The sequence below is a fragment of the Halorubrum cibi genome (genome assembly GCF_900182635.1).
Lineage (GTDB): Archaea > Halobacteriota > Halobacteria > Halobacteriales > Haloferacaceae > Halorubrum > Halorubrum cibi.
In genome coordinates this window covers 56,499-167,788 of the sequence record NZ_FXTD01000002.1, presented here as the reverse complement: position 1 = coordinate 167,788, position 111,290 = coordinate 56,499, and the positions used below count along the sequence as shown (strand labels likewise).

Sequence of the window (111,290 nt, the reverse complement as noted above, 5' to 3'; positions counted from 1 at the left end):
CGTCGGGATCGAGGCCGGGGCGCTGCTCGTCACGTCCGACGGCTGCGCGACGTGGACCGACCGCCCGCCGGGATCGCGCCGGGACACCCACACGATCGCAACTCACCCGGACGCTCCGAATCGAGTGTACGTCGCCGCAGGCGACGGGTACGCCGAGAGCGACGACCGCGGACGCTCCTTCGAGGTCGTCGCCGACGGGCTCGACCACGGCTACGTGTGGGGGCTCGCCGTCGACCCCGGGGACCCCGACCGCGTCCTCGCCAGCGCCGCGAGCGGTGCGAACGCCGCCCACCGGCGGGGGGAGTCCTACCTGTATCGACGGGAGGCCGGCGACGACGGATCGACGGGCGGCGACGGGAACGCGGACGGGACGATCTGGGAGCGACTCGACGACCGGGGGATCCCGAGCGGCGAGGGGACCTACCGGGCCGTCCTGGCCTCGGGAGCGGAGACGGGAGAAATCTGGGCGCTCACGAACCACGGGCTCCACCGGACGACGGACGGCGGCGACCGGTTCGATCGGATACCGGCGGACTTCCCCGACGCCGTCCCGCGAGCGCTCGCGGTCGCCTAGAACCGTTTCCCGCCGGACCGCTACTCCCGGACCGCGCCGACGACGAGGTAGACGAACGGGGTGTCGAGCACGGCGATCAGCAGTTTGAGGAGGTACTGGCCGACGATCAGCGCGCCCACCGCGGCGAGCGGCAGCGCGTCCCCGACGCCGAGGAGAGTCGGGGCGACGAGGAACGCGATCGACACGAAGATGACCGTGTCTATCGCCTGGCTCGTCGCCGTCGACGCGAGGTTGCGGAGCCAGAGGTTCGCGGAGCCTGTCCGGTCGCGGATCGCGTGAAACAGCACGACGTCGACGTTCTGGCTGACGACGTACGCCAGCAGGCTCCCGGCGACGATGTTGGTCGTCGGCCCGAGCGCGGTCCCGAAGGCCGCGGCGACCTCGGGGTCGACGCCCGGCGCTGCGAGCGTCGACCACACTAACGCGAGCACGACGAAGTTCATCGCGAAGCCGACGTTCACGACGACCTGGGCGGTCCGGCGACCGTACAGCTCGGCCAGACAGTCCGACGCAAAGAAGGTGACCGCGTACGCTAACGCCGCGCCGGGGAGCAGTATCTGTGGACCGACCACGGGTAGCGCGACCGGCAGCGACAGCGCGAGCACCTTCGCGGCGGTGACCTGTGCGGTGACGAGTGCGGTGACGAAAAGCGCTACCAGTCCCACCGCCGCCACCGCGGGGCGAGAGAAGGGATCGACCGCGAGGAGCCGTTCGGCTCCGGAGTCGGCGGATCGGTTACTCATCCGAACCGTCCTCGTCGGTCAGCCGGCCGTGGCGAGCGTCGATCTCGTCGAGCGTGTCGAGCGTCTTGCGGATCGACGCCCGGACCGCGTCGCTGCGGTTCACGAACTTCCCGTCGTCACCGACGTGCTCGTCGAGGTCCGCCAACAGCTCGTCAGGAATCTCGACGCTTATCTTGGGCATATCGAGATATTCCCCGAGGAATATATAAAACGCTGACGAGTGCGCGCTCGGCCGTGATCGCGACGTGCGGAGTCGATTCGACGTGTAGAGTCGATGACGTCGTTCCGTGTGACCTCTCGGCACGCCCGACGCGGAGCGAAGCCCTTATGATCGAACGCGCGGAAATCTCGATCAACTCGCTGGTACGGACGTCCAGCGGGCACTCGCCGCCGGAGCGGAGTCGGTCCGACGACCTCGCTTCGGGACGAGACGACATGTGGCCGGGTTCCGGCCGAATCGCAAGCGTCCGTGGACAAGACAATGGCACGAAGCTTCTACTCGCACATCAAGGACGCATGGCGGTCCCCCAAGGAGGGGAAACTCGCGGAACTCCAGTGGCAGCGCAAACAGGAGTGGCGCGACCAGGGCGCCATCGAGCGGATCGACCGACCCACGCGGCTCGATAAGGCCCGCGAGCTGGGTTACAAGGCGAAACAGGGCGTCGTCGTCGCCCGCGTGAGCGTCCGCAAGGGCGGATCGCGCAAGCAGCGTCACAAGGCCGGGCGCCGCTCGAAGCGCCAGGGCGTCAACCGCCTCTCGCGGCGCAAGTCGATCCAGCGCATCGCCGAGGAGCGCGCCTCCCGGAAGTACCGCAACCTGCGCGTGCTCAACTCCTACTGGGTCGGCGAGGACGGCTCCCAGAAGTGGCACGAAGTGATCCTGGTCGATCCCGCTCACCCCGCGATCGAGAACGACGAGGAGCTCAACTGGATCTGCTCGGACGACCACAAGGGTCGCGCGTTCCGTGGACTCACCTCCGCCGGCACCAAGGGTCGCGGCCAGCGCACCCGCGGCAAGGGAACCGAGAAGACCCGTCCGTCGGTCACCGGCAACGACCGACAGGGCAAGTAGAGCCGACTCGGGATCCGCCCGGATCGGACCGACTGATATCCTCCGTTTTCCGATGAGTTAGTCGCGACTTCGGCGATCGTCCCGTCGGGCGATCCCGCGAACGCTCGAGAAACAGCCCTCCGTCGTCAACGACCTCGATCCCGCTCACCGCGACCTGCGTCGACTCGATAATCCGAGGAGCGAGAGCAGCGCGACGAGCGCGACGACCGGACCGAAACCGGTCACGCCGTCGTCGGTCGTCCCGTCGGAATCGTCGGCCGATCCGTCGGCGTCGCTCGCCTCGCCGGTCCCGTCACCGTCGCGCTCGACGGTCACCGTCGTCGAGGCCTCGTCGACGGGGCCGACGACGCTCACGGTCGCGACGTCACGGTCGCCCGATTCCGGGACGGTCACTTCCCGTTCGACGGTCGCCTCGGCGCCGACGTCCAGCCGGACCGGTTCGGTCCCGACGGTCTCGCCGTCGACCCGGAACTCGAGTTCCGAGCCCGCGGGGATCGACGCGTCGTTGGCGACGGTCGCGGTCACGACAACCGACTCCCCGGCGGTCACGCGGTCGGCGTCGGTCGAGACCCCGCGGACGAGCGCGTCCGCGGGATCGGAGACGGCGACGGTGAGCGTCTCGCTCCCGACCCGAACCGCGTACTCGCCCGCTTCCGTGAAGGTTCGCTCGAACCGTTCGGTCGTCTCCTCGTCGGCGTCGAGCGTTCCGTTTCGTGTCTCGATCGTCTCGCGGTCGACCGACAGCGACAGGTCGTAACTCCCCGTCGTGCCGCCGGTGTTCGAGACGTCGACCGCGAGCGCGATGGACTCGCCGGTGACGAGCCGAACCGGGTCGCGGTCGACGGTTCGGTTCCGGTACTCGCCGGTCGCGCGGACGCCGTCGTCGGCGATCGTGTACCCGATCTGCGCGGGGGTCTCGCCGAATGCCTCGGCGTGAGCGTCGCGGTCCCACGTCTCCGGGGCGGCGCTCGTCGTGATCCAGCGTTCTGCCGCCTCGCGGACCGCGGTCGCCGCCTCGTCGTCGCCGCTCTCCCCGGCAGCCGCCTCGACCGCGTCGAGGAACGCGCGGTTCGTGACCGGATCGGGATCGTCGTTGAGGTCGCGGAAGACGGTCGCGAGCGACGCCCGTCCGTCGCTCGCCAGCCGTATCCGCCGGTCGATCTCGCCGGCGACGAGCGACCCTTTGGTGTAGTCCGCGTTCCCCCGCCAACTTCCCGGGTCGGCGAGGACCGACGACGCGGCGGGGTCTCGCTCGCCGCGGGCCAGCGTCCGCTCGAAGGAGTCGAAGTCGGTCGCGCCACGGTCGAGCGCGAACAGCGCGGCGTAGTAGGTCGCGCTCGCCTCGGTGAACCACCGAGCGCTCGCCTCCGCGTCGTACGCCTGTCGGGTGTGGACGTACTCGTGAGTCCACACGTCGTCGGCGGTTCCGGTCGGCTCGCCGTCGCGGACCCACAGGTCGGCGTCGCCGGTCTGAAGCCCCCGAACGCTCCAGGCCACCTCGCCGGTGGGCGCCGCGATCGCGACGACTTCATCGTCGACACCGCCCGCCCGGAGGGAGTTCCCCGCGCCCTCGAAGACGTCGAACACCTCCTCGGGCGTCGCCTCCATCTCCGCCGCCTCGGGCACGATCAGCCGATACCGCTGTTCGTCGCCCTCGCGGACGCGTTCCTCGTGGGGGCCGAGAAACGCGATCGCCTGGGAGGCGACGCCCTCGCCGTCGACGACGTTCTCGCGGGCGGATCGGATCCGTGGCTCGCCGGTGTACGAGCCCGCGATCCGGGTTCGAGGGGTTCTAACGAGCGCCCACTCCCCCGTATCGACGAACCGGTAGGTGCCGCCGGTCGCGAGCGGGCCCGACTCCTCGCCCGAGACGTTCGCGTCCATCTCGTACGCCAGCGACGGGCGTTCGGTCTCGCCGTCCCACTCCCACGTCTCCGTCCCGTCCGCGTCGTCGACGCGCTCGAACCCGTCGGCCTCGACCGACTCGCCGTTCGCGGTCAGCAGGGTGATCTCGAGACCCGTGACGCGGTCGGGAACGTGCGCCGTCGTGGTGACGCCGACCGTCCCGGTCTCGTCGGTCGCGGAGAGCTCGTTCCGGACGCCGATGGTGTCCTCGTCACCCACGTCGGCAGCGTTCGATCCCGACCCGTCGAGCGACCCCGCCGTGGTCTCCGTGGAGGCGTCGTCGACGAACTCGAACGTCCCCGTCGGTTCGACCGAAGCACCCGGTCCATCCGAGGTACCCGGAGCGCCCGGAGCGCCCGGAGCGCCGCCCGCGACGGCGATCGCTCCACAGAGGAGAAGCGAGGCGGCCAACAACGCGACGACGACGGCACGAACGCCGGGAGACGACCCCAACCGAGACATGGCCGATAACCGTCCGTCCTCGGTTTAGTGTTATCCCTCAGGAGGACGCCTATCGCAGTCCGCGCTCGGGTCGAGAAAGGGGGGAGGGAGCGTGTGACGAGTCCCTCCGGGACGGTCTATGTGTGCGAGTACCATAGTTATTGGCACCATTTTCCGGATCTTCCTCGCTTTTCGACGAGGAACGACCGGAGTTTCCACTCTCAGACGGCGTGGATCCGGACGGTCCAGAAGTCGCGGAACGCGTCCTCGAGGGCCGCCTTCGGATCGCCGGTCGCGTCGGTCACGTCCGTGTGGTCGGCGAACTCGCGGACCTCGCCGAGCACGCTCCGCTCGCCGACGACGACGGTTCGTTCGACTCCTCCCTCGGCTTCGAGGTCGCCGAGGGCGTCGCGGGCGCGCTCGAGATGCTCGTCGATCTGTCCCTCGCGCCGTCGCTCGAATCGGCCCTGCGAGAATCCGCCCTTCGAGTGGGCGCCCTTCACGTCGGAGGTGAACCCCTCGAACTCGACTCGTTCCCCGTCCTCGTATACCCCCAGCGCGAACGTGTCCGACCGGACCAGCGCGAACGCGAACCGGCCAGTCGGGCGGAACCACTCGTCGGGTAGTCGGGGACGATCGGACCACCGATCGAACGGCTCCGGAGCGATCGGCGTCGAGAGCGCGGCGCTCACCGCGCCCGTGTCGTCGGCGACCACGACCGCGGGCGCGGCCCGCCGGACGAGCGGCGTGCGGTCGCCGAACCCCTCGCGGACGCTCTCGGGTACCGCGCCGTCGGGGACGAACGCGGTGAGCACGCCCTCGGGATCGTCGCTCTCGATCCCGCGGAGCCGACCGAGCGCGTCCGCGAGGCGGGGTCCGTACGCGTCGGTCACGCGGCGGAACTCGACGGTCTCCTCGTCGCCTTCAGCGCGCTCGACGCGATCCTCGAGCGACTCGATCCGCTTTTCGAGCCGGTTGACGCGCTCCTCGGCGCGCTGGCGGTCCGCGACCGCGTCCGACCGCCGCTCCTCCTCGGCCTCCGCGCGCCGCTCCAGGTGGCGCTTCTCCTCTTCGAGCTCCGCGATCCGCTCTTTCAGCTCGGCGCGCCCGAGCAGCCGGTCGATCATGAGGGCAGGTCCCACGCCGCCCTCAAAGGTGCGTCGACCGGCGATACTCGGGCGTCGATCGGAGAATCCCATTCGCAGTGCGGTGGCGCGCCTCCGAGTGCCCCAGCGGGGCACGAGGAGCCCGCGAGGGAGTCGGCCGGCCGGAGCAACGCGGAGGACGGCCGACGAGGCTGGGGAGGCGTGAGGTGCGGAGCGGAGTGGGCGGGGCGGGACTCAAAGGGGCAGTCGGGAGGCGGGCGCAGGCGACGTAAGCACCGGAGCGAAGGAGCGCAGCGACTGAGTGAGGAGCGCAACGAGCGTGCGCCCGCCTCCCGGCTGGGGCTTTGGACGTGTTCACCGCGCCGGCAACCACGTATAGCCGAGCGGCTGGGGCTTTGGAGATATCTTCTCCGATCGTGGTTTTAGCAACGTACAGCCGAACGACCGGATTTCGTAGATACTGTTCACACCGGAGAAGATCCCCGTCTCGAACGCTTCGATCGAGCGTCCTCAGACGTCCACGTACGGCTCCCACCCCTCCCACCGGAGGAGGTTCTCGGCGCGGTCGGCGTCCGCGAGCAGGACGTTCCGCTTGGACGGCAGGTCGTCGTCCGCGAGCGATCGGGGGACCGCGAGCGTTCCGCTGGGGACCCCCTCGTCGCCGTCGACCGGGATGTGGCCCGAATCGAGTTTCATCACCAGCGGCGCGTCGAGTCGCTCTACCCCCTCGCCGTCCGCGTACAGCTGCTCGTTGACCCGCTCGTGGTCGGCCCGCTGGATGGCGGCCCGGTCGCCGTCGTGGGGCTCCACGTACAGTTCGCCCAGGTAGTATCCGCTCGAGAAGCGTTCGAACATTCTGTGCGTGGTAACCTCTGACACGATCGTACATAAGCGTTACTCGCGGATGAACGATACTGATACTCGTCGTGTGACGACAACACGAGAGCCGGTGTTCGGGTCTCGGTTATTCAGTGGTTCCTTGCGCCAGGACGGAGGCCACCGCCAAAGTCCTAGTCGCTCGACCATACGCACTGAACCGGACGACGACGGAGAACACCTCCAAAGCCCCAGTCGCGAGGACTCGCGCGGCTCGGTGTGCTCCTCGCTCGTTCACTCCGCTCACTCGCTGCGGTGCTTCCATCGCCGTGCTTCGTCCTCGCGACAGCGAGGCGCTACGCGCCTCTGGCAGCCGGCGGCTCCGCCGCCGGCGACTGCTCCTTTGAGTCCCGCCCCCGCCCCGCACCACCGGAAGACGGTCCTGCTCGCTCACTTCGCTCGCTGCGCGGGCTGCGACTTCCGTGCTCCCGCTCGCTACGCTTGCGGGAACGCACCCGCGCCTCACGCCTCCCCAGCCTCGCGGCTCGCGCTCTCCGAGCGCTCGCCGCGTCCCTCGCGTTCCGGTCGCGGGCCGCCGGCCCGCTCCCGGGCGCGCCACCTCGGTAGACGAGTTCGACTCCGTTTCCCCAGTTCGCTACTCCTCTATGCTCCCGTCCTCCCGGCGTTTCACCTCGTGTCGCCCGAAGCCGTAGCGCAGCCGGTTTGCGAGCCGGCGCGAGAACCGGCCCTCGTTGCGCGAGTCGAACCGCTCGGCGAGCGCCCCGTAGATGAGCGGGACGGGGACCTCCTGCTCGAGCGCCTCCTCGACGGTCCAGGTCCCGGTCGACCCCCCGGCGACGTGGTCGGCGACGTCGCCCAGGTCGTTGCCCTCCTCGCGGAACGCCTCCTCGCAGAGCTCGAGCAGCCACGACCGGATCACCGCGCCGTTGTTCCAGGTGCGCGCGACGGACTCCATCTCGAGATCGTACCGACCCTCGGCGAGCAGCTCGAATCCCTCGCCGTACGCCTGCATCAGCGCGTACTCCACGCCGTTGTGGACCATCTTCACGTAGTGACCCGAGCCGGACTCGCCCATCCGGTCGTGGCCGTCGGGGCCGGTCGCGACCGCGTCGAAGACGGGCACGAGTTCCTCGTACGCCCACTCGGGACCGCCGACCATCAGCGAGAACCCCTCCTCGGCGCTCGCGGGGCCGCCGGAGGTCCCGCAGTCGAGGTAGGCCGCGTCGGCGTTCTCGGCGCGCCGGACCGACGCCTCGAAGTGGGAGTTGCCGCCGTCGACGACGACGTCCTCGCTCCCGAGGTGGGGTTCGAGGTCGGCGAGCGTGGCATCGACCGCGTCGCCCGCGGGCACCATGAGCCAGATCCGCTTGCCGTCGCCCGCGCTCGATCCGCCTCCGTCCCCCCCGCTCGACCCGTCGAGCCGGTCACAGAGGTCGGCGACGGAGTCCGCGGGCTCCGCACCCGCCTCCGCGGCCGCGGCCGTCGCCTCCGCCGAGAGGTCGAACGCGACCACGTCGTGGCCCGCCGCGAGGCTCCGGTCGACGACGATCCGCCCCATCCGCCCGAGTCCGATGACGCCGAGTTCCATGCGCGAGGGGTGGCCGCCGCCCGCCCTAGTGGTTCCGGTTCGTCGGGGCCGTCCTCGCTTCCGACGCGCGTCAGGCCTCGCTCTCGCCGACGTGTGCCCGAAGGGTGTCGACGTCCTTGTTTCCCGCGCCCGTGTTCAGGAGGACGACCGTGTCGTCCGGGCCGAACTCGCCCGATTCCGCGAGCGCGAACGCCCCCGAGGCCGCCGCCGCGCACGTCGCGCCGATCTCGAGCCCCTCCTCGCGGGCGACCGTGATCGCGGCGTCGAGGATCTCGCGGTCGGTCGTCGCGACCGCGCCGCCGTCCGATTCGCGGATCGCCTCGAGGATCAGCGGGCTCGCGCCCGGATCGGGGATCGCGATCCCGTTACAGGCGGTGTCGACCTCCCCGTCCGCGAGCGGCTCGTGGCGGTCCGCGCCAGCCTCGTAGGCGTCGACGACCGGTGCGCACCCCGCCGCCTGTGCGGCGTACATCGGCACGAGGTCGTCACACCAGCCGAGCGCGCGGGCCTCGCGGGCCGCCTTGTGCATCCCGACGAGCCCGACGCCGCCGCCGGTCGGGTACACCACCGCGTCCGGAGCTTCCCAGTCGAGCTGCTCCAAGAGCTCCAGCGCCATCGTCTTCTTCCCCTCGTGGCGGTACGGCGTGACGAACGTCTTCGTGGAGTACCAGTCGGGGTGATCGTCCATCGCCGCGGCGTACGCCCGGCCCGCGTCGCCGATCTGCGAGTCCCCGCCGACGGGGTCGGTCACGGTCAGGTCCGCGCCGTGGACCTCCGTCATCGCCTTCTGGGTGAACCCCGCCCGCGACGGCAGGAAGACGTGCGCGTCGAGGTCGGCGCGGGCCGCGTACGCCGCCGCCGCCTGCCCCGCGTTGCCGGCGCTGTTCAGCGCCACCTCGCTCGCGCCGTGCTCGCGCGCCGCGGTCATCGCGAGCGACTGCCCGCGGTCCTTGAACGTCCCCGTCGGGTTCGCGCCCTCGTCCTTCAGGAGCACCCGCCCGACGCCCATCGCCTCCGCGAGCGCGGGACACTCGGCGAGCGGGGTGTCCCCCTCCCCGAGCGTCACCGCGGCCTCGCGGGTGAACGGGAGCAGCTCCTCGTACCGCCACATCGACTCGCCGGGGCGGCCCTCGAGGTCCGCGGGCGTCAGGTCTATCCGATCGAGGTCGTAGCTCGGGTCCAAGATCCCGTCGCAGTCCGGACACCGGTGCGTGGCCGTCTCGGCGTCGAACGTCTCCTCGCAGTCGACACACGAGAGCCCCTCGAAGGCGTCGGTGGTCTCCATGGCCTGGGATCACACACCGGGGGACTTTGCTCCATCGGTCGGCGAACCCCCGATCGGTTCGGGTCGGCTTACTCTTCGACCGGCTCGGGGATCACGTCCGCCTCGACGAGATCGGCGAGGTCTTCGTCGGCGTAGCCGTACTCGCGGAGGACGTCCTCGGTGTGTTCGCCGAGCATGGGCGGGTGCCGGCGGACCGTCACGGGCGTCCGCGAGAACTTCATCGGCGACCCCGGCACCTCCACGGTGCCGACCTCGGGGTGGTCTATCTCGAGGCGCATGTCGCGCGCCTCGATCTGCGGGTCGTCGAACAGCTCCGCCATGTCGCGGACGTGGCTCGCGGGCACGTCGTGGCCGGTGAGCGTCTCGACGGCCTCCTCCGTCGTCATCGCGCCGAACTCGGCTTCGAGCTCGGCGTCGAGTGCCTCGCGGTTTTTCACCCGTTTCTCGTTGATCTCGAACCGCTCGTCGGCGAGCAGGTCTGGCCGGTCGAGCGCGTCACACAGCCGCGGCCAGAAGGAGTCCGCCGAACAGCCGACGACGACGTAGTCGTCCTCGGTCTCGAACGCGCGGTACGGCGCGATGTTCGGGTGTTTGCTCCCCATCCGCCCGGGCGACTCGCCGCTCGCGAAGTAGTTCGCCGCCATGTAACTCATCCAGGCGGCCTGGCCGTCGAGCAGGCTCACGTCGATCTTCTGACCCGTGCCGTCGCCGAGCTCGCGTTCCAGCAGCGCGGCCAGGATCGCCTGGGTGGCGTACATCCCCGCGCCGATGTCCGCGAGCGCGACGCCGATCCGGACCGGGGGGCCGTCCTCGACGCCCGTGATCGACATCAACCCGCCCTTCGCCTGCATCACGATGTCGTACGCCGGCGCGTCGCGGTCGGGGCCCCACTCGCCGTACCCGGAGATGCCGCAGTAGATCAGTTCCGGGTTCTCCTCGACGAGGTCGGGGTAATCGAGGCCCCAGTCGGCGGTCTTGCCCACCCGGAAGTTCTCGACGACGACGTCGGCCTCGCGGGCGAGGTCGCGGAAGACGTCCTGCCCCTCCTCGCTCGCGAGGTTCAACACGACCGAGCGCTTGTTCCGGTTGACGCTCGTATAGTAGGCGCTCTGGGCGTTCTCGCCCTCGCCGAAGGCCGGCGGCACCCACGTCCGCGTCTGGTCGCCCACGCCGGGCCGTTCGATCTTGATCACGTCCGCGCCGAGGTCGCCGAGCTGCATCGTACAGAACGGTCCCACGAGCACGCGGGAGGCGTCGAGCACCGTGACGCCGTCCAGCGGCCCGGTGTCGCCCGACGGGTCGCGCGCCTCACCGACCATGGTTGCCTCGCATTCCTCGCATACGCGCACCTCCGAGCCGACCGGCATAAAGCCCTCGTCGCCGGCCCCGGTGGCCGAGTCGGTAACCATTAACTCGTCGGGTGAGACAGTCGTCGTATGGATCTAGAGATCGAGGGCAACGTGGCGCTGACGACGGCGTCCAGCGACGGGCTCGGAAACGCGGCCGCGACCGCACTCGCCCGCGAGGGCGTCAACGTCGTGATCAACGGCCGCGACGGGGACCGACTCGAAGCGGCCGCCGAGGAACTGCGCGAGGAGGCGACGGGCGACGCGCGCGTCCACCCCGTCCAGGGCGACCTGACGAACGAGGACGACGTGGTCGGGCTCGTCGACGAGACGCTCGAGGAGTTCGGTCGGCTCGACCACCTCGTCACCTCCGCGGGCGGCCCGCCGTCCGGGCCGTTCCTGGACACCGACGACGACGACTGGTACCACGCGTACGACCTGCTCGTGATGAGCGTCGTCCGCCTCTGTCGTGAGGCGGCCGACCCGCTTCAGGAGGGCGACGGCGGCACCATCGTCAACGTCGCCTCCCGGTCGGTCAAGGAGGCCATCGACGGGCTCGTCCTCTCGAACTCCGTCCGCATGAGCGTGATCGGACTGGAGAAGACGCTCTCGAAGGAGCTCGCGCCGGACGTGCGCGCGAACGCCGTCCTCCCCGGCCCGCACGAGACGAGCCGGATCGAGGACCTCGTGAACCAGGCCGTCGAGCGCGGCGAGTACGACTCCTACGAGGAGGGGCTCGCCGCCTGGGGCGAGGGAATTCCCGTCGAGCGCATCGGCGACCCGATGGAACTCGGCAACACCGCCGCGTTCCTCTCCTCGCCGAAGTCGGGGTACATCAACGGCCAGTCGATCGTCCTCGACGGCGGCGCGGGCAACGCGAACCTGTAGGTCACTCCGACTCGATCGCACCCGGCCCGACGCGATCGCGCCCGGCCCGATTCGGTCGCCGTCCGATCGGACGGCTCCGCCTCGCCGGAACGGTCAACATCGCCGGACGCGTCCGGGCGGCATGGACGTTCTCCTGCGCCTCCTCTGGATGCTCGGGGTGCTGCTCGTCGGCACGGGACTCCGCGGCGTCGGCGCGTTGAACGCGTCTCGGACCGACCGACTCAACGCCGCCACCTACTACGTCGCGCTCCCCTCGCTCGTCTTCGTCGCGACGTACGACCGGTCGATCGCGGACCTCCTCTCCGGCGCGCTCGTCGTCGCCGTCCTCGCCTCCCTTTTGGGCACCGCCGCTGTCGCGTGGCTCCTCCACCGGAACCGGCCGACGGCGCGCCGCAGCGTGGCGGTCGTCCAGTCGTACCACTCGAACCTCGGCTACCTCGGCTTGCCGCTCGTCGCCGCGACGTTCGAGCCGGACGTGACCGCGCTCGCGAGCGTGGTCCTCGGCGTGGCGCTCTTAGTCCAGGTGCCGCTCACCGTCACCGTGTTGAGCACCGTCAACGGGGCCGAGACGAGCGTCGCCCGCGAGGCGAGCGCCCTCGCGCGGAACCCCGTCCTGATCGCGTTGGTCGCCGGGGTCGCGATCGGTGCCGCGGGGGTTCCCGTGCCCGTCGTGGTCACCTCCGGGCTCGACCTCCTCGGGTCGCTCGTGCTCCCGCTGGCGCTGCTCTGCGTCGGGGCGTCGCTCCGCGTCGACCTCCCGGTGACCGACCCCGGCGCGACCGGATCGGTCCTCGCGCTCAAGCTCGGTCTCGCCCCGGCGATCGCGTGGCTGACGCTCTCGGGGTTCGGCGTCGGGAGCGCGGCGCTGGCGGCCGGCGTGGTCATGCTCGGAACGCCGACGGCGGTCTCGACGTACGTGTTCGCGACCGAGCTCGGCGGCGACGCCGAGTTCGCCTCCCGGAACGTCTTCGCCACGACGGTCGCGTCGATCGCGTCGCTCTACGCGATCATCGGGCTGATCGGGTGAGGAGATCGGGAATCGAAGAAGGGAGGAGTCAGGCCGACAGCGTGCTGATGCCGTTGATCTCGATGTAGCCGAAGCCGCACTCCGGACACCGCCACTTCGTCTTCTCCCCGAGGTGGAGGGTCGTCGCCGCCGTCCGGTAGAACGAGTGCGTCTCCCCGCAGGCCGGACAGTCCACGTCCTTTTCGAGCGCCATGTGCGTGTACGGGTCCGGAGCCGGTTTCAAGCTATTGATCCCGCAGACGAAACGGTCGACGACGGGAGCGCGCCGATCGACGCTCGTCAGACCGCGGTGACCCACGCCTTGTACGTCTCCTCCAGCCCGTACACCTCCCGGAAGGCGCGCTCGATGAACCCCGCAACGCGGTTCGCGTCCGACCGGGCGGTGACGACCGCGTTCGTGCCCTCCGCCTCCTCCGGCGTCACGAGTTCGTCGATCCGGAACTCGGGGAACTCGTCGAGGAGGCCCTTCAGCCGGTCGAGTTCGTCGTCGGTACAGTCCAGGACGATCTCGGTGCCCACGAGCTGGATCCACGGCGGGACCTCCCCGCCGTCCGTGACGTCGCTGTCGGGGTCGACGTCGACGGTCATCACGTCGCTCGACCGGGCGCGGTGGGCCGCCGCCGCGTCCGCGAACAGCGCCAGTCGCTCCGACTCCGTCGCGGCGTCGAATCGGGTCATGTCGTCGTCTCGTCGCCCTCGGGACTTAAACTGCCGCGGTCGACGGGGCAACCTGCCGGCCACCTGCCATGCCGTCCCTACCGCTCCGTCTCCGCGAGCACGTCGTCGACGAGCGAGAGCGTCCGCTCCGCCTCGTCGACCCGATCGTCGACCTCGCCGCGCTCGATCAGGGCCAGTTCCTCGGCGTCGAGCGCGTCCCGCACGACCGCGGCGCGTCGGAGCCGCTCGTACTCCTCGTCGCGGGCGAGATCGCGGATCGACCGGAGTTCCGCGACCGCCTCGTCGTCGGCGATCCGCGAGACGAGCGGGACCAGCTCGTCGATCTCGTAGGCCAGCTCGTCGCCCGGGGCGGGCGGCCAGTCGAGCGTCAGCGGCTCCGCGTCGATCCGGTCGAGGAACGTCTGGTGGACGGCCACCGCGGTCCGGAGCGCCCCCACGTCGTCGACGTAGTGTTCGAGCTTCGAGTTGGAGTAGTCGGCGTACTCGAGCAGGGTGGGGATCGGCTCCTTGCCGGCGGGATGCTCGTCGACGTACTCGCGGAGGTCCGTCGGCGGGAGGTCGGCGTCGACGAAGGGGGTCGCGTCCGCGCGCTCGAGGAAGTCCAGGACGTCACGGGTGGACTCCGAGGCGTAGAACTCGCGGAACGACTCGCGGACCGCGTCGTTGTACCTCTCGATCGGCTCGCGGAGCCGCGAGACGTCGGCGTCGAGGTCGGCGTCCGCCATGTCGGCGACCTCACGCAGTTCTTCGAGCCGGTCGTCGAGGTCGTCGCGGGCGTCGGTGGCGGCCTTCCGGGCGCGCCGGTACGCGTCGACCGCGTCGTCGCGGTCGGCGAGCAACTCGACGTAGTCGCCGGCGGGCTCGAGCGCCTCGCGGGCCGCGGCGAAGTCGGACTCGGAGAGCCGGCGCTTGTCGACGGCCTCGTCGGCGTCGGCGAACGCGTCCGCCGCGGGCACGTCGTCGTCGACGTCGACCGCGTTCGCGAACTCCCCCTCGAACTGGACGTACGAGCCGAAGTCGCCGGTGCCGACCGCGTCCTCCTCGTACTGATCGAGCACGCGGTGGGCCCGGCGGTAGGCGTCGGCGGCGGTCTCCACGCGATCGCGTCCCAGCTCCGCGATACGTGACTCGAGCCGGGAGAGCTCGTCGTACCGCTCGCGAAGCTCCGCGGCCGCCTCGCCAGCGGACCGGGTCGCGTCGGCGGATGGGGGGTCGGGCTCCGTCTCGGAGTCACGACCGACTTCCGGAGGGGCCATCAGTACACCTCGTCGGGGTCGAAGACTCGCTCGCCGACGTTTTCGCCGTCGATCGTGCGGTGGAAACACGACCGGTGACCGGTGTGGCACGCGCCGACCGACTGATCGACGAGATACAGCAGCGTGTCGGCGTCGCAGTCGACGCGGATCTCCTCGACGCTCTGAGTGTGACCCGAGGAGCCGCCCTTGTGCCACAGCTCATCGCGCGAGCGGGAGTAGTAGTGGGCCTCGCCCGTCTCGCGGGTCCGCTCGAGCGCCTCCGGCGAGACGTACGCGAGCATCAACACCTCGCCGTCCTCGGCGTCCTGTGCGATCGCGGGGACCAGCCCGTCCTCGCCGAACTCCACCGTCACCTCGGCGTCCGCGTCGGCATCGCTCATACGTCGCCCGAGGCGGGCCCCTCGAATAGTCCTTGTGTCTGTTCCCGTCTCGGAGCAGCAGCGGATCGCTCGGTACAGGGCCAATTCGTTCGCTCACTTGACGGGATTCGGAGGGCAAGCCGCTCAATCCTCGTCTCGGAATCCCGTCTTTGCGGAACCGAGAGTTCGAAACGGCGACTCTAGGCGTTGTATTCGGCGGAGTACCCGAAACGGGGAATGAGAAGGGAACGCACGGAAGGCCCACAGAGCTTATCTTTCAGGTGTCGGAACGGGTCGTAATGACTGGTCCACCGCGTACGCGTTCCCTCGATCGCCGAGCCATACTCGGGCTATCGGTGGCGGGAGTCGCCGCACTTACTGGCTGTGGGGGTACGGATAACGCTGGGGAACCGAGCGAGCGGGATTCGGATAACAGTGAGCAGCCAAACCAATCAGAGACGGAGGATGAAGCGGTACGGGAACGGGACTTGGATGGAGGAATCGGTGCCACGAAGCGGTCAGATGCGAACACGTTGTTAGACGTTAGAGACACGCTCGACACCGACCATCCGCTGTTCGATCCGCAGAGTAAGACGTTCACTAGCGACGACTCGGCCGGCATAGATGCCGTTCCACTTCGATCGGCGTTCACGGTCGTCGCCTTCCAAAACGATAGTGAAGAGAACTTCATCGTCGAGACCGATGGGTCAGTAGGAGGACTCGTAGTCAACAGTTCTGACACGGCTGGAGCCGCCTGTTTCGCGGCTGATAGCGGGGACTACGACTTCGCCGTCGCGACCGAACGCAACTGGTCGATGACGGTCGGGCAGCCGTTTGCGCCACCGGAGGAGATTCGGACCCCAAGCGTCAGTGCCAGCGGCGACGGACACGCGGTAGTCGGACCGGTCGAGCTTGCGGAGACGACGACGTTCACTGGCGAGCACGAGTCCGACGGCGGGAACTTCGTCGTCGAGGTCTACAACGAGGACGCAAGCGGAGGGACCCCGGACGAGGTCGTGTTTAACCAGATCGGCGAGTTCTCCGGCGAGACGCGTGCGAGTCCGGCCGGTATTTCGTGGATCGAGGTCGAGGCTGACGGCGTCTGGCGGCTAGAAATAGAGTAGCGGGACGATTTTACCGATTCAGTTCCGGACACCGCACGTCGCTAACTGCTTTCCGTAGTGGTCACAGCTCCGCGATCGCGTACACATCGCCGGGCTCTGTCGCAACGTACACGACGCCGTCGACTACGGCTGGCCCATCAACGACTCCGCTCCGAGTATAGTCTCCGAAAGAGACGCTCCGCGTCTCGACGCGCCAGTTCTCGGTCCCATCTCCCGCCGCGAGAGCGAGGACCGTTCCGTCGCTTCGAGACCCCACGTAGACGGTGTCACCAGCGACCGTCGGTGAGCCGAGCTGGCCCACGTCGTCAAACTGCCGCTCCCACTCGATCGTTCCGTCCGCCGTCGAGAGACGCGTCACGTTCTCACCACCGGTCGCGAAGACCGACTCGGACGTGACCGCGACGGTCTCCTCCGACTCGTGAGCGAGTCTCGTACGCCATCGTGGTTCCCCGTCCTCGGCACGGAGCGCGGTCGCTTCGCTGTCCTCCGAGCCGAAGTACACCGTTCCATCGACGACGACCGGGGAACTGGACGTTCTGACGAAGGTGGGCCGTCGCCACTTCTCGTCGCCAGTTTCGCGGTCGATAGCACACACTATGCCGTTTTCGTCGAGGAGATAGACGGTGTCGTCGGCGACTGCGAGCGGCGATCGAACCGACCCGATCTCGTCGCCGTCGGGAGTCCACCGCCACTCCTCTTCGCCCGACGTACCATCGACCGCATATATCGGCGGCCGTCCGCGTTTCCCCAGTTTCCCCAGAACGTATGCGGTCCCGTCGGCGACGGTCACCCCTCCCAGTCCGCCGGCCTGTGAATCCGGCTCGAACGTCCAATCGAGCTCTCCGGTCGCGGGATCTCGTCCCTCGAGGTCGAACGTGGGGACGAAGAGGGTCCCGTCGGCGACGGTCGGCGTAGTCGTGTGGCCACCCCACTCCCCGCCGATCCGCTGGCCAGTTTCTCCGTCGAGGATCGATCCGCCAGCATACACGCGACCGCCGTCGACGACGACGCCCGATTCCGCCTCGGTGCGAGCACTATACCGCCAAGCGACTGTAGCGTCATCTCTCGGACCCGAAACGTCGGAATCGTACCCGGTATTGCGAGCATCACGCCTGTAGCTCGGCCACGAGGCTGTCGAACTGAGAGTGACATCCGACTCGTGAAGCGTTCGTCCGCGCTCGTTCTCTTCGCCGTCTTCGTCTCGAGAGAACACGCATCCCGCAAGACAGGCCGTCGCTGTAACGAGACCGCCGCGGAGGGCGTGGCGTCTCGAGTACGGAGACATACACTCTAGCTTTGATCGGTTCGGTATAGGCTTTGTCTGTGAGACGGGGAAGACGGGGCGATCTGGACTCTCAAAGCGCTGTTGGAATCATGTCTCCCCTGACGTGGCGTGGGACGATACTGCCACTTGAAAGCTACAAGCTGTACCGGGCATTTAGAGGACTTCCCAGACGCGGAAAGGCCGGTCGTCTTCGTTTCTTCGGGTCCGGGTACGCTGATCCTACTCGGTCGTCGTGACCATCATCGCCGCCGAAGGGACCGGAGTCACCGAACGTCGTCCGCCCGCGCGACCAGCTCCGCGACCCTGTCGGGGTCGACCGGGGCGGTCGTCTCGCCGCCCTCCTTCAGCGCGGTCCCGACGATGACGCCGTCGGCGACGCCGAGGAGGTCGCCGACCGTGTCGGGCCGGACGCCGCTGCCGACGAGGACGGGCGTGTCGAGCCCGTGTCGTTCGCGCTCGGCGACGACCGCCTCCAGCGCGTCGCCGTCGACCGCGTGACCCGTCCCCGACCCGGAGGCGATCACGGCGTCCGCGAGTCCGCGCTCGGCGGTGTCGGCGAACGACTCCGCGGAGTACTCGGCCGGCGTGAGCGGCGCGGAGTGTTTCACGTCGGTGTCGGCGAAGATCCCGATGTCGACGCCGAGCCGCTCGCGGAGCCGGACCGTCTCGTGAGCGCGCCCCTCGACGATCCCCTGGTCGGTCACGCGTGCGCCTGTGTGAACGTTCACCCGGACGTACGCCGCCCCGACCGCGGCGGCGACGGAGACGGCGGCCTCGGCGTCGTTCCGGAGGACGTTGATCCCGATCGGTAACTCGACCGCCGAGGCGACGGCCGTCGCGGCGCGAGTCGTCGCCGCAACCGTGTGTTTCGGCACGTCGTCGGGGTAGAAGGGCGCGTCGCCGAAGTTCTCGATCATCAGGCCGTCGACGCCGCCGGACTCGAGCTTTCTCGCGTCGTCCACGGCGCGGTCGACGGCGGCGTCCATCGCGACCGCGCCGTCGTCGGGCGCGCCGGGAGCGCCGGGGAGCGCGGGCAGGTGTATCATGCCGATCACCGGCGCGTCCGTGCCGAACGTGGCGTCGAAGTTCATGGCTTCTCCGACGACCGGGAGCGGTTTAACGCTCCCGTATACGGATTCATGGAACCGTTCGCACGCCGTCGGTGAACCGCTCACTACAGGGGAAAGAACGAGCGATCCTGCTGTGCGGTGGCGCGCCTCCGAGTGCCCCACCGGGGCACGAGGAGCCCGCGAGGGACGCGGTGAGCGCTCGGAGAGCGCGAACCGCGAGGCTGGGGAGGAATGAGGTGCGGGGCGGTTGCGGTTGGGTGGGACTCAAAGGGGCAGTTGCGAGGACGAAGCCTGACGACGCAAGGACCGCAGGAGCGAGGAAACGAGCGACGAGGACCACAGCGAGTCACGCGAGTCCTCGTGACTGGGGCTTTGGACGAGTTCACCGCGCCAGCAACTGTTCCCTTCTGTCCACTCGAAACACAACCGAAACATCCGTCTTATAAGCAAGCCAACTCTCGCGGATGGCTCCCGAAGACGATGGAGACGGAGTTCGATGGACGGGAGCCGACTCCCGGCGCGGAAGGTACAAACCCCTCCGAGTCCAACGGGAGCACATGACATCCTCGCTCGCCGACGAGCCGGTGGAGCCGTCCGCCGAGGACGACGAGCCGCTGACGCCGGAGGAGTACGCCGACCACCTCGACGAACTCGGCGACGCCTGGGAGGTGATCGAGGAGCACCACCTGGAGGCGATGTACCCCTTCGAGGACTTCGCGACCGCCCTCGAGTTCACGAACGACGTGGGCGAGCTCGCCGAGGCGGAGTGGCACCACCCCGACATCCACCTCTCGTGGGGCGAAGTCGGCATCGAGATGTGGAGCCACGACATCGACGGTCTCCACCGATCCGATTTCGTGATGGCCGCCCGGATGGACCGGCTCTACGACGAATACGACGGAGAGTGAGCGGGAGCGGCCGATACCGGCCGATAAACTGATACCGGCGGATCGGTCGCGGTCGGTCAACGAACGCTTTTAAATCCCTCCCGGCGAAAATGGGGACAATGAGCGACAACGTCTTTCTCGTCCCGGTCGATCCGGAGAACTTCGATCGAACGGTCCGGTCCGCGGTCGACCTCGCCGAGTACCCCGACCGGCCGGAGCCGCTCGCGGACGTCGAGGAAGTCCGGCTGTGGGCCGTCGACGACGACAGCGGGAACGGCTCGACGTTCGACCGCATGGAGTCCGGCGATCTCCTCCTGTTCTACCACGACGGCGAGTACGTCGCCACCGGCCGAGTGGGCGAGACGTTCGTCGACGAGGACCGCTGGGCCAGCGGCACGTTCTGGACCGCGTTCCCGACCACGCGGGTGTACACGGTCGAGTCGTTCACTCCGATCTCGGTTCCGAAACGCGGCGTCAACCGGATCTTCGACTACTCCGCGTCGTACACGCCGGGGTTCATGCGCGTCGCCGACGGCCGCGTCACCCGCGACCTGTCCACGATCGAGACGGCGCTCGACGCCTACACCAAGCGGAACGCCGAGGCTTGACATCCTCCCCGCGCTGAAGCGCGAGGATTCCCACGGCACCGCACCGCTGGTTTGGGATATTGTGGTTTACGACGTGACCTGTTCTTGAGGTGCAAACGCACCAGTTTCCTTGTCAAACAGGAACGTCGATGGCTGTGCCAACCAGCCGTTACTCCTATTCACCGAAAGATTCGGTGAACTCGGAGATACTTTCTGCCGAATGTTCTCAGCGCCGTTCACGTCTGCGTTCGCCACTGTACCGCACTCATCACAGACATACAGTCCGCGTTCAACACGGTTCGCCTTTCGTTCCCGACCACAGCACGAACACGACTTCGAGGTGTCCCGCTCAGACACTGGCTCAACCGTGATTCCTTCCATCTCAGCTTTGTATTCGAGGAGGTCGGTGAAGCGGTCGAACGCCCACGAGTGCAGGTCAAGATTCCCGTGTTTACCCCAGTTCTTTGACTCGCTGATCTCTTCATCCTCACGGATGCCGGAGAGATCGCCCACTACGATCGTTCCAATTTCCTCCTCAACACATCGTTGGACGATGTGTTTCGAGAGTGTGTGGAAGTAGTGTGTGCGGCGAGCCGATTTCTTGTGGTTCGACCGCGTGGCCTGCTCGGAGTTCGAGTTGTCGCACTGAGCGATCCGCTTGCTGAAGTAGTAGTCGTCCTGTTTCAAGCAGTTCAGCGGGTACAGTTCGCTGTGGCCGTCTTCATAGGCGAGTGCCGCAAAGTTGTTGATACCGAGGTCAACACCCACCGTCTTCTCACCGAGGGCGTCAGTCACGTCGATCTCGACCTTACAGACGAAGTGGAGTTCCCACTCCTCACCCGTCCAGACTGCCCGAACCTGTTGGACAGTCTTCACGGTGGAGAGGTCAACGTCGGGGCGAGTTTGGTACGTACACAGGACGAAATCCGACCAGTACTCTTTCAGGTTCGATCCTTTTGAGAGTCGGACGCGGTTGTACTGGGTGTCGAGTTTGAAGCCAGCGGCTTTGAACGTCACCGTCGAACGCGGATGTTCATCGCCGTGTTTGCGGTAGCCGGGCGGGTTCGCTTTCGTATCTCCGTTTTGCCGTTTGCCGTACCAGCCGTTGAACGCCTCAGCGAGTTCTTGAAGGACTCGCTGACTTGACTGAGAATGGAGGTCATCATAGCATTCGTGGGTTTTGAGGTACGTGGTGAGTTCGTTGTGGTTAGGGATGTGATCGATTTCATCCCAGATCCGACTACACGTCCACCGTCCGACGTTCCAGAGTTTTGAGGCGGCGAACCCGAGCGAATCAAGGTCGTCTTGCACCCGCGACTGGTTCCGTATGGAAGCAGTGTAGGTGCTGGTAACGACCTGTTTCGCCATACGTAACCTATGTAGATAAAATTACTTGATGGCTTGGATTGGAATATCGTGGAATATCCAGCTGTGCCATCGACCGGTGGAGTGTGAAAGGAAGTGTCGGATTCATCCCCGCGCTAAAGCGCGAGGCTTTCTCCTCGATTCTCCGTAAACCGCTCGGACGAGACGTAGGCCGGCCGGAGCGAGACGTAGGCCGCCCGGCCGACCCTGTCGTCAATAGAACTATACGACATCGGGCGGTAGCCCGGCGCATGTCCCTCGCGGAGACGCCGGTGGTGTTCGCGTTGCTCTGTGTCAACACGCTGATCGGGGCCGTGTTGGTGATCGCCGCATACGACCTCACGGACCGCGTCCTCGGCTGGACCGGGTGGATCGCCGGCGCTGCCGGCGGCGGGGTGGTCGGCTGGGTCGTCGTCCCGCGGGTCGCCTCGGGGACCGTCTCGACCGGCGGCCGGATCGGGTTCGCCGCGTCGCTCGTGCTGATCGGCGCGTTCCTCGGTCGTGGGCTGGTTCCGCTCGTCGCCCGGTTCGCCGTGGCGATCTCGGCATTCCTCTTCTCGACGCTCGCGACCCTCGTGTTGACGGTCGGCGAGTCGGTCCTCGATCGGGTGTACGACCCGGCGGGATCCGGAGCGCCGATCGTCGAGGCGATCGACCCGGCGGCGCTCGCCGGCTCCGGCCTGTTCGTACAGCCCGAGTTCCAGCGGTTCCTCCTCGCCTCGCTTTTCGTCGGCGTCGTCGCCGGGATCCTGGCGATGCGGTACGCCGACCCGATCATGTCGCTGGCGCTGACCGGGCTCGGCGCCGGCGTCCTCGCGACGGCGTACCCGGTGTGGCGGGCCGTCCTCGCCGGCGAGGTGCTCGCGATCACCCAGCAGGCCGCCCCCTCGATCCCGGCGTTCCTCGCGTTCCTGGTCGGCGGGGCCGCCGTCCAGTACCTCCGCCACGGCGACGACGAGGATCCCGTGTTCTCCGCCGCGGGCTGAGGTGCTCTCGCCGCGTGCCGGGTCGTCCCTGCCACTGCGCGCCGTCCGCCTCCGGCGTCGTGGGCGTCGCCGATCCCGCCGAAGACGGGTCGTTCGAAATCGACTGCCTCACGGGTTCTCGAACCGGATTAATCCGAGTTAATCCGAACCGAACCGGGCGAAGCGAGTGGGTGATTGAAGTCGATAGCGGCTCGAGCGCGACTCGCAATGAACGCCATTCGAACCGCGCTCCTCGGAGCGCTCGCCGCGGTCGTACTGATCGGAACCGGCGTCGCGGCCGGCGGGGTCGCCGCAGCCGGGTCGAACGCCCCCGCCGACGTCGGCCCGGACGCGAACGCCAGCGACGACGCCGGACCGCCGAGCGACCTTCCGGAGCCCGTTCCGGAGTTCGTCGGCGACCTCCTGAACGAGGTCGACGGCTTCCTGTCGGGGGAGGTCGAGAACCTCGGTGACGCGGTGAGCGATCTCGCCGGCAATGACCTCGACGGCGCGGGAGGTGTCTGACGTGAGCGACCGGTTCGAGCGCCTCGGGGCGATCGGCCGTCGTGAGTATCTCCGTGCGACCGGTGCCGCCGCGCTCGGAACGGCCGGGCTCGCCGGCTGTGTCGGCCGTGCGACCGGCACGCTCGCGACGTCGATCACCGACCAGCCGGCCGACATCGGCGACTTCGAGTCGCTCGTCGTCACGATCGACGGGATCTGGCTGGGGCCGGAAGGCGGCGACGGCGGCGGGGAGGGGGACGGAGACGACGAGGGAGACGTCGATGACGGCAACGAGACCGATCCCGGAGACGGAAACGAGACCGGATCTGACGGTAGCGACGACGAGTCGTCCGACGAGGACGGCCCGCAGGGACGTGAGTACCACGAGTTCGACGAGCCACAGGAGGCCGATCTCGTCCGGCTACAGGGCGAGAAAACCCAGCTGATCGACGAGCGTGAGCTGACCATCGGGACCTATCCGTACCTCCAACTCGACGTCTCTGGAACCGACGCGACCCTCGCGGACGGCGGGGAGGCGACCGTCGAACTGCCCGGGAACGCGCCGCTCACGTTCAACCAGGAGTTCGAGATCAGGGAGGAATCGGTCACGAGCTTCACCGCCGACTTCGCGCCCGTCGAGCGCGGGAACGGGACGTACCTCCTCCGTCCGGTGCCGCGGGGCATCGAGGTCACCTACGAGTCGGACGGGGGCGAGTAACGCGAACGCGAGGCCGCGCCTGAGGCCGAGGGACGTGGTCCGTTCGCGCACCTACCGCCCGCCGGACCGCCCGTCGGACCGACCGCGACAGCGCTTCGAGGTGAGCGCCTCCTTCGAGCGGAACCGACAACCGCACCCGACACAGCGGACGAACGGCTCGCCAGGCTCGGTCTCCAGGCGGTGATCGCCGACGACGAACGGTCGGGTGACCGTTCGCGGCCGGATGCGGTCTGGTATCGTGGTCTCCGGCGTCTCGCTCAGCGCGGCTCGGAGGGCGATGGTGTCGACGTCGACCGGGTCGAACCGACCCGCCTCGAGCGCGGCCTCGTGGTCCGCCACCTCGGTCCAGCCGGTGACGACGACCGGCGAGTCGGTCTCGGTGTCGCTCACGACCACGACGAATCGGATCCCCCCGTCGACCAGCGCGAATCGCCAGCCGTCCGTCCGGTTCCAGCGGAGCTGTCCACGCCGGATCGCCTCGGTCACGGTTCGCGTGGAGACGTACCGACCGGGCTGTTCCAACCGCTCGCGGAAGTGGTTCGTGAGCGCGTACGACCCGGGATCGCGGAGGGGTGGGTCCTCCGGCGTGCGCCTCCGCGGGGGCGTCGACCGTCCGCGGTCGGGATCGGTCGCCCGCTCCCGAGACGGGAGCGACTCGGGCGAACCGGGTCGCGCGGTCGACGCGCGGCGCCGATCGGCCTCGGGTGACGCGGTCTCGGGTGACGCCGTGTGCGGTGCGGTCCGACGCTCCGTCGATCCGGGACGGGGGACCTCCTCGGCCCCCGACCCGCCCTGTCGGGATGCCACTGCGTGTGGGTATATAGCGTATTCTTATGATTGTTACGGCGACCCACGGCGACTCACGACCGCCGAGTGGGGACGAACGGACGTCGGCGAGGGACCGGCGACCACCCGCCGCCGGTCTCACTCGTGTCCGGAGACGCGGACCGGCTCGTAGGGCTCCTCGAGCCACTCGACGTCGGATCCGGACAAGTCGATCTCGAGCGCTTCCACCGCGTCCTCGAGATGCTCGACGCTCGAAGTCCCGACGATGGGCGCGTCGACGACGTCCTTCTCGAGTACCCACGCGAGCGCGATCTGCGCCATCTTCACGCCCCGCTCGTCGGCCAACTCCTCGACGCGGGCGTTGACTTCCTCGCCGCCGCCCTCGCGGTACGGCCGGCCGATCTCCGTCTCGTGTTCCCCGCGCGTGGTCGCGTCGTCCGCCTCGTAGGGGCGCGTCAGGTAGCCCGCACCGAGCGGGCTCCACGGGAGGGTGCCGATCCCCTCCTTCTCACAGAGCGGGATCATCTCGCGTTCCTCCTCGCGGTACGCGAGGTTGTAGAGGTTCTGCATCGTGACGAACCGCTCGTATCCCTCCCGATCGCTCGCGTGTAGCGCCTCGGCGAACTGGTGGGCCCACATCGAGGAGGCGCCGACGTGACGGACCTTCCCGCGGCGGACCGCGTCGTCGAGGGCGGCGAGCGTCTCCTCGATCGGCGTCTCCTCGTCCCAGCGATGGATCTGATAGAGGTCGACCGTCTCCATTCCGAGTCGATCGAGGCTGTTCTCGAGTTCCTGTTCTATCGCCTTCCGCGAGAGCCCGCTCGCGTTCGGGTTCGACTCGTCCATCTCGCCGTACACCTTGGTGGCGACGACCTGCCGGTCGCGGTCGTACTCGGCGAGCACGTCCCCGAGTATCTCCTCGCTCTCGCCGTTCGAGTAGACGTTCGCGGTATCGAAGAAGTTCACTCCGAGTTCGATCGCGCGCTCGATCAGCTCCTCGCTCTCCTCCTCGTCGAGCATCCAGTCGTGCCCACTTCCGAAGCTCATACAGCCGAGACAGAGGCGACTCACGGTCGTTCCGGTGTTCCCGAGCGTCGTGTACTCCATGCGTTCGGTCTCCCCGCTCGAGGGATAAGTCCCGCGGCGCACCCTTTATACGACCGGCTGTGTTAGCCCCGCGTATGCCCCAGTGTGAAATGTGTGGTGCCGAGCAGGCCTCCCTGACGACGACGAAGGTCGAAGGCGCCGAGTTGGAGCTGTGTAGCTCCTGTACGGACTTCGGCACGGAGGTCCGTGAGGAGCCGAGCAGCTCCGCCGGGAGCAAGTACTCGACGAGTTCCAGTTCGGGAAAATCCTCGTCCTCCTCTTCGGGCGGTTCGAGCGGTTCCTCGGGCGGCTCGAAGCGTCGTCGCGACATGTTCGACGACATGGAGGAGATCGCCACCGACTACGACGACCGTATCAGGAAGGCCCGGGAGTCGAAGGGGTTGAGCCAGGAGGAACTCGCGGACGACCTCAACGAGAAGGCGAGCCTGATCCGCAAGCTTGAGCGCGGCGACACCCTCCCCACCGACGAGATCCAGCGGAAGCTCGAGCGCGCGCTCGACGTCTCGCTCGTCGAGGGCGAGGACGTCGACGCCGACTGGGAATCGAACGACGCCGGGACGATGACGCTCGGCGACGTGGTCAAACGGAAGGAGTGATCGGGTCGGCCGGGAGTGAAATCGGTCGCTCGGCGGTTGATATCAGTCACTCGGCGGTTGATATCAGTCACTCGGCGGTTGATATCAGTCACTCGGCGGTCGAAATCGGCTACTCGATCGGCGTCCCGCGATTCCGCATCGCGCTCCCACACTCGGGACAGCGTCCCGGATTCGTCCCGTCGACGACGTTCCCGCAATCGAAACACTCGTAGGCGGCCTCTCTATCGGCGTCCTGGGTCACGTCTCTCATTGTAACACGCGAGCACCGTCGGGTCCGATGCTCTTCCCTCGAGTACCGGCGGGATCCACCTGTACGGTGTGGTTCACTATCCAACCCATGATAGTTCGAGGGGTTGGATAGTGAACACTCACGGGGAGTCGGCGACCTCGACGTTCCGCTCGTCGAAGAGCGCCGAGAACAGCTTCCGCTGAACCGCGCGGGCGTGCTGGTAGAAGGCGGACGAGGAGATGTCGAGCGTCTCGGCGATCTCCTCGCCGGAGCGCTCTCGAGGTGACTCGAAGAACCCTCCGTAGTACGCGGTCTGGACCACCTCGAGCTGTCGGTCGGTCAACTCTCCGAGGAACCGCGAGTGGAGGTCGCGTCCGGCCGCCCGGTCCCGGGTCCGCTTCGAGACGAGCCGCGTCTCCTCGAACGTCTCCTCCAGCAGGCGACCGATCCGCGAGACGTCGACGCCCTCGGGGACGTCGATGACGACGTTCGTCGACGACGGCGTCGCGGACGCGCTGTGAAACACGACCCCGTGATCGGCCAGTTCCTCCGCGAGGAACGGTCGCGAGAGCCGCAACCGCAACACGCCTCCCGTCTCGGTCGCGTTGATCTCGCGGACGGAGTCCACGAAGAGGAGTTCCCGTGCGATCGCCGCGACCGACTCGACGGTCGCTCCCTCCACCTCGACGAAGACGTAGCTCCCTTCCGCGGTCTGGCGCGCACCCCCCTGATAGGACACCGTACACGAGGCGCCCCGCGCCAGCCGCGAGAGGAGGAAGGTCGAGTCCTCGACGGCGAACTCGACGCGCGTCGTGGACGTCGTCAAGAGCGCGTTCTTCCGTTCGATCGCGCCCATCGCCGAAGCGATCGTCTCGCCGAGCTCCGCGAACACCGCTTGAACCATCTCGGAGAACGCCTCGCGCTCCTCCGCGTAGACGGTGAGGACGCCGTACGTCAAGTCGTTGTATACGAGCGGCACGCTGACCACGGAGAGGTAATCACGCGACACGGCGGTCTTTCGCCACTCCTCCTCCCGAAGTCCGCCGGGGACGTTTCCGATCACGGTCATCTCGCCGGTCGCCGCCGTCCGACCGGCCGGCTCGACCCCGCTCGCCGCCACCGAGACGGACTGGTCGTCGAGGTATCCCTTCCCCGCGCCGGCCCACGCCCGCGGCGTGAGCGTCTCCCCGGTCGCGTTCGTCGAGCCGATCCAGGCGAAGCGAAACCGGTCGTCACCGGTCAACAGCTCACAGACGGCGTGTTCGACCTCCTCGCGGGTCTCCGCGTGAACCAGCGCGCGATCGACCTCGCGGATGGTCTCGTTGATCCGGTTCAGCGACGTGAGCCGGTCGTTTCGTCGCTGTAGTTCCCGGTCCTGTTCTCGGAGGCGCTCCTCCCGCGCGATCCGATCGAACGCGGCCTCCGCGGTCGCCGCGAGCAGGTCGGCGAGCTCGCGGGTCACCTCGTCCACCGCGCCGACCGACGTCGTGCCGGCGACGAACACGCCGTTCCCCCCGAGCGGGATGAACGCGGCGCTCCGGAGGTCCGTGGACCGATCCGAGAGCCGGTCGTCGGCGTGGACGTCCTCGAGGAACAGGCGCTCGTCCTCGACGAAGGCGTGACCCACGAGCGTCTCGCCGTCCGCGTCGACCGGCGAGAGCGACCCGTGGGCCTGCTTCATCCCGTCGGAGTACGCCGCGGGGCGGAGCGCGTTGGCGTCGGGATCGAAGCGGTACACCGCGGCGGCCTCGAGACCGAGCACGTCCGGCGTGTCCGCCGTGACGCGCCGGGCGATCTCCCCGTCGGTCCCGGCGTACAGGAACTCCCTCGCCGTCTCCTGGAGGGTCGCGAGCGCCTGCTCGCGCTGTTTTCGCTTGGTGATGTCCCGGCAGCTGTACAGCAGGGTCCCGTCGTGGATGGACACCTCCCGAACGTTGACCAGGAGCGTGTGCTCTCGACCCGCCTCGTCGCTCACGGTACACTCGATGTTCTTCAACACGCCCTCCTCGGCGAGCGCTTCCCGATCGAAGAGATCTTCGCCGAGGAGGTCGTCGATGGTGCCGAGTTCACGTATCTCATCGGCCGTGTACCCGAAAATGAAGTGTACGTTGGGGCAGACGTAGGTGTACTCCCCCTCCTCGTCGGTGATGAGAACGGTGTCGGTCATGTTGTTGAGCGTGACCCGGTGTAGCTCCTCCGACCGACGGAGGTCGCGCTCCACGTCGGCGTAGTCCGTGATGTCGACGCCCTCGACGACGACGGAGACCAACTCTCCACGGTCGTCGGTGACCGGACGCGCGGACAGTTCGATCACGGCCCGATCCGCGTCGTCTCCGTCTCCGACGGCCCGGTCGACGTCTCCGTCTCCGCTGTCGCCGGTCGATTCGCTCTCTCCCGTTCCGCCGCGGTCCGAACCGCGGATGACGACTGCGTTTCCGAACCCACCCTCGAGCGCGGCCTCGACCACCCGTCTGACGTCGCTCTGGACTCGGTCCGAATCCGACCAGTGCGGGTGCTCCCAGAGGGAGACGGCGACGGGGCCGTCGCCGCCGTCGCTGCCACCGGGGCGGCCGGACAGCTCGCGAGCCGTCCGATTCATCCGATCGACGAAGCCATCGGCGTCGAGGACCCACGTCGCGGTCCGTTCGTCGCGTAATATCGCGTCGAACTGCCGAGCGCGGTCGCGCCGGGCACGGTCGCGTCGGGCGGTCTCGATCGCGTCTCCGGTTCGATCGAGGAGCTTCGAAACCGAGTCGGCGGCGCCGGCGGCGGGATCGAGACGTACGTAGTCGGCGACGCCGGCGGCGATGGCCTCACTCGCGATGGCCTCGCTCCCGGACGCGGTCGCCACGATCACGGGGAGCGTGGCGTCCCGGTCGCGGACCTCCCGGAGCAGGTCGAGCCCGGAGGCCTCGGGGAGCCGATGCGCGGTGACGACGGCGTCCGGTCGCCGCGTGCGGATCGATTCGAGCGCGTGTGCTTCCGTCGAAACCGTCCGAACCGTCGCTCCGAGTTTCGTCTCTACCGCGTCGGCGAACGACTCGACCCACGTCTCGTCTCCGACCAACAGCAGCCGCGAGGAAGCGAGCGTGCTCGGTTCGAAGGTCATTACCCGTCCTTGAACGTCGGCGCGGTTCAAGACACCGGCCGACCTCGTGGCCGTACCGAACTGAGAGGACTCCGGTGTCGGGTGGAGAGGCTTCCGTCTCAGGTGAGGGCGTTCGGCGTCAGGCGGTCGCGTCGTCCTCGCCCTGGCGTTCGGACGTGCCGTACCGCTCCGTCAGGTAGTCGATGACTCGGTCGACGGTGTCCGGATCGTAACTCCAGAAGCCGTAGAACCGGTCGGGCTCGCGCTCCTCGGCGAGCAGCACACACTTCGCGCCGTCGAAGCCGCCGCCGTCGTAGGCGACGAACCACGTCTCGCGGATCTCGGCGGTGCGGCCGATGTGTACCTCGTACCGATCGGTGTTCGGGGCCTCTCCTTCCGCGGCCGCGTACGCGTGAACTTCGAGGCGCTCCTTCCCGCCGAGCCGATCATAGGTGTTCGACTCCCCCGTCAGGACGTCGAGCGTCTGGAACCCCGCGTGGAGCTCGCCGTCGCCCACGCGCCAGGCCCGGTCCTCGATCTCGCGGGAGGCGGCGACCATGTCCGAACGCGAGTACGAGGTGAAAAGCGTCTCGTCGAGGTGATCCAAGACCGGCTCACCGACCCGGCGGGAGGGTGCCCGGTCGGCCTCTCCGGGCGGTCCGTCGGCGTCCCCGCCGGCGGAACCGGGTAGGACCTCGTCCACCGAGACCGCAGTCACGAACTCGCCGCCGCGCGAGAGTACGGCGTAGCCGGTCGGTCCCTCCGCAGGGCGCTCCGCGACGACCCGGAGGTTCCGATCCGCGAAGTGCTCCGCGAGCGTCTCGGCGACGCTCGGGTCTCGATCGAACACCGTCAGTGTGGCCTCGCGAGCCTCGACTCCTGAGATGATCTCGATGAGCGACATGCGGTATCGGACCCGTCGAAACGCGGGTTCGTGTGTCGGTATCCCCGGTAGGTTAAGAGTGTTGCTCCGGAGGCTCCTCGCTTCGGGAGGCGGCCGCTTCGGTGCCCTCGATCCGTGAGAGCCGACCGACCACGAAGGTATTTGCGCCCCCGTCCGTTACCCGGCGTATGTTCATCCTGGTGAACCTCAAGGCGTATCCCTGTGATCCGATCGAGGTCGCGACCGCCGCCCGCGACGTCGCCGAGGCGTCGGGCGCGCGGATCGGCGTCGCTCCGCAGGCGGCCGACCTCGCCCGCGTCGCCGAGACGGGCGTCGAGACGTGGGCCCAGCACGTCTCGCCGAACGCGCACGGCTCCCACACCGGGTCGACGCTGGCCGAGGCGGTCGCCGACAACGGGGCCGAGGGGACGCTGATCAACCACTCCGAGAACCGACTCAAACTCGCCGATATCGACGGCTCCGTCGAGGCGGCAGAGCGGGCCGACCTGGAGACGATCGTCTGCGCGAACAACCCGGCGCAGGTCGGCGCGGCCGCGGCGCTCTCGCCCGACGCGGTCGCCGTCGAACCGCCCGAACTGATCGGCGGCGACGTCTCCGTCGCGACGGCGGACCCCGGAATCGTCGAGGACGCGGTCGCGGCCGCCGAGGCGGTCGACCCCGCCGTCGACGTGTTCTGCGGGGCCGGCGTCTCCACCGGCGACGACGTGGACGCGGCGGCCGACCTCGGCGCGTCGGGCGTCCTCCTCGCCTCCGGCGTCGCCAAGGCGGACGACCCGGCGGCGGTGCTCGAGGACCTCGTCTCCGGGCTCTGAACCGGCCGCTCGTTCCGCGGCGTCGGGCGGGGGTCCCCTTTCCACAGGGCGGCTGGGTTAGCGGGTCAGTATAAAGACACCGATGTGAGTGGCTACCACGATCGCGGAAAACGCAAGACTGCGTCGACATCGTATCGATCCGAATATCGGGGCGTCTAGTAACCTTTAACCGACACAAGCCGGTATTTGCGGGCAAGATGGCGACCAACAAGATCCTCGGTATCGACCTCGGTACCACCAACTCCGCGTTCGCGGTGATGGAGGGCGACGAGCCCGAGATCATCGCGAACGCGGAGGGCGACCGGACGACCCCGTCGGTCGTCGCCTTCTCGGACGACGGCGAGCGGCTCGTCGGGAAGCCGGCGAAGAACCAGGCCGTCCAGAACCCCGACCGGACGATCCAGTCCATCAAACGCCACATGGGCGAGGAGAACTACTCCGTCGAGATCGGGGACGACGAGTACAGCCCCGAGCAGATCTCGGCGATGATCCTCCAGAAGATCAAACGCGACGCCGAGGAGTACCTCGGCGACGACGTCGAGAAGGCCGTGATCACGGTCCCCGCGTACTTCAACGACAAACAGCGGCAGGCGACGAAGGACGCCGGCGAGATCGCCGGCTTCGACGTCGAGCGCATCGTCAACGAGCCGACCGCCGCCTCCATGGCGTACGGCCTCGACGACGAGTCCGACCAGACCGTCCTCGTATACGACCTCGGGGGCGGCACGTTCGACGTGTCGGTGCTGGACCTCGGCGGCGGCGTCTACGAGGTCGTCGCCACGAACGGGGACAACGACCTCGGCGGCGACGACTGGGACGAGGCGCTCATCGACCACATCGCGGCGGAGTTCGAGAACGACCACGGGATCGACCTCCGGGAGGACCGGCAGGCGCTCCAGCGGCTGAAGGACGCCGCCGAGGAGGCGAAGATCGAGCTGTCGAACAAGAAGGAGACCACGGTCAACCTCCCCTTCATCACCGCGACCGACAGCGGCCCGGTCCACCTCGAGCAGTCGGTCACGCGAGCGACCTTCGAGAGCCTCACGTCTGACCTCCTCGACCGGACGGTCGAACCGACGGAGCAGGCGCTCTCCGACGCGGGCTACGACAAGGGCGACATCGACGAGGTCATCCTCGTCGGCGGCTCGACGCGGATGCCGCAGGTCCAGGGCAAAGTCGAGGAGCTCGTCGGTCAGGAACCGAAGAAGAACGTCAACCCCGACGAGGCGGTCGCGCTCGGCGCGGCGGTCCAGGGCGGCGTCCTCTCCGGCGACGTCGACGACATCGTCCTGCTCGACGTGACGCCGCTCTCGCTCGGCATCGAGGTGAAGGGCGGCCTCTTCGAGCGGCTCATCGAGAAGAACACCACCATTCCGACGGAGGAGTCGAAGGTGTTCACCACGGCCGCGGACAACCAGACCTCCGTGAACGTCCGCGTCTTCCAGGGCGAACGCGAGATCGCCGAGGAGAACGAGCTGCTCGGCGCGTTCCAGCTGTCGGGCATCCCGCCGGCCCCCGCCGGAACCCCCCAGATCGAGGTCTCCTTCAACATCGACGAGAACGGCATCGTCAACGTGGAGGCCGAAGACCAAGGCTCGGGCAACGCGGAGTCGATCACCATCGAGGGCGGCGTCGGCCTCTCCGACGAGGAGATCGAGGAGATGCAAGAGGAGGCCGAAAAGCACGCCGAGGAGGACGAGGCCCGCCGCGAGCGCATCGAGGCGCGAAACGAGGCCGAGACGTCGATCCAGCGCGCGGAGACGCTCCTCGAGGAGAACGAGGAGGAGGTCGACGACGACCTCGTCGCCGACATCGAGGCGGCGATCGAGGACGTCGAGGAGACGCTCGAGGACGACGACGCCGACACCGAGGAGATCGAGGAGGTTACCGAGGCGCTCTCCGAACAGCTCCAGGAGATCGGCAAACAGATGTATCAACAACAGCAGGCCGCACAGGCCGGTCCCGGCGGCGCGGGCGGCGCCGGTCCGGGCGGAATGGGCGGCATGGGCGGAGCCGGCCCCGGCGGCATGGGCGGTGCGGGTCCCGGCGGTGCCGACGGCGACGGCGACGACGAGGAGTACGTCGACGCGGACTTCGAGGACGTGAACGACGAGGACGACGAGACCGACGAGTAGTCGCCCCGACCGGACCGACGCGCCGCCACCGGCCACGTCGACGTCTCCCGGCGTCGCCGTCGGCCGCGCCGCTTAACACGACCGAACCACGACCACACCACCAACGTAACGCATGAGCGAGGACTTCTACGACGTCTTGGGTGTCTCCCGGGACGCCGACGAGGACGAGATCAAGAAGGCGTACCGGAAGAAGGCCGCGAAACACCACCCCGACGTCAGCGACGAGGACGACGCCGAGGAGCGGTTCAAGAAGATACAGAAGGCGAAGGAGGTGCTCACGGACGACCAGAAGCGCCAGCAGTACGACCAGCTCGGCCACGAGCGGTTCACGGAGGCCGACAAACGCGGCGCGACCGGCGGCGGGGGCGGTCCCGGCGGCGCGGGAGGGCCGTTCGGTGGCGCGGGCGGCGCCGGCGCCGGCGGCTTCGAGGACATCTTCAACCAGTTCTTCGGCGGTGGCGGCGGTCCAGGTGGCCGCGGCGGCCGACGCGACGACCGCCCGCGACAGGGCACGGACCTCCGGACGGGCCTCACCGTCGACCTCGAGGAAGCCTTCGAGGGGACCGAAAAGCAGTTCACGATCACGCGACCGACGCGGTGTGACACCTGCGACGGGGAGGGGCATCCCTCCGACGCCGACGTGAACACCTGCCCGCAGTGTAACGGGCAGGGACAGGTGCGGCAGGTCCAACAGACGCCGCTCGGGCGCGTCCAGCAGACCTCCACCTGTCCGCGGTGTGAAGGTGCGGGCGAGGTGTACAGCGAGGACTGTTCGGACTGCGGCGGCGACGGGATCGTTCGCGAGGAGGCCACGCTCACCGTCGAGGTTCCAGCGGGGATCCAGTCCGGACAGAGCCTCCGGATGGAGCGGGAGGGCGCGCCCGGCGAGAACGGCGGGCCGAACGGCGACCTGCTGATCGAGGTCGACGTCGACGTCGGCGACCGGTTCGAGCGCGACGGCGACGACCTCCGCGTCAACGAGGCGGTCTCGTTCCCGCAGGCGGTCTTCGGCGACACGATAGACGTGGAGACGGTCGACGGCACCGTCGAGATGGACGTGCCAGCGGGCACTCAGAGCGGCGAGACGTTCCGGCTGAAGGGGAAGGGAATGCCCCACCTCCGGCGGCGCGGCCGCGGCGATCTGTACGTACAGGTCGCCGTCGTCGTCCCCGAGTCGCTCAACGAGGAGCAGCGCGAGGCGCTGGAGGCGTTCGCGGAGGCCGGCGGCGAGGATATCGACGTCGGCGGCGGATTCTTCGAGAAGCTGAAGAGCACGTTCTGAAACGGCGAAAGCGGATCCGAGCATAGGCTTTTCGGGCGTCAGGCCCAAGTGACGGTATGGGCTACGACGAGGCCACCTACACCGACGTCGAACCGAGAGCGCCCGGCATGTACTTCCTCCGCGAGGCGCTCGACTGCGCGGAGCTCGGCGTCACGGTCGTCGAGGCCGACGCCGACTGGGACGGAATGGAACACGACCACGCCGGGGACGGCCAGGAGGAGGTGTACGTCCTCCTCGAAGGTGAGGCGACGATGGAGGTCGACGGCGAGTCGATCCCGCTCGCGGCCGGAGACGCGGTCCGCGTCGACCCCGAGTCGAGCCGCACGCTCTCGTTCGAGGCGGACGGTTCCCGGATGGTCGTCGCGGGCGCGCCCTGAGGCGTGAACGGAACCGAGGTCGTCGGCGACCTGCTCGCGCGCGACCGGCGGAGCCGCGATCCGGCGCTCGTCACGCCGGACGGCCGCGAGCGGACCGCTCACGACCTGATCACCAACGCGTACAAGGCCGCGAACGTGCTTCGGTACCTCGGCGCGCGCGAGGGGTCGACCGTCGCCGTCGACCCGACCCCGGGGCTCCACGCGACGCTCGCGTTCCTCGGCGCGGCGGGGCTCGGCGCGGCGGTTCGGTTCGATCCGATCGCGGGCATCGCGGCGGGCGACCGGGTCGTGGTCGCCCCCGTCGACCGCGAGGGCTCGCTCGACCCGAAGCCGGGAACGAACCTCGCCGCGTTCGACGGCCCGCCCGAGCGATCGGAGACGACGCACTGGGAGCAGGAGCTGTGGAGCGAGAACCCCGCCACGCCGCCCGCGATGGTCTCTCCGAACGACCCCGTCGTCCGCAGTGAGCGCGGGGACGTCTCGCACCGCCGGCTGCTCGACGCGGCGGAGGTCGTGGCGACGGAGCGCGGGATCGACGCCGGGACGCGGGTCGTCGTGCGAACGACCTTCGCGGACCCGCGGACGCTCGCGGCGGGCGTGGTCGCGCCGCTCGCTCGCGGGGGCGTGGTCGTCCTCGCGGGGGCCGCGGGGGAAACGGCCCCGGAATCGACGTCTCTCGGCGATCTCGCCGTCGTCGACGACCCGGACGCGGAGCCGCCCGATCCCGCGCGGATCGACGTGTCGGCGCTGCCGGATCTGGTCCGTTAGGACCGGTAGGAACCGTCGTCTCGGTCGGTTCCGCGCGGCCGACCGCCGCGGTCCACGGGGGAGAGTTCCTCGGAGGGAAGCGGCAGGGAGCCGTGTCGGAGCGTGCCGAGCAACTCGGTCCGGTCGCCGTCGAGACCGAGCCGGAGCGTCGGCGCGAGCGTTCCGCCGAACCGGCGGCGCTGTTCGCTCTCGGGCAATTCGGCGATTCCGTCGAGGCTCTCGCCGACGTACTCGTAGTAGTTGAAGAAGCTGACGACGAGCACCTCTCCGCCGTGGTCGTAGGCGGTCCACGAGTACGACTGGAACGGCGCGTTCGCGGGGTTACTTGCGACCATGCCGTGGCCGTTCAGCGGGTGGTACTCGCCGCGGAGGTCGTCGGCGACGAAGCCGTACAGCGCGTCGTAGCCGACGATCCCCGGCGCGAACGTGTGCTGGTGGCTGGAGACGAACAGGTAGTAGGTGCCGTCGCGGACGACGAGGTGCGGTCGCTCCAGCTCTTGGTTGACGCAGACCGCGTCGAGGAGCGGCGGCTCCAGCTCCCACTCGATCGGGTCGCCGGTCGGCGAGCGCGCGATCCCGATGCTCCCGTTGAACTCTGCGGCCTCGGGGTCCCCGTCACAGGGGTCCGCCCCCTCCGGTACCGGCGTGTTCGCCTCGAAGAGGAGGTACGTCTCGCCGCTTCCGGGGTCCTCGAAGAACCACGGGTCGCGGAAGGTGTAGGTCATCCCCCGCGACTGCGCCTCGCGCTCGTAGAGGTCTCCGTCCGGCTCGAGCAGGACTTCGTGGTCCCACTCGCCGTCGATCCGGAGGCCGTCGTCGTCGACGTGGACCCTGCCGCCGGTCGCGCCCGCGATCCGCTGGGTGTACGCGAGGTCGTCCTCGCCGCGCTCGCCCGCGGCGGTGTAGAAGGCGTAGACGTCGCCGTCGTCGACCATCGTCGAGCCGGCCCACTGCCGCGACCCGAGCGCGTCGCCCGAGAAGAGGGGACCGCCGTGGCTCCAGGACTCCCCGTCCGGCGACGTGAAGTAGTGGATCGACGCCACGTCGTGGCGTTTGCCCGGGAGCAGGTCGTCGGTCGTCGTGAGCGCGCAGACGACGCGGTAGCCGCCGATCTCCGCGAGCGAGCCGTCGCGGTTCCGCAGGGGCCACGTGTCCCAGACGTGGAACCCGTCGAACCGGTCGGTCTCCGGCGGATAGATGACCGGTGCGACGGTGTCGTCCGTACGCTCGATCCGGCCGGCGGCCTCCCGCGTCCAGACGGCGCGACCGTCGCTATCGTTCGTCATACCGGCCCTTCGGCGGTGGGGCAAAAAACGGTTACTACACCCGTGAAAAATTGACTGTGCGGATCGGTGTGGCCGGGCTCGCGGGTCCGCCACGCGCTCGCGACGGATCCCAAGACCCTAGCCGGAGCCGGTGGTCGGTCCCGTATGGTCGACACTCATCCCGCACAGCGCGTCGGTATTCTCGCCGATTCACAGAACCTCTATCACTCCGCACAGAGCCGCTACTCGCGGAACATCGACTACTCGGCGCTGCTCGAGGAGGCGGTCCGCGAGCGCTCGCTGGTCCGGGCCATCGCGTACGTGATCCGCGCGGATTCACCGGAGGAGGAGAGCTTCTTCGAGGCGCTCCGCGACATCGGCTTCGAGGCCAAGATCAAGGACATCAAGACGTTCGCGGACGGCTCGAAGAAGGCCGACTGGGACGTGGGGATGAGCCTCGACGCCGTGACGCTCGCGAACCACGTCGACACCGTCGTGTTGTGTACCGGCGACGGCGACTTCGCCCGGCTCTGTTCGCACCTCAGACACGAGGGCGTCCGCGTCGAGGCGATCGGTCTCGGCAGCTCCACGGCTGACGAGCTGGTCGACGCCGTCGACGACTTCGTCGACATCGACGAACACGAGGACCGATTCCTGTTGTAACCGCTAGGTAGCCGTACGGATCCGTACGGACGCTCGGCCGCAGACGGATGCTCCCGGTGGTGTATCCCCGATTGACATCCTCTCGCGCCTGAAGACGCGGGAATCCCACGGCACCATACCGCTGAGTTGGGATATTACGGTTCGCGGTTCACGACCTGTTCTCGCGGGGCGAAACTGCCCTCTCTGCGGTCGAACGGGTGAACCGCTGGCTGTGCCAACCAGCCGTTATCCCTATCGCCGTCCCCAGAACGCTTCGCGTTCTGGTGTGCGGACGAGACGCGATGCGTCTCGTCAACGCCATCCGTGGCGAGACTCGGGAGTACCTTTTGTCGAATGTTCACCGCACCGTTCACGTCCGCGTTCGCAACCGTGTCGCACTCCTCGCACACGTACAACCCACGTTCGACACGTTGGTTGTCGTCTGTGTGGCCGCACGCCGAGCACGACTTCGACGTAGCGCGTTCCGACACCAACTCCACGTCGATACCCTCGGCTTCCGCCTTGTAGTCGAGTAGCGCCGTGAAGCGGTCAAACGCCCACCCGTGCAAGTCAAGATTGCCGTGGTCGCCCCAGTTGCGTGGTTCGCCGTTCTCGTCGTCCGCTCGGATCCCGCCGAGGTCGCCAACGACAAGAGTCCCGACACCTCGTTCGATACACTCCTTGACAATCGCTTTCGAGAGTGCGTGTAAGAAGTGTGTCCGGCGACCAGTCCGCGTCCGGTCAAGACGGGCGGCCTCACGAGACGAGGAATCGTCGCATTTTGCCTTCTTCTTCGTAAAGTAGTATTCGTCCTCTTTGAGTGCGCCACCGGGATACAACACCGATTCGCCGCCGAAAGAGACGGCGGCGAAGTTACAGATCCCGAGGTTAACACCGGCCACCTCGTCGCCCGGTGAATCCGGGTCGATGACGGTGCGACAGACGAATTGAAGACGCCACTCGTCGCGCTTGTAGATCGCGCGAACCTGTTGAATGTCCCACTCGGTCAGGTCAACATCCGAACGAGTCTGGTACTCGCAGAGGATGAAGTCTGAACGGTGTTCTTTGAGGTTGCGGCCTTTCGAGAGGCGAACGCGGGTGAACTGTGCGTCGTGCCGGCGTACGCCGGCGTCCCAAACTGGGACATCGGTCGACCACAGCGGGCGTTCGTCCGTCTGGCCGAGGCCGGACTCGTCCGCGGGCCGGTTCTCGACGTCGGCTGTGGCACCGGCGAGCTCTCGCTGTTTCTCGCTCGACAAGGCCACGAAGTCCTCGGCATCGATCTCTCACGGCTCGCCATCCGGCAGGCTGCCGAGAAGGCGGGTGCCCGCGCACTTCCTCGTCCGGGACGCGCTGGACCTCGACGGGCTCCGGGACGCCGGGTTCTCCTTCCGAACCGTCGTCGACTCGGCGATGCTCCACGTCCTCGGAGACGGCGAACGGAACCGGTTCGTCGACGGGCTGTCGGCGGTCGTCCCGAGCGGGGGGTTGTACTGCGTACTCGGTGACGCCCGCCGCGCCGGTGGAGGGTCGTACGGGATCTCGCCCGACGAACTCCGGGCCCGATTCCGGGCCGTCGACGGGTGGGACGTCGTCTTCGCCATCCGGACGACGTTCGAGCGTCGATGGAGCAGTAACCCGGCGTACTTCGTGGGCGTCAAGCGGAGATGACTCCGGCCGCCGCCGTGAGAGCCGCCGGAAAGGCTTTATTCACGACCGTTCTGGGCCGAGACGATGCCCTCCGACGACAACGACACGAGCTACTCGGTCTTCGGCGACGACTCGACGGACGCCGGGAGCGACGGCGGCGAGCGAGCGACCGGCGACGACGACGGCCCCGGTCCCGGTCGCGCCGAGTACGACGACGAGAGCGGAAATTGGAACGAGAGCCGCGCCGACGCCGACGCGGAGACGCTCGGATCGGATGGCGACTCGGGCTGTCCGAAATGCGGCAGCGAGGGGACCGAGACCGACGAGATCGCGACGAGCGGGACGGGACTCACGAAGCTGTTCGACGTCCAGAACCGCCGGTTCGTCGTCGTCTCGTGTGCGAGCTGCGGCTACTCGGAGCTGTACAAGGGCCAGTCGAAACACGACGCGATCGACTTCTTCGTCGGGTAGCGCGGGGCGAGCGGCCGAACCGATCGCGCACGTCCCGCCTCACCCGAACCGCGCGCGTACCCTGCGCGCCCCGCCTCACCCGAGCGTCCGGTGGAGGACGTCCGCGACCGTCGCGGCCGCGGCCTCGATCTCCCGAACCCTGACGTACTCGCGTTCGGCGTGAGCCACCGCACCGGCGTCGTCCGTGAGGTCGCCCGGCCCGAAGACGACGGTGGGCGCAGGCGCGAAGTACGAGGCCTCCGTGGCCGCACCGAACGGCCGAACCGCGCCGCCGCGACCGATCGGGAGTCCGGCGTCCGCGGCCGCCGACCGCGCCGCCTCCGCGACGGTGCCGACGAACTCGTGATCCGGATCGGTCGAGAACGCCTCGAAGAAGGGAGATTCACGGTCGGTGAGGGCGACGTCGACGTCGACGGCCGCCGCGCTCCCGTCCATCGAATCGATCGCGGCCCGGACCGCCTCCTCGAGCGCGCTCCGGAACCCCCCCGCCGTTTCGGGGGGGACGCTCCGCCGGTCGACCGTGACCGCGCAGTCGGCCGGCACCTGGTTCGTCGCCCCGCCGCCATCGACGACGGTCGGCGTGAGCTTCGGCGGGCCGAGTTGTGGGTGGTCGTCCGCGTCCGCGTCGAACCCGCGGATCGCGGAGAGCGCCCCCTCCGCGGCCGCGACCGCGTTCGCGCCCGCGAACTCTGCCGCGTGTGCCGCCTCGCCGGAGAGCTCGATCGTTCCCTGGAACCGACCCTTCGCGGCCGTACAGACGTCGAGGCCGGTGGGTTCGCCGACGAGGTACAGGTCCCCGTCGAGTCGGTCGTCCGTCCCCGGCAGCTTGCCGGTCAGCGCCGCGGCCCCCAGAGAGAGGGTCTCCTCGTCGGGCGTCACCGCCAGAGTGAGCCGGCCGCGCGCCGGCTCGGCGGCGAGAAAGCCGTACAGGATCGCCGCAAGCGGTCCCTTGGCGTCACACGCCCCGCGACCGCGGATCACGTCCGCGGGTCCAGTCCCGCCCGATATCTCCGTTTCTCCCGCCTCCGGACCGGTCGCCTCGCGGTCGCGCTCGAAGGGGACGTTCGGGGTGACGGTGTCGATATGCGTGTTCGCGACGACGTGCGGACCGTCCTCCGGGACCGGCGAGGCCTTCTCGGCGACGACGCAGCCGGCATCGTCGACCGCGGCGTCGACGCCGAACTCCTCGAGCGTCTCCACGAGCAGCCGACGCATCTCCTCGACGCCCTCGTGTGAGGGGGTCGTGACCGCCCTCTCGAGGAACGCCACCGGATCGAAGTCGGTTTCGCCGGTGTCGGGGGTGGGGGAGGCGTCGACCTCGTCGCGTGCGTCGGTCATCGCGGGTCCGCGGCGACCCGCCCCGAGAACTCGCGGGCGACCGGGCCGGTGAGGGTCGCGTGGTCGTCGTCCGGGACCGTGATGCGCAACTCGCCGCCGGGAGGACGGGTCACGGCCGTGTCGCCGTCGATCAGTCCCAACCGGCGGGCGACGGCGGCGATCGCGACCGCGCCGGTCCCACAGGAACGCGTCTCCCCCTCGACGCCGCGCTCGAAGGTTCGCTGGTCGATGACGGCCGGGTCGTCGCGGCCGTCCTCCCCCTCGCCGCCCGCGTCGACGACCGCCGCGAGGTTCACGTTCGCGCCCTGTGGGAAGACGTCCGCGTGCCTGACCGGGGGCGCGACCGCGTCGAGGTCGACGGCGTCGATCCCGTCGGGGTCGTCGCGGCCGCCATCGAGGAACGACACGGCGTGCGGAACGCCGGTATCGACCGCGGTGACGGTCAACCCCTCGATCGCCTCCTCGACGAGCGGTTCGTCGCGGTCGACGGGGACGGAGGTAGGATCGAACCGCGGTACCCCCATCTCGATGGTCACCTCGGTTCCGTCGGGGCTCACGATCGCGCGGCGAGTTCCTGCCTGCGTGTCGATCATGAACTCGTGGTCACCGGTCCGGTCGTGCGCCCAGCGGGCGACGACGCGCGCGCCGTTGCCGCACATGGCGGCAGTCGAGCCGTCCGGCTGGACGAGCGTCATCACGACGCGGGTGGGTCGGTAGCGCTCACCGATCTCCAAGAAGAGGACGCCGTCGGCCCCGCGGCGACCCGCGGAGTCGGCGGCGTCATCGGTCGCGTCTCCGTGCTCGCCCGCGCCGTCGATCGGGCCGTCGACCGTATCGGCCGCGACGCCCGTCTCGCGGTCGCAGTACGCCCGCGCGAACGCCGAGCGGTCGCCGACGCCCTCGCCGGCGTCGACGACGAGGAAGTCGTTGCCGGTGCCGTGGTACTTCTCGACCGGGACGGCGTGAGTGCTCATCGGCCCACCTCCGTCTCGGCCGTCCCGTCCGCCTCGCGCTCGGCCGTCGTGAGGTCCGCGAGCCGCTCGCGCCGCCGGACGACCGTCGCCTCCCCGTCCGCGAGCGCGACCTCCGCGGGCCGCGGCCGCGAGTTGTACTGGTTCGCCATCTCGTATCCGTACGCGCCTGCGACGCCGATCGCGAGGAGGTCCCCGCGGGCCGGGCGCGCCAGCGCGCGATCCGTACAGAAGCTATCACCGGTCTCACAGATAGGTCCCGCGACTGCGACGGACTCCGTCTCGCGGTCCGCCGGGGCCGGCTCGCCGTCGGCCCCGCCGAGGTTGCGGATCGGGTGGTACGCGTCGTACATCGCGGGGCGGAGCAGATCCGTCATCCCGGCGTCGACGCCGACGACCGTCCCCTCCGGCGTCGGCTTCACGGTGTTCGCCCGCGTCAGGAGGACGCCCGCGTCGGCGACGACGTACCGGCCGGGCTCGATCGCGAGCGCGAGTCCGCGGAGGTCGCCGACGGCGTCTCGCGTCGCGTCGGCGACGGCGGGCAGATCGAGGGGATCGTCGTCCTCGCGGTAGGGAACGCCGAAGCCGCCGCCGACGTCGACGTATTCGAGGTCGAGGGGATCGGCGTCGGCCGGATCCGGATCGGTCAGCTCCAGTGCGAGATCGCCCATCCGCGCGACGAGCTCGCGGTGGCTGTCGAGCTGGTCCGGATCGATCCCGGAGCCCGCGTGCGCGTGGACGCCCACCACGTCGAACCGCTCGGCCGCCTCGCGGGCGACGCCCGCGGCCCGGTCGTAGGGGACGCCGAACTTCGGCGCCGAGCCGGTGGTGACCTTCGCGTGGTGGCCCGCCCCGACGCCCGGGTTCACCCGGAGACAGAGCCGGCCGTCGTAACCGCGCTCGGCCAAACGGTCGAGGGTGTCGACCGCGCCGGCCGTTACCGTGAGCCCCGGCTCCCGCTCCGCGACGTCGACGACGTAGTCGAGGTCGCGGGCGGGCGGGTTGACCGCGGTGTAGTGGAGCCGGTCGCCGCCGAAGCCGGCCGCGAGCGCGCGGTCGACCTCCCCGGCGGAGGCGCACTCCGCGTCGAGGCCCGCCTCGCGGACCGCCTCCAGCACCGCGCGGCCGGTGTGTGCCTTGACGGCGTACCGCACGTCGGCGTCGGGGAACGCCGACAGCAGGCGCTCGCAGTTCTCGCGGACCCGGTCGAGGTCCTGGACGTACAGCGGCGTGTCGTGCTCGGCGGCGAGCGCGGCGAGCCGGTCCGCGTCCCAGTCGCTCACGCGTCGGACGGGCGGGTTCGCGTCGGCGTCCTCGGCGTCGGAGTTCCGCCGGCTCATTCCCGTAGTGCCCCCTCGCGCCGCGTCGCCTCCAGCGTCTCCGTCTCCACGTCCGTGGCGACGACCGCGGGCTTGTACGCGCCGCCCGAAAAGAGGTCGTGCTCGCCGACCGAGGACTCGACCATCCGCGTGAACGCCCGGCGCTCGGCGGGAAGGTGGCCGTAGATCACCTCCTCCTCGACGAGGTCGTAGACGGGGATCCGCGGCGTGAGAAGGGTGTTCTCCCCGACGATCGAGTTCTTGCCGACCCGGAACCCGCTCGTGACCCGACAGCCCGCGCCGAGCGAGACCCCCTCTTCGATCACGACCGGAGCGTCCTCGATCGGTTCGAGCACGCCGCCGATCAGGGTGTTCGCGCCGAGTTTCACGTCCGCGCCGATCTGCGCGCAGGAACCGACCGTGTCACAGGAGTCGACGAGCGTCCCGTCGCCGACGTACGCGCCCATGTTGAGAAAGGCCGGGCTCATCACGATACAGTCGCTCCCGAGGTACGCGCCGCGTCGGAGGACCGTTCCGTCGGGCGTGTTTCGGGTGCCGCGCTCGTCGAGATCGTCGGTCTCGCGGAGCGGCAACACGTCGTAGTAGGTCACTCCGCCGTACTCGCGCGGTTCGGTCTCGCGGAGCGCGAAGTTGAGCAGGATCCCGCGTTTGACCCACTCGTTGGCCGCCCACGTCGTCACGTCGTCGCCGGTCTTCTCGGCTGCGCGGACCTCGCCGGCCTCCAGCGCCGCGAGGAAGTCGTCGAGGACGGCCGCGTCGTCCGTCGTCGTCTCCGCCGCCGAGAGCCCGGCCTCGTACCGCTCCCAGAGGTCGGACACGTCGGATTCGAGCGTCATTGTTCCTCCCGTGGTCGACCGACGGTATTTACCCGTCGATGTGTGTCGATGCCTATCGCACTCATTCGCTCACACCGTCGCCGAGCACGTCGTCGAACTCGTACCGACCGGGCTCTCGTCCCGACAGCCACGCCGCGGCGTCGAGCGCGCCCTCGGCGAACACGCCGCGGTCGCCGGCGCGGTGGGTGAGAGACAGGGTCTCGCGGTTGCCCGCGAGCAACACCTCGTGTTCGCCGGTCACGTCGCCGGCACGCCTCGCGTGGACGCCGATCTCGGTCGGCTCGCGCGGGCTGTCGCCCTCGCGGCCGTGGACCCGCCGATCGAGACCGTCGCCTCCCGCCGAGTCTCCGCGGGCCTCCTCGCGGACGCCCTCCACGTCGTCGAGGAGCGTCTTCGCGGTCCCCGAGGGCGCGTCGCGCTTCCCGTTGTGGTGGGTCTCGGTCAGCTCCACGTCGTAGTCGGGGACCGCCACGACCGCCTCGCGGACCGCTCGCCGGAGCGCGGCGACGCCGCGCGCGAAGTTCGACGCCCGCAGCAGGGGGACCGCCTCGCTCGCGGCGCGGAGCCGCGCCGTGCCCCCGGAGTCGAAGCCGGTCGTCCCGGTGACGACGGCCACCCCGGCCTCGGCGGCGGTCTCGGCGTACTCGACGGCCGATTCCGGCCCCGTGAAATCGACGAGGACGTCCGGGTCGGCGTCGGCGAGCAGGTCGTCGAGCCGGGCCGCGTCCGCGACGTCGACGCCCGCGACGGGGTCCGTCGGCGTGCGGTTGACCGCGAGCGCGACCTCGACGTCGTCCCGAGCCGCCGCCGCCTCGATCACTTCCCGACCCATCCGACCGCCCGCGCCGGTGACGGCGATCCGGAGGTCGCCGTCGGCGCCGCCGGTCATTCCGCGCCCCCGGAGGCATCGGTCTCCCCTGCCGCTTCCGTCTCCTCCGGCGACCCCTCCTCGTACTCGGCGAGCAGCTCACGGAGCGGCTCGCGCCGTTCCTCGGAGAGCCGGGTGAGCGGCGACCGGACGTGCGGGCCGCCACGATCCCGGACGTACATCGCCTCCGTCACCGGGATCGGGTTCGTCTCGACGAACAGCTCGCGGACCAGCGGCGCGAGCTCGTGGTGGAGCTCCCGTGCTCGGTCGTAATCGCCCGAGAGCGCCGACCCGACCATCGCACACGAGCGCTCCGGCTCGACGTTCGCGACGACGCTTATCGTGCCCGTCCCGCCGACGGAGAGCGTCGGGAGCGTGAGCCCGTCGTCGCCCGAGAGCACGGAGAACGTCTCCCCGCGGGTGCGCTCGACTATCTCGCTGATCCGATTTAAGTCGCCGGAGGCGGCCTTGTACCCTTGGACGTTCGGGTGTTCCGCGAGGTCGACGACGACGTCGACCGGGATCGACCGCCCCGTCCGCGAGGGCACGTTGTAGACGACCTGCGGGAGGTCGACCGCGTCGGCGATCGTCCCGTAGTGCTCTCTGAACCCCTCGGGCTCGGGCTTGTTGTAGTACGGCGAGATGAGGAGGATCCCGTCCGCGCCCGTCTCCGCGGCCCGGCGCGAGAGCGAGAGCGCCTCGGCGGTGTTGTTCGAGCCGGTGCCCGCGATCACGGGCACGTCGTCGACGGCGTCGCGGACGGTCTCGACGACCTCGATGTGCTCGTCGTGGGTCATCGTCGCGGACTCGCCGGTGGAGCCGACGGGAACCACCCCGTCGACGCCGGCGCGCTCGAGGTAGCGGGCGTTCTCGGCGAGCTGCTCGTGGTCGATCCCGTTCTCGCCGGTGAACGGGGTCGTCATCGCGGGGTAGACCCCCTCGAAGGGTTCGTCGGTCGGTTCTCCGTCGTCGTCGCGGTCAGTCGTGTACGGTGTCGTGGTCGTCGTAGAGTTCGTCATCGGTGTCGTGGTCTCGGTGTCGCGTGTGGGTCGTCGGAACGAATGCGTGTTCGGTGCGGTAACGGTCGCGCGCGGGTCGGGGGTCGTCCGGGACGGGGTCGCCACTCCCGCCTGTGGACGCGTCACGCGCGTTTCTTCGAGAAGAGCCGCGTCGCTGCCGGCGGGCGCGGGCCGAGCGACGACGCGGTTCGAGTCACGCCCTGACGTACGTCGATGGGCCGTTTATGCGTTTCGTCACCGACCGAATCTGCCGTCCCCGCCGGGCGACGGCGGGTTCGTCGACCGACTCGTCCGCGGATCCGTCACGCCGTCACGGGAGAACGGTTTTTACTACGAGCGTGGTAACGAGGGATCATGACCGACGACGGACCCCGCCTCGGATTCCTCATCGAGGGGTCGACGGACGGGAGGAAGACGGACGGCGGGGCGACGAAAGGCGAGGCGGCGGCCGAGGGGGTGTCCGACGGAACGGAGGCGGCGGCCGCGCTCGCGTTCGCCCGCGACGTGGTCGGGGACGTCGAGACGGTCGCGCTCTCGGCGGTCGCGGCGGGAGAAGCCGATCTCGACCGTTTCGATGCGCTCTGGTGGCACGCCTACGATCCCGTGAGCGACCCCGCGACGGTCGCGGACTGCGCGGAGCCGATCCGGGCGTTCCTCGCGGACGGCGGCGGGCTGTTCTGCTCGGCGCGGGCGCTCGCGCAGGTGAGCGCGCTCGGGATCGACCCAGTCCCGCCGGACGCGACCGGGACCGAGGAGGTGACGGACCCGGTCGGCCCGCTGTGGCACCCGCTGTACGAGGGCCACCCCGCGGTCGAGGGGCTCTCCGGCCTCCGCCACCACATCCGTCCCGCGGGCTCGACCGCGCCCTACGCCCGGTACGAGGACGTGCTCCCCGAGCGAGCGGACGTCCTCGCGTCCACCCACCGCGGCGTCGAGGACGTCCCCGGCGAGGTGACCGTGCTCCAGTGGCGGATCGGGTCGGGGACCGTCATCGGGGTCGGCGTCGGCATGGAGTTCGCCCAGCACGACGACGCGACCACGGAGGCGAATCGCGAGCGATTCGCGGCCGACGTCATCCGCTGGCTCGCGGGGGAAAGCGAGTACGACACTGCCCTCGCGACGGGACGGCCGAAGAGCGGCCGCGAGCTCGAGCGTTACCGCGACGCTCTCTCGGGCGACCGCGACCGCCCCTCCTACCACGTCACCCCGCCGGCCAACTGGCTCAACGACCCGAACGGGATGATCCACCACGACGGGACCTACCACCTCTTCTACCAGTACAATCCCGCCGGTCCGTACCACGGCACGGTCCACTGGGGCCACGCCGTCAGCGAGGATCTCGTCCGCTGGGAGGACCGACCGGTCGCGATGTCCCCCGATCCGAGCGGCCCCGACCGGGACGGCTGCTGGTCGGGGTGTGCGGTCGCCGTCAAGCGCGTCGACGACGCGGACGGAGACGCGGGATCCGGCCCACGCGTGGTACCCGCCGGCGACGACGCCGATTCCTCCGTCGCTGCCGGCGATGCCGACGCGGTGTACGCGCTCTACACCGGGGGGCGCGACGGGTGGCAGCGGCCGTGTCTCGCGACCGCGACCGACGATGACCTGACGCGCTTCGAGCCCGACGCGGCGAACCCCGTGATCCGGTCGCCGCCGCCCGAACTCGACCTGTTGTCGACGCCCGGCGAACCGGCGCACTTCCGCGACCACTGCCTCTGGTATGAAAACGACCGCTGGCACCAACTGATCGGCGCGGGGCTCCAGGACCGTGGCGGTGCGGCGGTGCTGTACACGAGCCGCGACCTCCGCGAGTGGACCTACGAGGGTCCCGCCCTCGTGACCGAGGAGGCCGACCCCGGCGTCGTCTGGGAGTGTCCCGAACTCCTCCGCTTTTCGGACGGCGACCTGATCCACGTCTCGGACTACGAGGACGTGCGGTACTTCCGCGGCACGTTCGACGCCGACGTCGGGCGGTTCCGCGTCGACGAGGAGGGCGTCCTCGATCCGGGCGCGTTCTACGCGCCGCAGTCGCTTTCGACCCCCGACGGCCGAACGATAACGATCGGCTGGCTCCGCGAGGAGCGGTCGGCCCAGAGCGGGTGGGACGCCGGCTGGTCGGGGGCGATGAGTCTCCCACGCGAACTCGCGGTCGTCGACGGTGAACTCCGCCAGCGACCCGCCCGAGAGATCGAGCGCCTCCGCGAGACGCGGCTCGTCGACGACCGGCTGACCGCGGACGGGACCCCCGAGCGACTCGACGCGACCGTCGAGGCGTTCGAGGTCCGGGCACGACTCGACCCCGACGACGCGCCCGGTTCGGCCGTCTCCCTCCGAGTCCGTGAATCGCCAGACGGCGCGGAGCGAACCGCGGTCCGGATCGGGAGCGACCGCGTCGTCGTCGACCGCTCGGAGAGCAGCCTCGACCGCGACGCGCGGGACGCGCCCGTCGGCGTCGCCGTCGACGACCTGGATCGACCCCTCGACGTTCGGGTCTTCGTCGACGCGAGCGTCCTCGAACTGTTCGTGAACGGACGCCGGGCGCTCGCGACCCGGATCTACCCCACCCGCCACGACGCGACGGGCGTCTCGATCGTCGCCGACGCCGGGGAGGGAACTGATCCCGGTCGCGGCCCCGACGGGGGGACGAACGCCGACTCGCCCGGCGTCGACGTCGACCTCTCGATGTGGCGGATGGGAGGCGCGTGGCCGGCGGTGGGCGGCACGGATCGACGCCCCCGTCAGCGGTAGGACGCGGACGACACGCTACAGCCCACGACGGCACACTATTTAGGCGTCCGCCGACACGGTTATGACCTATGAGCGAGCCAGCCGAGGACGAACACGTCGCGAGACAGGAGTACGATCCGGCCGCGGACCACGCGTTCCCGGACGGTCGGGTCAACGAGGTGCTCGAGCGGATCGAAAACGATCCGGAGATCACCACGTACCTGGAGGCGCAGAACGTCAACGCCGTCGATCGCAAGGGGTACAACGACCACGGGACGAAACACGTCGAGATCGTTCGCAACCGCGCGCTCCGGCTCTACGACCTGCTCAAGGCGGGCGGCGTCGAGTTCAACGGGGCCCGCCAGCAGGGGCTCGAGGAGGCCGACGAGCCGGTGATCATCGCGCTGGCGGCGACGCTCCACGACATCGGCCACGTCGTCCACCGCGACGAGCACTCCTACTACTCGATCCCGCTGGCCGCCGACGTGCTCGACCGATTCCTCCCGGAGTTCTACGACGTCTCGGAGCAGGTTCGGGTCAAAGCCGAGGTGCTCCACGCCATCCTCTGTCACCACACCGAGGAGGAGACGCTGACGCGGGAGGCCGGCGTCATCCGGATCGCCGACGGCCTCGACATGGAACGCGGGCGCTCGCGGGTCCCCTACGAGAAGGGTGGACGGGGGATCAACACCGTCTCCTCACAGGCCATCGAGTCCGTCATCCTCCACCCCGACGAGGAGCTGCCCGTCCAGGTCGAGATCCGGATGAACAACGCCGCGGGGGTCTACCAGGTCGACTCGCTCCTGAAAGCCAAAGTGGAGGGATCGATGCTCCAGGACGTCGTCCGGATCGTCGCGATCAACACGAAGGAGAACGGCGAGGGCTCGCTCGTCGAGCGGATCGAACTGTAGGCGACGAGGTCGGTTTGGGAGCGTCCGCGGACGGAATCCAGCAGGGACCGCCGGCTCGCGCGGCCTTTACTACGTGGACCTCATTCGCCGAGCCGGTACTCGATCGTGGCCCGATTCGGTAACTCGATACGGCTCCTCGGCAACGCGGAGTTCGCGTCGCTCGCCGGGACCGCCTTCGCGCGCAGTCAAGCGTACTCGACGATCCTCATCGCGCTCGCGCTGTACGCGGACCTGTTCGGAACCACCGGGTTCATCGAGGGACTGTTCGGTACCGCCTTCGCGGCCGTCCAACTCCTCATCGTCCTCCCCCTCGGTCGAGCGGTCGACACGGGCAACGCCAAACGGTTCCTGCTCGCCGGCTTCCTGATCAACGTCGGCGTCTTCGTCGGATTCGCGTTCGTCTCGAGTCCGATCCACGTGATCCTCGTCCGGATGGCTCAAGGGCTCGGCGCGAGCGTGCTCTGGATCACCGGCGCGACGATAATCGGCGAGATCAGCCCCGACGACGAACAGGGGCTCTGGCTCGGGTCGTACAACCAGTTCGCGTCGGTCTCCTCGCTCACCGGCGACCTCCTCGGCGGCTACCTCCTGTACGCGTACGGGTTCACTGAGACGTACGCCGTGCTCTCCGTGATCACCCTCGTGAGCTTCCTCCTCGTCTACCGCTTCCTGCGGGACGATCCGGGCGGCCAGACCGACCCCGAGGCGGTCGACGGCGTCGGGACGTTCCGGTCGCTGTTGGCGTTGCCGATGCTCCGCTCGCTCGTGATCTTCCGGTTCACCTTCAGCGTCGGCAAGATGGCCGTCATCATCTTCCTCCCGATCTACGCCCGGACGACGTTCGGCATCTCCGCGTTCGCGATCGGGTGGATCATGGCCGGCGGGAAGGCGACGAAGGCGGTCACGCAGGGGTTCGTCGGCGACCTCACCGATCGGTACGGCAGGCGACACGCCTTCGTCGCGATCGGGGCCGTGTTGTACGGGATCGGCACCGCCGCGATCCCGCTGGCGACGTACTTCGAGGGGACCGTCGATCCGGTCACGATATCGTATCTCGGAGACACACAGACCCTCGGCGGCGCGTTCTTCTCGCTCTTTGCGGCCTACTCGCTGCTCGGCGTCGCCGACTCGATCCGGCTGCCCGCCAGCATGTCGCTGTTCGTCGACGAGGGGGAGCGCCACGACTCGGTCGCCAGTTCGATGTCGCTGCGCTCCATCTCCTGGAAGGTCGGACAGGTCGTCGGGCCGGTGGCCGTCGGCGCGACGATGGACTTCACGAGCACCGAGTCCGGGTTCCTGCTCGCGGCCGGGTTCATCGGGTTCGCCACGGCGCTCTTCGTCGTTCAGGCGCGGCGAGCGGCCGCGGCCGAGTCGAACGGACACGGAGCGTGATCCGCGTCCGTACCGGGACCGACGGCCGTATCGGAACCGATTTGCGCGCGGCGGCGGTACCGCGGCCATGAGCGACAGCGAGGACCTCGCCGACCTGCGGACCGGCGCGGACTACCAGTTCGGATCGGGGGCCGGCCGGGCGCTCTTCCCGCCCGACGAGCCGACCACGATCCGTCGGTCGAGCGGCGGACGCCCCCGGCAGGTCATCGCCGGTGACGTCGACGACACGCCGGGAAGCGCCGAGGGGGACCGGATCGTCACCTACGGCACCGACGGGCGGTTCACCCTCGGCGAGATCGGCGCGCGCCGGCTTCAGCGGCTCTTTCCGAAGCCCGCTCACCGCGTCGTCGTCGGCGAGGAGAGCGAGCCGTTCGTCCGCGACGGGCGAAACGCCTTCGCGAAGTTCGTGACCGCGGTCGACGAGGGGATCCGCCCCGGCGACGAGGTGCTCGTCGTCGACGGCGACGATTCCCTCTTCGCCGTGGGGCGCGCGGAGCTGTCCGGGACCGAGGCGCTCGCGTTCCAGAGCGGCGTCGCGGTGAAGGTCCGTCACGGCGTCGGCGGCGGTTCCTGACCGGTCGCGTCGGGTCGGCTTCCCGTAGGATCCGTCAGTCCGTGGCGAGCGACACCGCCCACGTCGTCGCCGCGACCGCGAGGAGGGCTCCGGTCACGACCAGCAGGTCGACGAAGGTCGGGAGCGCCCGCGGAACGCCGGGGATGAGGTCGGCGTAGTACGCCACGGTCATCCCGAGCGCGACGAGGAACAGGGCGGTCGTGAACACCGGTACCGGGTGTCGGCGAGGGAGGGATCCGACGGACATATTTGCCCCCTCCCGGACGACCGGTAAGTCCCTTGTGGTCGTCGAGGGTCGTACGTTCCAAGGTGCGAGTGTCTCCACCGGCTAGAACGCGATCGGGAGCCCGAGCGCCTCGACCAGCGAGACGCCCGCGACGAGCGAGCCGAGCAGGTACCCGCCGATCGCTCCGCCGTTGAGCAGGGGGAGTCCGGCGTGTGCCCGGCCCTTCATCACCCAGCGCAACAGGAACAGCAGACCGACGAGCGTGCCGCCCATCGCGAACAGCGCCGGGAGGTTGAGTTCGAGGAACGGGACCGAAAGCGCCGCGGCCGGCGAGAAGGTGGCCGCGCTGGCGACCATCACCGCCGGGATCACGGCGTCGCCGAGTCCGATGAAGAAGGCGTCGCGTTCGTTCCCTTCGGCGGGGGCGTCTCCCCCGTCGTCTTCGTTGGCGGGCGCGTCTCCCTCGTCGGCGGTTTCGTTCCCGTCACCCTCCGCGTCCTCCTCGTGAACGTCGTTCGCGTCCTCGAAGTCGTCCTCGAGGAGGGAGTAGGAGAGCGAGAGCGGGATCACGAGGACGACGGGGATGTTGAGGTCCATCACGCCCTCCGCGAGCGAGAGCATGTGTTCGGTGCCGTACACCGAGATCGCGTCGTAGACGGCGAGGAAGCCGAGAAGAACGAGCGCCGGCAAGATCCCGAAGGAGATCCCGAACAGCCCGGCGGCCCCCGCCCCCATCAACGCCCCGGCGGCGTCGATGACGTACCACTCCGGGTGAACGAGCAGGCCGACGGCGACCGCGACGGCGGGGATCGCCGCGAGAAGCGGCGAGGTGAACGCGGAGAACACGTACCACGAGAGCCACGCGGAGACGCCGACGATCAGCAGTCGGATCGCCCAGTCGAACTCGTAGCGGAACGCCGCGAGCATCAGCCCCGTCATGACGACGATGGCGACGATGTACACCAGGCTGTTCGTCGGGTCCTGGGGGTCTTCGACGGGCTGATAGCCGCTCTCCGTGAACTCGGGGACTAACGCCAGCGCGCCGAGTTGGACCACGAGGAAGAGCCCGACGGCGAAGGCGACGCCGCGGTACTCGCGGGGGAACATTCGAGCGAACGTACTCGACAGGGACGTATCGACCTTGCGCTTCGACGACGGCGTCGCGATTCGACGAGGATCCGGTGTCACGACTCGGCGGGTCAACTCGGTTCCGGGAAGAGGGATCGGTGCTTCCACGCCTCGAACGGGTCCGGGTGGTGGTGGGAGCGGGTGGCCCGAACCCACGCCGACGGACGACGGACGGTGGAAGCGAGTGGTTGAGCCGACCATGCCCGAAACGGGTGATCGGCCGGATTCGCCCGCGGCGTTCGTACGCAGGCCGAAACGGATGAAGAAGGTGTCGCTCGAATTATCCACGCTGATACTCCCGTCGCTATCCGGGGAGGTTCGACCGGAACCGACGCGAATCGAACCGCCGATGGACGACATCGGCGATACACGAAGTCGGCGAGAGGCGAAAAGCGGCGAGAGTTGAGGCGTGATGAGAGGCGAAACGGGAGGCGAGCGGACGGGTGACGGCACCGAACAGCGGACCCCCAGGCTGTATCGGGCCGTCGCCCGAGGCGGGACGGGCGCGGGTCGTTGTCGCCGAACTTCGACGAGAAAAGCGTCGAACTTCGGCAGCCTCCGGTACGTCCCGCTCGCGTATAAAACCACGGAGACCGGATCGGCCGACGCGTCGACCGGTTCGAGCGGGACTCAGGCGTCGAGCGTCAACGACCCGCGGAGCGCCGCCTCCAGGTTGTCGAGCTCCTCGTCGAAGTTGCGCTTGAAGAAGGACTCGACGCCGGGGAGCTTCCCCTCGACGACGAACTCGTTCGCGAGCCGGCAGCCCCCCTCGGTCTCCGTGATGACGTGTTCGCCGGTCACCCGGAAGGCGCTCGATCTGCCCACGAACTTCACTCGGTTCGGCGGGTCGCGCTCGACTTCCTCGGTCTCGACCGTGATCGTCGACCGCATCATCGGGATCGGGAGCGCGACGTGCCACGTCGCCGTCCCGTCGCCGTGGACCTCGAACGTGTCGACTACGCTGATCGCTCCTGCGCGCTTCTCCGCGTCCGAGATGAACGCCCACACGTCCGCTGCGGGCGAGTCGAACTCGAACGTCCGGGAGACTCGGACGGTCATGGATCGGAGTACGAACGCGGAGAGATTAAAAGGGTGGAGTCGCGGATCCGACCGCCGGCTCCGAGCGTACCCGATCGGTATCCAGGTCGAGCCGCCTCAGCCCTGGCTCACGCGCCACGTCGTCGAGCGGGCGCGGCCCCACTTCTCGATCTCGACGTCGTCGGCCTTCTCGGCGAGCCGCGGGAGCCGGGAGCCGACCTGCTTGGCGGTGAGACCGATCGCGTCGGCGATCGTCTTCGAGCGGACGTACCGCTCGCCGCGAGTGATGCTGTCCGTGAGGTACGCGAGGATCCGCCGCTCTTCCTCGGTGTACTCGGTCATCGTCGGACGTTGGCGTCAGACGCGCTTAACGGTTTCTCGTCGAGCCGCCTCACTCGAACGCTTGGACGGCGACGACCGCCAGCAGCGCGAAGACGAACGCCGCGGCGAATCCCCATGCCTTCCCGAACTGGGTCGGGTGGCCGTACATCACGACTGCGCCGACCACCGCGACGGCGGACAGCGCGAGCGTCACGCCGATCCCCTTGTCGGATTCGATGGATCCCTCGGTCATACGAGTCGCTTCGCGGGTGGACACTTAGTTCATGCGAACTTGGCGATCCGCGCGGGGGACGAGACCCGCAGGGCGTCGACTGTCCGACTAGACGATGTCGACGTGGTCGGACGCCTCGTTGAGCGCGAGGTTGGCGGCGATCTCGGCGTTCCGCATGGCGTATTCCGCGGTGTGCTGAAGGCTGACGAGCACCTCGCGGGTCATCAACAACACGTCGTTGTCGAGGTCGTCGGGGAGTTCGCCGAGGATCTCCTGTTCGCGGTCCTCGAGCCGGGCGAAGAGATCGCGACACTCGACGGTGAGGTCGTAGTCCCGCTCGACGACCGCCCGGACCGCCAGCGCCGTGAGCTCGTCGACCTGGTCCGTGAACTCGCGGATCTGTCGCATGGTCGCCTTGTCGACGTCGAGAGTGTGGCCGTCGGCCTCCATCACGATGTCGGCGATGTCCTCGGCGTTGTCGGCGGTGAGTTCGAGGTTCTTCGCGACCGACCGGTAGCCGATGAGCGGGAACCCCTCCTCCAGTCCGACCGCCCGCGCGAGGTTCGGGTTCTGGTAGGCGGTGAAGATCAGCCGCAGGAGGAGCACGAAGATCTTGTTCGCCTGCCGCTCGCGGTTGAGCGCGCGCTGGGCGAGGTCAGCGTTGCCGTGTGCGAGCGCCTTGACGGCCTCGCCGCGCATCGTCGAACCGGTGTTCTCCAGCCGCTCGAGCAGGTTGTCGAGCGTGAAGTCCTCGGGATCGACGGAACACCGGATCGAGATGTCCTCGGGCGTCTCCTCTATCACGCCGAGTCCCATGAGCTGGGTCTCGGCTTTGTACACCGCGTTGATGTGCTCGCTGTCGAGGGTCCCCTCGCTCCGGACGTGGATCACCCGTCGGCCGAGCACGTACTGGGCGACGACCGCGCGTTCGAGCGCCTGCGCGTCGAGCCCGTCCGCGTTGATGACCGCCTCCGACTCCTCCGAGCTCACCGACTCGGGCAGCACCGTGAGCGTTCCCTTCCCACCCATCCGCAGGGAGACCTCGTCGCCCTTGTTCACGCCGTGTTCCTGTGCCCACTCGGCCGGGAGCGTCATCGCCAGCGTCGACGGCCCGAGCCGTTGGACCTTCCGCGTTTCCATATCCATCGGTATCGTGTGAGATACCTTAACCTTGTTCCTATGTTCATTATACGCTCGATCAAATATACAAGGTGATCGAACGTCGAGGCGTGCGTCCGCCAGCGACGCCCTCGGGCGCGGTCCGGAGGTTCCAGAGTCGATCCGCGAGCTTATATCGACCGCCGGCGACGAGTCGATATGACCGAACGGGTACTCGTCGTCGACGATTCCTCGTTCCAGCGGACCGTCGTTCGGGACGCGTTGGAGGGGTCCTTCGACGTGGTCGGCGAGGCGGAGAACGGCGCGGAGGCCGTGGAGCTCTTCGAGGCGTACGAGCCCGATGCCGTGTCGATGGACGTCGTGATGCCGGAGATGACGGGGATCGAGGCGACGCGGAACATCAAGGACCGATGGCCGGACGCCGTGGTCGTGATGTGCACGAGCGTCGACCAGCAGGAGAAGATGATGGAGGCGGTGAAAGCCGGCGCGGACGGCTACGTGACCAAGCCGGTGGACCCCGACGAGCTGGTTCCGGAGCTGAAGAGCAACCTCGACTGATCGGGGCTCCGTCAGTTCTCAGCCGGGTGTGACGGCGTCTCTCGGGGGCATAAATAAGAAAGGCCTTTGAGTAGTCCGGGAGAGGTATTGGATATGACCGAGGACGAGGCGGTTGAGACGTTCTACTCCGAGGAGCGCTGGCAGAACTGGCTCGACAGGCTCGCCGACGAGGATCTCGATCCCGAAAACGAGGACTCGGCGCGGTTGCTCTTGAACCTCCAGGACGACGCCGCGATCGCGATCGCGAAGGTCCTCGCGGCGCTGGAGGACGACCGGATCGACGAGGACCGCGCGGTCGAGGAGATCCGGGACGTGAGCGACATCGTCCTCGCCGAGGTCTCCTTCGACGACGAGGACAAGGTCATGCTCATCGACGGGGTCCAGACCTCGCTCGTCCCCGTCTTCTACGCGGCCGAGGAGTTCGTCGTCGGCGGGGTCGTCGAGGGCGACGTCGACGAGTTCGTCCACGCGGCCGCCGACGCCGAGGCCGACGAGGACCTCGACGCCGCGTTGGGGTACGTCGTCCAGGCCGGTACCCGCGTCATCGACGGGGAGCGTCTCGACATGGAGCTCGTCGAGGAACTGGAGTACGGGCTCGTCTCCGAGTGGGTCAACGGGCTCGACTCGCTTCAGTCCGCGATCGAGGACCCCGAGGTCGTCGAGGAGGACTGAGCAGCGGCCGCTCCACGTCCTGCGCTCAGATCCCGCTCGAACCGCGTTTTTCGACTGGTTCTCGAACTCGCTCTCCGACCCTGCCCGACCCCCGCTTTTCGACCCCGTCCCGCTCCGCTCTCAAGGCGTCACGGTGAACAGGAGCAAGTTGTGGACGGCCGGGCCGAGTCCGACGGCGGCGACGAAGCCGAGGAGGAGCAGTCCCTCCGCCGGCTCCTCGCGGACGTACGGAACGAAGAGGTACACCACGGCGCTCGCGACCGCCAGCTTGACGAGGAGGAACAGCCACCCTTCGCCGAGCACCGGAACCGCCGGAATCCAGTCGAGTTCGAGGATGATCCGCGAGAGGGGGCTGCGCTCACCGAAGCCGAGCTGGGTCACCCCGACCGCGGTCGAGAGACCGTCGAGCGCGTGCCCGAACACGGCGAGCGCGCCGACGCCGCCGGTGACGGCGACGCCCGGCTCGATCCGGGCGAGCGCGCGCCAGACGAGCGCCGCCACCGGGACGGAGGCGACCGCCGCGATCGCCGACCAGTACGCGCCAGACCCGGAGACGCCGCCCGCGACCGCGACGGCGACGACCGGAGCGAGGGCGAGCGCTCCCGCGGTCGCGAGGACGATCGGAACGCGGTCGGCGTCGTCCGCGACCGCGTCGGCGGCCAGCCAGGTCGCGCCCGCGAGCGTCGCGACCGTGGGGTACACCGTCGGCGACCCGCCGAACGGCGCAAGAGGATCGGGAAGCGCTCCCACGACGTACAGCACGTGGAGCGCGGATCCGAGGGCGATCCACGGCGTCAACGCGAGCACGTGTGAGGCACCGATCGTCGGTCGTCGCCGGCGGAGCGCGACCGCGACCCCGCCGGCGGCGACGAGGACGACGAGGAGGTACGGGAGCGGTGGCAGCGTCGTCCCCGCCGGGAGGAAGGGGAGGTCGCCGATCGTCGCGAGAGGGGACCTCGCGGTCGTCGGTGACGTTAGCGTCGGGATCACACCGAGAGGACCGGCTGGCTCGCGTACAGCAGGACGTACTCCGCGGCCTTCTCGAGCACCTGTCCCGGCTCGCCGGTGACCGGTTCTCGGGGCACGACGATGAAGTCCGACTCGAGCTCCTCGGCGGTGTCGAGGACGACGCTTCCGGGGTGGACCGTCTTCATCTCGGTCGAGAAGCCGTACGCCATGGAGTTGCTGTGGGCGATCCCGGCGGCCTCGGCGCGCTCCGCGACCGACTCGGTGAAGGCGGCGGTGTCCTCGGCGACGTCGCGCTCGTCTATCGATCCGGACTCCAACGCCCGGACGACCTCCTCGTCGAGGACGTACAGCGCGTGGACGCTCGCGCCGTACTCGCTCGCGATCCCGATCGCGTAATCGACGGCCTCGTGGGACGCCTCGCTGCCGTCGACGGGCGCGAGAACGAGGTCGATGTCGAGCTTCGTCATACTCGACTCGACAGCGGGGAAGGTCAAAAAGCCCGTCGGATGGCGGACCGTGGATGCGCGGGCCGTCGACGGGGTCGACGACTCACCGCTCCTCGAAGGTCGACAGCGCGCGCTGTCCGTCGGCGAGCCGAGCGGGTTCGGGCACGTTCGTCGCGATCACCTCGTCGACCGCCTCCCGACCGTCGCCGTCGCTGTTGATCGCGCGGGTCGCGTCCACGGTGTCGACGTGAAAGCCCGCCTCGGCGTACCTGTCGTACGTCACGCCGCTGTTCGAGACGAGGACGTTCACGCCTCGGTCGTCGAGGGTCGTCGCGACCTCGATCAGGCGTTCCTGGTCCTCGCGGTCGAATCCGTCCGCGCTGTAGGCGGTGAAGTCGGCCGTCGGACTCATCGGCTCGTACGGCGGGTCGAAGTACACCAGATCGCCGGCGTCGGCGACGTCGAGGACGTACTCGAAGTCTCGGTTGGACACCTCGACGTCGGCGAGCACGTCGCTCGCCCGTCGGATCCGATCGCGTTTGACCCAGTCCGGGTTCGCGTACCGACCGATCGGGACGTTGAACCCGCCGTCGGCGTTCTCGCGGTAGAGGCCGTTATAGCAGGTTCGGTTGAGGTACACTAAGAGCGCCGCCTCCTCGAGGGGGTCGTACTCACCCGTGTACGGTCGATCGTTGAACCGCGCGCGCTGCTGGTAGTAGTAACTCTCCACGTCGCGGCCGCGTTGGGTCGTCTCCGCGTACGGGAGGTCGGGATCGGGATCCGATTCGGGGTCTTCGAACGACTCCAGCCGCTCGATGAGCCGGTCCGGCTCGTCGCGGACCCGCTCGTACAACGAGACGAGCCGAGAGTTCGCGTCGTTGATCGTGCCTGCGCTCGGCTCGAGGTCGAAGAAGAGCGCTCCGCCGCCGACGAAGGGCTCGTGGTACCGGTCGAACGACTCGGGAAACCGCGCGTACAGCGCATCGAGCAGTTGTCGTTTCCCGCCGGCCCACTTGAGGATCGGCTCGGCCATGCGATATCGCTCCTCGGCTACGGTCGGAAATAAACGTCCCGACACCGATCTTCGTTCCGCGAACGACCCTCCGCGAGGAGTCCTCTGCGAACGTTCCTCCGTGTCCCCCGAGGGGATACGTTCATAGCGCCTGACGACGTTGTTGACGTAATGACACGAACGATCAGATTGAATCAGGTCGACGGCGTGCTCTCCGAACTGGCCTTCCCCGTCAAGCCCTCGACGGTCGCGACGGAGTGTGATGACGTGACGATCCGGCTGGCTGACGGCGAGGTCAACCTCGGTGCGACGGTGAACGGATCGACCGCGACCGAGTTCGCCTCCCCGGAGGAACTCACCGAGGAGCTGATGAGCCTCCTGCCCCGACGCGCGGTCGGCGAACCGTATCAGTCGGACGGTGACGCGTGATCTCCTCCGATCGGAGTGACGCCGGCCGTCGGATCGTCGACGTGACCGGGACGCGATACGCGATGTGGCGGTGTGCGTCCTGCGGCGAGATGGGACGGCTCCGTCGAGCGCTTCCGGCGACGTGTCCGGGCTGTGACGGCGAAACGGAGTCGCTGTTCTACTTGGCGGAAGACTGAGAGTCCCGAAGGGAAGTCGGACCGTTCTCAGATCGTCACGACGTCGCTTCCGAAGAAGTAGATGTACGCCCACCAGGCGTAGCCGACGCCGAGGACGAGCGCCGTGAGCACCTCGAGAACCGTCACGTAGGTGTCCCCGTGCGTCTCGCGGAACTGCTGGATCAACTCGATCCGCCGCCAGGCGGGCATGAGCGGCTCCGGAATTATCTCCTCGAGTCCGCCGACGTTCGACGTGTCGACCTGGTCCTCGGTGGAGTCCTTCGTCGAGCTCATTGGTTCACCCCCGATCCGAACGGAAGGCTCATTCCGCGCACCATCACCTTCTCGCCGACGAAGACGGCCACGAAGACGGCGATGCCGGCGAGCTTCACGGCGAGCATCGGGTACGTCATGATCAGGACGCCGACGACGCTCAACCCGATGCGCGTGAGCGTGAGCCGCCCGACGGACAGTTCGAACGGGTAGTTCAGACCGTAGATGATCGTGATCGCGCCCATCATCACCAACGCGCCGAGGAACACCGTGTTCCCGCCCGGCGACATCGAGATCAGCCCCGGGTTGTAGACGAACGCGACGGGAAGGACGAAAAGCGGCGCGGCGATCTTCAAAGCGGCCCCGCAGGTCCGCCAGAAGTTCGCCTCCGCTATCCCGGCCGCGACCACCGCCGCGGTGGCCACCGGTGGTGTGATACCGGCAAGGATCGCCGCGTAGAACATCGTGTAGTGGGCCGTCTCACGGGCGATCCCGAAGTCGGAGACGAACGTCGGAACGATGAGGATGGCCACGATGACGTAGGCGGCGACCGTCGGCATGCCGACTCCCATCACGATGGCGACCGCCATCCCGAGCAGCACGGCGAAGAGTAGGACGCCGCCGGAGAGGTTGATCAACAGGAGCGCGATCTTCGCGGGGACGCCGGTCGTCGAGAAGAGGTTCACGACGCCGCTCACCACCACGAGAATGATCGCGATCGGCGCGAGGATGATCGCCCCGCGGCGGAACCCGTGTATCGTGTTCTTGATCTGCGTCACGAACTCCGAGACGAAGCCCGTTTCGGAGCCGTCGACGAGCCGCTGTACCGGCGGCATCAGGACGCCGGTGAGCACCATCGCGATGACGGTGTACATCGCCGAGGTCATCACCGTGTACTGCGCGATGCCGAGGTAGTAGATCAGGACGCCGAACGGGATCCCGAATCGAAGTCCCTCGATGACCTTCTGGCTCGACGTCATCTCCTCGTCGAAGAACTCGGAGAACTCCATGTCCTGGTCGCTCGCGTCGCTGATCGCGGTGTAATGAACCGCGATGGCGATGGACGCGACCAGGATCGCCGCGGGAACGATCCCGGCGATGACGATGTTGAGGTACGCGACGCCCAGGTACGACGCCATCACGAACGCGGACGCCCCCATCACCGGCGGGAGCACCTGTCCCGCCGTCGAGGCGACCGCCTCGATGGCGGCGGCGCGGTGGCCGGCCATCCCGCTCTCTTTCATCGTCGGAATGGTGAACGACCCGGTCATGGCGGCGTTCGCGGTGTAGGAACCGTTGATCGAGCCGATGACCGCCGAGGAGAGGACGGCGGTCTGTGCGACGCCGGACCGGATCTGGCCGGCGGCGACGATCGCGAGCCGGAGGATCAGATCGAACGCGCCGTACGCGAACAGCAGCCCCGCGTACAACAGGAACGGCGCGATCCACGACGCGGTCAGCTGGGTCAGCGAGCCGTAAAAGCCGTACAGGTCGGTGACGAGCGCCTGGAGCAGCGTCAGTTCGCTCATCCCCGCGTGGCCGAGGACGCCGGGGACGCTGTCGCCGAAGATCGCGTACAGCATCACGCCGACGACGAGTCCCAGGAACAGATTCCCGAATTCGCGCCACGTGAGGTACAGAAGCGAGACGATCACCAGCCGGGCGAGCATGTACTCGTGAGGCGTGGCGAAGCCCTGGCGCAGGAGGTAGACGGTGTCGAAGTTCGTGAAGAAGTACGCCGACGCCGTGATCAACACGCCGGCGGCCGGAAGCAGGACCGCGGCGTCGACCCAACTCCCCTCCTCGAGCGACTCCTTCGTTTCGTTGAGCGCGTACACCGTCATGATGCCGCCGACGAATATCACGCCGTACTTGACGGGCGACCACGTCTGCGTGTATATCCAGCCGAGCGCTATCGCCCAGAACAGGACGGCGGCGAGCGTAACGGTGACGTCGAGGCCGCGAAGCCAGGCCGACGGTCCGGTCGTGTGTTCCGCTTGTGTATCCATGTGTGTTGTCGTAAAATTTGAAAGTGTGGTGTCGTTTACCGGCTACGCGATCGAAGCGGGGGGATCAACTCGGGGCGTCTACTCGCCTTCCTGGAGGCTGTCGTCCCACGCGTCGTTGTCCCGGTAGTACTGCGCCGCACCGGGATGGACGGGGATCCGCTCCTGGGCGTATCCGAGCATGTCGGCGGTCGACTCGTAGTCGTTGAACTGGGCCTCGCCCTCGTTCACGACGTCGTTGTGCTCGTCGACGACGCGACACAGCTCGTAGACGGCGTCGGCGTTGGCCTCGGGGTTGAACGTGTAGAGCACCTCGAGGTCCCAGGTGAACACTTCGTCGGTGCCGATGTCCGCGTTCGCGATGGGCCAATCGTCGTAGCTGGTCGTCGACGTCCCCGCGCCCGCGAACGACTCCGCGGACTCGATGAGGGCGTCGGTCGGCTCGACGTAGTGGAGGTCGATACGGGAGGCCATCTCCTGAACGAAACCGGTGTACCGCACGCCGGGCGTCCCGTACGCGATACTGGCGTCGATCGTCCCCTCCTCCATCGCACCGGGTGCGTCACCCACGCCCATGTCCTGGATGTTCATCTGCTCGTAGACGTCCGCGGTGGGCTCCTGCGACCAGACGTCGAGGGTGGTACCCCGAGTCGAGTAGCCCGGCTCCGCGGGGTAGACGTTCGCGCCGGCGAGGTCGTCGAACGTCTCGATGCCCGTGCCGTCACGGGCGACGATGTAGATGCTGTACGGGAACGCGGAGAAACCGTACTGAGGGACCCGCGACACCGGCTGCTCCCCGAACTGGCCCTCCTCGTCGAGCGCCTTGTTGAGCGAGTTGTTGTCGGTGATGCCGGCGTTGAACTGCTCTTGGGCCATCCGGTAGATGGTCCCGATGTAGCCCGGACTCTCGATCGTCGAGTAGTCGAGCGTGTCGCTCTCCTGGCTCACGGCCCGTTCGACCGCCAGCCCGACGTCCTGCGTCCCGCCGGCCGACGTCCCGACGCGGAGCTGGAGGCTCGCCTCGCTCGATCCGTCACCGGAGCCGTCGTCCCCGCTGGAGCCGTCGTCGCCGGAGCCGTCCCCGCTGGAACCGTCCCCGCTGGAGCCATCGTCGCCGGAGCCGTCACCGCCGCCTCCGCCGCCACCGCTACATCCGGCGAGTCCCGTTACCCCCGCCGCGGCCGTACCGTACAGGAACTTTCGTCTGTTGACGTCGTTGTCAGCCATGTTCGAATGTTATGATCACATCGGTACATAATAAGGTATCTGTTTGTTCCAATAGTTATTAATTAGTCAATAACTGTAACGTGTAAACAACCGGTCATTCTCCCGCTGGACGTCCCCGGCCCGTTGGCCGATCACACGATCTGATCGAGAACAATATTCGACGTATTTGTCGATTTTCTCGAGGTATAGACGTGAAGAAACGCCGATCGTACGAAGACTCACGGCGGCGTCGTGCGGATGTCAGTACGCAGATATTATTCGGTGAGAGAGACCGTTACGGGGCAATCCGCCGAGAGCATCACCGACTGGGTGGTACTCCCGAACAGGACCTTTCCGGTCGGGCTCCGTCTCCGGCCGCCCATCACGATCCCGTCGGCGTCGATCTCGTCGGCGACGGCCAGGATCCGTTTCGTCACGTCGCCGTGTTCGCGGCGTTTCGAGACGTCCACGCCGGCCGATTCGAGGCGTTCGACGACCGAATCGACGCTCTCGGGGAAGTTCGTCTCGTCCCAGACGTCCTCGGAGTTCACCTGGCCTCCTTCCCCGGTGACGTCGAACTCCTCGAAGACGTTCACCACGACCGCCTCGACCTCCTCGGCGGCGTTCGGAAGGTTGCTCACGGCCTCCGCCGCGGCCATCGATCGCTCCGTGTCGTCACCGACGGGAACCAGCACTCGATACATGTGCCTGTGTGACGCGGGTCGTCAGATAAAGCTTCCTGCGACGTCCGGGATCGCGACTCGGGGAGCGATCCCGTTTCCGGCTCGGTACCTCCGCTCCGGATTCCTACCGACTTCCTACCGCGTCACGGGCGCGTCGACCGACCCGATGGACTCCACCACCGCGCGCACGTGATCGCCGGGGTCGATCGGCGCGGCGCCGGGGGTTCCGGTGCTGAACAGGTCGCCCGGTTCGAGCGTCATCACGCCGGAGTGGAACGAGACGATCTCGGCGGGGGGAAACAGCATGTTCCGGATCTCGTTTTCCGCCTCGACCTCGCCGTTGACCTCGGTCCGCACCGACAGCGACGACAGCTCGAGCGGCTCCTCGGGCACGACGATGGCCGGGCCGGGAACGAGGAACGTGTCGAAGCTCTTCGCCCGAGTGAGGAATCGCGGGTTCCGCTGGAGAACGTCCTCCGCGGTCATGTCGATGATCGGCAGGTAGCCGGCGACGACGTCGTCGACGTCGTCCTCCGCGACGTCCCGGCAGGTTCGGCCCATCACGACGCCGAGTTCCGCCTCCGCGGTCACCCGGTCGCTGCGATCGGTCGGCGGCAGCCGGATCGGGCCGCCGGGTCCGGTGAGGACCGTCGAGGGCTTCATGAAGCTCGCCGGCTCCTCCGGGCGGTTCTCGTCGAGGTCGCCCGCGTGCTCCTCGTAGTTCAGTCCGATCCCCCAGAGCTTGCCGAACCGCTCGAGGGGCGCGGCGAACGTCAGGTCAGCCGCCGGGACCGGCTCGGCCGTCGCGTCGTCGACGTCGCCGAGCGTCCCGTCTGCCGCCCGAGGCAGCGCCTCGCGGACGCTCTCGAGGTCGGGTTCGACCGACGCGAGCGGGACGAACCCCTCGTCGTCGCCGAGCAGCGCCTCTCCCGTCGCGGACCGCGCGAGGTACTTCACGCTCATTCCTCCCGGTCCGTCCAGAAGTCGAAGGAGCGTCCCGGAGCGAACACGTCGAGGCCGACCGCGCGCTCCTCGCCCGTGTTCTCGACCCGGTGGGCCTCGTTCGACTCGAGCAACACCGAGTCGTTCTTCTGAAGGGCGACCGAGTCGTCCTCGGTCGCGACGGTGAGCTCGCCCTCGAGACAGAGACACACCTGCTCGTTCTCATGGTCGTGCATCGGCGAGCTGTGCCCCGGCGGCTTCTCGAACCACTCGAAGGAGAACCGGTCGCTTCCCGCCATCGCGACGCGACGCCAGCCCTCGTCGGGCTCGTACGTCTCCGCCTCGTCGAAGGCGACCGGTCTCATCGCTCCCCCGTCGGTACGTCCGCGGTGTCGCACGTCTTTCGAGCCATGATAGGCCCGAACACGACGCGGCTGATAACGTTTATCGTCCCGGTGGACTGGGCGCGTCCGGGACTGTCACGACCCGGAGATCCGCGCCGTCCCGTCCTCGAAGGTCACCGTCACGTCGCGTTCCCGCACCGCCGCCGCCTCGGGGAGGTCCTCCACGACAGCCTCGGAGACGTGGAGCTCGCCGAGGTCCTCGGTGTTGCGGATCCAGACGATCCGGACCGTCTCGGGGTCGTACCCGCCGAGTGCGGCCAGCGCGGTCCGGAGCGCGAACTCGTCGTCGGGCGCGACCACCGGCAGCTTCGACTTCGCGAGCGACCCGCTCGTGAGCGCGTTCGCGTAGGCCTTTTTCACGTCCAGCTGGTCGATCGCCGCCCGCCGGGTGAGGTCTGCGAGCCCGATCCCGTTGCCGTTACCCTTCGTCGCCTCGGTGAGCCCGCGCACGTAGATGAGGTCGATGTCGGGCGTCTCCGGGTCGGGCGCGTTGAGGACGTGGTAGCGACCGATCACGTTCGTATCCATCCCCGCGCCCGAGATCTCCTTGCCGATCTCGTCGACGACGAGGAGATCGATCTCCTCGACGGGAAGCGTCGGCATCTCCTCGTAGGCGCGTTCCAAGAGCTCCGGCTCCCGGTCGAGGAACGACCCCGCCGGCACCGCCTCGACGTGGGAGAGCTCCTCCTCGAAGTTCTCGACGAGGGCGATCCCCCCGAGAAGCGGGACCGCCTCCTCGATGACGTCGAGCGCGGCCGTCAGCGTCTCCACGTACCCCTCCGCGATGGCCGTCGAGTGGAACGACTTCGCGCCGCGCTGTTTGCCGAGGCCGACGACGGTCATCTTCGCGAGCCCGCTCTCTATCGGTCCGCTGAAGTTGGTGTGCGCTTTCACCCGGTTCACCACGACGACCGCGTCGGCTTCGAGCGCCGCCGCCGAGAAGTACACCGGCACGTTCGCGTCGCCGACGGTCACGGTCTCCAGCTCCTCCGCGTCCATCCGCGCGTCGATGGGGGCGCCGACGCCACGCTCGTCGATCCCGAGCGCTTTGAGCACCTCCCGTTGCCCCTCCGGCGTCGCCCCGCCGTGGCTCCCCATCGCGGGCACGACGACCGGGTCGTATCCCCTCGCCTCCGTCCAGTCGACGGCCGCGGCGGCGATCTCGTCGATCCGATCGATCCCGCGGCTGCCGACGCCGATCGCGACGGTGTCGCCCGGATCCAGGTCGACGTCGTCGAGCCGGTCCAGTTCCGATCTGGCCGTGCCGACCGGGTCCGCGAGCGTCTCGCTCGGCGGATCGTATCGAACCCGCGCGAACGACGGGAGCGGCTGTGCGTCGATGAGGTGGTCGACGTCGCTGCGGTCGGGAAACTCCATGCGTGGGCTCTCGCGGGGCCGACACAAATAGTGTTCGTGGACGACGCGGAGCGATACCGTTCGTGGACGACGCCGGCGGCGAAACGACGTTGCGGAGTTGATACGAGACGGCTCGATTCGACTGATATCGGCGGATGGCCACGAATTTCTTGCCCATACAACGAGGTATATACGGACGGAATTAGCGGCTCACGTATGGAGATCACACAGGTAGAGTCGTTCCCGATCGAGCTCCCGTTGGAGTCCCCAGTCTCCTTCTCCAACCGGACGCTCACGTACCGGGACCACGCGATAACGTACGTTCGAACCGCCGACGGCCGCGAGGGCGTCGGCTACTCGCTGGGCTACGAGGGCGCCCACCTCGTCGCCGACGCGGTCGAGTCGATGCTCGAGCCGATCGTCCTCGGCGAGGACCCGCGCGACACCACCCGCCTCTGGCGCGAGATGTACGAGGGCAACGTCCAGATCGGGCGGATGGGCGTGATGCTCCGTGCCATCTCCACCGTCGACATGGCGCTGTGGGACTTGAAGGCGAAGGCGGCCGGCCAGCCGTTATACAAGCTCCTCGGCGGCAACAGCGAGTCGGTCCCCTCCTACGGAAGCGGGGGCTACTACCGCGACGAGAAGGGTCACGAGGCGTTACGCGGCGAGGTGCGCCGGTACGTCGACGAGGGCCACGAGGTCGTGAAGATGAAGGTCGGCCGCCTCTCCGTGGACGAGGAGGTCGAGCGCGTCGCCGCCGTCCGCGACGAGGTGGGCCCCGAGACGACGCTGCTCCTCGACGCCAACGGCGTCTGGGAGTCGACGACCGAGGCGGTCCGCGCCTGTCGCGCGTTCGAGCCGTACGACCCCTACTTCATCGAGGAGCCGGTGATGATCGACCGCGTGGAGACGATGGCGGAGGTCAACGACGCCATCGACTACCCGGTCGCCACCGGGGAGTTAGAGGGAACTCGTCACAACTTCGCGCGGCTCAACGACACGGGTGCGGCGACGATCCTCCAGCCGGACGTGACCGTCTGCGGCGGGATCACGGAGTGGCTCCGGATCGCGAACTACGCCGCTGCCTACGACGTGCCGATCGCGCCACACTACAACTGGAACATCCACACCTCGCTTCTCGGCGCGATCGACAACGGGCTGTGGATCGAGTACTTCTACCGCGACATGGACGTGAAGGCGTTCGACGACGTCGTCGCGGAGCCGCTCGCGCCCGGCGACGACGGCCGGATCGCGATGCCGGAAGAGCCGGGACACGGCGTGACGCTCGACGAGGACGCCCTGGAGGAGTTCTCGGCATGAGGGACTACTCGGATCGGATCGACGTCCGCGACGCGGACCGAGACGTGGAGATCACGAGCATCGACGCCTGCGTCGTCGAGGGCAACTTCGAGTGGAACCTGATCAAGGTGGAGACCGACGCCGGCGTGACGGGCATCGGCGAGTCGTACCGCGGCGGCGGGATCCCGGAGATCGTCGAGTACGCGAACCGCTTTTTGGTCGGCGAGAACCCGCTCGACGTGGAGCGGCTCGTGCGCTACATCTTCCAGGAGATGTCGGGTCACGGCGGCACGACCGGGAAGGTCGTCACCGCCGCCTCCGGCATCGAGATCGCGCTTTTGGACGCCGCCGGAAAGATCCTCGACCTCCCGGTCTACCAGCTCCTCGGGTCGAAGTACCGCGACGAGGTCCGGATCTACTGCGACTGTCACGCCGGCGAGGCGTACGCGGTCGAGGACGGCGCGACCGCGTACGCCGAGGCCGAGGCGTACTCGCCCGAGGCGTACGCCGCGGAGGCGGCCCGCGTCGTCGACATGGGCTTTTCGGCGCTGAAGTTCGACCTCGATCTGCCCGCCGACAACGAGAACGACCCGTACAACGGCCGGCTGACGAACGCGGCGATCCGCGAGAAACGCGAGATCGTCGAGGCGGTTCGCGAGGAGATAGGCTACGACGTCGACCTCGCGTTCGACTGCCACTGGGACTACTCCGTCGAGAGCGCGAAGCGGCTCGCCTACGAGCTGGAGGAGTTCGATCTGATGTGGCTCGAGGACCTCGTGCCACCGGAGAACATGGACGCACAGAAGGAGGTGACGAAGGCGACGCGGACGCCGGTCGCGACCGGCGAGAACCGGTTCCGCGTCTTCGAGCTCTCGGATCTCATCTACGACCACGGCGTCGACGTCGTCACCCCCGACCCGACGACGGTCGGCGGGCTCCACGAGACGATGCGGATCGCGGACCGCGCCGAGGAGAACTACATGCCCATGTCCCCGCACAACGTCTGTAGCCCGGTGGGGACGATGGCCTGCGTCCACCTCGGCGCGGCGACCCCGAACTTCGACCTGCTGGAGTACCACGCGCTCGAGGTCGACTGGTGGGACGATCTGCTGGTCCGCGAGGAGCCGCTCATCGAGGACGGCCGGATCGCGGTTCCGGAAGCGCCGGGACTGGGGATCGAACTCGACATGGACGTCGTCGAGGAACACCTCCTCGAGGGAACGAGCGGGTTCTGAGCCGGCCGCCATCCCTCGGCAGGCAGCCGCCACCATCGGGTTCTCGCATGGGGCGTCGACCGCGGCCGCGCCGTCCCGGAGGGTTATTTATTCGTGGGTACGTAGCCCCGTACATGATCGATTATTTCGATTTGGAGGCGTCACTCTCCCAGGAGGAACGGCTGCTCGTCGACTCGGCGCGATCGTTCGTCGAGGGGGAAGTCGACGACATGGGGGAACACTGGATCGAAGGCACGTTCCCGACGGAGATCATCCCCAAGATGGGCGAGATGGGGTTTTACGCGCCGAACCTCGAGGGCTACGGCCTGCCGGGCGTCAGCGAGACTTCCTACGGTCTCCTGATGCGCGAGCTCGAGGCGTGTGACTCCGGGCTCCGGTCGATGGCGAGCGTCCAGGGCGCGCTCGTGATGTACCCGATCCACGCGTTCGGCAGCGACGAACAGAAGGAGGAGTGGCTCCCCGCGCTCGGCGAGGGCGAGGCCGTCGGTTGCTTCGGCCTGACCGAGCCCGAACACGGGTCGAACCCCTCGGCGATGGAGACCCGCGCCGAGAAGGACGGCGACGAGTACGTCCTGAACGGCTCGAAGACGTGGATCACGAACTCCCCCATCTCGGACGTCGCCGTCGTCTGGGCGAAGGACCACAGCGAGGAGGACCACCCGGTCCGCGGGTTCCTCGTCGAGACGGACCGCGACGGCGTGACGACCAACAAGATCGACGAGAAGCTCAGCCTCCGTGCGTCGATCACCGGCGAGATCGCCCTCCAGGACGCCCGGATCCCCGAGGAGAACCGCCTGCCCGGCGTCTCCGGGATGAAGGGCCCGCTGTCGTGTCTGACGCAGGCGCGCTACGGCATCGCGTGGGGCGCGGTCGGCGCGGCCCAGGACTGCTTCGAGACCGCCCGCGAGTACGCCACCGACCGCGAGCAGTTCGGCAAACCCATCGGCGGCTTCCAGCTCCAGCAGCGCAAGCTCGCGGAGATGGCCACCCAGATCACGCTCGCCCAGCTGCTCGCCCACCGGCTCGCCGAGCTCAAGGAGTCCGGCGAGATGCGCCCGCAGCACGTCTCGATGGCCAAGCGAAACAACGTCCGGATGGCTCGCGACCAGTCGCGGATCGCCCGCGAGATGCTCGGCGGCAACGGGATCACGGCCGACTACTCCCCGATGCGGCACATGACGAACATGGAGACCGTCTACACCTACGAGGGCACCCACGACATCCACACGCTCATCCTCGGCGAGGACCTCACCGGGATACAGGCGTATCAGTAGCGGAGGAAGTCCTCGCCCTCCGTGGATGAAGGCGGCGGGTCCGAGGCGGACTGCGTTTTCCGCAGTTCTCGCGTGAATCATCCGGTCTATCCTGCCTGCTTGTAGTACGGTTGTTTTGATGGTGATCGAGGTGAGTAGAAGGGGATCGTTGCCGGCGCGGTGATCACGATCATGGAGAACACTTCCAAAGCCCCAGCCGCGAGGCGCTACGCGCCTCTGGCAGCCGGCGGCGGAGCCGCCGGCGACTGCCCCTTTGAGTCCCACCCGCCCCGCGCCTCACACCTCCCCAGCCTCGTCGCTCACTGCGTTCGCGACGTCCCTCGCGGGCGGTTCGCGGGTGCTGTCGCACCCGCTCACCGGCGCGCCACCGAAACGATTGATCGCTCGTTGCTTAGGCTACACTGAGCGAAGAGTCCATCAGGATCGCCTCTCCTCTCAAGCGACCCGGTTTCGAAGGTCGTCGTACTCGCCCGTCTCGGCGACTCGCTCGACGTTCTCCACGAGGATGTCGGCTCGTCGCTCCCAGTACTTCGGGGTGTGTCCGGAGACGTGCGGGGTGAGGAGGACGTTCCCGAACCCCCACAGGTCGTGGTCGGTCGGGAGCGGCTCGGGGTCGGTCACGTCGAGGGCCGCACCGTGGATCGCGCCCGACTTGAGCGCGGAGACGAGCGCGGGCGTGTCGATGACGCCCCCGCGGGCGATGTTGACCACGATCGCGTCGGTCGGGAGCGCGTCGAGTTCGGCCTCGCCGATCAGCCCTTCGGTGGTCTCGGTGAGCGGACACGAGAGGACCAAGACGTCGGTTCGGACCAGCGCCTCCTGGAGGCCGCCGTAGCTGACCACCTCGTCGGTCGGGCTCTCCTTCTCCGGCGTGTGGCGGACACCGATCGTCTCCACGTCGAACCCCTCGAACCGCTCGACGATCGCCTCGCCGATGGATCCGAGGCCGACGACCGTGACGGTGCTGCCCGCCAGCTCGGTGAACGATTGGAACCGCCGCCACTCCCGACGCTCCTGTCGCCGGATCCCCTCGTCGAGCCGGCGAGCGAACGTGAGAACCCACCCGAGCACGTGCTCGGCGATGTTGGGGCCGTGGACGCCGGAGGCGTTCGTGACGGCGATCCCCCGGTCGGCCAGTTTCTCGAGCGGGAGGTGGTCGACACCGGCGGCGTTACACGCGAACAGCCGCAGGCTCTCGGCGATATCGAGGTCCTCGTCGGTCACGGTCCCGCCGGCGACGACCGTCGCCTCGGCGACGTACTCCCGCCGTTCCGCGGCGGTCCGCGCGAGACGGACGGTGTGGTCCGGGAGCCGTTCCCGAAGGATCTCGGCGTAGTCGGCGGCGGGGATCCCGTGTGCGTCGTGGTCGAGCACCGCGATGTCGGTGGTGGTCGGCTCCGTGCTCATCGTCCGGGCGTCGACGCGGGGGGACAAAGTACCCGCGGTCGCGGCGGGGGACGGGAACCGTCGGAGTGAGGGGAGGGGCGCTCACCCGTCCATTCGGATCGGCGGCGCTCGGCTCATCAACACCAGACAGCCGATCCCGACGACCGCGCCGACGACTCCGGTCGCGACGCCCACGATCCGCACGGCGGGAACGAACTCGATCCGGGCGCTCGCGACCGCGATGGCCCCGCCCATGAGGATCGGCGTCAGCGTCGCGCTCGCGCGACCGGTCCCCTCGCTCAGGCTCACGAGTCCGCCCCGCAGCGCGGTGGGCGCGAGATCGGTGACGATGCTCCGGTAGATCGACAACACGAGCCCGAAGCCGACCCCCATCAGGACCACCCCGAGGGCCGCTATCGGCAGCGCCGTCGCGAGGAAGACGAGCCCGAGCCCGACGCCTATCGAGAGGTTTGCCGCGATCAGCGGGTAGAGCCGGTCGTCGAAGGCGGCGGAGATCCGCCCGGTCTGGGTCGCCGCCAGCGCGTACGAGAGGCTGGCGAGCGCGGCGAGGATCCCGGCCTGCGCGGGCGTCCCGCCGAGGACGTCGACGACGACGATCGAGTTGTAGGTGAGGAAGCCGAACCACGCCAGGTTCGCGGTCCCGCGGGCGACGACGATCGTCCACGCGCGCCGGTGTGCGACGAGTTCTCGGAGGTCGGCGAGCTGTGCCCGGAGGTCCTCGTCGGAGCCGTTCGCAGCCTTCTCGTCCATCGGCTCCTCGAACCGGAGGTAGACGACCGCGGCGATCGGGAACGCGATCGCGTACAGGAGGAACGGGTACTGCCACGCGAACCCGACGAGGACGCCCGCGATGAGCGGGAAGACGGTCTGTGAGAGCCCCGACCCGGTGAACCGGAGCCCCTGTGCGGTCGCCTCCTTCGTCCCGGTGTAGAGGTCGCCGAGGCTCGTGATGATGATCGGGGTGAGCGCGGCGAACCCGATCCCCTGGAGCAGGCGGAGAACGATCGCCGCGTAAAAGGTGGAGACGAACGCGATCGCAGTCCCGGTCAGCCCGAACCACACCAGCCCGAAGATGAGGACCGGCCGTCTCCCGTACCGGTCGGCTATTACCCCGGCGATGGGGATGACGACCACCGCCGGGCCGGTGAACGCCGACATCAACAGCCCGATGTTCGCCGCGGACGCCCCGAGCGGTTCGACGAGCGAGCCCAACACCGGCGAGAGGAGTGCGGTCCCGAGCGGCGGGAGAACGTTGATGAGGAGCAACAGCTGGAAGGGACGCTCCCGAACGATCCCCGAATCGCTTCCCGCTATCGACGGCGTGGAGACCACGGATACTCTCTCGGAAGGAGGTGGCATACATGGGACTACGTCTTCCGGCAGAGATCGTTGCGACCGACGAGGAGCCTCGGTCGCTGTGTGCGGCGGGCCTCACCGGACGCCGACGCACTCGCCAGCGACCTCGACGGCCTCGTCGGCCACCGTGACCGTCCCGTCGAAGCGCGCGCAGGTCCCGGCGTCCCACGCGAGCCGACCCACCCAGCCGTCGCCCGAGGCGGTCAGTTCGTGGCGGCCGTCCGTTCCCACGACGACCTCGAACGCGCGGGCGACGCCGGGGTCGAGGCGGTCGGACTCGTCCGCGTGGGTCGTCCCGTCGTCGCCGACGACCTCGACACGAACGTCGATCGGTTCCGATCGCTCGTTCCGCACGGAGAGGTCGAGGCGACCCCCCTCGTCGTCGCCGAAGCGACCCGTACACCCGGTGGCGAATCCGGTGAGTGCGGTTCCGGCGATCGCGAGAAGGCGACGACGGTTCATCGCGGTTCGACGCTCACGGAGAGGTCGTCGACGTAGTGGGTCGCGTCCGCCTCCCAGATCACGGCCGTGCCGACGGCAAGGTGGAGGGTGTCGACGTCCAGTCGAGGCGTCGTCCACTCGAACCCGTACTCCCGCCACCCGTCGGCGAGCCACAGCGGCTCGCGGAGCCCGCCGTACGGGGTCTCGCCGAAGTCGGTCGTGTCGACGCCCGGCTGCGGGAAGTCCTCCTCGGCCGCCGGCGGATCGGTCCCGAGCCGCATCAGGGCGTGGCGGATCGTGTTGAACGACTCCGACTCGCTCCAGAACTCCCCCGCCACCTCGATCCGATAGGCCCGCCCCGACTCGATGGAGACCGGATGATCGACCCACGTCACCCCGTCGTCGTAATCTCCCTCGTTCCAGATCCGCAGCGAGCGCTCACCTCCCGCCGCCTCGGCGTCCGAGACGTCGACTTCCCACTCGAACTCCGCGAGGTCGACCTCGGGACCGATCGCCGCGCCGGCCTCCCAGTCGCCGATCCCGTCCTCGAACCCCTCGGCGAACGTCGACGGATCGCCGTCCGTGTCGCCCCCCCACCCGGCACACCCGGCCACGCCCGCGAAGGCGAGGGCGGCACTCGCGCGAAGCGAGTTACGTCGTAACATATCGTGGGATACCTCCCGGAGCGGCATAACTCTCCCCACGTCGCCGCACCGCCGGGATCCTCGCACGCGGAGGTCCGTTTTAGCCTCCGCCGGAGGAACGGACCCGGTTTTAATACGGCCTGTCGGGAACGTCGTCGGGAGCAACGTCTTCAACGTGCTCGGGGTCCTCGGCGTCGCAGCCGCGATCCGCCCGCTGACCGTCGGCGGTGTGGCGATGGAGACACTCCTCTGGTTGACCGTCCTCACCGTGTTCATGGTCGCTGCGCTCTGGTCCGGCCGGCGGCTGTCGCGTCCGGAGGGCGCGCTGTTCCTGCTCTCGGAGGTCGCCCGGTGGGTGCTCGGGCTGCTCCGGATATTCGGGTGAGCCCCCGGATGGCGGGACCGTCCGGGTCGGAGAGCCGTCTCACCCCGGACGACGCACGGCGACGGTAACTGGCACCTAACAAAGCATCTGCGCTCCAACCGAGTGGTATGTTACTCTCGGATCTGGCGGAGTCCCTCGAACGCGAGCTCACCTACCCGATCGGGTCGGAAGCGGTCGTCGCCCGGATGGGAACGGTGCGGATCGAGGGTCCGAGCGGCGACGGCGACCAAACGATCGATTCGATCCTCGATCCCCTCGGTCAGACTTCGTTCGACTCCGCGGACGGGCTCTTCGCCACGATATACGGTAACCTAAGCGACGAGCACATCGGTCGGAAGTACTACGACGACCGGGGGACGACAGGACGGGAGACCCGTGGCGGTCCCTCCGAGACGGAGGACGTCTCGTTTTGACGGTGGACGGCGACGTCCGACCCGTCCCGACTCTCACCGTTCCCCTCGAGCGGACCGCCGGAACCGGTCCAGCCCGAACGTCAAATCGGACACGATTCCCGGAGACGGGAGCGACTGAGAAGCAACGATGAGCCGGGGTTGAGGCGTTTTCGCGTCCGATGACGCTCGCGGGATGACGGTAGGATCCAGCTACTTCGACGGGAGCGCTTACCGGCGGTCGCGTCGACGAATAGTGGCTATCTAACTAACCGGACGTTCCGCGTGGATTCCGGTATGAGGGACACTGGGATCGAACGACGGCGCGTCATCGCGGGCATCGCGGGAACCGGACTCATCGGGATGGCAGGGTGTTCGGGCGGTGGAAACGGCGACGACGGCGGTGACGACACCGGCGACGAGGGGCGGATCATCACTTGGCACGCCGGCGGCACCGGCGGGACGTACTTCCCGCTGTCCGGCGAGTTCGAGGGGATCATCGAGGACGTCACCGACTACGACCTCCAAGTGTCCGCGACGGGAGCCAGCGTCGAGAACGTCGGGAGCCTGGCGAGCGGCGACGCCGACTTCGCGCTCATCCAGAACGACATCGCGTTCTTCGCGCGGAACGGGAGCGGGCTCGCGGCCTTCGAAGGCGACCCCATCGAGAACCTTCGAGGGGTCGCGACGCTGTACCCGGAGACGATCCACGTCATCGTCGGGCCCGACGCCGACATCGGCTCGTTCGCCGATATGGAGGGGGCACGGATCAACACGGGGGACCTCGGAAGCGGAACGCAGGTGAACGCCCTCCAGATCTTGGAGTCGGTGGCGGGGCTCACCCCCGAGGACTTCGACGAGCAGAACACCGACTTCACGCAGGCGGCCGATCAGATCCGGGACGGCGACGTCGACGTGGCGTTCGTCGTCGGCGGTTGGCCGGTCGGTGCCGTCGAGGAACTGGCCACGACCGTCGACATCGGCGTGTTGAACATGAGCGACGACGAACGGGAGGCGGCGCTCGACGGTGCCTCCTGGTTCGCCGAGGACACCATCCCGGGCGGCACGTACGGCGGGATCGACGGCGACGTAGACACGGTGTCGGTACAGGCCATGATCGCGACACGGGCGGAGCTCGAGAGCGATATCGTGGAGACCGTTACGGCGGCCATCTTCGACAACGTCGATCGCCTAGAGATCAAATCGGCGTTCATCGACGTCGAGACCGCACAGAACGGGATGTCCATCGAGCTCCACGAGGGCGCGGCCCGCTACTTCGAGTAGCGTGACCCGACGTTCCTGGATGTACGTCCTCGCCGCCGTTGCGGTGGCCGTCCTCGTCGGGACCGCCGTGGGGACGTCTGTGGGCGAGGAGACCGGGACCTCGACCCTCGTCGTCGCCGACGAGCGGGGCATCGACCTCCTCGACGTCCCCGTTTCGGAGGGTGACGAAGTCACCGTCGAGTACACGCACAGCGTCGAGAAGACCCTCGTTACCGACGTGTACGTCGTTGACGACGGGACGCTCCTGATGGATCGGATGCTGTTCAGTTCCTACGGGGCGGGCCTTCCCGCTCAAGCACCGGTGGACCGGGACGGCGACCGCTTCGTCTACCGTCCGCCCGATCAACGTCACGGGAGGTTGTCGGTGTCGACGGGCCCAGTCGCCGGTCACGAGCTCGTCGTCGGCGGGACGCGGTACGACCTTCACGAACTCGCGGACGGCCGCACGGTCTCGCTCGGCGTTGAACGCCGACACTCTCTTGAGTTATGACACCACCCGAAATCACTCCGACAGTCGAGGGGCCTGACGAACGGGACCCGGACGAACTACTCGATGAGATCGAGCGTCGACGAACGCTCCGGGGTCCCGCACTCGTCGCCGTCGCCGCCGTCGGGATCACGTTCTCGCTGTTCCAGCTGTGGATCGCCGCTCGCGGGTTCGTTTTCGAACTCACGCTCCCGGTCGTCGGGAGGTACCGGCTGACCGCGCTCGCACAGCTTCAGGTTCGGGCCATCCACGTGACGTTCGCGCTCGTGATGGCGTTCCTGCTGTTCCCGGGATCGACCGGCGACGGTTTCTTGGTGCGTCGACTGGCCCGGGGAGCGACGGCCGTCGATGAGCGGCTCGGGGAGGGTGTCCCGGCTCGCGGGCTGGCCGCCGCGCGCGACGCCGCCAGTCGGGCGTTCGTCGACGGCGACACCGACCGGGTAACGGCGTCCGACGTGGGGCTCATCGCCCTGGCGATGCTCCCGATGGCGTACTACGCGACGCGGTACCGTGAGGTGACGGACGTCATCCGCGTTCGCGGGCTGGGCGGTGCCGGGACGCTCGGGGAGGTGTACCCGGCGTTGGAGCCCCTCGCCGTCGGTCCCCTCGCGAACTGGCCGTTGGCGTACCTGCTCGGCGTGCTGGCCGTTCTGCTCGTTCTGGAGGCGACCAGGCGTTCGCTGGGACTGCTGTTGATGAGTCTGGTCGCCGCGTTCATGGTGTACGGTCGGTACGGCTTCCTCATCCCGCGGGACGCTCCGGTCGTCGGTCTCCTCTCGATCAGGGAACTCCGCTGGGACCAGCTCGTTCAGAACCTCTGGTACACCATCGAGGGGATCCTCGGGCTCCCGGTCGGCGTTTCGGTACGGTTCATCTACATATTCATCCTCTTCGGGGCGTTCCTCGAGATGTCGGGCGCGGGGAAGTGGTTCATCGATCTGGCGTACACGATCACCGGTACGCGGAAGGGTGGTCCCGCGAAGGCCAGCGTGGTCTCCTCCGGCTTCATGGGGATGCTCTCGGGGTCGTCGGTCGGCAACACCGTCACGACCGGTGCGCTCACGATCCCCCTGATGAAGCGGTCCGGGTACTCGCCGGAGTTCGCCGGTGCCGTGGAGTCGTCGGTGTCCTCGGGCGGACAGATACTCCCGCCCGTGATGGGGGCCGCCGCGTTCCTCATCGTCGAGTTCACCGGCACACCGTTCCGTGACGTCATCATCGCCGCGACGATCCCGGCCGTCATGTTCTTCTTCGGCATGTGGGTCATGGTCCACTTCGAGGCAGCCAAACACGGTATCGGCGGGCTCCCCCGAGCCGAACTGTTGGACATCGGACCGCACATGAGACACGGGTGGTTCTATCTCGTTCCGCTGGGCCTGCTCCTCTACTACATCGTCTTCGCACGGCTCTCGATCGGCCGTGCCGGGTGGTTCACGATTATCGCAACGGTCGCCCTCGTCTCCGCGGTCGCGGCGTATAACGAGGAAACCGGATCGTACCTCGGCGGCGCCATCGCCGCGGCGCTCGGTGCCGTCGTCGCCTCGCTGTATCTCACTGGCACGACCCCGCTCGGTCTCCTCGCGGGCGAGGGCGGCAGCGGGCTCTCGATCGGGGCGGCTCTCGGTGCGGCAGCCGGATCGCTGGGCGTCGTCGTCATCGGTGTCAGCGTCCTGTTCCTCCTGATCCGTCCGCGGGGAGACGCACCGCTTCTCGAGCTCGACGACGACGTCTACGACGCCGCCGCGTGGTTCGACGGGACCGTCGGTCGCGAGGTCGCCTCCACCCGTGCCGGGAGCTTCCTGACGTTCGTCCTCAAATCGCTGGACAACGGCGCGCGGACCGCGACGGTGATCGTCATCGCCGTCGCCGCCGCGGGCGTCATCCCCGGGATCATCAACATCACCGGACTCGGCGGGAGCCTTCGGGCCCTGATCCTCGACGTCAGCGGTGGATCGTTGGTGTTGCTCCTGGTCCTCGCCGGCGTCGCCTCCGTCGTCGTCGGAATGGGGATGCCGACGACGGTGATGTACATCATCATCATCGTCCTCCTCGGACCGACGATCCCGGAGTTCGGCATTGCCATCCTCGCCGCCCACCTGTTCGTCCTGTACCTCGGGCTGATGGCCGACGTGACGCCACCGGTCGCGGTCGCGGCTTACGCCGCCGCCGGGATCGCGAAATCGGACCCGTTCGAGACCGGGAAACTGGCGTTCATGCTCTCATTGAACAAGATCCTCGTCCCGTTCGCCTTCGTCTTCGCCCCGGGGATCCTCCTCCTTCGCGGCGGGGACACCTTGGGTGGATCGGCCGTCATCACTCGAGCCGACGTCCTCGACCTCGGGTTCTTCGTTCCGGAAGTCATCGTCCCCGTCGTGGCCGTGTTCGCCGGCGTGTACGGGTTGGGAGTGGCCATCATCGGGTACTACCGGACCCACGTCGGTCGCGGGGGACGTCTACTGCTCGGATCCTCCGCCGTCCTCCTGTCGATCCCGTCGATGCTCTTGTTACCCGCCCAAGGCGCGCTCGCGACGGCGGGGATTGCCGTCTCACTGGATACCTTGACGGCGGACCTCCTGATGCGCGCCGCGGGCGGCGTGCTGTTCGCGAGCCTGCTCGTCCGAAACTACAGACGGGCCACGAACGAAGGCGGGAGGGGATCCGATGCCGACCTCGAGACGGCCTGAGACACCGTTCTCGACCACGACCCACGGTCGGACCCGCTCGCTTCGCTGCGTGTGTCCTCTCCGATCGATCCCCGGCTTCCGGCTTTCTTCGTCACTCCGTTCCTCAGAAGGTCCGGGTGCGAGAATCGAACCCGCGTCTCAGCCTCCACAAGGCTGAAGGATAGTCCACTACCCTAACCCGGACACGCACCCTCACGTATCCCGTTTCGACTGATAACCGTTACGACTCGTGGTTGGGCGTGTGAGCGTCCCGCGTAGGGGCGCATCGACCGATCGCGAGACGCTACGTCTCTCCGTCCGACGACTCCTCCTTGCGGATCCGGACCGTCGAGACGCGCGCGCCGTCGACCGCCAGCACCTCGATCGTGTACCCGTCCTCGGGAACGACGTCACCGGCCTCGGGCGGTCGACCGAGTCGGTCCAGCACCAGCCCGCCGACGGTGTCGAACTCGGCGCTTTCGAAGTCGACGCCGAGCGTGTCGTTGACCGCCGACAGCGACACGCCGCCGTCGATCTCGTAGCCGTCGTCGCCCGATCGCCGGATCGAGGGCTCGTGGAGATCGAAGTCGTCCCGGAGATCGCCGACGACCGCCTCGACGGCGTCCTCGATCGTCGCGAGCCCCTCGAAGGCGCCCCACTCGTCGATCACGACCGCCATCTGTTGGTGCTCGTCCTGGAACCGCACGAGGAGCTCGGCGACCGTCGTCGTCTCCGGGACGAGCACCACCTCCCGTGCGAGTTCGCCGGCCGTCGCGGTTCCGTCACCGTCCGGGTCGCTCGCGACCAGGACGTCCTTGACGTCGACGAAGCCGACGACCTCCTCTCCGTCGCTGGAGGTAACCGGATAGCGCGTGTGTCCGACCTCACGGATCGTCTCTCGAAGCGCCGATATCGAGGCGTCGGAGGGGACGGTCACCACGTCCGGCCCCGGGACCATGATCTCGGTTACGGGGGTGTCGTCCGTCTCGAACACCCGCTCTATCATCTCCACTTCCGCGTCGGCCACGTGGCCCGCCTCGCCCGCCCGAGCCAACACTCGGCGGATCTCACGTTCGTCGAGCGTCTCGTCGGTCTCGGAGGCCGGAGGGATGCCGATCAGACTGGTGAACGCGTTCGCCGTCCCGTTGAACACGACGAGCCCGGGGTAAAACAGGAGATAACAGAGCTTCATCGGCGGCGCGACGAAGAGCGAGAGCCGCTCGGCCTCCGCGATCGCGATCGTCTTCGGCGCGAGTTCGCCGAAGACGACGTGGAGGAACGTGATGAAGCTGAATCCGACCGCGAACGCCACCAAGTGGATGAGGTTCGCCGGGAGCACCGACTCCAGGAGAGGTTCGATGAGCGAGGCGACGGCTGGCTCGCCGGCCCACCCCAGACCGAGCGAGGCGAGCGTGATCCCGAGCTGCGTCACTGCGAGGTAGTTGTCGAGGTTCGCCATCACCTCCTCGAGCGTGTCCGCGCCGGGGCGATTCTCCTCGACGAGCTGCTCGACCGACGTCGAGCGGATCCGGACGAACGCGAACTCCGAGGCGACGAAGAAACCGTTCACGACGACCAACACCAGCGCGAGCAGGAGGCGCGAGCCGGAGACGACGAAGTCTACCATCGCGACCCTCCCGTCGCGTCACCGTTCGAGCGAGGAACACGCATGTCTACTCGTGTCTGTACGCACCTACTTAAACGATCGACCCGCTTCGGCCGCCGCCGACGGATCGTCTCCGATCCCGCCGTCCGTCCCGCTCGGTTGCTTCGCCGACGCCCGCTCGCCGCCCGAGGGCTTTATCGACCGTCGCTCGCGAATCGAAGACGATGAGCGCACACGACCCGCCGATCAGCGGCGACGGAGATCGACTCGCCCGACCGAACGTGACGACTTCCGCTCGGGTGACGGCTCGTGAGTGAGCGTTCAGCCTCGGAACGCTCGGCGGAACTCGAGCGTCTCGCCTGCGACCTCGTGCGGATCCCCACGGAGAACCCGCCCGGAAACGAGGGCGCGGCCGCCGAGTTCGTGTCCGACTGGTTCCGTGAGGAAGGGATCGACGCGACGCTGCTCGAGGAGCCGGACCCGGACCGGCCGCAGGTCGGCGCGCGCGTGGGTGAGAACGGGCCGACCGTCGTGTTGAACGGTCACCTCGACGTGGTTCCGGCGGGCGATCCCGAGGCGTGGACGACCGATCCGTACGGGGGCGCCGTCGAAGACGGTCGGCTCTACGGCCGAGGAAGCGCCGACATGAAGACCGGCGTCGCGCTCGCGATGCTCGTCGCCCGCGACCTGGCACCCGAGATCCGATCGGGCTCGCTGTCGGGCTCCGTCGTCGTCCACGCGGCGATGGGCGAGGAGACCGCCGACCCGGGCACCCGGACCCTCCTCGAACGCGGCTTCGACGGCGATTACGGGATCGTGCTCGAACCCACCGACTTCCGCGTCGCGACGAGCACTAAGGGGCTCTCGGTCTACCGGATCGCCGTCGAGGGCATGGCGACGCACGCGAGCCAGCCCGACGCCGGGACGAACACGATCGACGAGGCGCGGCCGCTGCTCGATGCGATCGACGAGTACGACGCCGACCTCCGCCAGCGCGAGGGTTCCCTCTGTGGCGGCGCGTTCGCGACGGTGACCGAGATCGAGGCGGGGACCGACTCGAACCTCGCGGTGATCCCGGACCACGCCGAACTCGTCCTCGACAGGCGGGTGCTCCCCGGAGAGGATCCGGACGCGGTCGACGCCGAGGTCGAGGCGTTACTCGATCGGGTGCGGGAGGAACACGGCGTCGAGACGACGTGGACGCGGATCCAGACGTACGCCTCCTCGTCGATCCCGGTCGATCACCCGCTGGCGACGAGCCTCCGTGACGGGTCCGCGGAGGCGGTCGGCGCGGACGGCGGCGTCGGCGAGCCGTGGGGGATCGAGGCCGCCACCGACGCGCGGAACTTCGTCAACGACGCCGAGATTCCGGCGGTGACGTGGGGGCCCGGCGACCTCGATCAGGCGCACACGGTCGACGAGTCGATCGCTCTCGCCGACGCCGACGTCGCGAGGAACGTCCTCGAGGACGTGGTCCGAGCGTTCATCGAGTAGCGGAAGTGCTCGCCCGCCGATCCCGGGTGTCCGGGATCGGCAGGTCGAGACGGGGCGACCCGAAGAGATCCGACGGGACGCCACCGACGTGACGGGGAGGTTTCGGCGCGATCGAGGTCGATCCGTGCGGTCGCACGGGAAGACCCGGTGTGGTTAGATGACGCGGTTCTGGAGGTAATCGAGGTGCTTCGCGTTGTAGACGATCTTGACCTCGTCGGCGGCCGGGCTGCCGATACAGGTCAGTCGGACGTTCTTCTCCTCGACCTCCTCGTCCGAGAGGATCTGTTGCATGTCCATCTCGATCTCGCCCTCCTTGACGATGGACGCGCAGTTCGCACACGCACCGGCGCGACACGAGAAGGGCCAGTCGTAGCCCTGCGCCTCGGCCGCTTCGAGGATGTACTCGCCCTGGTTGACCTCGAGGGATCCGTAGTCCTCCGCGTCGAGGCCGGCGTCGGCGGCCTCCTCGAAGAGGTCATCGTCGTCCATCGACCAACCGTGGTCGTCGAGCACTTCGTAGTTGAGGTATTCTACAGTGGGCATCAGCCGTGAGTTCAACCCCCACCTCATTAGGCTTTGCTGTTCCTCCCGTGGCTCGACAACGAGTGACCCGACGCCCGTTCGCCGAAACTCCGAGGAGCGGGGGCCACGGCTCCCGCGACTCCGGGGAGTACCGGGTCGATGATGGTCTCGGTGCTCGATGGAATATCAGTTTTGAGACGGTACGGGTAAGCCTAAATACGGAGGTCCCCCAATCGCGGTCGATGGAGGAATCGGTGGTGGCCGATTTCGTCGGGCGGGTACACACGTCCGACGTCGGGGGAGACGAGCCGGTCCGCGGCCGGGTGCTGTTGAGTCAGCGCCGACTCGTGCTCGTGACGGGCGACACGCGAACGACGGCGCCGCTCTCGAGGGTGTTCGACGTGGTCGTCGGGACCGTTCCGGGAGACCTCCGATCGTTCTTCAGCGACAGCGTTACGCTCGCGTACGAACGCGGAGGGACGCGCTCGACCGCCCTCGTCGAGGGCGAGCCGGACGACATGGATCGGTTCATCCGGGTCCTGTTCAAGGCGCTGTTGCGGGACGTGACGGTGACCGTCCGGCACCCGGCGAAGGTAGGCGGGCGAGTCACGGACGCGACGGACCGAAAGGCGAGGCTGTCGCTGTCGCCCGGGGAGATCGGCTTCGTCGGGACCGACGAGCCGTTCTCGGTGGACCTCTCGACGGTGATAGACTACGACCGTACGACCCGAACGCTCGCCGGAAAGCGGCGGCCGGCGCTCGTCTTCCGGCACGTTCCGGAGAGCCGGACCGTCACGTCGATCGTCACGGTCCCCGACGAGCGGACCCTCAACGTGCTGGGTCGGTACATCAGGCTCGAGTACGAGGAGGTCCAAACCGAGGTCGAGGAGCTCGACCCGACCGAGGACGAACTGGAGGTCCTCGTGTCGATATACTCGGCCGGGGGCGAGGCGTCGGTCTCGCAGGTCGTCACCGGCGACGCCACTCGGACGTCGATGATCCTCGACTCGCTTCGGGAGTCGGGACTCGTCGTCGACGGCGAGGGAGGCGCGGCGCTGACCCGGAAGGGACGGATGGTCGTGACGACGTATCTCGAGTCGGTGAACTCCTAGCCGTCTCGGACGGCCTCGGGTCATCCCGGAGGCGACACCGATCGCCGCCCTTGAAGCGTCGGCACGCCGAGTGTCGACCATGGACCAGATCTACGCCCCGTGGCGGATCGAGTGGGTCGAACGCGACGAGGACCCCATCGACGGCTGTCCCTTCTGTGTCCTTCCCGGGCGCGAGAACGCCCGCGAGGCCCGCGTCGTCGCGCGAAGCGATCACAACTACGTGCTGTTGAACAACGCGCCGTACAACCCCGGACACGCGATGGTGATCCCGGACGCCCACGTCCGCGACTGGACCGACCTCGACGACGCGACGATGCTCGACCACGCCCGGCTGAAGGCCGCGACCCTCGCGGCCACGCGCCGCGCGGTCGACCCCCACGGGTTCAACACCGGCCTCAACCTCGGCGGCGGGGCGGCCGGCGGCTCCGTCGATCACTTACACACACACGTGGTCCCCCGGTGGGAGGGTGACACGAACTTCATGCCGGTCGTCGGCGACACCAAGGTGATAGTCGAGGCGGTCGACCGGAGCTACGAACACCTCCACGGAGGGTTCGCGACGGGTGACGACGTCGTCGACGCCGGCGACCTCGAGGCGGGCGAGGCGGTTCGGATCTCGTTCGGAGACGGGTGAACGAGGCCCGACCGACGACGAGGGGCCCTACGAGATCGATCACCGAAGATCGACGTCGCGTGTCGCGAGGAACGCCTCGAGCGCCTCGCGAGTCGGAAGTCCGGTCTGCGTGAACCGCTCCGTACAGTTGATCGCGGCGACCGCGGCGGCGAACCGGACGGCGTCGAGCAGGTCAGTCCGATCTCGCCCGCCCGCGGACTCGCGGTCGGTCAGGAGCCACCGGTCGATCAGTCCGGCGAGGAAGGCGTCACCCGCCCCGGTCGTGTCGACGACGTCGACGTCGAACCCGTCGATCCGTGTCGATTCGCCCTCGGCGACCACGGTCATCCCGTCCGCGCCGTGGGTGAGGACCGCGGGGCCGACGGAAGGCGTGCGGACCGCCCTGAGCCGGTCGATCGCCGCCTCGCGCCCGCCGAAGTAGGCGGGCGCGGCGACGCCGCCGGCAACGAAGAGGTCGGCGCGGTGGAGGTAGCCGTAGACCGTCTCCGGCTCGGTCCCGCGCCCGGCGAGCTCCTCGACCGGCCCCGAGAGGTCGAAGACGAGCGCGGGGCGGTCGGATTCGGGTACGTCGAGGACCCGATCGAGGACCGCCCGCGCGACCCGGTCGGGCGCGTACGCCGTGATGAAGACGACCTCGCTCGCGACGATCGACTCGAGCGTCGGCGGATCGAGCCGGAGTTCGCGGAAGCTCTCGCCGGCGGTGACGATGGCGCGCTCGCCGTCCGGCGCGCTGAGGATCACGGAGCGCGTCGTCGGTTCGTCCCCGACCGCCACCCGGGACCCGTCGACGCCGCTCTCGGCCAGCCACGAACGCGCCAGGTCCCCGTACTCGTCGTCGCCGACCCGGCTGACGAGTCCGACGTCGCGGCCGAGCCGGTCGAGGCCGACTGCGACGTTCGCTCCGACCCCGCCCGGGGCGGTCTCGACCTCGCTCGCGTACGCCCCGCCGTCCGGCTCCGGGAGGTTCGAGACGGCGTACCACTCGTCGACCGCGGCCGCGCCGATGGCGGTGACGCGGGGCGGGTCGTGGTCGTCCTCGGTCCCACCCGTCACGCTCCGAAGAAGGCCTCGTGGACCGCCATCGCGGCCTCGGTCGCGATCGGCCCCTCCACGGTCGCTTCGCCGTCCGCTCGCCGGATCACCTCGGCGGCGGGGATCGGGATCGCCCCGCCGGTGAGCTCGTGGAGCGTCTCGCCGGCAACCCCGAAGACGACGCGGCCGATCCCGGCGTAGTGGATCGCGGCGGTACACATCGGGCACGGCTCGGTGCTCGCGTACATCGTACAGTCGGCCAGTTCCTCGGCCGAGAGCTCGCGACCGGCCCACCGCGCCAGCTTCAGCTCCGGGTGAGCGGAGACGTCGTCGTCGGTCAGGGTCGTGTTCTTCGCCTCCCGTCGAACCTCGCCGTCGACGACCAACAGCGCACCGAACGGGGTGTTTCCGTCCTCGACCGCCTCCTCCGCGAGTTCGATCGTCCGCGCGACGTGTTCCTGATCGATGGTCATGTCGATCCCTTCGGCCCTCGGAACCTAACGCTTCCCGTCGCCGGCGGAGTCGGTTTGATCGTCGTCGCCGAGGGCGGGATCAACCGATTCTCGGTCGCCGGTCGCCTCCTCCGTGGCCGCCTCCTCCCGAACCGACCGGAGCTTGTCGACCGCGTCGTCGGTCGCGGTCGACCGGGTCTCGGTCACGGCATCGGGGTCGAGCCGGTCGTCCTCCGGTTCCTCCGGCTCCGACTCCGCCGTCTCCTCGTCCGTCGCGTCGTCCGGTTCCTCCGGCTCCGAACCGAGGAGGCCGCCGATCCATCTGCGGAGCGTGGTGATCAGTCCCATGGATCAGTAGTTCCGGAACAACAGCGCCCGCACGTCGTCCTTGGTGCGGGCCGTCTCGACGCTTCCGTCAGGCAGTTCGACCTCGTAGCGCGCGTCGCCGTCGCCCTTCCGCCACTTGTCGTCGTGAGTGTCGAGCAGGCTCATCATCGCGTTCAGTTGCCCGGCACCGCCGTCGGCATCGTTGGCCTCGTTGTCGGCGGCGCCCGCCGTGTCGTCGCCGGCACCCTCCGGGCCCGCCCCGTCGTCGTCCGCGCTCTCGTCGTCCGCCGGATCGGTCGCCGCCGACTCCGTCTCGTCGTCGCCGCTTCCGTCCGCGGCGTCGGGGACCGCAACGTCGACGCGGGCGAAGGGATCGACCGCCAGCTCGGCGGCCGCGTCGAGGATCGCCTCGACGAGTTCACCCTTGGTCATGTCGCTGCGGCCCGAGACGTCGAACTCGGCGGCGATGGAGTACAAGTCCGAGCGGTCCGCGTCCTCGGGGTCTCCGTGTCGCCGGTTGCGTTCTTCGAGCGCCGCGCGCGCCGCCTCGCGGTCGAACGGGGAGCGATCCCCGTCGCCGTCGCCGGTCGCGTTCGAGCCGTCCCCCCGGCCGGCCAGGCGGTCGGCGTCGGCCGAACGGTCCGGGTCGTCGACGGCGTCGGCGAGGTCGAGCAGGTACCCGAGCACCTCCTCGGTGCCGACCGTCGCGTACGGCCCGGCGTGTCGGTCGGCCAGTTCCTCGCGCAGGCGCTCGATGCGTTCTCGGTGGTCGTCGGTGATCTCGATCGGTGGCATGCGTTACTCCTCTCGCTCCGTCTTCTCGCGGTCCCCTTCCGTCGCGTCTGCGTCTTCATCGTCCGCGTTCTCCCGCTCCGCTTCCATCTCGTCCGCGTTCTCCCGTTCCGATTCCCCGCCGTCCTCGATCTCCCTGCCGAACCGTTCGAGCGCCTCCTCCCAGCTCTCGACGAGGCGGGGTTCGCCGGAGTGGTCGACCTCGACGCCGGCGTAGCCGCAGGCGTCACAGCCGACGGCCTCGGCCCCGCCGAGCGTGAACGTCGTCAGCGCGGATCCACAGCGCGGGCACTCGGTCGACACGGTCTCTCGGGTGAGCCGTGGACGCCGGCCGTGAAAAACACAAGGGTCACGGGGAGCGTTCTCGTGGGGATCCCTCACGAACATCTTGGCTGTATGAACCGATACTAATATATTAACTCGTTCTGTAGTATCATTTGAAATGGGAGCGAACGGGGCCGATCTTCTGGGCGTGCTGGAAAGCGACACGGACACGATCACGGGCGCGGTGACTTCCGGGCGGATCGACCTCGACGACCTGGATCGGTTCGTGGAGAGCGTCGATCGCGGTGACCTCGAGGCGGACCGCGGCGTCGACGAGGTCGTCTGGATCGTCGGGTCGCTGCTGCGCGGCGACGCGGCCGGCTGGGAGGAGATGGAGCCGGCGAGCTGAGTACGGAACGCGAGGGGACCGATCGCGGGCTCCCGGCGGGATCGACTCGCGGGCTCCCGGCAGGATCGACTCGCGGGGGCAACAGTCATTAGACTCGGCGGAAACGACGAGACATGAGCGACCAGAGCGAGACGAACCCGCTCTTCGGCTACTACCGACGGTACATCGGCGACCCGGACCGAGCCGTCGACGTGTACGCCGGGTTCGGTCTCTTCTTCGTGGGACTCGGTCTGGGGATCGTCGGGATCGCCGTGTTCCTCTACAGCGCGACGTTGCCGGCGAACACCCTCTCGACCTACTCGGTCAGACAGGTAGCCGCGGTCGCCGCCGCGCTCGGCCTACCGGGACTGCTCCTCGGCGTCGTCGTCCTCCTTCCGGTGGACCGCCGCATGCTCTATCTCGGAAGCGGCGGGGCGGCGATCTGTCTCGCCGCAGTCGGGTGGTTCGTCCGCGTGTACCCGCACGACTGGAACGTCGCCGAACCGCCGGACTACAGCGCGCAGGTCGTGGCGCTGTACAGCGTCGGGCTCGTCGCCGTCATCGGCGCGACCGGGGCGGCGCTCGTCGCCCACCGCGTCGAGCAGGCGTCGGGCGCGGCGGCTGCCGGCGGAGCGGCGGCCGGCGGCGCGGCCGGCGACGTCGGGTCGGGCGGCGATCCGGAGTCGGGAGCCGAGACCGTCACCGACGAGCAGGTCCGTGCCGACATCGAGCGTGAGCTCGACGACGCCGAGCTCACCTGGGGCGGCGTCGAGCGTCCGACGGGCCGCCGGCTGGAGCTGAACACCACCGTCGTCGACGACGCCGAGATCGATAGCGACGCGCTCGCCGGGTCCGCGACCGAGACCCGGACGACCTCTGGCACCGTCGACGACGCGGTCTCACAGCTCAAGGGGCTCCAGGGCGGCGAGACGAAGACCGCGAGCGGCGAGGGGACCGACGATCAGGCCGCCGCGCTGCGCGAGCTTCGCGAGCAGCAGCGCGCGGAGGAGCAGGCCGAGGCCGAGGAGTCGTCGGTCGTCGACCGGATCCGCGGGCTGTTCGACTAGCGGGCGGGGTCGCTCCGTTCCGCGACGGGTCGTTTCGCGACGGATCCGCGGCGTCCCCGCATCGGATCCTTATATACGACCGCCCGCCTATCCGGGGGCGTGTCCAGCGTCACCGTGAGGATCGACCCGCACGTCCACTCCGATGACAGCTACGACGGCCACGAGCCGGTCGATCTCATCTTAGAACACGCCGCGGACATCGGCCTCGACGCGGTCGTGATCACCGACCATGACACGATGGGCGAGTCGAAGCGGGCGGCCGAGCTCGCCCCCAAATACGGGCTGATCGGGATCCCCGGTGTCGAGGTGTCGACCGCGGACGGCCACCTGCTCGCGGTCGGCGTCGACCGGATGCCGCCGCGCGGGGAGTCGTACGCGGCGACCGTGGCGTGGATCCACGACCGGGGCGGGGTCGCGATCGTCCCCCACCCCTTCCAGCGGTCGCGTCACGGCGTCCGCAGACGCGACGTCCCCTTGCCGGGGTCCGACGGCGGCGAGGACGCTCGCGGCGACCCAGCCGCGGGCGACGACGCAGTCGACGAGGTCGACGCCATCGAGGTGTTCAACGCCTGGCTGTTCACCGGCTACCGCAACCGGCGCGCCAGGCGGTTCGCGGCGCTTCACGGCTACCCCGGCGTCGCCGCCAGCGACGCCCACCACCTGAACTACGTCGGCCGCGCGTTCACCGAGCTGACGGTCCGGGGCCGCTCGTCGGTCGACGACGTGACCGCCGAGGACGTGCTCGCGGCGATCCGCGAGGGGACGACGAGCGCGAGCGGGAAGCGCGCGCCCGTCCCGATGGCGGCGAGACACTACCTGATCGCCGCCGGGCGCAAATCCGGGTACTACGCCCGGACGGGAGCGAACCGGGGGACGACCGCCGCGGTTCGCGCCGCGAGCGAGGCCGCCTCGATGACGCGAGTCGGCCTCTCACAGGGAGTCCACCGGTTCGGGCGGGTGCTCTCGTGGTTCCGATAGGTCCGGCGCTCCGGGCGGGCGACAGGCGCGGTTCTGAGCCGGCGACGTCGCCGGGGAAGCGGGGTTTTTGCCCGCGGAGTCGAAACGGACGGCCATGAGCCACGACAGACACGAGGCCGGGTTCAAACGGCGGACCCGCGTCGCGGAGGCGCGCGCGACGCTGCTCGACGCCGCCGATGCCCACGGCCGGACCGAGACGGTCCCCCTCGCGGACGCCGACGGTCGCGTCCTCGCGGAGCCGATCGACGCGCCCGCGCCGGTGCCGGGGTACGACCGGGCGGCGATGGACGGGTACGCGGTCCGTGCCGAGGACACCTTCGGCGCGTCGGACCGGTCGCCCGCGGTCCTGCGGGAGCGGGACCGCGAGGACGGGTCGGTCGCGCCCGGCGAGGCGGTCCGCGTCCACACGGGGAGCGCGCTCCCCGAGGGCGCGGACGCGGTCGTGATGATCGAGCACGTCGAGACGCTCGGCGACGAGGTCGAGACGTTCGACGCGGTCGCCAGCGGCGAGAACGTCGGCGCGGCCGGCGAGGACGTGGCGGACGGACAGCGGCTCTACGAGGCGGGCGAGACGCTTCGCCCGTCCGACCTGGGGCTGTGTAAGTCGGTCGGCCTCGAGGAGGTCGCCGTCCGCGAGCGTCCCACCGTCGCCGTGATCCCGACCGGCGAAGAGCTGGTTCAGTCCGATCCGGACCCCGGCGAGGTGATCGAGACGAACGGGCTGACGGTCTCCAGACTGGTCGAGCGCTGGGGCGGCGAGCCGCGATACCGAGAGGTCGTCACCGACGACGAGGACGCGCTCGCGGCCGCCATCGAATCGGACCTCGACGCCGACGTCGTCGTCACCACCGGCGGCTCCTCCGTCGGCGAGCGCGACCTCCTCCCGGAGGTCGTCGACGGCCTCGGCGAGGTGCTCGTCCACGGCGTCGCGCTCAAACCCGGCCACCCGGTGTGTCTCGGCCGGGTCGAGGGGACGCCGGTGGTCTCGCTTCCGGGCTACCCCGTGGCCTGTATCGTCAACGCGGTCCAGTTCCTCCGGCCCGTCCAGAAGCGGGTGGGCGGGACGACCCCCGACCCGTTCCCGACCCGGCGCGCGCGACTCGACCGGAAGGTGGCGAGCGAACCCGGCACGCGGACGTTCGCCCGGGTGAAGCTGTCGCGGGAGGGACCGGACAGCGGAGACGGCGAGAACGGCGAGGACGACCCCCACCACGATCCGGACGACCCTCCGTACGTCGCGACGCCCACCCGCGCGAGCGGGTCGGGCGTCCTCTCGAGCGTCGCGCTCGCGGACGGCTGGGTCGTCGTGCCGGAGCCGCGCGAGGGCCTCGACGCCGGCGACGTCGTCGACGTCGAACTCTGGGAGGTGACGGAATGACGGAGCGCAAGGAGTTCCGCGACCTGGCCGAGCCGGAGGCCGCCCGCGAAGCGATCGCGTCGCTGGACCTCTCGCCCGATCCGGAGTCCGTTCCCCTGAACGAGGCCCGCGGTCGGGTGCTCGCCGAACGCGTCGACGCCGCGATCGACGTGCCGGGGTTCAACCGCGCGTCGATGGACGGGTACGCGGTCCGCGCCCGCGACACGTTCGGGGCCGACGAGGCCGACCCGGTCGAGCTCGACCTCGTCGGCGCGGTCCACGCGGGGGCGACCCCCGAGGTGACCGTCGAGCCCGGCACCTGCGCGGAGGTGTCGACCGGGGCGGTGATGCCGGACGGCGCGGACGCGGTGGTGATGGTCGAGCGCACGGACGAGCGGCCGGCCGAGGGGAGCGAAACCGGCGGAAACGCCGGGAGCGACGACGATGGAGCTGGCGACGATGGAGCTGGCGACGATCGACCGGCCCGGATCGCGTTCCGCACGTCGGTCGCGCCGGGCGACCACGTGATGGCCGCGGGCGCGGACATCGCCGCCGGGGCCCGCGCGCTCGGCCCCGGAACGCGATTGACGCCCCGCGAGATCGGGCTGCTCTCCGCGCTCGGGGTCGACGAGGTCCCGGTCCGCGGCCGGCCCACGGTCGGGATCGTCTCGACGGGCGACGAACTGGTCCGCCCCGGCGACGACCTCGACCCCTCCCGCGGGGAGATCTACGACGTGAACTCGACGACGATCGCGGCGGGGGTCTCCGAGGCGGGCGGCGAGCCCGTCCTCTACCCGCACGCCGGCGACGACTACGCGGAGATGGAGCGGCTGCTCCGTGAGGCAGCCGACGAGTGCGACTTGGTCCTCTCGTCGGGGTCGACCTCCGCGAGCGCGGTCGACGTGATCTACCGCGTGATCGAGGAGCGCGGCGACCTGCTGCTCCACGGCGTCGCCGTCAAGCCGGGAAAGCCCATGCTTATCGGGCGGCTCGACCGCGAGGACGGCGGCGAGTCGGCCTACGTCGGGCTCCCCGGCTATCCCGTCTCCGCGCTGACGATCTTCCGGACGTTCGTCGCGCCGGCGGTCCGTGAGGCCGCAGGACTCCCGGAGCCGCGGACCGCGACCGTCGAGGGGCGGATGGCTCTGCGCGAGCGCTACGGCGAGGGGCGGCTCCGGCTGATGCCCGTGGGCCTGCTCGATCTGGGAGACGACAGCGCGGCCGATGGTGAGTCGGCGGACGGCGCGGCCGATGGTGGATCGGCGGACGACGCGGCCGCGGACGGGCCGGCGGGCGATCCCGACCGGCCGCTCGTCTACCCCGTCGACAAGGGATCCGGCGCGACGACGAGCCTCGTCGAGGCCGACGGCGTCGTCGCCGTCGACCCGGACACCGAGTACCTGGAGGAAGGCGAGTCCGTGACGGTCCAGTTGTTCTCGCCGGACGTCCGCCCGCCGACCCTGCTCGGCGTCGGCGAGGACGATCCCGCGGTGAACCGCCTCCTCGACCGGCTCGAGAACCCGCGATACCTCCCGGTCGGCTCACGCGAGGGATACCGCCGGCTCCGCGACGGCGTCCCGGACGTCGCCGTGACCGCGGGACCGACCGACCGCGACGTCGACAGCGTCGCGCTCGGCGAGTGGGACCGCGAGTGGGGGATCGTCGTACCCGAGGGGAATCCCGAGGGCGTCGAGGGGCTCGCGGACCTCGTCGACCGCGATCTCCGGTTCGTCAACCGTCCGACCGGGACGGGACTGCGTCGAGGTCTCGACGACGCGCTCGAGGACCTCGCGGCGGAGCGCGGGGACTCCCGGGGCGACCTGACCGACCGCATCGACGGCTACGGGCTGACGCTCCGGGCGTTCGAGAGCCCTGTCCGGCGGGTGCTCGCGGGCGAGGCCGACGCCGGCCTCGGTCTGCGTGAGACGGCCGAACGACTCGGCTGCGTGTTCGTCCCGCTCGGCGATCAGCGGGTCGTCGTCCGCGCGGCGACCGACCGGGCCGACCGTGAGGCGGTGGCGTCGCTCGCGGCCGAACTCGACGACGACGGGATCGCGGACCTGCTCGCGGAACTCGCGGGCTACTCGGCGTAGCGGCCGCGTCGACGGCGCGGAACGGGACTCCCGGATCAGTCCCGAACGACCGGCTCCTTCCGGACGATCAATCCCGAACGATCAATCCCGGACGATCCGCTCCTCGCCGTCCTCGACGACGACGTCGAGGCCGTGTTCGTGGACGAAGGCGGCGGTATAGTCGGGGACGATCCGCTCGGCGGCGAAGCGCGCCCGGAGCAGCGGGATCGTGTCGAGGAGGTCCGCGCGCGTCTCGAGCGAGGGGAGCGACTGGACGAACTCCACGTCGAGCCCGGCGTCGCGCCCGCGGGCGGCGAGCGTCGGGAGCGCGGGCGCGTCGAACGCGCCCTCGAAGTCGATCGGCTCAGTGAAGCCCGCGTAGTACGCCCGCCCGCGGGTCGATGGCCCGATGACGACCTCGTTCGTCCGGAGCTTCATCGCCGCGGAGTCGACGACCGTCCGCGAGAACAGCGGCGCGGTCGGCCTCACGACCGCGACCGAGTCCGCGTTCTCCTCGCGGAGCAGGTGCGTGACGGTGTTGCCGGCGCGCGCGCCGAACGTCGACCCGACCTGTCGCTCGAAGCGGACGTCGCCCGTCCCGCCGAGCGTGTCGGCGACGATCGTCCGGAGCTCGGCCTCGGGCGGCGTGTCGGTCCGGTGTGATTCGGGGAGGGCCTCCTCGTCCGGGTAGTTGACGAGCAGGTCGCCGCCGGAGCGGTCGACCGCGAGCACGGCGTCGCGGAGGGCGGCCTCGTACAGTTCGGCGGCCTCGGCGGTCGAGAGCGGCGTCGACTCCGCCAGCCCGGTCGCGACGAGCCCCTCGCGGGGCGGGTTCGCAAACACGACGACGACGGTCATACCGGAGGGAGTCGGGGCTCCGCCTTCAACTCGTGGTTTCTCGGCGACGGGTGGAAGAGGGAATGGAAGCCGAAAACGCGTCGACTGCTACGAGAAGTCGCGTCGCATCGCGATCTCGAACCAGGGGCAGAGCCGGAGCTGGCGGTACAGCGCGGGGTTCTCGTGGAGGTGGTCGTAGTCGACCCACATCCGGCCGCCGATCTCCGCGGGGTCGGGATCGAGGTCGGTGTCGGACAGGGTGACCTTCAGGACCGCACACACCTCCCACTCGACGCCCTCGTTGGGGTAGTAGCGCTTGTACTCGAAGCGATCGGTGACTCGGAGGTCATCGTACTGGTCGGGCGTGATCCCGAGTTCCTCCTCGAGTCGCGTCTCGGTCGCGTCCTCCTGGGACTGTCCCTCGACGGGATGTGAGGCGACGGTGCCGTCCCAGTGGCCGTCCCACAGGCGCTTGGTCGGCGCGCGCTGGGCCAACAGGATCCGGCCGTCGCCGTCGAAGACGAGGCAGGTGAACGCCCGGTGGCGGATCCCGTCGCCGGTGTGGGCGTCGAGCCGGTTGACGGTTCCCTGCGGGGCGTCGTCGGGGTCGACGGCGACGACGTCCTGGGCGGCGTTCTCGTGGTCGATGTCGGCGTCGGCGCCCCCGCCGGCGGGATCGGGGGCCTCGGCGTCGTCGGAACTCATACGTTCCCGTCTCACACCGAGACTAATAAGCGTTCGATACGGTGCGACGAGCGGGAACCGGTCCGATTCGACTCGCGGTTCGACGCGCTTAAACGCGTGCCGCGGCTACCTAACGGGGATGAGTGACCCGGCGCTCGACGTTGTCGAGTTCGTTCTGACCACCCACTTCTACAGCGAGAACCGCGACCTCGACGAGAACGACCTCCCGCCCCGGTTCCGGCGGGTGTTCTGGTCGGCCGACGCCGCGGAGGACGCTCCCGGCGGCGTCGAGCGACCGTTGAAGGCGACCGACGCCAGCACCCGCACGGCGACCGGCGTCGAGCGGCCCTGGGACGCGGTCTCGGACCTGCTTTTCACCCAGCACACCGAGTTCTCCGGCGAGATCACGCTCACCCAGCCCGAGATGGGGTTAGAGTGGTACCGCGATCACGCCGAGGACGACCGGATCGGCTCGAACCCCACGCTCGTCGCGGCGCTCTCGGCCGTCGACGGCCTCGAGGCACCCGTCTCCCACGAGGAGGCGCGCGACAGCGTCCGGCCGATCCAGGCGGACCGCGTCTGGATCGACGCGCTCCTCGAGGAGTACTTCGACGAGGACGAGGACGGCGAAATGCTCGACCTCGTCAACGTTCGCGCGCCCGAGGAGATAGAGACCACGCTCGCCGACCTCGTGTTGACCGGCGATCAGGAGGAGGAGATCCAGAAGATCGTCAAGGCGATCGAACACCGCGAGTACCTGGCGAGCATCGGGCTCCGCGAGATCGGGAAGCTGCTGTTCGTCGGCCCGCCGGGCACCGGGAAGACCACGGTCTCGCGGGCGCTCGCCCACCAGCTCGGGATCCCGCTCGTCGAGGTGAAGATGTCGATGATCACGAGCCAGTACCTCGGCGAGACGGCGAAGAACGTCGAGAAGACCTTCGAGGTCGCGAAGCGGCTCTCGCCGTGTATCCTCTTCATCGACGAGTTCGACTCGGTCGCGAAGACGCGCCGATCCGACGAACACGCCGCGTTGAAACGCGCCGTCAACACGCTGCTCAAGTCGATCGACGAGGTGTCGCTCGTCCGCGACGAAGTGCTCCTCATCGGCGCGACGAACCACCCGGACCAGCTCGACGCGGCCGCGTGGCGTCGCTTCGACGAGATCGTCAACTTCCCCAAACCCGACCGCGACATGCGCGCGGACATCCTCAGAGTCGTCACCCGCGAGATGAAGATCGCCGACTTCGACCCCGAGGAGGTCGCCGACCGGACCACCGGGCTCACGGGTTCGGACCTCCGGATGGTGCTTCGGGAAGCGGTCCTCGGCGCGCTGACCGAGGACCGCATGACGATCACCCAAGCGGACGTGATGGAGGCCGTCGCGGACTTCGAAGAGAGAGATAACCTCAAGAACATGGACATGATCGACGGCGAGGGCGCGGAGGTTCTCGGCCAGACGGACGACAGCGGGGCCGACCACGGCGGCGGCCACGACCACGGCGAGGGCGACGGCCACGACCACGGCGAGGAGAGCGACCACGCGCACGGACACCCGCAGGACTAGTTGGGACCCCCGAATCGTCCCGTTCTATATCGACCCGCCGGCTCTCGAGCCGTCCGCTCTCGACCCTCCTACGCCTCCTCGTCGACCCGAACGCCCGAAACGGTGTAGCCGAAGCCGCGGTCGACGACCGCCGGATCGAGTCCGACCGCCGCCATGTCGGTCGCGAGCGCGTCGGGCGTCGAGAACCGCGACCTCATTCCGATCGCGTGCTCGCCGGCGACGAGCAGCCGCCCGAGCGGGTGTGCCGGGTCGAAATCGCGAACGACGAGGACGCCGCCGGGCGCGAGCACTCGCACGATCTCTCCCAGCGCGGCCTCGCGGTCCGGCAGGTGGTGGAACGCGTCGACGACCATGGCGGCGTCGACGGAACCGTCTCGGAACGGGAGCCGCCCCGCGTCGCCGGCGACCGCCGACAGCCCGCGGGCGGTCCGGGCCCGCCGAAGCATCCCGGAGGAGGCGTCGACGACCGTGATATCGGGTCCCGTCAGCGCGGCCGACGCGCGCCCGGAGCCGCCGCCGACGTCGAGGAGGCGGTCGATCGGTCGCTCCGCGCGGTCGAACCCCGCCGCGAGCGCCGCGCCGCTCGCGGGCGGCATGACGAGGTCGTACAGCGGCGCGATCCGGTCGAAGAAGCGAACGTCGCCGAGGCCGTACATGGCGAGCACTGCGTCCGGCGCGGAGTTATAGGTCCGGATCGATACGGCCGCCGGCGGTACCCCGTCGACGCCGGCGATTCCACGTCGCCGCCGCGCACGCTCCCGGTCGCGTTCCGCCGCGACCGCCCGGACCGTTTACGTCCCCCCGCCCGTAGCGACGAACATGGTATCGGATCGCACGGAATTCGCGGTCGCGGGCGCGCCGGGCGAGGGAGCGACGTGTCGACTCGACTACCGGGCGTTCGCGTACGCCGGGAAGTTCGTCGTCGGCGACACGGGCAAGGCGTTCCTGCGGACCGTCGACGGCTCCGACGCGGCCCCCGAGTGGGAGCCCGCGCAATCCGTCCCCGAGACCGTCAACCCGGACGCGTTCGAGACGGACGTGCTCGCGGCGGTCTCTTTCTCGCCGGACCGCACCGACCCCGCGTGCTGTCGGCTCCGCTACGTCACCGTCCACGTCGCGCGCCGCGGCGAGGAGCTCGGTCCCGATCTGGTCCGGCGGACCGTCTCGTGGCTCGCGGACGCGGGATACGAGCGCGTCCGGATCGCGGTCAACAACCCGTTCGCCTACGAGGCGCTCTACAAGTGCGGGTTCGCCTACACCGGGGAGGAGACGGGCCTCGCGGAGCTCGAACTGGAGCGACCCGCCGACGCGCCCGCAACGACTCGTGACGACGCCGAGCGGTACCGCGCCGGGCTGGCCGTCTTCCGCGACCGCGAGGACGACCCTCCGGAGGCGGTTCGTCGGTTCCTCGCGGACCGGCTCGGCGACGGGGGGGACGGCCCCGCCGATCCGCCTCGCCCGCCGGATTCACCGGATCCGCCTCGTCCGCCGGATTCACCGGATCCGCCCGACTCGCTCGATCCCGCGGACGCGCCCGACTCCCGCAACACACTTACCGACGAGGACCCCTCCTAGCCCGTATGTACGGCGTCGTCGGCGGCGGGCTCGCGGGACTCGCGGCGACCGCTCGGCTCCGCGAGGCGGGCCACGAGGTCCGGCTGTTCGAGGCGACGAACGCGGTCGGCGGGCGGGCGCGCGCGGTCGACACCGCCGGCGACCCGGTCGAGCGGTTCCCGCACTACCTCTCGCGCGGCGACGACGCCCTGACGTCGCTCGCGGCCGACCACGGGCTCGACGACCGGATCGCGTGGCGACGCGGCCGAACCGCCCGCTACCGCGACGGCGCCGTCCACCCGCTCGACGCCCCGTGGGAGCGGCTGGCGTATCCGGGAACCGGCCTCGTCGACGCGGCACGAGCGAGGCGCCTCGCCCAGGCGGTTCGGAATCTCGACGACGCTGACGGGGGCCACGACGACGATGACGACCGCGACGCCGGATCCGACCCCCGAACCGACCTCGACACGACGACCGTCGAGGCGTTCGTCACCGACCGCGCGTCGCGGGCGACCTACGAGGGGTACGTCGAGCCGGTCCTTCGGGCCGAGTTCGGCGACCGCGCCGGCGACGTCTCCGCGGCGTGGCTCGCGGAGTGGCTCCGGTCGTGGGAGGGGCACGACCGCGACGGGATGGCGGTCGGCTGCGTCGACGGCTCGACGGCTCGTCTCGCGGACGCGCTCGTCGAGGCGATCGGGGAGGAGGCGGTCCGGACCGGGAGCCGGGTCACCGGAGTCGACGCTTCCGGCGTCGACCGCGACCACGACCGCGACGGCGGCGACGGAGACGGGATCCCGATGATGGTCGAGACGCCGACGGGCCGCCGCGTCGTCGACTGCGAGGGCGTCGTCGTCGCCGCCGGCCCGTCGACGCTCCGGGACGTGACGGGAGTCGATCCCGGCGTCGAGGCGATCCCCGGGACGTGCGCGCTCGTCGCGACGGACGAGCCGATCGTCGACGCGTGGCGGGTGACGGTGGAGCCGGGGGCGCTCTCGACGGGCGAGGACGCCCCCTTCGGAACGCTGTTCGCTCACACGAACCTGCTCTCACCCGAGCGATACGGGGGCGACCACCTGACGTATCTGGTCGGTCGCGGGGGGTCGGCCGAGGACGCGGACGGCGCGGAGGACGGGGGTGAGGAGACGGTTCGAGATCGGTGGCTATCGGCGCTCGAGGATCTGTTTCCGACGTTCTCGTCGGAGGAGGTGCGGTCGTTCCGGGTCGCGCGCGATCCCGCCGCGGCCGTCGTGGCTCGCCCCGGCGAGCGCGTCCCGATCGACCTCGGCGAGGCGGGGCTTCCGGGCGTCGCGTACGCCGGTCCCGGAAGCCGGCTCGACCGGTTCGGCGGGTCGCCGGGGGCGCGGATCGCCGCGGGGGTCGCGGCCGCGGAGGCGGTGGCGGACGTGGGAGCCGTGGCGGACGCGGAGACGGAGGTGTTCGGAAGGGGATCCGGCTTCGAGTGGGGGTAGGAGCGGCGAAGCCGTCTCCGCCCCTCAGGCGCTGGCCTCGTCCTCGTCGAGACCGGGCGCGACGGCGGGGTCGACCTCCTCGGGCTCCTCGGTGTCGCCGCCGACGACCGTCTCGCCGTCGTCGGTCTCCACGTACACGTCGTCGGCGAAGCCGGCGAGCGCGTTCTCGTACTCCGCCGTCTCGAGTCGCTCCGGGGTCTCCGGCGCGTCCGCGATCCCGCCAGCCGGGCGGAACTCGCCGAGCGGGTCGTCGATCGTGATCCCGTGTTCCGTGAAGAACGACTCGTACCGCCGGTAGTGCTCCTCCAGCTCGTCGCCGGGGATCTCCATCATCTCCGTCCAGCCGTGGTTGAAGAAGTCGAAGTTGGCCTGGACGTGAGTGATCTCGCGGGCCTCGGCCTCCGGGAAGCCGGCCTCGAGGGCCGCGACGTACGCGTCCATCGTCGCGTCGAAGAAGTCGTCGAGGTGCTCTCTCCGCTCCTCGCGACGCTCCTCGTCGGCCTTGTTGAGGAAGATGCTCGTGTGGAGGTCGACGAGCTTGTCGTTGGCGACGTCGCCGACCACCGGGGTCGTGAGCGCTTTTTTCGCGGCCCAGTGGCGGATGTTCTGCCGGATCTTCATACGCGTCGTTGGGCGGCGACGGCCTTGAATCTGTGGCGACGACGGAGCGATCCGCCGGCCGGCCAGCCGGATCGACCGGTCGGGAACGTCGAAACGGCGAGGGAGCGAGGGACTATCACGGTTCTGAACGCGGATGACAATCCACATTAACCCCCAATCCGAAACGCCGTCCATGAGCGATTCGTACGTGATCGTCGGGGACGGGATCGCGGGGGCCTCCGCCGCAGAGACCCTCCGCGAGGAAGCGCCTGACGCCGAGATCACGGTCATCACCGAGGAGGGGGAGTCCCTCTACAACCGGATCCTGATAAAGGAGTTCGCGAAGGGGAAGCTCCCGGAGGCGCCCATCTCGATCCACGACGAGTCGTGGTACGACGACCACGACGTCGACCTCCGACTGAACACGCTGGTCGTCGACGTCGACGTCGAGAACGACGCGATCCGGACCCACGAGGGCGAGACGATCGAGTACGACTCGCTGCTCTTGGCGATCGGCGGAACGCCCCAGCAGCTCCCCGTCGGGAACGCCGACGCCGAGGGGATCCACCACTTCTGGACGTTCCAGGACGCCCGGAAGATCAAGGAGAGCGTGGAGGACGCGGACCGAGGCGTCATCGTCGGCGCGGGGCTGCTCGGCATCGACTTCGCGGCGATCTGCGGCGCACAGGACGTGGAGGCGAAGTACCTGATGCGCGGCGACTCCTGGTGGCGCTACGCCCTCTCCAACGAAGGCGCGGAGATCATGCACGAGGCGATGCGCGAGCGCGGCGTCGAGCCCGTCTTCGATTCGGGCGTCGACCACTTCGAGGTCGACGACGACGGTCACGTGGTGGCGGCCGTCGACCCGAACGGCGAGCGGTACGAGTGCGACTTCGCGGGCGTGGCGATCGGGTTGGACTTCAACACGGAGATCCTCGAGGACACGCCCATCGAGACCGACGACGGCGTCATCGTCGACGAGTACATGCGAACGAACGTCGACAACGTGTTCGCCGCTGGCGACATCACGGAGTTCCACGACACGGTCCTCGGCGAGCGCGCCCAGAACGGCGCCTGGGGGTCGGCCAAAGAGCAGGGGACGATCGCCGCACACAACATGATAGACCACGGCAGCGAGCCCTTCAAGTGGGTCTCCTCGTACTCCATCACGCACTTCGATTTCCCCTTCCTCTCCTTCGGCCACCCGACGCTCGGCGACGACTCGGTGGAGGCCACCACCGACGAGGGCGAGTGGCGTCGCGTCGCGCTGAAGGACGGCCGCGTCGTCGGCGGCGTGCTCATCGGCGACCTCTCTCCGCAGTCGGCGTTCAAACAGCTGATGCGCGAGAAGCGTGACGTGAGCGGGCAGAAGGAACTCCTGATGGAACCCGGGTTCGCCGTCGACGACCTCGCCGCCTCGACCGAACACTGATCGACCGGCGCTCCGGGAGGAAGCCTGGAGCGCGTTCCCGGTCTCCGAGGGGAGCCAGTACCTTTTCACGTCGCCCTCGCTTGACGGATCGACAATGCCATCTCACGCCCCCGCCGACCGGCCGGACTCGTTCGGAGACGGGTTCTTCGAGTCGTTCGTCGAGGGGAGTTCCGACCCGGTGATCTCACTCGACGAGGAAGGAACGGTCGTCTACGCGAGCCCGGCGGTCGAATCGGTCCTCGAGCACGCCGCGAGCGACCTCTCGGGTCGACGGCTCGCGTCGTTGGTTCCGGAAACGACCGCCGAGAAACGCGATCGCTCCATCCGTGCGCGCCTCGACGATCCGGAGCGTCTCGTCGGCGAAGGGGACGTCACGGTCCCACTCGCGTCCGCCGACGGGAGCGCTCACTCCTTTTCGGTCCGGTTTCACGACCACGAGGTCGACGGGAGACGCGTCTACACCGGCAGCTTCCGGGAGCGCACCGAGAGCGACAGGGGCCGGGAGCTTCGGACGTTCCGGAACCTGATCGAGCAGGCCGGCCACGCGATCTACGTCACGGACACCGACGGAACGATCGAGTACGTCAATCCGGCGTTCACCGAACACACCGGCTACGAGGCCGAGGAGGCCATCGGGGAGACGCCGGCGATACTCAACTCCGGGGAGATGTCGGACGAGTACTTCGAGTCGCTGTGGGAGACGATCCGGACGGGCGAGGTGTGGGAAGAGGAGATCGTCGACCGCCGCAAGGACGGCGAGCAGTACCACGCCCACCAGACGATCGCGCCGGTGCTCGACGACGCGGGGACCGTCTCGCGGTTCGTCGCCATCCAGACGGACATCACGGAGCGGAAGGCGGCGGTGGGGCGGCTGAAACAGTACCGTGACATCGTCGAACAGTTGGACGAGCCGATCCTGTTACAGGACCGCGACGGCGAGTTCGAACTGCTCAACGAGGCCGTAAGCGAGTTCGCGGGCGTCTCGCGCGAGGAGCTGTACGGGGACGACGAGTTCGCGTTCATGAATCCGGAGACGGCCGCGACGATCGACGACCGGCGGAGGGAAGTCCTCGAAACGGAAGAGACCGCCGAGTACGAGGTCTCTCCGACGTTCGAGCGCAGCGAGCGCGAGGCGACCTTCAGCACGCGGCGGTATCCATACTACGACGAGGACGGAGAGCTCTCGGGGACGTTCGCGATCTGTCGTGACGTGACGGACATCAAGTCGCGCGAACGAGAGTTAGAGCGGTTCGAGCGCGCCATCGACGGCGCGACCGATCTGATAGCCGCCGTCGACCGCGAGGGGCAATTCCTGTTCGCAAATCGACAATACCGGACGTATCACGGCATCGACGAGACGGACGTGAGCGGACTCACGGTGGGTGACGTCGTCGACGCCGACCAGTTCCCCGACGTGAAACGGCACGTCGACCGCGCGCTCCGGGGTCACTCGATCGAGTACCGGACGACGCGAACCCATCCGGATCGGGGGACTCGAACGTTCGACGTGCGCTACTACCCGCTCGAGGCGTCAGATGAGGACCGAGAAGGCGAGGTAGTCGGGGTCGTCGGCGTCCTTCGAGACGTGACCGACAGCGAGAACCGGTCCCGTCAACTCCGCGTCGTCGACCGGGTGCTCCAGCACAACCTCCGGAACGCCATGACCGTGATCCGCGGCCGGGCGGAACAGATCGCCGACGGAAACGTGAGAGGGTACGACTCTCCGGAGGACGGTTCCGCGGGTCCCGCGGACCCCGCCGACGCAGCGTCTGACATCGTCTCGCGTGCCGACGAACTCCTGACGACGAGCGAGAAGGCTCATCACATCACCGAAGTGCTGAGCGATCCACCGACTGCGGAGCGGGTCGACGTCGGTCGAACCGTCGATCAGCTGGTCGAAGCGACCGCCGCGGAGTTCCCGAACGCGTCGGTCTCGGCGTCGACGCCCGCCGCGGGCGAGGCGATCGCGTCCGCGACCGGCTGGATCGATCGGGCGATCAGGGAACTGATCCACAACGCGATCGTCCATCACGACCGCGACCGACAGTCCGTCGAGGTCGCCGTGGAATCGACGGCCGAGGCGGTGGTGATCCGGGTCGTCGACGACGGTCCCGGGCTGAACGGCATGAACCGCGACGTGTTGGAGACCGGGCGCGCCGTCGACGCGCTGTATCACGGCAGCGGGCTCGGACTGTGGCTCGTGTACTGGGTGCTCCAGCAGTCCGGCGGATCGGCGACGGCCGCGGACGCCGAGCCCCGCGGCACCGTGGTGACGGTCACGCTGCCGCGACGCGAGGACTCCGTGAGCGGCTCGTGACTCGTCGGGCCGTTCGTCGGAGCGCACCTGCTGTGTGAACTGCATGAACGAGTTACCACATTTCATGAAATACGTTAGCATACATCGATCCGTGAGGAGAGACGATGGATGCGGCTGCGTCGAACCGGGAGGGTACCGTCCGACGCGCGGGTCCGTCACTACGACGAGCTCGACGAGCGGACGCAGGCGGTCGTCCCCGAACTGGCCGATCGACCGCGGACCGCCCTGGAATCCGCCGATCTCGAGGATGGCGACGTGGTGAAGTTCACCGATTGCTCTCTGATCCGAACTCGGTGATCCGCCTGCGGTTCCCCCGTCGATCTCCTTGCGACTCGCGACACGCGTGAGAAGCGAAGTCGTTTTCGCCCGCGATGCGAAACGTGACGCATGGACAGCGGCGGATCAAGCGACATGACGTTGGCGTTCGAACTGGAGGCACTGAAGGCGCTCGCCGACCCGAACGCCGTGTTCAGTGGCGCTCGACAGTGGACGGAGTACGTGGGAGTCGTGAGCGAGAAGCCCACGTACGTCGTCACGAACTTCACCCGGAAACACCGCGTGCGCCAGGACTTCTTCTCCGGGCCACGCGGCGTCGAGGAGAGCCTGGAGAACATCAGGAGCCAGTTCGACACCGACCGACACGTCTTCGTCGGCGTCGACGACGAGGACGCCGCGGTCGCGGAGGCGACGGACTGGGAGTTCCTCCACGTCGAGGACGCCGCGGAGGCCGCCGGGTGGACCCTCGCAACGCCGGAGAAGACCGAAGAGCCCGAGGAACCCTCCCGAGACGACTGGCCGTGATCGATTCGCTTCGTTAGAGGTACCAGTGCCGGCCGGGACGAACGGGATGTCACGGACGGATATTTCACCTGGACGGAGATTTCACACCATACGAGCGAAGAAGTGAGCGACGGCTCAAGCGGTGTAACCGCGAGCCGCGAGCGGCCCGCCAGGCCGCTCACGACTCGTGCCATGATCACGCGATTCGTACCGCTCACACGCGAGATATACCGTCCTTTCGGAAGAGCCGGTCCCAGAGAGGAGTTCAGTCGGATCGGTCGAGTGGAGACGAGACGAAAGAGGACGACGGTTCAAGTGGAATGACGCATCAGACTCCCCGTGACCTGAGAGCCGCCCCGCGGCGGTCGAGGCGGGTGCGTGGCGACCCGTCGCGGGACCGAAGTCACGCCGCCTGTTCGCCAGTCGTCCGGCCGGTTCCGGCGACGCGACCCGTCCAGCGGCGCTACTCGCCCCAGTTCTCGACGCGCTTCGGCCGGTCCGACACCGCCATCACGTCGAGATCGTCGCTCGCGTGATCGATCGCCTCGAGCGCCGCCCTCGCGCTCGCGTGCGTCGAGAAGTAGGTGATCTCCTCCTCGACGGCCACCTCCAACAGCTCCCGCTGCCGCGAGACGATGAGGTCGATCTCGCCGCGCCGCGCCGCTTCGATGAGGTCCGTCGCCGTCGACAGCTCGAAGTGCTCTGAGAACCCCTCGACGAGCGCTTCTCCGTCCGCCGTGTCCGGGTTCGGGAACTCCTCCGCGGAGAGGTCGACGACGGCAGTGCCCGATTCGGGGATCGGCTTGCCGGTCGCGTCCTGGGCCTTGTCGTACGCCTTCCCGAACGAGCGTGCGGTGCCCATCACCTCGCCGGTCGATTTCATCTCGGGGCCGAGCCGCGGGTCCGAGCCCGGCAGCCGGTCGAACGGTAGGACGACCTCCTTCACGCTCAGGTGTTCCGGGATCTGCTCATCCACGTCGAGGTCGGCCAGCGACCGCTCGGTCATCACCTTCGCCGCGAGCTTGGCGATCGGAACGCCCGTCGCCTTCGAGACGAACGGCACCGTCCGCGAGGAGCGGGGGTTCGCCTCGAGGACGTACACCTCGGCGTCCGATTCGGGATCGTGAACGCCCGTCACCGCTAGCTGGACGTTCAACAGTCCGACGGTGTCGAGCGCGCGGGCGATGTCCTCGGTCACCTCGCGGACCCGTTCGAGGGTGTCGTCCGCGAGCGAGCGCGGCGGGATCATACAGGCGGAGTCGCCGGAGTGGACGCCGGCGCTCTCGACGTGCTCCATCACGCCGCCGATCAGCACGTCCTCGCCGTCCGCGACCGCGTCGACGTCGAGTTCGACCGCGTCCGCGAGGAACTGGTCGATCAGGATCGGTTTGTCCGGACTGACACGGACCGCCTCCTCGATGTACTCCTCCAACTCCGCGTCGTCCTCGACGACGCGCATCGCGCGGCCGCCGAGCACGTAGGAGGGGCGCACCAACACGGGATAGCCGACCTGATGGGCCAGATCGAGCGCCTCCTCGCGGCTCGTCGCCGTCCCTCCCTCGGGCTGGGCGACCCCGATCTCGTCCATCAGAACGTTGAAGCGGTCGCGATCCTCCGCCAGATCCATCGCCTCGACGCTCGTTCCCAGGACGGAACAGTCGAGCCCGCGACGCTCGATCTCCTCTTCCAGCGGTTCGCCCACGTTGACGGAGGTCTGGCCGCCGAACTGGACCATCACGCCGTCCGCGTCCGTCGTCTCGATCACGTCCGCGATCTCCTCGGCAGAGATGGGTTCGAAGAAGAGTCCGTCGGAGGTGTCGTAATCCGTCGAGACGGTCTCCGGGTTGTTGTTGACGACGTGCGCGTCGATACCGAGCTCGCGGAGCGCCCGGACCGCGTGGACCGCGCAGTAGTCGAACTCCACGCCCTGTCCGATCCGGATCGGGCCGCCGCCGACCACGACGACGCTCTCGACGTCGGGATCGACGCGGACCTCGTTGGCCGCGCCGGCCGTGTCCGCCCCCGCGAGGAACTCGGGTAGCCGGGCCGAGTAGTAGTACGGCGTCGACGCCTCGAACTCGCCCGCGCAGGTGTCGACCTGCTTGAACGTGCGCTCGGGGACCGCGGACTCGACGTCGCCCACCGCCGTGGTTGTCCCGCCGTCACCAGCGACCGCGGCGATCTCGGCGTTCGTCCGGCCGGCCATCGCGGCCGCGGTGAAATCGCCCTCGGCGGCCGCCGCGGTCGCGTCGGCGACGTTCGCGAACCGTTCGACGTACCAGCGGTGGATGTCGGTGAGATCGACCACGTCGTCGACGCCGTAGCCGCGGTCGAACGCCTCGAACATCGCGTACGGGCGGTCCGGGCTCGGCCGCTCGAGGTACTCCGTCTCCAGTCGTTCGTCGGAGACCGCCGCGAAGTCGACGGCGGGGTCGTACTCCGAGGAGCGGAGCGCCTTCGTGAGGCTCTCCTCGAACGTCCGACCGATCGACATCGCTTCGCCGGTCGATTTCATCGCCGTCCCGAGCTCGAAGTCGACGTCGTCGAACTTGTCGATGGGCCAGCGCGGTACCTTCGTCACCACGTAGTCGATGGCGGGCTCGAAGGCGGCCGTCGTCTCGCCGGTGATCTCGTTGTCGATCTCGTGGAGCCGCTTGCCGAGCGCGACCTTCGCGGTGACGCGGGCGATCGGGTAGCCGGTCGCCTTCGAGGCCAGCGCGGAGGAGCGGGAGACACGGGGATTCACCTCGACGACGCGGTACTCGCCGCCGGGCGTGCCGTCGTCGTGCCACGCGAACTGGATGTTACACCCGCCCTGAATTCCCAGATCGCGGATGACTTCGAGCGCCGCGTCCCGCATCTCCTGGTGGCCGTCGTCCGGGATCACCTGCGAGGGGGTGACCACGGTGGATTCGCCGGTGTGGATCCCCATCGGGTCGATGTTCTCCATGTTACAGATGATGATACAGGAGTCGTCGGCGTCGCGCATCACCTCGTACTCCAGCTCGACCCATCCCGAGATCGATTCGGTGATGAGGACCTCGCCGTTCCGCGAGAGCCGGAGCCCTTTACGGACGCGCTCGACGAGTTCCTCGAAGTCGTCGACGACGCCGGATCCGGACCCGCCGAGAGTGTAGGTCGTCCGTGCGATGACGGGCAGTCCGCCCACCGCGTCGACGGCGGCCTGAACGCGCTCTCGGAGCGCGCCCTCGTCGAAGTCGGTGACCGACTCGTCCTCGTCGAGGGAGATGGTCGTCGACTTCGGGACCGGCTGACCGAGGTTCTCCATCCGCTGACGGAAGAGGTCCCGATCTTCGGTCGCGTAGATCGTATCGAGCGGCGTCCCCATCACGTCGACGTCGTACTCCTCCAGGATTCCCTGCTCGGCCAGTTCGGCGGTGACGTTGAGTCCGGTCTGTCCCCCGAGTCCGGCGATGACGCCGTCGGGCTTCTCGATCCGGATGACCTCCGCGATCGCCTCGGGGCTGATCGGCTCGATGTACACCCGGTCGGCGGTCTCGGGGTCGGTCATGATCGTCGCCGGGTTCGAGTTCACGAGGACGACTCGCGCGCCCTCCTCCTGGAGCGCACGACACGCCTGCGCTCCGGAGTAGTCGAACTCCGCCGCCTGTCCGATCTGGATCGGCCCGCTGCCGATGAGCAGTATGGTCCGGTCCTCGCTCATTATCGCGTCCGAGTACGCTCATCGTAATAAGGTCGACGATAAAGTACGAATCTCGCAAGCTATTTGCGATTTTCGCAAGCCACTCGTCCACACGGACCATGGTACCACTCGATCGGCGCCGACGACTCGGTCGAGAGCGGCCACCGCGCTCCGCTCGGTGGCTAAACGACCCGAACTCGGACCGACCGTGGCCGTCGCTCCCGATCGCGGCGGCCCCGGTGACCGCTCGCGAGAGCGGAGCGACCGCTGTGACCGCTACGTGTTCAGTTCGTAGCGGTACGGCTGCCCGACGATCACGTCCACCTCGCCGCGTTTCGCCCACCGTCCCAACACGGTCGCGACGCGATGCGGGCTGTCGATCCCTTCCGTCTCCTCCAAGAGCGCCAGGATCTCCCGCGCCGTCAGCGGCTCCTCGGCGTCGGCGAGCACACCGCGGATCTGCTCGTATTCGTGGGTGTGCATGTGTCTTACGTACGCGCGCCGACGGTATAGGTTTCAGTGAGACACGAGTCGGACGCGTGTCGGACACAGGGGACCGCTAGCGACCGATCCGACCGGTTCCACCCGTCGGGATCGGAGACCGCTCAGGCGTAGGGATCTTCGGCTTCGAGGTCGCGCTCCGCGCGGTACTGCTCGACGAACTCGCTCACGTCGAACTCCATCATCTCCCGCTCGAACTCCGAGAGGGCGTCGTCGTCCTCGGCGTGACTGACGGCGTGTTCCATCAGCTCGACGACGAGTTCGACGATCACCTCGTGGAGGCGGCGGGAGTCGAAATCGGCCACCCACACCATCGCGTAGCCGACCTCGCCGTCGCCGCTGGCGTCGTGTGTGACGATCGACTCGGGGAACTCCTCCAAGACGACGCCGAGGAGGTGCGGCGTGTCGAACTCCGGCATCTCCTCGCTCGTCGTCTCTATCGCCTCCCGGAGGACGTCGACGAGGAACTCGGGGAGGAAGCGCTCCGGCGGATGGACGTCCATCACGACCGCGTGCGTCTCGCCGCAGTCGCATTCGAACTCCCGCATTCCGAGGTCCAACTCCCCGAGGCCGACGGTCTCGCCACACGGGAGCTCGAGCGCGTGGTCGTCGTCGCCGGGAACGCGCGGCTGGGCCATGCCGCGTCTTTGCCGTTGCGGCGGTTAAAAGGCGCGGAAACGGGCGGACCGAGTCGGCGACGTGAAAGGATGGACGCGGACTCCTACTGGAACCCGACCCGGCCGCCGGTGTCTCGGAGCGCGTCGCGGCCGCCGCCCTTGAACTCGCGTTCGACCTCCTCGTAGTAGGACATGATGTCCTCGGTGATTGTCGGCCGGACCGACTCCATCGCCCGCCGGAAGTGTTTCATCTCCACTTCCTCGGCGTCGTCGTCGTCCCGCAGCGCCTCGATGGCGGCCTCGCGGGCGATCCCCTCGAGGTCGGAACCGACGTAGCCGTCGGTGATCTCAGCGACCTCCCGAAGGCTGACGTCGGGTGCGAGCGGTGTGTCACCGGTGTGGATCTCGAGGATCCGCTCGCGACCCTCCTGGTCGGGCTGACCGATCATCACGAGCCGGTCGAAGCGGCCGGAGCGGATCAGCGCGGGGTCGATCATGTCGGGGCGGTTGGTCGCGCCGATCACCATCACGTCGCCCATCTCCTCCAACCCGTCGAGCTCCGTCAGCAGCTGGTTGACGACGCGCTCGGAGACGTTGTTACCCATCTCCTGGCCGCGCGAGGGCGCGAGGCTGTCCAGCTCGTCGAAGAAGATCACGGTCGGGCTCACCTGCCGGGCCTTCCGGAAGGTCTGGCGGATCGCCTTCTCCGACTCGCCGACCCACTTCGAGAGCAGCTGCGGCCCGCGCACGGAGATGAAGTTCGCGTTCGTCTCGTTGGCGACCGCCTTCGCCATCAGCGTCTTCCCGGTCCCCGGCGGCCCGTACAACAGCACGCCCTTGGGGGCCTCCACCCCCATCCGTTCGAACTTCTCGGGGGTCGTGAGCGGCCACTCGACGGACTCTTGTACCTGTTGTTTCGCCTCGGTCAGGCCTCCCACGTCCTCCCAGGAGACCTTCGGCAGTTCGACGAGCACCTCCCGCATCGCGGAGGGTTCGACCTCCGTGAGCGCGCCCGCGAAGTCGTCGCGTTTGACGATCATCCGGTCGATGAGGCTCGGGGGGACCTCCTCCTCGTCGAGGTCGATCTCGGGGAGGTACCGCCGGAGCGCCTTCATCGCCGCCTCCTTCGTGAGGCTCTCGACGTCGGCGCCGACGAAACCGTGCGTCTCGTCGGCGAGGTGGTCCAAGGAGACGTCGTCGGAGAGCGGCATGCCGCGGGTGTGGATCTGGAGGATCTCCTTGCGACCGACCTCGTCGGGGACGCCGATCTCGATCTCGCGGTCGAATCGCCCGGGCCGACGCAGCGCGGGGTCGACGCTGTCGACGCGGTTGGTCGCGCCGATGACGACCACCTGCCCGCGGGTTTCGAGCCCGTCCATCATCGTCAACAGCTGGGCGACGACGCGCCGTTCGACCTCGCCCGTCACGTCCTCG

General features: G+C 68.8%; 112 protein-coding genes, 1 tRNA gene and 2 pseudogenes (2 of these 115 cut by a window edge). 51 read left to right on the top strand and 64 right to left on the bottom strand.

Annotated elements, in window-relative coordinates; all coding sequences use genetic code 11:
* Positions 1-574: the 3' portion of a hypothetical protein gene (locus FN829_RS03405; RefSeq protein ID WP_142985600.1), read on the top strand. The gene continues 455 nt to the left of window position 1, outside the view; the window shows 574 of its 1,029 coding nt (coding positions 456-1,029); the start codon falls outside the window, past its left edge; it ends in the stop codon at positions 572-574.
* Positions 575-594: 20 nt separating this feature from the next.
* On the opposite strand, the gene FN829_RS03400 is transcribed toward FN829_RS03405, so the two are convergent.
* Both FN829_RS03400 and FN829_RS03395 read right to left on the bottom strand, forming a co-directional pair.
* Positions 595-1,317 (bottom strand): queuosine precursor transporter, encoded by a 723-nt coding sequence (locus FN829_RS03400; protein WP_142985599.1) that lies wholly within the window; start codon positions 1,315-1,317, stop codon positions 595-597.
* The gene (locus FN829_RS03395; RefSeq protein WP_142985598.1) at positions 1,310-1,498 is read right to left on the bottom strand and encodes a ribbon-helix-helix domain-containing protein; all 189 of its coding nucleotides are present in this window, start codon (positions 1,496-1,498) and stop codon (positions 1,310-1,312) included. The genes FN829_RS03400 and FN829_RS03395 overlap by 8 nt, the downstream gene beginning before the upstream one ends.
* A gap of 300 nt (positions 1,499-1,798) precedes the next feature.
* Here FN829_RS03395 and FN829_RS03390 point away from each other — a divergent pair, with 300 nt between their 5' ends.
* Positions 1,799-2,389 (top strand): 50S ribosomal protein L15e, encoded by a 591-nt coding sequence (locus FN829_RS03390; protein WP_142985597.1) that lies wholly within the window; start codon positions 1,799-1,801, stop codon positions 2,387-2,389.
* A gap of 144 nt (positions 2,390-2,533) precedes the next feature.
* On the opposite strand, the gene FN829_RS03385 is transcribed toward FN829_RS03390, so the two are convergent.
* From FN829_RS03385 to FN829_RS03360, 6 genes are all read right to left on the bottom strand, one after another.
* Positions 2,534-4,756 (bottom strand): PGF-CTERM sorting domain-containing protein, encoded by a 2,223-nt coding sequence (locus tag FN829_RS03385; protein ID WP_142985596.1) that lies wholly within the window; start codon positions 4,754-4,756, stop codon positions 2,534-2,536.
* A 200-nt stretch (positions 4,757-4,956) separates the two neighbouring features.
* Complete coding sequence (locus FN829_RS03380) at positions 4,957-5,862, bottom strand: Vms1/Ankzf1 family peptidyl-tRNA hydrolase (RefSeq protein WP_142985595.1); 906 nt, start codon at positions 5,860-5,862, stop codon at positions 4,957-4,959.
* A 489-nt stretch (positions 5,863-6,351) separates the two neighbouring features.
* Positions 6,352-6,696, bottom strand: a complete 345-nt coding sequence (locus FN829_RS03375; protein ID WP_142985777.1) for a DUF5802 family protein — start codon at positions 6,694-6,696, stop codon at positions 6,352-6,354.
* A gap of 616 nt (positions 6,697-7,312) precedes the next feature.
* Positions 7,313-8,266: a decarboxylating 6-phosphogluconate dehydrogenase gene (locus FN829_RS03370; RefSeq protein ID WP_142985594.1), complete on the bottom strand. Its 954-nt coding sequence runs from the start codon at positions 8,264-8,266 to the stop codon at positions 7,313-7,315.
* Between the two features lie 70 nt (positions 8,267-8,336).
* Positions 8,337-9,551, bottom strand: coding sequence for a threonine synthase (locus tag FN829_RS03365; protein WP_142985593.1), 1,215 nt, complete (start codon positions 9,549-9,551; stop codon positions 8,337-8,339).
* Between the two features lie 68 nt (positions 9,552-9,619).
* Positions 9,620-10,870 carry a CaiB/BaiF CoA transferase family protein gene (locus FN829_RS03360; protein ID WP_142985776.1) on the bottom strand — a complete coding sequence of 417 codons (1,251 nt, stop codon included), beginning with the start codon at positions 10,868-10,870 and terminating at the stop codon, positions 9,620-9,622.
* Positions 10,871-10,987: 117 nt separating this feature from the next.
* On the opposite strand from FN829_RS03360, the gene FN829_RS03355 reads away from it, so the two are divergent.
* Together FN829_RS03355 and FN829_RS03350 are read left to right on the top strand one after the other, a co-directional pair.
* Complete coding sequence (locus tag FN829_RS03355) at positions 10,988-11,785, top strand: SDR family oxidoreductase (RefSeq protein ID WP_142985592.1); 798 nt, start codon at positions 10,988-10,990, stop codon at positions 11,783-11,785.
* A gap of 121 nt (positions 11,786-11,906) precedes the next feature.
* Complete coding sequence (locus FN829_RS03350) at positions 11,907-12,812, top strand: AEC family transporter (RefSeq protein WP_142985591.1); 906 nt, start codon at positions 11,907-11,909, stop codon at positions 12,810-12,812.
* 28 nt (positions 12,813-12,840) lie between these two features.
* Here FN829_RS03350 and FN829_RS15790 read toward each other — a convergent pair whose 3' ends face one another.
* From FN829_RS15790 to hisI, 4 genes are all read right to left on the bottom strand, one after another.
* On the bottom strand, positions 12,841-13,005 hold the full coding sequence (locus FN829_RS15790; protein WP_185955667.1) for a DUF7838 family putative zinc beta-ribbon protein: 165 nt from the start codon (positions 13,003-13,005) through the stop codon (positions 12,841-12,843).
* Positions 13,006-13,091: 86 nt separating this feature from the next.
* Complete coding sequence (locus tag FN829_RS03345; RefSeq protein ID WP_142985590.1) at positions 13,092-13,490, bottom strand: hypothetical protein; 399 nt, start codon at positions 13,488-13,490, stop codon at positions 13,092-13,094.
* A gap of 77 nt (positions 13,491-13,567) precedes the next feature.
* Positions 13,568-14,746, bottom strand: a complete 1,179-nt coding sequence (locus tag FN829_RS03340) for a DUF7118 family protein (RefSeq protein WP_142985589.1) — start codon at positions 14,744-14,746, stop codon at positions 13,568-13,570.
* Entirely contained in the window at positions 14,746-15,126 is a 381-nt protein-coding gene (hisI, locus tag FN829_RS03335; RefSeq protein ID WP_142985588.1) for a phosphoribosyl-AMP cyclohydrolase, read from the bottom strand. Before hisI ends, FN829_RS03340 begins: the two co-directional genes overlap by 1 nt.
* Positions 15,127-15,593: 467 nt before the next feature.
* On the opposite strand from hisI, the gene FN829_RS03330 reads away from it, so the two are divergent.
* A complete protein-coding gene (locus FN829_RS03330) occupies positions 15,594-16,229 on the top strand; it encodes a hypothetical protein (protein ID WP_142985587.1) in 636 nt (211 codons plus the stop codon).
* 61 nt (positions 16,230-16,290) lie between these two features.
* On the opposite strand, the gene FN829_RS03325 is transcribed toward FN829_RS03330, so the two are convergent.
* Together FN829_RS03325 and FN829_RS03320 are read right to left on the bottom strand one after the other, a co-directional pair.
* Positions 16,291-17,217, bottom strand: a complete 927-nt coding sequence (locus tag FN829_RS03325) for a PQQ-binding-like beta-propeller repeat protein (RefSeq protein WP_185955666.1) — start codon at positions 17,215-17,217, stop codon at positions 16,291-16,293.
* Between the two features lie 560 nt (positions 17,218-17,777).
* The gene (locus tag FN829_RS03320) at positions 17,778-18,605 is read right to left on the bottom strand and encodes a BtpA/SgcQ family protein (RefSeq protein ID WP_142985585.1); all 828 of its coding nucleotides are present in this window, start codon (positions 18,603-18,605) and stop codon (positions 17,778-17,780) included.
* Positions 18,606-19,141: 536 nt separating this feature from the next.
* On the opposite strand from FN829_RS03320, the gene FN829_RS03315 reads away from it, so the two are divergent.
* Both FN829_RS03315 and FN829_RS03310 read left to right on the top strand, forming a co-directional pair.
* The gene (locus FN829_RS03315) at positions 19,142-19,492 is read left to right on the top strand and encodes a 4a-hydroxytetrahydrobiopterin dehydratase (RefSeq protein WP_142985584.1); all 351 of its coding nucleotides are present in this window, start codon (positions 19,142-19,144) and stop codon (positions 19,490-19,492) included.
* 98 nt (positions 19,493-19,590) lie between these two features.
* Positions 19,591-20,079 (top strand): hypothetical protein, encoded by a 489-nt coding sequence (locus FN829_RS03310; RefSeq protein ID WP_142985583.1) that lies wholly within the window; start codon positions 19,591-19,593, stop codon positions 20,077-20,079.
* Positions 20,080-20,145: 66 nt separating this feature from the next.
* Here FN829_RS03310 and FN829_RS03305 read toward each other — a convergent pair whose 3' ends face one another.
* Complete coding sequence (locus FN829_RS03305) at positions 20,146-21,426, bottom strand: RNA-guided endonuclease InsQ/TnpB family protein (RefSeq protein WP_142985582.1); 1,281 nt, start codon at positions 21,424-21,426, stop codon at positions 20,146-20,148.
* Between the two features lie 248 nt (positions 21,427-21,674).
* On the opposite strand from FN829_RS03305, the gene FN829_RS03300 reads away from it, so the two are divergent.
* From FN829_RS03300 to FN829_RS03290, 3 genes are all read left to right on the top strand, one after another.
* Positions 21,675-22,409 (top strand): hypothetical protein, encoded by a 735-nt coding sequence (locus tag FN829_RS03300; RefSeq protein WP_246066432.1) that lies wholly within the window; start codon positions 21,675-21,677, stop codon positions 22,407-22,409.
* Between the two features lie 207 nt (positions 22,410-22,616).
* Positions 22,617-22,913 carry a hypothetical protein gene (locus FN829_RS03295; protein WP_142985581.1) on the top strand — a complete coding sequence of 99 codons (297 nt, stop codon included), beginning with the start codon at positions 22,617-22,619 and terminating at the stop codon, positions 22,911-22,913.
* A 1-nt stretch (position 22,914) separates the two neighbouring features.
* On the top strand, positions 22,915-23,610 hold the full coding sequence (locus FN829_RS03290) for a DUF4382 domain-containing protein (RefSeq protein ID WP_394348701.1): 696 nt from the start codon (positions 22,915-22,917) through the stop codon (positions 23,608-23,610).
* Positions 23,611-23,661: 51 nt separating this feature from the next.
* Here the strand turns inward: FN829_RS03290 and FN829_RS03285 are convergent, their stop codons facing one another.
* Both FN829_RS03285 and FN829_RS03280 read right to left on the bottom strand, forming a co-directional pair.
* The gene (locus FN829_RS03285; protein WP_142985579.1) at positions 23,662-24,417 is read right to left on the bottom strand and encodes a hypothetical protein; all 756 of its coding nucleotides are present in this window, start codon (positions 24,415-24,417) and stop codon (positions 23,662-23,664) included.
* Between the two features lie 117 nt (positions 24,418-24,534).
* Positions 24,535-25,503: an aldo/keto reductase gene (locus FN829_RS03280; protein ID WP_142985578.1), complete on the bottom strand. Its 969-nt coding sequence runs from the start codon at positions 25,501-25,503 to the stop codon at positions 24,535-24,537.
* A 74-nt stretch (positions 25,504-25,577) separates the two neighbouring features.
* Between FN829_RS03280 and FN829_RS03275 the strand changes: the two genes are divergently transcribed.
* Positions 25,578-26,099, top strand: a complete 522-nt coding sequence (locus tag FN829_RS03275) for a multiprotein bridging factor aMBF1 (RefSeq protein ID WP_142985577.1) — start codon at positions 25,578-25,580, stop codon at positions 26,097-26,099.
* A gap of 109 nt (positions 26,100-26,208) precedes the next feature.
* On the opposite strand, the gene FN829_RS03270 is transcribed toward FN829_RS03275, so the two are convergent.
* The 3 genes from FN829_RS03270 to FN829_RS03260 form a co-directional block, all read right to left on the bottom strand.
* On the bottom strand, positions 26,209-26,349 hold the full coding sequence (locus FN829_RS03270; RefSeq protein ID WP_142985576.1) for a rubrerythrin-like domain-containing protein: 141 nt from the start codon (positions 26,347-26,349) through the stop codon (positions 26,209-26,211).
* 118 nt (positions 26,350-26,467) lie between these two features.
* The gene (locus tag FN829_RS03265) at positions 26,468-29,437 is read right to left on the bottom strand and encodes a bacterio-opsin activator domain-containing protein (RefSeq protein WP_142985575.1); all 2,970 of its coding nucleotides are present in this window, start codon (positions 29,435-29,437) and stop codon (positions 26,468-26,470) included.
* A gap of 118 nt (positions 29,438-29,555) precedes the next feature.
* On the bottom strand, positions 29,556-30,320 hold the full coding sequence (locus tag FN829_RS03260) for a DICT sensory domain-containing protein (protein ID WP_142985574.1): 765 nt from the start codon (positions 30,318-30,320) through the stop codon (positions 29,556-29,558).
* 167 nt (positions 30,321-30,487) lie between these two features.
* On the opposite strand from FN829_RS03260, the gene tpiA reads away from it, so the two are divergent.
* The 5 genes from tpiA (at position 30,488) to FN829_RS03235 (ending at position 35,694) form a co-directional block, all read left to right on the top strand.
* Positions 30,488-31,132, top strand: a complete 645-nt coding sequence (tpiA, locus tag FN829_RS03255; protein ID WP_142985573.1) for a triose-phosphate isomerase — start codon at positions 30,488-30,490, stop codon at positions 31,130-31,132.
* 197 nt (positions 31,133-31,329) lie between these two features.
* Positions 31,330-33,267 carry a molecular chaperone DnaK gene (gene dnaK, locus FN829_RS03250; RefSeq protein WP_142985572.1) on the top strand — a complete coding sequence of 646 codons (1,938 nt, stop codon included), beginning with the start codon at positions 31,330-31,332 and terminating at the stop codon, positions 33,265-33,267.
* A 112-nt stretch (positions 33,268-33,379) separates the two neighbouring features.
* Positions 33,380-34,549, top strand: coding sequence for a molecular chaperone DnaJ (gene dnaJ, locus FN829_RS03245; protein WP_142985571.1), 1,170 nt, complete (start codon positions 33,380-33,382; stop codon positions 34,547-34,549).
* A gap of 56 nt (positions 34,550-34,605) precedes the next feature.
* Positions 34,606-34,926, top strand: coding sequence for a cupin domain-containing protein (locus FN829_RS03240; protein WP_142985570.1), 321 nt, complete (start codon positions 34,606-34,608; stop codon positions 34,924-34,926).
* Between the two features lie 3 nt (positions 34,927-34,929).
* Positions 34,930-35,694, top strand: a complete 765-nt coding sequence (locus tag FN829_RS03235; protein ID WP_142985569.1) for a hypothetical protein — start codon at positions 34,930-34,932, stop codon at positions 35,692-35,694.
* Here the strand turns inward: FN829_RS03235 and FN829_RS03230 are convergent.
* On the bottom strand, positions 35,691-36,980 hold the full coding sequence (locus FN829_RS03230; protein ID WP_142985568.1) for a glycoside hydrolase family 68 protein: 1,290 nt from the start codon (positions 36,978-36,980) through the stop codon (positions 35,691-35,693). The genes FN829_RS03235 and FN829_RS03230 overlap by 4 nt on opposite strands.
* Positions 36,981-37,124: 144 nt before the next feature.
* On the opposite strand from FN829_RS03230, the gene FN829_RS03225 reads away from it, so the two are divergent.
* Entirely contained in the window at positions 37,125-37,622 is a 498-nt protein-coding gene (locus FN829_RS03225; RefSeq protein ID WP_142985567.1) for a LabA-like NYN domain-containing protein, read from the top strand.
* Positions 37,623-37,756: 134 nt separating this feature from the next.
* Here FN829_RS03225 and FN829_RS03220 read toward each other — a convergent pair.
* Positions 37,757-38,719: pseudogene (locus tag FN829_RS03220) on the bottom strand (RNA-guided endonuclease TnpB family protein); the annotation flags it as partial.
* Between FN829_RS03220 and FN829_RS16395 the strand changes: the two are divergent.
* The 3 genes and pseudogenes from FN829_RS16395 to FN829_RS03210 all read left to right on the top strand — a co-directional run.
* A pseudogene (locus FN829_RS16395) lies at positions 38,660-38,875 on the top strand (hypothetical protein); the annotation flags it as partial. The pseudogenes FN829_RS03220 and FN829_RS16395 overlap by 60 nt on opposite strands.
* A gap of 49 nt (positions 38,876-38,924) precedes the next feature.
* Positions 38,925-39,272, top strand: a complete 348-nt coding sequence (locus FN829_RS16390; protein WP_321169394.1) for a hypothetical protein — start codon at positions 38,925-38,927, stop codon at positions 39,270-39,272.
* A gap of 63 nt (positions 39,273-39,335) precedes the next feature.
* Positions 39,336-39,722 (top strand): zinc ribbon domain-containing protein, encoded by a 387-nt coding sequence (locus FN829_RS03210; protein ID WP_142985566.1) that lies wholly within the window; start codon positions 39,336-39,338, stop codon positions 39,720-39,722.
* A 75-nt stretch (positions 39,723-39,797) separates the two neighbouring features.
* Here the strand turns inward: FN829_RS03210 and FN829_RS03205 are convergent, their stop codons facing one another.
* From FN829_RS03205 to dapA, 6 genes are all read right to left on the bottom strand, one after another.
* Positions 39,798-41,060, bottom strand: a complete 1,263-nt coding sequence (locus tag FN829_RS03205) for a M20/M25/M40 family metallo-hydrolase (RefSeq protein ID WP_142985565.1) — start codon at positions 41,058-41,060, stop codon at positions 39,798-39,800.
* Positions 41,057-42,034: a diaminopimelate epimerase gene (gene dapF, locus FN829_RS03200; protein WP_142985564.1), complete on the bottom strand. Its 978-nt coding sequence runs from the start codon at positions 42,032-42,034 to the stop codon at positions 41,057-41,059. The genes FN829_RS03205 and dapF overlap by 4 nt, the downstream gene beginning before the upstream one ends.
* Complete coding sequence (lysA, locus tag FN829_RS03195) at positions 42,031-43,371, bottom strand: diaminopimelate decarboxylase (protein ID WP_142985563.1); 1,341 nt, start codon at positions 43,369-43,371, stop codon at positions 42,031-42,033. Before lysA ends, dapF begins: the two co-directional genes overlap by 4 nt.
* Positions 43,368-44,207: a 2,3,4,5-tetrahydropyridine-2,6-dicarboxylate N-succinyltransferase gene (locus FN829_RS03190; protein ID WP_142985562.1), complete on the bottom strand. Its 840-nt coding sequence runs from the start codon at positions 44,205-44,207 to the stop codon at positions 43,368-43,370. Before FN829_RS03190 ends, lysA begins: the two co-directional genes overlap by 4 nt.
* A 61-nt stretch (positions 44,208-44,268) precedes the next feature.
* On the bottom strand, positions 44,269-45,096 hold the full coding sequence (gene dapB, locus FN829_RS03185) for a 4-hydroxy-tetrahydrodipicolinate reductase (RefSeq protein WP_142985561.1): 828 nt from the start codon (positions 45,094-45,096) through the stop codon (positions 44,269-44,271).
* The gene (gene dapA / locus FN829_RS03180) at positions 45,093-46,094 is read right to left on the bottom strand and encodes a 4-hydroxy-tetrahydrodipicolinate synthase (RefSeq protein WP_142985560.1); all 1,002 of its coding nucleotides are present in this window, start codon (positions 46,092-46,094) and stop codon (positions 45,093-45,095) included. The genes dapB and dapA overlap by 4 nt, the downstream gene beginning before the upstream one ends.
* 354 nt (positions 46,095-46,448) lie before the next feature.
* Here dapA and FN829_RS03175 point away from each other — a divergent pair, with 354 nt between their 5' ends.
* The 4 genes from FN829_RS03175 to FN829_RS03160 all read left to right on the top strand — a co-directional run bounded on the left by FN829_RS03175 (position 46,449) and on the right by FN829_RS03160 (position 51,698).
* Positions 46,449-48,842, top strand: a complete 2,394-nt coding sequence (locus FN829_RS03175; RefSeq protein WP_142985559.1) for a GH32 C-terminal domain-containing protein — start codon at positions 46,449-46,451, stop codon at positions 48,840-48,842.
* 68 nt (positions 48,843-48,910) lie between these two features.
* On the top strand, positions 48,911-49,732 hold the full coding sequence (locus FN829_RS03170) for an HD domain-containing protein (RefSeq protein ID WP_142985558.1): 822 nt from the start codon (positions 48,911-48,913) through the stop codon (positions 49,730-49,732).
* 105 nt (positions 49,733-49,837) lie between these two features.
* Positions 49,838-51,124: an MFS transporter gene (locus FN829_RS03165; protein ID WP_142985557.1), complete on the top strand. Its 1,287-nt coding sequence runs from the start codon at positions 49,838-49,840 to the stop codon at positions 51,122-51,124.
* Positions 51,125-51,191: 67 nt separating this feature from the next.
* Positions 51,192-51,698, top strand: a complete 507-nt coding sequence (locus FN829_RS03160; protein ID WP_142985556.1) for a PUA domain-containing protein — start codon at positions 51,192-51,194, stop codon at positions 51,696-51,698.
* Positions 51,699-51,732: 34 nt separating this feature from the next.
* Here FN829_RS03160 and FN829_RS03155 read toward each other — a convergent pair whose 3' ends face one another.
* The 6 genes from FN829_RS03155 to FN829_RS03130 form a co-directional block, all read right to left on the bottom strand.
* Entirely contained in the window at positions 51,733-51,945 is a 213-nt protein-coding gene (locus FN829_RS03155; RefSeq protein ID WP_142985555.1) for a hypothetical protein, read from the bottom strand.
* An 81-nt stretch (positions 51,946-52,026) separates the two neighbouring features.
* Positions 52,027-53,031 carry a presenilin family intramembrane aspartyl protease PSH gene (locus FN829_RS03150; protein ID WP_142985554.1) on the bottom strand — a complete coding sequence of 335 codons (1,005 nt, stop codon included), beginning with the start codon at positions 53,029-53,031 and terminating at the stop codon, positions 52,027-52,029.
* A 651-nt stretch (positions 53,032-53,682) separates the two neighbouring features.
* Positions 53,683-54,111: a CoxG family protein gene (locus FN829_RS03145; protein WP_142985553.1), complete on the bottom strand. Its 429-nt coding sequence runs from the start codon at positions 54,109-54,111 to the stop codon at positions 53,683-53,685.
* A 96-nt stretch (positions 54,112-54,207) separates the two neighbouring features.
* Positions 54,208-54,432 carry a DUF7123 family protein gene (locus FN829_RS03140; RefSeq protein ID WP_142985552.1) on the bottom strand — a complete coding sequence of 75 codons (225 nt, stop codon included), beginning with the start codon at positions 54,430-54,432 and terminating at the stop codon, positions 54,208-54,210.
* Positions 54,433-54,481: 49 nt separating this feature from the next.
* The gene (locus tag FN829_RS03135; RefSeq protein ID WP_142985551.1) at positions 54,482-54,664 is read right to left on the bottom strand and encodes a DUF7525 family protein; all 183 of its coding nucleotides are present in this window, start codon (positions 54,662-54,664) and stop codon (positions 54,482-54,484) included.
* Positions 54,665-54,751: 87 nt separating this feature from the next.
* Positions 54,752-55,783, bottom strand: a complete 1,032-nt coding sequence (locus FN829_RS03130; RefSeq protein ID WP_142985550.1) for a phosphate signaling complex PhoU family protein — start codon at positions 55,781-55,783, stop codon at positions 54,752-54,754.
* A 177-nt stretch (positions 55,784-55,960) separates the two neighbouring features.
* On the opposite strand from FN829_RS03130, the gene FN829_RS03125 reads away from it, so the two are divergent.
* Together FN829_RS03125 and FN829_RS03120 are read left to right on the top strand one after the other, a co-directional pair.
* Positions 55,961-56,320: a response regulator gene (locus FN829_RS03125; protein WP_142985549.1), complete on the top strand. Its 360-nt coding sequence runs from the start codon at positions 55,961-55,963 to the stop codon at positions 56,318-56,320.
* Positions 56,321-56,413: 93 nt separating this feature from the next.
* Complete coding sequence (locus FN829_RS03120; RefSeq protein ID WP_142985548.1) at positions 56,414-56,992, top strand: DUF2150 family protein; 579 nt, start codon at positions 56,414-56,416, stop codon at positions 56,990-56,992.
* A 120-nt stretch (positions 56,993-57,112) separates the two neighbouring features.
* Here FN829_RS03120 and FN829_RS03115 read toward each other — a convergent pair whose 3' ends face one another.
* From FN829_RS03115 to FN829_RS03105, 3 genes are all read right to left on the bottom strand, one after another.
* Complete coding sequence (locus FN829_RS03115) at positions 57,113-57,931, bottom strand: DUF63 family protein (protein WP_142985774.1); 819 nt, start codon at positions 57,929-57,931, stop codon at positions 57,113-57,115.
* A 47-nt stretch (positions 57,932-57,978) separates the two neighbouring features.
* Positions 57,979-58,428 carry a universal stress protein gene (locus FN829_RS03110; protein ID WP_142985547.1) on the bottom strand — a complete coding sequence of 150 codons (450 nt, stop codon included), beginning with the start codon at positions 58,426-58,428 and terminating at the stop codon, positions 57,979-57,981.
* A gap of 82 nt (positions 58,429-58,510) precedes the next feature.
* On the bottom strand, positions 58,511-59,440 hold the full coding sequence (locus tag FN829_RS03105; protein WP_142985546.1) for a DNA adenine methylase: 930 nt from the start codon (positions 59,438-59,440) through the stop codon (positions 58,511-58,513).
* A gap of 150 nt (positions 59,441-59,590) precedes the next feature.
* On the opposite strand from FN829_RS03105, the gene FN829_RS03100 reads away from it, so the two are divergent.
* Positions 59,591-59,848, top strand: coding sequence for a DUF5789 family protein (locus FN829_RS03100; protein ID WP_142985545.1), 258 nt, complete (start codon positions 59,591-59,593; stop codon positions 59,846-59,848).
* The gene (locus FN829_RS03095) at positions 59,845-60,024 is read left to right on the top strand and encodes a DUF7130 family rubredoxin-like protein (RefSeq protein WP_142985544.1); all 180 of its coding nucleotides are present in this window, start codon (positions 59,845-59,847) and stop codon (positions 60,022-60,024) included. The genes FN829_RS03100 and FN829_RS03095 overlap by 4 nt, the downstream gene beginning before the upstream one ends.
* A gap of 27 nt (positions 60,025-60,051) precedes the next feature.
* Here FN829_RS03095 and FN829_RS03090 read toward each other — a convergent pair whose 3' ends face one another.
* The 7 genes from FN829_RS03090 to FN829_RS03060 form a co-directional block, all read right to left on the bottom strand.
* Positions 60,052-60,297 carry a hypothetical protein gene (locus FN829_RS03090; protein WP_142985543.1) on the bottom strand — a complete coding sequence of 82 codons (246 nt, stop codon included), beginning with the start codon at positions 60,295-60,297 and terminating at the stop codon, positions 60,052-60,054.
* A complete protein-coding gene (locus tag FN829_RS03085; RefSeq protein WP_142985542.1) occupies positions 60,294-62,285 on the bottom strand; it encodes a TRAP transporter permease in 1,992 nt (663 codons plus the stop codon). The genes FN829_RS03090 and FN829_RS03085 overlap by 4 nt, the downstream gene beginning before the upstream one ends.
* A gap of 78 nt (positions 62,286-62,363) precedes the next feature.
* Positions 62,364-63,509: a TAXI family TRAP transporter solute-binding subunit gene (locus FN829_RS03080; RefSeq protein WP_142985541.1), complete on the bottom strand. Its 1,146-nt coding sequence runs from the start codon at positions 63,507-63,509 to the stop codon at positions 62,364-62,366.
* A gap of 254 nt (positions 63,510-63,763) precedes the next feature.
* The gene (locus FN829_RS03075) at positions 63,764-64,192 is read right to left on the bottom strand and encodes a universal stress protein (RefSeq protein WP_142985540.1); all 429 of its coding nucleotides are present in this window, start codon (positions 64,190-64,192) and stop codon (positions 63,764-63,766) included.
* Positions 64,193-64,306: 114 nt separating this feature from the next.
* Entirely contained in the window at positions 64,307-65,128 is an 822-nt protein-coding gene (locus FN829_RS03070) for a fumarylacetoacetate hydrolase family protein (RefSeq protein ID WP_142985773.1), read from the bottom strand.
* Between the two features lie 2 nt (positions 65,129-65,130).
* Positions 65,131-65,478: a cupin domain-containing protein gene (locus FN829_RS03065; protein ID WP_142985539.1), complete on the bottom strand. Its 348-nt coding sequence runs from the start codon at positions 65,476-65,478 to the stop codon at positions 65,131-65,133.
* 114 nt (positions 65,479-65,592) lie between these two features.
* Positions 65,593-66,894: a DUF362 domain-containing protein gene (locus FN829_RS03060; RefSeq protein ID WP_142985538.1), complete on the bottom strand. Its 1,302-nt coding sequence runs from the start codon at positions 66,892-66,894 to the stop codon at positions 65,593-65,595.
* A 195-nt stretch (positions 66,895-67,089) separates the two neighbouring features.
* On the opposite strand from FN829_RS03060, the gene FN829_RS03055 reads away from it, so the two are divergent.
* From FN829_RS03055 to FN829_RS03045, 3 genes are all read left to right on the top strand, one after another.
* On the top strand, positions 67,090-68,196 hold the full coding sequence (locus FN829_RS03055) for a mandelate racemase/muconate lactonizing enzyme family protein (protein ID WP_142985537.1): 1,107 nt from the start codon (positions 67,090-67,092) through the stop codon (positions 68,194-68,196).
* Entirely contained in the window at positions 68,193-69,410 is a 1,218-nt protein-coding gene (locus tag FN829_RS03050) for a mandelate racemase/muconate lactonizing enzyme family protein (RefSeq protein ID WP_142985536.1), read from the top strand. The genes FN829_RS03055 and FN829_RS03050 overlap by 4 nt, the downstream gene beginning before the upstream one ends.
* Before the next feature lie 113 nt (positions 69,411-69,523).
* A complete protein-coding gene (locus FN829_RS03045) occupies positions 69,524-70,684 on the top strand; it encodes an acyl-CoA dehydrogenase family protein (protein WP_142985535.1) in 1,161 nt (386 codons plus the stop codon).
* Positions 70,685-71,119: 435 nt separating this feature from the next.
* Here the strand turns inward: FN829_RS03045 and FN829_RS03040 are convergent, their stop codons facing one another.
* The 4 genes from FN829_RS03040 to FN829_RS03025 all read right to left on the bottom strand — a co-directional run bounded on the left by FN829_RS03040 (position 71,120) and on the right by FN829_RS03025 (position 74,553).
* Positions 71,120-72,091, bottom strand: coding sequence for a D-2-hydroxyacid dehydrogenase (locus tag FN829_RS03040; RefSeq protein WP_142985534.1), 972 nt, complete (start codon positions 72,089-72,091; stop codon positions 71,120-71,122).
* A gap of 81 nt (positions 72,092-72,172) precedes the next feature.
* Positions 72,173-73,423 carry an MFS transporter gene (locus FN829_RS03035; RefSeq protein ID WP_142985533.1) on the bottom strand — a complete coding sequence of 417 codons (1,251 nt, stop codon included), beginning with the start codon at positions 73,421-73,423 and terminating at the stop codon, positions 72,173-72,175.
* 99 nt (positions 73,424-73,522) lie between these two features.
* On the bottom strand, positions 73,523-73,909 hold the full coding sequence (locus FN829_RS03030; protein ID WP_142985532.1) for a hypothetical protein: 387 nt from the start codon (positions 73,907-73,909) through the stop codon (positions 73,523-73,525).
* Entirely contained in the window at positions 73,906-74,553 is a 648-nt protein-coding gene (locus FN829_RS03025; RefSeq protein ID WP_142985531.1) for a hypothetical protein, read from the bottom strand. Before FN829_RS03025 ends, FN829_RS03030 begins: the two co-directional genes overlap by 4 nt.
* Here FN829_RS03025 and FN829_RS16350 point away from each other — a divergent pair.
* The 5 genes from FN829_RS16350 (at position 74,471) to FN829_RS03000 (ending at position 79,761) form a co-directional block, all read left to right on the top strand.
* A complete protein-coding gene (locus tag FN829_RS16350; protein WP_281286021.1) occupies positions 74,471-74,917 on the top strand; it encodes a hypothetical protein in 447 nt (148 codons plus the stop codon). The genes FN829_RS03025 and FN829_RS16350 overlap by 83 nt on opposite strands.
* A gap of 107 nt (positions 74,918-75,024) precedes the next feature.
* On the top strand, positions 75,025-75,330 hold the full coding sequence (locus tag FN829_RS03015) for a DUF5789 family protein (protein WP_142985530.1): 306 nt from the start codon (positions 75,025-75,027) through the stop codon (positions 75,328-75,330).
* Positions 75,331-75,603: 273 nt separating this feature from the next.
* Entirely contained in the window at positions 75,604-76,590 is a 987-nt protein-coding gene (locus FN829_RS03010) for a TAXI family TRAP transporter solute-binding subunit (protein WP_142985529.1), read from the top strand.
* Positions 76,591-76,609: 19 nt separating this feature from the next.
* Positions 76,610-77,080: a DUF1850 domain-containing protein gene (locus tag FN829_RS03005; RefSeq protein ID WP_142985528.1), complete on the top strand. Its 471-nt coding sequence runs from the start codon at positions 76,610-76,612 to the stop codon at positions 77,078-77,080.
* Positions 77,077-79,761 carry a TRAP transporter permease gene (locus tag FN829_RS03000; RefSeq protein ID WP_142985527.1) on the top strand — a complete coding sequence of 895 codons (2,685 nt, stop codon included), beginning with the start codon at positions 77,077-77,079 and terminating at the stop codon, positions 79,759-79,761. The genes FN829_RS03005 and FN829_RS03000 overlap by 4 nt, the downstream gene beginning before the upstream one ends.
* A gap of 110 nt (positions 79,762-79,871) precedes the next feature.
* On the opposite strand, the gene FN829_RS02995 is transcribed toward FN829_RS03000, so the two are convergent.
* Positions 79,872-79,944: transfer RNA gene (locus tag FN829_RS02995), tRNA-His, on the bottom strand.
* A gap of 100 nt (positions 79,945-80,044) precedes the next feature.
* The gene (locus tag FN829_RS02990; RefSeq protein ID WP_142985526.1) at positions 80,045-81,367 is read right to left on the bottom strand and encodes a hemolysin family protein; all 1,323 of its coding nucleotides are present in this window, start codon (positions 81,365-81,367) and stop codon (positions 80,045-80,047) included.
* A 288-nt stretch (positions 81,368-81,655) separates the two neighbouring features.
* Between FN829_RS02990 and FN829_RS02985 the strand changes: the two genes are divergently transcribed.
* Positions 81,656-82,840 carry a M20 family metallopeptidase gene (locus FN829_RS02985; protein ID WP_142985525.1) on the top strand — a complete coding sequence of 395 codons (1,185 nt, stop codon included), beginning with the start codon at positions 81,656-81,658 and terminating at the stop codon, positions 82,838-82,840.
* Positions 82,841-82,993: 153 nt separating this feature from the next.
* Here the strand turns inward: FN829_RS02985 and fer are convergent, their stop codons facing one another.
* Positions 82,994-83,383, bottom strand: coding sequence for a ferredoxin Fer (gene fer, locus FN829_RS02980; RefSeq protein ID WP_142985524.1), 390 nt, complete (start codon positions 83,381-83,383; stop codon positions 82,994-82,996).
* 221 nt (positions 83,384-83,604) lie between these two features.
* Between fer and FN829_RS02975 the strand changes: the two genes are divergently transcribed.
* Positions 83,605-84,474, top strand: coding sequence for a CheF family chemotaxis protein (locus FN829_RS02975; RefSeq protein ID WP_142985523.1), 870 nt, complete (start codon positions 83,605-83,607; stop codon positions 84,472-84,474).
* Between the two features lie 79 nt (positions 84,475-84,553).
* Positions 84,554-85,108 carry an HIT domain-containing protein gene (locus tag FN829_RS02970; protein WP_142985522.1) on the top strand — a complete coding sequence of 185 codons (555 nt, stop codon included), beginning with the start codon at positions 84,554-84,556 and terminating at the stop codon, positions 85,106-85,108.
* 39 nt (positions 85,109-85,147) lie between these two features.
* Here the strand turns inward: FN829_RS02970 and FN829_RS02965 are convergent, their stop codons facing one another.
* From FN829_RS02965 to FN829_RS16115, 5 genes are read right to left on the bottom strand one after another with little or no spacing between them, the layout of a single operon-like run.
* Complete coding sequence (locus FN829_RS02965) at positions 85,148-86,161, bottom strand: carbohydrate kinase family protein (RefSeq protein WP_142985521.1); 1,014 nt, start codon at positions 86,159-86,161, stop codon at positions 85,148-85,150.
* Positions 86,158-86,613 (bottom strand): nucleoside deaminase, encoded by a 456-nt coding sequence (locus FN829_RS02960; protein WP_142985520.1) that lies wholly within the window; start codon positions 86,611-86,613, stop codon positions 86,158-86,160. The genes FN829_RS02965 and FN829_RS02960 overlap by 4 nt, the downstream gene beginning before the upstream one ends.
* A gap of 24 nt (positions 86,614-86,637) precedes the next feature.
* Positions 86,638-86,940: a hypothetical protein gene (locus FN829_RS02955; RefSeq protein WP_142985519.1), complete on the bottom strand. Its 303-nt coding sequence runs from the start codon at positions 86,938-86,940 to the stop codon at positions 86,638-86,640.
* Between the two features lie 3 nt (positions 86,941-86,943).
* On the bottom strand, positions 86,944-87,714 hold the full coding sequence (locus FN829_RS02950) for a Rho termination factor N-terminal domain-containing protein (protein ID WP_142985518.1): 771 nt from the start codon (positions 87,712-87,714) through the stop codon (positions 86,944-86,946).
* Between the two features lie 3 nt (positions 87,715-87,717).
* The gene (locus FN829_RS16115; protein WP_142985517.1) at positions 87,718-88,014 is read right to left on the bottom strand and encodes a TFIIB-type zinc ribbon-containing protein; all 297 of its coding nucleotides are present in this window, start codon (positions 88,012-88,014) and stop codon (positions 87,718-87,720) included.
* A gap of 139 nt (positions 88,015-88,153) precedes the next feature.
* On the opposite strand from FN829_RS16115, the gene FN829_RS02940 reads away from it, so the two are divergent.
* The 5 genes from FN829_RS02940 to FN829_RS02920 all read left to right on the top strand — a co-directional run bounded on the left by FN829_RS02940 (position 88,154) and on the right by FN829_RS02920 (position 93,858).
* A complete protein-coding gene (locus tag FN829_RS02940) occupies positions 88,154-88,384 on the top strand; it encodes a hypothetical protein (protein WP_142985516.1) in 231 nt (76 codons plus the stop codon).
* Between the two features lie 113 nt (positions 88,385-88,497).
* Complete coding sequence (locus FN829_RS02935) at positions 88,498-89,430, top strand: DUF7139 domain-containing protein (protein WP_142985515.1); 933 nt, start codon at positions 88,498-88,500, stop codon at positions 89,428-89,430.
* A gap of 99 nt (positions 89,431-89,529) precedes the next feature.
* A complete protein-coding gene (locus FN829_RS02930) occupies positions 89,530-90,408 on the top strand; it encodes a CehA/McbA family metallohydrolase (RefSeq protein WP_142985514.1) in 879 nt (292 codons plus the stop codon).
* 94 nt (positions 90,409-90,502) lie between these two features.
* Positions 90,503-91,786, top strand: a complete 1,284-nt coding sequence (locus FN829_RS02925; RefSeq protein WP_142985513.1) for a molybdopterin molybdotransferase MoeA — start codon at positions 90,503-90,505, stop codon at positions 91,784-91,786.
* The gene (locus tag FN829_RS02920; RefSeq protein WP_142985512.1) at positions 91,783-93,858 is read left to right on the top strand and encodes a molybdopterin biosynthesis protein; all 2,076 of its coding nucleotides are present in this window, start codon (positions 91,783-91,785) and stop codon (positions 93,856-93,858) included. The genes FN829_RS02925 and FN829_RS02920 overlap by 4 nt, the downstream gene beginning before the upstream one ends.
* A gap of 81 nt (positions 93,859-93,939) precedes the next feature.
* Here FN829_RS02920 and FN829_RS02915 read toward each other — a convergent pair whose 3' ends face one another.
* On the bottom strand, positions 93,940-94,695 hold the full coding sequence (locus FN829_RS02915; protein WP_142985511.1) for a DUF2064 domain-containing protein: 756 nt from the start codon (positions 94,693-94,695) through the stop codon (positions 93,940-93,942).
* An 87-nt stretch (positions 94,696-94,782) separates the two neighbouring features.
* On the bottom strand, positions 94,783-95,379 hold the full coding sequence (gene idi, locus FN829_RS02910) for an isopentenyl-diphosphate Delta-isomerase (protein ID WP_142985510.1): 597 nt from the start codon (positions 95,377-95,379) through the stop codon (positions 94,783-94,785).
* Between the two features lie 118 nt (positions 95,380-95,497).
* Between idi and FN829_RS02905 the strand changes: the two genes are divergently transcribed.
* Positions 95,498-96,922, top strand: a complete 1,425-nt coding sequence (locus FN829_RS02905) for an ATP-binding protein (protein WP_142985509.1) — start codon at positions 95,498-95,500, stop codon at positions 96,920-96,922.
* 68 nt (positions 96,923-96,990) lie between these two features.
* Here FN829_RS02905 and FN829_RS02900 read toward each other — a convergent pair whose 3' ends face one another.
* Positions 96,991-97,578 carry a class I SAM-dependent methyltransferase gene (locus tag FN829_RS02900; protein WP_142985508.1) on the bottom strand — a complete coding sequence of 196 codons (588 nt, stop codon included), beginning with the start codon at positions 97,576-97,578 and terminating at the stop codon, positions 96,991-96,993.
* A 163-nt stretch (positions 97,579-97,741) separates the two neighbouring features.
* Here FN829_RS02900 and FN829_RS02895 point away from each other — a divergent pair, with 163 nt between their 5' ends.
* Complete coding sequence (locus tag FN829_RS02895; protein WP_394348700.1) at positions 97,742-98,497, top strand: GNAT family N-acetyltransferase; 756 nt, start codon at positions 97,742-97,744, stop codon at positions 98,495-98,497.
* A 5-nt stretch (positions 98,498-98,502) separates the two neighbouring features.
* The gene (locus FN829_RS02890; RefSeq protein ID WP_142985507.1) at positions 98,503-99,945 is read left to right on the top strand and encodes an FAD-dependent oxidoreductase; all 1,443 of its coding nucleotides are present in this window, start codon (positions 98,503-98,505) and stop codon (positions 99,943-99,945) included.
* Positions 99,946-99,969: 24 nt separating this feature from the next.
* Here the strand turns inward: FN829_RS02890 and FN829_RS02885 are convergent, their stop codons facing one another.
* On the bottom strand, positions 99,970-100,566 hold the full coding sequence (locus tag FN829_RS02885) for a DUF6149 family protein (protein WP_142985506.1): 597 nt from the start codon (positions 100,564-100,566) through the stop codon (positions 99,970-99,972).
* 172 nt (positions 100,567-100,738) lie between these two features.
* Here FN829_RS02885 and FN829_RS02880 point away from each other — a divergent pair, with 172 nt between their 5' ends.
* The 4 genes from FN829_RS02880 to FN829_RS02865 all read left to right on the top strand — a co-directional run bounded on the left by FN829_RS02880 (position 100,739) and on the right by FN829_RS02865 (position 105,095).
* Positions 100,739-101,977 carry an NAD(P)/FAD-dependent oxidoreductase gene (locus FN829_RS02880; RefSeq protein ID WP_142985505.1) on the top strand — a complete coding sequence of 413 codons (1,239 nt, stop codon included), beginning with the start codon at positions 100,739-100,741 and terminating at the stop codon, positions 101,975-101,977.
* A gap of 94 nt (positions 101,978-102,071) precedes the next feature.
* Positions 102,072-104,294 carry a PAS domain S-box protein gene (locus FN829_RS02875; protein ID WP_142985504.1) on the top strand — a complete coding sequence of 741 codons (2,223 nt, stop codon included), beginning with the start codon at positions 102,072-102,074 and terminating at the stop codon, positions 104,292-104,294.
* Between the two features lie 108 nt (positions 104,295-104,402).
* Entirely contained in the window at positions 104,403-104,591 is a 189-nt protein-coding gene (locus FN829_RS02870; RefSeq protein ID WP_142985503.1) for a hypothetical protein, read from the top strand.
* 90 nt (positions 104,592-104,681) lie between these two features.
* Positions 104,682-105,095: a DUF7124 domain-containing protein gene (locus tag FN829_RS02865; protein WP_142985502.1), complete on the top strand. Its 414-nt coding sequence runs from the start codon at positions 104,682-104,684 to the stop codon at positions 105,093-105,095.
* Between the two features lie 442 nt (positions 105,096-105,537).
* Here FN829_RS02865 and carB read toward each other — a convergent pair whose 3' ends face one another.
* The 4 genes from carB to FN829_RS02845 form a co-directional block, all read right to left on the bottom strand.
* Entirely contained in the window at positions 105,538-108,759 is a 3,222-nt protein-coding gene (carB, locus tag FN829_RS02860) for a carbamoyl-phosphate synthase large subunit (RefSeq protein ID WP_142985501.1), read from the bottom strand.
* 255 nt (positions 108,760-109,014) lie between these two features.
* Positions 109,015-109,221 (bottom strand): hypothetical protein, encoded by a 207-nt coding sequence (locus FN829_RS02855; RefSeq protein ID WP_142985500.1) that lies wholly within the window; start codon positions 109,219-109,221, stop codon positions 109,015-109,017.
* A gap of 122 nt (positions 109,222-109,343) precedes the next feature.
* Positions 109,344-109,877 carry a DUF5815 family protein gene (locus FN829_RS02850; protein ID WP_142985499.1) on the bottom strand — a complete coding sequence of 178 codons (534 nt, stop codon included), beginning with the start codon at positions 109,875-109,877 and terminating at the stop codon, positions 109,344-109,346.
* An 83-nt stretch (positions 109,878-109,960) separates the two neighbouring features.
* Positions 109,961-111,290, bottom strand: partial view of a CDC48 family AAA ATPase gene (locus tag FN829_RS02845; protein WP_142985498.1) — the 3' portion only. Its footprint extends 893 nt past the window's final position; 1,330 of the gene's 2,223 nt are visible here — the last part of the coding sequence; its start codon lies beyond the right edge, outside the window — the gene reads right to left on this strand; its stop codon occupies positions 109,961-109,963.

Excerpts from the sequence above, each read along its gene's own strand:
- FN829_RS03135 (WP_142985551.1), bottom strand. The coding sequence starts at position 54,664 with ATGACCGAGGGATCCATCGAATCCGACAAGGGGATCGGCGTGACGCTC.
- FN829_RS03270 (WP_142985576.1), bottom strand. The coding sequence starts at position 26,349 with ATGAGAGACGTGACCCAGGACGCCGATAGAGAGGCCGCCTACGAGTGT.
- FN829_RS03340 (WP_142985589.1), bottom strand. The coding sequence starts at position 14,746 with ATGGCCCCTCCGGAAGTCGGTCGTGACTCCGAGACGGAGCCCGACCCC.
- FN829_RS03280 (WP_142985578.1), bottom strand. The coding sequence starts at position 25,503 with ATGGAGTACACGACGCTCGGGAACACCGGAACGACCGTGAGTCGCCTC.
- FN829_RS03150 (WP_142985554.1), bottom strand. The coding sequence starts at position 53,031 with ATGTTCCCCCGCGAGTACCGCGGCGTCGCCTTCGCCGTCGGGCTCTTC.
- FN829_RS03085 (WP_142985542.1), bottom strand. The coding sequence starts at position 62,285 with ATGGATACACAAGCGGAACACACGACCGGACCGTCGGCCTGGCTTCGC.
- FN829_RS02890 (WP_142985507.1), top strand. The coding sequence starts at position 98,503 with ATGTACGGCGTCGTCGGCGGCGGGCTCGCGGGACTCGCGGCGACCGCT.
- FN829_RS02870 (WP_142985503.1), top strand. The coding sequence starts at position 104,403 with ATGCGGCTGCGTCGAACCGGGAGGGTACCGTCCGACGCGCGGGTCCGT.
- FN829_RS03170 (WP_142985558.1), top strand. The coding sequence starts at position 48,911 with ATGAGCGAGCCAGCCGAGGACGAACACGTCGCGAGACAGGAGTACGAT.
- FN829_RS03055 (WP_142985537.1), top strand. The coding sequence starts at position 67,090 with ATGGAGATCACACAGGTAGAGTCGTTCCCGATCGAGCTCCCGTTGGAG.
- hisI (WP_142985588.1), bottom strand. The coding sequence starts at position 15,126 with ATGAGCGATGCCGACGCGGACGCCGAGGTGACGGTGGAGTTCGGCGAG.
- FN829_RS03065 (WP_142985539.1), bottom strand. The coding sequence starts at position 65,478 with ATGAGACCGGTCGCCTTCGACGAGGCGGAGACGTACGAGCCCGACGAG.
- FN829_RS03045 (WP_142985535.1), top strand. The coding sequence starts at position 69,524 with ATGATCGATTATTTCGATTTGGAGGCGTCACTCTCCCAGGAGGAACGG.
- FN829_RS03355 (WP_142985592.1), top strand. The coding sequence starts at position 10,988 with ATGGATCTAGAGATCGAGGGCAACGTGGCGCTGACGACGGCGTCCAGC.
- FN829_RS03010 (WP_142985529.1), top strand. The coding sequence starts at position 75,604 with ATGAGGGACACTGGGATCGAACGACGGCGCGTCATCGCGGGCATCGCG.
- FN829_RS03000 (WP_142985527.1), top strand. The coding sequence starts at position 77,077 with ATGACACCACCCGAAATCACTCCGACAGTCGAGGGGCCTGACGAACGG.
- FN829_RS03375 (WP_142985777.1), bottom strand. The coding sequence starts at position 6,696 with ATGTTCGAACGCTTCTCGAGCGGATACTACCTGGGCGAACTGTACGTG.
- FN829_RS03205 (WP_142985565.1), bottom strand. The coding sequence starts at position 41,060 with ATGACCGACGCACGCGACGAGGTCGACGCCTCCCCCACCCCCGACACC.
- FN829_RS03120 (WP_142985548.1), top strand. The coding sequence starts at position 56,414 with ATGACCGAGGACGAGGCGGTTGAGACGTTCTACTCCGAGGAGCGCTGG.
- FN829_RS03100 (WP_142985545.1), top strand. The coding sequence starts at position 59,591 with ATGACACGAACGATCAGATTGAATCAGGTCGACGGCGTGCTCTCCGAA.
- FN829_RS03300 (WP_246066432.1), top strand. The coding sequence starts at position 21,675 with ATGTCCCTCGCGGAGACGCCGGTGGTGTTCGCGTTGCTCTGTGTCAAC.
- dnaJ (WP_142985571.1), top strand. The coding sequence starts at position 33,380 with ATGAGCGAGGACTTCTACGACGTCTTGGGTGTCTCCCGGGACGCCGAC.
- FN829_RS02885 (WP_142985506.1), bottom strand. The coding sequence starts at position 100,566 with ATGAAGATCCGGCAGAACATCCGCCACTGGGCCGCGAAAAAAGCGCTC.
- FN829_RS03240 (WP_142985570.1), top strand. The coding sequence starts at position 34,606 with ATGGGCTACGACGAGGCCACCTACACCGACGTCGAACCGAGAGCGCCC.
- FN829_RS02925 (WP_142985513.1), top strand. The coding sequence starts at position 90,503 with ATGAGCCACGACAGACACGAGGCCGGGTTCAAACGGCGGACCCGCGTC.
- FN829_RS03380 (WP_142985595.1), bottom strand. The coding sequence starts at position 5,862 with ATGATCGACCGGCTGCTCGGGCGCGCCGAGCTGAAAGAGCGGATCGCG.
- lysA (WP_142985563.1), bottom strand. The coding sequence starts at position 43,371 with ATGAGCCGGCGGAACTCCGACGCCGAGGACGCCGACGCGAACCCGCCC.
- FN829_RS03125 (WP_142985549.1), top strand. The coding sequence starts at position 55,961 with ATGACCGAACGGGTACTCGTCGTCGACGATTCCTCGTTCCAGCGGACC.
- FN829_RS02960 (WP_142985520.1), bottom strand. The coding sequence starts at position 86,613 with ATGACCATCGATCAGGAACACGTCGCGCGGACGATCGAACTCGCGGAG.
- FN829_RS03210 (WP_142985566.1), top strand. The coding sequence starts at position 39,336 with ATGCCCTCCGACGACAACGACACGAGCTACTCGGTCTTCGGCGACGAC.
- FN829_RS03015 (WP_142985530.1), top strand. The coding sequence starts at position 75,025 with ATGTTACTCTCGGATCTGGCGGAGTCCCTCGAACGCGAGCTCACCTAC.
- dapA (WP_142985560.1), bottom strand. The coding sequence starts at position 46,094 with ATGACGAACTCTACGACGACCACGACACCGTACACGACTGACCGCGAC.
- FN829_RS03225 (WP_142985567.1), top strand. The coding sequence starts at position 37,125 with ATGGTCGACACTCATCCCGCACAGCGCGTCGGTATTCTCGCCGATTCA.
- FN829_RS02970 (WP_142985522.1), top strand. The coding sequence starts at position 84,554 with ATGGACCAGATCTACGCCCCGTGGCGGATCGAGTGGGTCGAACGCGAC.
- FN829_RS02920 (WP_142985512.1), top strand. The coding sequence starts at position 91,783 with ATGACGGAGCGCAAGGAGTTCCGCGACCTGGCCGAGCCGGAGGCCGCC.
- FN829_RS02915 (WP_142985511.1), bottom strand. The coding sequence starts at position 94,695 with ATGACCGTCGTCGTCGTGTTTGCGAACCCGCCCCGCGAGGGGCTCGTC.
- FN829_RS03395 (WP_142985598.1), bottom strand. The coding sequence starts at position 1,498 with ATGCCCAAGATAAGCGTCGAGATTCCTGACGAGCTGTTGGCGGACCTC.
- FN829_RS03350 (WP_142985591.1), top strand. The coding sequence starts at position 11,907 with ATGGACGTTCTCCTGCGCCTCCTCTGGATGCTCGGGGTGCTGCTCGTC.
- FN829_RS02975 (WP_142985523.1), top strand. The coding sequence starts at position 83,605 with ATGGAGGAATCGGTGGTGGCCGATTTCGTCGGGCGGGTACACACGTCC.
- FN829_RS02875 (WP_142985504.1), top strand. The coding sequence starts at position 102,072 with ATGCCATCTCACGCCCCCGCCGACCGGCCGGACTCGTTCGGAGACGGG.
- FN829_RS03030 (WP_142985532.1), bottom strand. The coding sequence starts at position 73,909 with ATGAACCGTCGTCGCCTTCTCGCGATCGCCGGAACCGCACTCACCGGA.
- FN829_RS03080 (WP_142985541.1), bottom strand. The coding sequence starts at position 63,509 with ATGGCTGACAACGACGTCAACAGACGAAAGTTCCTGTACGGTACGGCC.
- FN829_RS03265 (WP_142985575.1), bottom strand. The coding sequence starts at position 29,437 with ATGACCTTCGAACCGAGCACGCTCGCTTCCTCGCGGCTGCTGTTGGTC.
- FN829_RS02865 (WP_142985502.1), top strand. The coding sequence starts at position 104,682 with ATGGACAGCGGCGGATCAAGCGACATGACGTTGGCGTTCGAACTGGAG.
- FN829_RS02955 (WP_142985519.1), bottom strand. The coding sequence starts at position 86,940 with ATGGGACTGATCACCACGCTCCGCAGATGGATCGGCGGCCTCCTCGGT.
- FN829_RS03400 (WP_142985599.1), bottom strand. The coding sequence starts at position 1,317 with ATGAGTAACCGATCCGCCGACTCCGGAGCCGAACGGCTCCTCGCGGTC.
- FN829_RS03130 (WP_142985550.1), bottom strand. The coding sequence starts at position 55,783 with ATGGAAACGCGGAAGGTCCAACGGCTCGGGCCGTCGACGCTGGCGATG.
- FN829_RS02880 (WP_142985505.1), top strand. The coding sequence starts at position 100,739 with ATGAGCGATTCGTACGTGATCGTCGGGGACGGGATCGCGGGGGCCTCC.
- FN829_RS03005 (WP_142985528.1), top strand. The coding sequence starts at position 76,610 with ATGTACGTCCTCGCCGCCGTTGCGGTGGCCGTCCTCGTCGGGACCGCC.
- FN829_RS03040 (WP_142985534.1), bottom strand. The coding sequence starts at position 72,091 with ATGAGCACGGAGCCGACCACCACCGACATCGCGGTGCTCGACCACGAC.
- FN829_RS03145 (WP_142985553.1), bottom strand. The coding sequence starts at position 54,111 with ATGACCGTCCGAGTCTCCCGGACGTTCGAGTTCGACTCGCCCGCAGCG.
- FN829_RS02900 (WP_142985508.1), bottom strand. The coding sequence starts at position 97,578 with ATGTACGGCCTCGGCGACGTTCGCTTCTTCGACCGGATCGCGCCGCTG.
- FN829_RS02905 (WP_142985509.1), top strand. The coding sequence starts at position 95,498 with ATGAGTGACCCGGCGCTCGACGTTGTCGAGTTCGTTCTGACCACCCAC.
- FN829_RS03385 (WP_142985596.1), bottom strand. The coding sequence starts at position 4,756 with ATGTCTCGGTTGGGGTCGTCTCCCGGCGTTCGTGCCGTCGTCGTCGCG.
- dapB (WP_142985561.1), bottom strand. The coding sequence starts at position 45,096 with ATGACCGGCGGCGCCGACGGCGACCTCCGGATCGCCGTCACCGGCGCG.
- FN829_RS03310 (WP_142985583.1), top strand. The coding sequence starts at position 19,591 with ATGAGCGACAACGTCTTTCTCGTCCCGGTCGATCCGGAGAACTTCGAT.
- FN829_RS03090 (WP_142985543.1), bottom strand. The coding sequence starts at position 60,297 with ATGAGCTCGACGAAGGACTCCACCGAGGACCAGGTCGACACGTCGAAC.
- FN829_RS03050 (WP_142985536.1), top strand. The coding sequence starts at position 68,193 with ATGAGGGACTACTCGGATCGGATCGACGTCCGCGACGCGGACCGAGAC.
- tpiA (WP_142985573.1), top strand. The coding sequence starts at position 30,488 with ATGTTCATCCTGGTGAACCTCAAGGCGTATCCCTGTGATCCGATCGAG.
- FN829_RS03320 (WP_142985585.1), bottom strand. The coding sequence starts at position 18,605 with ATGAACTTCGACGCCACGTTCGGCACGGACGCGCCGGTGATCGGCATG.
- FN829_RS03390 (WP_142985597.1), top strand. The coding sequence starts at position 1,799 with ATGGCACGAAGCTTCTACTCGCACATCAAGGACGCATGGCGGTCCCCC.
- FN829_RS03315 (WP_142985584.1), top strand. The coding sequence starts at position 19,142 with ATGACATCCTCGCTCGCCGACGAGCCGGTGGAGCCGTCCGCCGAGGAC.
- FN829_RS03110 (WP_142985547.1), bottom strand. The coding sequence starts at position 58,428 with ATGACGAAGCTCGACATCGACCTCGTTCTCGCGCCCGTCGACGGCAGC.
- FN829_RS02940 (WP_142985516.1), top strand. The coding sequence starts at position 88,154 with ATGGGAGCGAACGGGGCCGATCTTCTGGGCGTGCTGGAAAGCGACACG.
- FN829_RS03105 (WP_142985546.1), bottom strand. The coding sequence starts at position 59,440 with ATGGCCGAGCCGATCCTCAAGTGGGCCGGCGGGAAACGACAACTGCTC.
- FN829_RS03025 (WP_142985531.1), bottom strand. The coding sequence starts at position 74,553 with ATGTTACGACGTAACTCGCTTCGCGCGAGTGCCGCCCTCGCCTTCGCG.
- FN829_RS03365 (WP_142985593.1), bottom strand. The coding sequence starts at position 9,551 with ATGGAGACCACCGACGCCTTCGAGGGGCTCTCGTGTGTCGACTGCGAG.
- FN829_RS03140 (WP_142985552.1), bottom strand. The coding sequence starts at position 54,432 with ATGACCGAGTACACCGAGGAAGAGCGGCGGATCCTCGCGTACCTCACG.
- FN829_RS02850 (WP_142985499.1), bottom strand. The coding sequence starts at position 109,877 with ATGGCCCAGCCGCGCGTTCCCGGCGACGACGACCACGCGCTCGAGCTC.
- FN829_RS02895 (WP_394348700.1), top strand. The coding sequence starts at position 97,742 with ATGGTATCGGATCGCACGGAATTCGCGGTCGCGGGCGCGCCGGGCGAG.
- FN829_RS03305 (WP_142985582.1), bottom strand. The coding sequence starts at position 21,426 with ATGGCGAAACAGGTCGTTACCAGCACCTACACTGCTTCCATACGGAAC.
- FN829_RS03360 (WP_142985776.1), bottom strand. The coding sequence starts at position 10,870 with ATGGTCGGTGAGGCGCGCGACCCGTCGGGCGACACCGGGCCGCTGGAC.
- FN829_RS03075 (WP_142985540.1), bottom strand. The coding sequence starts at position 64,192 with ATGTATCGAGTGCTGGTTCCCGTCGGTGACGACACGGAGCGATCGATG.
- FN829_RS03160 (WP_142985556.1), top strand. The coding sequence starts at position 51,192 with ATGAGCGACAGCGAGGACCTCGCCGACCTGCGGACCGGCGCGGACTAC.
- FN829_RS02935 (WP_142985515.1), top strand. The coding sequence starts at position 88,498 with ATGAGCGACCAGAGCGAGACGAACCCGCTCTTCGGCTACTACCGACGG.
- FN829_RS03345 (WP_142985590.1), bottom strand. The coding sequence starts at position 13,490 with ATGACCCGATTCGACGCCGCGACGGAGTCGGAGCGACTGGCGCTGTTC.
- FN829_RS02990 (WP_142985526.1), bottom strand. The coding sequence starts at position 81,367 with ATGGTAGACTTCGTCGTCTCCGGCTCGCGCCTCCTGCTCGCGCTGGTG.
- FN829_RS03060 (WP_142985538.1), bottom strand. The coding sequence starts at position 66,894 with ATGGAGTTTCCCGACCGCAGCGACGTCGACCACCTCATCGACGCACAG.
- FN829_RS03260 (WP_142985574.1), bottom strand. The coding sequence starts at position 30,320 with ATGTCGCTCATCGAGATCATCTCAGGAGTCGAGGCTCGCGAGGCCACA.
- FN829_RS03275 (WP_142985577.1), top strand. The coding sequence starts at position 25,578 with ATGCCCCAGTGTGAAATGTGTGGTGCCGAGCAGGCCTCCCTGACGACG.
- carB (WP_142985501.1), bottom strand. The coding sequence starts at position 108,759 with ATGAGCGAGGACCGGACCATACTGCTCATCGGCAGCGGGCCGATCCAG.
- FN829_RS02855 (WP_142985500.1), bottom strand. The coding sequence starts at position 109,221 with ATGCACACCCACGAATACGAGCAGATCCGCGGTGTGCTCGCCGACGCC.
- fer (WP_142985524.1), bottom strand. The coding sequence starts at position 83,383 with ATGCCCACTGTAGAATACCTCAACTACGAAGTGCTCGACGACCACGGT.
- FN829_RS03155 (WP_142985555.1), bottom strand. The coding sequence starts at position 51,945 with ATGTCCGTCGGATCCCTCCCTCGCCGACACCCGGTACCGGTGTTCACG.
- FN829_RS03175 (WP_142985559.1), top strand. The coding sequence starts at position 46,449 with ATGACCGACGACGGACCCCGCCTCGGATTCCTCATCGAGGGGTCGACG.
- idi (WP_142985510.1), bottom strand. The coding sequence starts at position 95,379 with ATGAGTTCCGACGACGCCGAGGCCCCCGATCCCGCCGGCGGGGGCGCC.
- FN829_RS15790 (WP_185955667.1), bottom strand. The coding sequence starts at position 13,005 with ATGGCGCTCGAAAAGGACGTGGACTGTCCGGCCTGCGGGGAGACGCAC.
- FN829_RS03295 (WP_142985581.1), top strand. The coding sequence starts at position 22,617 with ATGAACGCCATTCGAACCGCGCTCCTCGGAGCGCTCGCCGCGGTCGTA.
- FN829_RS03190 (WP_142985562.1), bottom strand. The coding sequence starts at position 44,207 with ATGACGCTCGAATCCGACGTGTCCGACCTCTGGGAGCGGTACGAGGCC.
- FN829_RS03230 (WP_142985568.1), bottom strand. The coding sequence starts at position 36,980 with ATGACGAACGATAGCGACGGTCGCGCCGTCTGGACGCGGGAGGCCGCC.
- dnaK (WP_142985572.1), top strand. The coding sequence starts at position 31,330 with ATGGCGACCAACAAGATCCTCGGTATCGACCTCGGTACCACCAACTCC.
- FN829_RS03370 (WP_142985594.1), bottom strand. The coding sequence starts at position 8,266 with ATGGAACTCGGCGTCATCGGACTCGGGCGGATGGGGCGGATCGTCGTC.
- dapF (WP_142985564.1), bottom strand. The coding sequence starts at position 42,034 with ATGAGCACTCACGCCGTCCCGGTCGAGAAGTACCACGGCACCGGCAAC.
- FN829_RS02950 (WP_142985518.1), bottom strand. The coding sequence starts at position 87,714 with ATGCCACCGATCGAGATCACCGACGACCACCGAGAACGCATCGAGCGC.